The sequence below is a fragment of the Variovorax sp. GW821-FHT09A10 genome (assembly GCF_059418385.1).
The window spans coordinates 1,104,629-1,216,672 of sequence record NZ_JBWKPT010000001.1 but is presented as its reverse complement, the minus strand read 5'-3'; the positions used below and the strand labels follow the sequence as shown (position 1 = coordinate 1,216,672).

General features: G+C 66.4%; 104 protein-coding genes and 1 tRNA gene (2 of these 105 only partly in view). 55 read left to right on the top strand and 50 right to left on the bottom strand.

The annotated features are described in order from the left end of the window. From rffA to AC07Q9_RS05760, 13 genes are all read left to right on the top strand, one after another. Positions 1 to 904, top strand: partial view of a dTDP-4-amino-4,6-dideoxygalactose transaminase gene (gene rffA, locus AC07Q9_RS05820; protein ID WP_495307958.1) — the 3' portion only. It extends 233 nt beyond the left edge of the window; 904 of the gene's 1,137 nt are visible here — the last part of the coding sequence; its start codon lies beyond the left edge, outside the window; it ends in the stop codon at positions 902 to 904. After that, complete coding sequence (locus AC07Q9_RS05815) at positions 904 to 2,313, top strand: lipopolysaccharide biosynthesis protein (protein WP_495307955.1); 1,410 nt, start codon at positions 904 to 906, stop codon at positions 2,311 to 2,313. The genes rffA and AC07Q9_RS05815 overlap by 1 nt, the downstream gene beginning before the upstream one ends. A 61-nt stretch (positions 2,314 to 2,374) precedes the next feature. Beyond that, a complete protein-coding gene (locus AC07Q9_RS05810; protein WP_495307953.1) occupies positions 2,375 to 3,325 on the top strand; it encodes a hypothetical protein in 951 nt (316 codons plus the stop codon). Between the two features lie 95 nt (positions 3,326 to 3,420). Continuing rightward, positions 3,421 to 4,569: a glycosyltransferase family 4 protein gene (locus AC07Q9_RS05805; RefSeq protein ID WP_495307951.1), complete on the top strand. Its 1,149-nt coding sequence runs from the start codon at positions 3,421 to 3,423 to the stop codon at positions 4,567 to 4,569. An 8-nt stretch (positions 4,570 to 4,577) separates the two neighbouring features. Continuing rightward, complete coding sequence (locus AC07Q9_RS05800) at positions 4,578 to 5,630, top strand: polysaccharide biosynthesis protein (RefSeq protein ID WP_495307949.1); 1,053 nt, start codon at positions 4,578 to 4,580, stop codon at positions 5,628 to 5,630. 4 nt (positions 5,631 to 5,634) lie between these two features. Beyond that, a complete protein-coding gene (gene wbjC / locus AC07Q9_RS05795) occupies positions 5,635 to 6,762 on the top strand; it encodes a UDP-2-acetamido-2,6-beta-L-arabino-hexul-4-ose reductase (RefSeq protein WP_495307947.1) in 1,128 nt (375 codons plus the stop codon). Between the two features lie 25 nt (positions 6,763 to 6,787). Then, complete coding sequence (locus AC07Q9_RS05790; protein ID WP_495307946.1) at positions 6,788 to 7,924, top strand: UDP-N-acetyl glucosamine 2-epimerase; 1,137 nt, start codon at positions 6,788 to 6,790, stop codon at positions 7,922 to 7,924. A gap of 3 nt (positions 7,925 to 7,927) precedes the next feature. Next, complete coding sequence (locus tag AC07Q9_RS05785) at positions 7,928 to 9,163, top strand: glycosyltransferase family 4 protein (protein WP_495307945.1); 1,236 nt, start codon at positions 7,928 to 7,930, stop codon at positions 9,161 to 9,163. Beyond that, a complete protein-coding gene (locus tag AC07Q9_RS05780; protein WP_495307944.1) occupies positions 9,160 to 9,765 on the top strand; it encodes a sugar transferase in 606 nt (201 codons plus the stop codon). Before AC07Q9_RS05785 ends, AC07Q9_RS05780 begins: the two co-directional genes overlap by 4 nt. Next, complete coding sequence (locus AC07Q9_RS05775) at positions 9,762 to 10,421, top strand: acetyltransferase (RefSeq protein WP_495307942.1); 660 nt, start codon at positions 9,762 to 9,764, stop codon at positions 10,419 to 10,421. Before AC07Q9_RS05780 ends, AC07Q9_RS05775 begins: the two co-directional genes overlap by 4 nt. Positions 10,422 to 10,427: 6 nt before the next feature. After that, positions 10,428 to 11,615 carry a DegT/DnrJ/EryC1/StrS family aminotransferase gene (locus AC07Q9_RS05770; protein ID WP_495307941.1) on the top strand — a complete coding sequence of 396 codons (1,188 nt, stop codon included), beginning with the start codon at positions 10,428 to 10,430 and terminating at the stop codon, positions 11,613 to 11,615. Positions 11,616 to 11,674: 59 nt separating this feature from the next. Beyond that, entirely contained in the window at positions 11,675 to 11,983 is a 309-nt protein-coding gene (locus tag AC07Q9_RS05765; RefSeq protein WP_495307939.1) for a VanZ family protein, read from the top strand. Positions 11,984 to 12,611: 628 nt separating this feature from the next. Further along, positions 12,612 to 14,525 (top strand): putative phage tail protein, encoded by a 1,914-nt coding sequence (locus AC07Q9_RS05760; protein ID WP_495307938.1) that lies wholly within the window; start codon positions 12,612 to 12,614, stop codon positions 14,523 to 14,525. 325 nt (positions 14,526 to 14,850) lie between these two features. Here the strand turns inward: AC07Q9_RS05760 and AC07Q9_RS05755 are convergent, their stop codons facing one another. Further along, the gene (locus AC07Q9_RS05755; protein WP_495307935.1) at positions 14,851 to 17,106 is read right to left on the bottom strand and encodes a polysaccharide biosynthesis tyrosine autokinase; all 2,256 of its coding nucleotides are present in this window, start codon (positions 17,104 to 17,106) and stop codon (positions 14,851 to 14,853) included. Further along, positions 17,103 to 17,537, bottom strand: a complete 435-nt coding sequence (locus tag AC07Q9_RS05750; RefSeq protein WP_489058912.1) for a low molecular weight protein-tyrosine-phosphatase — start codon at positions 17,535 to 17,537, stop codon at positions 17,103 to 17,105. Before AC07Q9_RS05750 ends, AC07Q9_RS05755 begins: the two co-directional genes overlap by 4 nt. A gap of 453 nt (positions 17,538 to 17,990) precedes the next feature. Between AC07Q9_RS05750 and AC07Q9_RS05745 the strand changes: the two genes are divergently transcribed. Next, positions 17,991 to 19,994, top strand: a complete 2,004-nt coding sequence (locus AC07Q9_RS05745; RefSeq protein ID WP_495307933.1) for a polysaccharide biosynthesis protein — start codon at positions 17,991 to 17,993, stop codon at positions 19,992 to 19,994. A 102-nt stretch (positions 19,995 to 20,096) separates the two neighbouring features. On the opposite strand, the gene AC07Q9_RS05740 is transcribed toward AC07Q9_RS05745, so the two are convergent. The 3 genes from AC07Q9_RS05740 to AC07Q9_RS05730 form a co-directional block, all read right to left on the bottom strand. Further along, complete coding sequence (locus AC07Q9_RS05740; protein WP_495307930.1) at positions 20,097 to 23,153, bottom strand: YjbH domain-containing protein; 3,057 nt, start codon at positions 23,151 to 23,153, stop codon at positions 20,097 to 20,099. Further along, positions 23,150 to 23,767 (bottom strand): YjbF family lipoprotein, encoded by a 618-nt coding sequence (locus AC07Q9_RS05735; protein WP_495307928.1) that lies wholly within the window; start codon positions 23,765 to 23,767, stop codon positions 23,150 to 23,152. Before AC07Q9_RS05735 ends, AC07Q9_RS05740 begins: the two co-directional genes overlap by 4 nt. 134 nt (positions 23,768 to 23,901) lie before the next feature. Beyond that, positions 23,902 to 24,207 (bottom strand): hypothetical protein, encoded by a 306-nt coding sequence (locus AC07Q9_RS05730; RefSeq protein WP_495307925.1) that lies wholly within the window; start codon positions 24,205 to 24,207, stop codon positions 23,902 to 23,904. Positions 24,208 to 24,655: 448 nt separating this feature from the next. Here AC07Q9_RS05730 and AC07Q9_RS05725 point away from each other — a divergent pair, with 448 nt between their 5' ends. The 7 genes from AC07Q9_RS05725 to AC07Q9_RS05695 all read left to right on the top strand — a co-directional run bounded on the left by AC07Q9_RS05725 (position 24,656) and on the right by AC07Q9_RS05695 (position 29,909). Continuing rightward, a complete protein-coding gene (locus tag AC07Q9_RS05725) occupies positions 24,656 to 25,405 on the top strand; it encodes a LuxR C-terminal-related transcriptional regulator (RefSeq protein WP_495307924.1) in 750 nt (249 codons plus the stop codon). A 160-nt stretch (positions 25,406 to 25,565) separates the two neighbouring features. Next, positions 25,566 to 26,183, top strand: a complete 618-nt coding sequence (gene petA / locus AC07Q9_RS05720; protein ID WP_489058900.1) for a ubiquinol-cytochrome c reductase iron-sulfur subunit — start codon at positions 25,566 to 25,568, stop codon at positions 26,181 to 26,183. Between the two features lie 14 nt (positions 26,184 to 26,197). Further along, entirely contained in the window at positions 26,198 to 27,634 is a 1,437-nt protein-coding gene (locus tag AC07Q9_RS05715) for a cytochrome b (protein WP_495301772.1), read from the top strand. 36 nt (positions 27,635 to 27,670) lie between these two features. After that, positions 27,671 to 28,447, top strand: a complete 777-nt coding sequence (locus tag AC07Q9_RS05710; RefSeq protein ID WP_099795340.1) for a cytochrome c1 — start codon at positions 27,671 to 27,673, stop codon at positions 28,445 to 28,447. Between the two features lie 95 nt (positions 28,448 to 28,542). Continuing rightward, positions 28,543 to 29,154, top strand: a complete 612-nt coding sequence (locus AC07Q9_RS05705; protein ID WP_062473683.1) for a glutathione S-transferase N-terminal domain-containing protein — start codon at positions 28,543 to 28,545, stop codon at positions 29,152 to 29,154. A gap of 41 nt (positions 29,155 to 29,195) precedes the next feature. Next, a complete protein-coding gene (locus AC07Q9_RS05700) occupies positions 29,196 to 29,774 on the top strand; it encodes a ClpXP protease specificity-enhancing factor (RefSeq protein WP_495307923.1) in 579 nt (192 codons plus the stop codon). 59 nt (positions 29,775 to 29,833) lie between these two features. Next, positions 29,834 to 29,909, top strand: a tRNA-Thr gene (locus tag AC07Q9_RS05695). Positions 29,910 to 29,972: 63 nt separating this feature from the next. Here the strand turns inward: AC07Q9_RS05695 and recJ are convergent. Next, complete coding sequence (recJ, locus tag AC07Q9_RS05690; protein WP_495307921.1) at positions 29,973 to 31,694, bottom strand: single-stranded-DNA-specific exonuclease RecJ; 1,722 nt, start codon at positions 31,692 to 31,694, stop codon at positions 29,973 to 29,975. Further along, positions 31,691 to 32,668 carry a hypothetical protein gene (locus AC07Q9_RS05685; protein WP_495307919.1) on the bottom strand — a complete coding sequence of 326 codons (978 nt, stop codon included), beginning with the start codon at positions 32,666 to 32,668 and terminating at the stop codon, positions 31,691 to 31,693. Before AC07Q9_RS05685 ends, recJ begins: the two co-directional genes overlap by 4 nt. 123 nt (positions 32,669 to 32,791) lie before the next feature. Between AC07Q9_RS05685 and AC07Q9_RS05680 the strand changes: the two genes are divergently transcribed. Both AC07Q9_RS05680 and lolD read left to right on the top strand, forming a co-directional pair. Continuing rightward, positions 32,792 to 34,048, top strand: a complete 1,257-nt coding sequence (locus tag AC07Q9_RS05680; RefSeq protein ID WP_062473701.1) for a lipoprotein-releasing ABC transporter permease subunit — start codon at positions 32,792 to 32,794, stop codon at positions 34,046 to 34,048. Continuing rightward, on the top strand, positions 34,041 to 34,718 hold the full coding sequence (lolD, locus tag AC07Q9_RS05675; RefSeq protein ID WP_101490942.1) for a lipoprotein-releasing ABC transporter ATP-binding protein LolD: 678 nt from the start codon (positions 34,041 to 34,043) through the stop codon (positions 34,716 to 34,718). Before AC07Q9_RS05680 ends, lolD begins: the two co-directional genes overlap by 8 nt. 126 nt (positions 34,719 to 34,844) lie before the next feature. Here the strand turns inward: lolD and AC07Q9_RS05670 are convergent, their stop codons facing one another. Further along, positions 34,845 to 35,636 carry a sigma-70 family RNA polymerase sigma factor gene (locus AC07Q9_RS05670; protein ID WP_495307916.1) on the bottom strand — a complete coding sequence of 264 codons (792 nt, stop codon included), beginning with the start codon at positions 35,634 to 35,636 and terminating at the stop codon, positions 34,845 to 34,847. Between the two features lie 50 nt (positions 35,637 to 35,686). On the opposite strand from AC07Q9_RS05670, the gene AC07Q9_RS05665 reads away from it, so the two are divergent. Next, the gene (locus AC07Q9_RS05665; protein WP_369644561.1) at positions 35,687 to 36,307 is read left to right on the top strand and encodes an ATP-dependent Clp protease proteolytic subunit; all 621 of its coding nucleotides are present in this window, start codon (positions 35,687 to 35,689) and stop codon (positions 36,305 to 36,307) included. Here AC07Q9_RS05665 and AC07Q9_RS05660 read toward each other — a convergent pair whose 3' ends face one another. Continuing rightward, complete coding sequence (locus AC07Q9_RS05660; protein ID WP_062473709.1) at positions 36,308 to 36,697, bottom strand: RidA family protein; 390 nt, start codon at positions 36,695 to 36,697, stop codon at positions 36,308 to 36,310. Positions 36,698 to 36,889: 192 nt separating this feature from the next. Here AC07Q9_RS05660 and AC07Q9_RS05655 point away from each other — a divergent pair, with 192 nt between their 5' ends. The 9 genes from AC07Q9_RS05655 to AC07Q9_RS05615 all read left to right on the top strand — a co-directional run bounded on the left by AC07Q9_RS05655 (position 36,890) and on the right by AC07Q9_RS05615 (position 47,427). Next, positions 36,890 to 38,464: an ABC transporter substrate-binding protein gene (locus AC07Q9_RS05655; RefSeq protein ID WP_495307914.1), complete on the top strand. Its 1,575-nt coding sequence runs from the start codon at positions 36,890 to 36,892 to the stop codon at positions 38,462 to 38,464. Between the two features lie 91 nt (positions 38,465 to 38,555). Then, entirely contained in the window at positions 38,556 to 39,752 is a 1,197-nt protein-coding gene (locus AC07Q9_RS05650; protein WP_495307912.1) for a lactonase family protein, read from the top strand. Next, positions 39,749 to 40,705 carry an ABC transporter permease gene (locus AC07Q9_RS05645; protein ID WP_095743846.1) on the top strand — a complete coding sequence of 319 codons (957 nt, stop codon included), beginning with the start codon at positions 39,749 to 39,751 and terminating at the stop codon, positions 40,703 to 40,705. Before AC07Q9_RS05650 ends, AC07Q9_RS05645 begins: the two co-directional genes overlap by 4 nt. Positions 40,706 to 40,708: 3 nt before the next feature. Next, positions 40,709 to 41,548, top strand: a complete 840-nt coding sequence (locus AC07Q9_RS05640) for an ABC transporter permease (RefSeq protein ID WP_095746729.1) — start codon at positions 40,709 to 40,711, stop codon at positions 41,546 to 41,548. After that, a complete protein-coding gene (locus AC07Q9_RS05635) occupies positions 41,548 to 42,585 on the top strand; it encodes an ABC transporter ATP-binding protein (protein WP_495307909.1) in 1,038 nt (345 codons plus the stop codon). Before AC07Q9_RS05640 ends, AC07Q9_RS05635 begins: the two co-directional genes overlap by 1 nt. A 157-nt stretch (positions 42,586 to 42,742) precedes the next feature. Next, positions 42,743 to 43,729: an ABC transporter ATP-binding protein gene (locus AC07Q9_RS05630; RefSeq protein WP_495307907.1), complete on the top strand. Its 987-nt coding sequence runs from the start codon at positions 42,743 to 42,745 to the stop codon at positions 43,727 to 43,729. Further along, positions 43,726 to 45,033 carry an amino acid deaminase gene (locus AC07Q9_RS05625; protein WP_495307905.1) on the top strand — a complete coding sequence of 436 codons (1,308 nt, stop codon included), beginning with the start codon at positions 43,726 to 43,728 and terminating at the stop codon, positions 45,031 to 45,033. The genes AC07Q9_RS05630 and AC07Q9_RS05625 overlap by 4 nt, the downstream gene beginning before the upstream one ends. A gap of 10 nt (positions 45,034 to 45,043) precedes the next feature. Further along, complete coding sequence (locus AC07Q9_RS05620; protein ID WP_070064119.1) at positions 45,044 to 45,961, top strand: MurR/RpiR family transcriptional regulator; 918 nt, start codon at positions 45,044 to 45,046, stop codon at positions 45,959 to 45,961. Next, entirely contained in the window at positions 45,958 to 47,427 is a 1,470-nt protein-coding gene (locus AC07Q9_RS05615) for an N-acyl-D-amino-acid deacylase family protein (RefSeq protein ID WP_495307903.1), read from the top strand. The genes AC07Q9_RS05620 and AC07Q9_RS05615 overlap by 4 nt, the downstream gene beginning before the upstream one ends. Positions 47,428 to 47,430: 3 nt before the next feature. Here AC07Q9_RS05615 and AC07Q9_RS05610 read toward each other — a convergent pair whose 3' ends face one another. The 3 genes from AC07Q9_RS05610 to AC07Q9_RS05600 all read right to left on the bottom strand — a co-directional run bounded on the left by AC07Q9_RS05610 (position 47,431) and on the right by AC07Q9_RS05600 (position 51,449). Beyond that, entirely contained in the window at positions 47,431 to 48,687 is a 1,257-nt protein-coding gene (locus AC07Q9_RS05610; protein WP_495307901.1) for a lactonase family protein, read from the bottom strand. Positions 48,688 to 48,712: 25 nt separating this feature from the next. Then, the gene (locus AC07Q9_RS05605; RefSeq protein WP_495307899.1) at positions 48,713 to 50,245 is read right to left on the bottom strand and encodes an FAD-binding oxidoreductase; all 1,533 of its coding nucleotides are present in this window, start codon (positions 50,243 to 50,245) and stop codon (positions 48,713 to 48,715) included. Positions 50,246 to 50,519: 274 nt separating this feature from the next. Further along, entirely contained in the window at positions 50,520 to 51,449 is a 930-nt protein-coding gene (locus tag AC07Q9_RS05600) for a LysR family transcriptional regulator (protein ID WP_493194664.1), read from the bottom strand. A gap of 133 nt (positions 51,450 to 51,582) precedes the next feature. Between AC07Q9_RS05600 and AC07Q9_RS05595 the strand changes: the two genes are divergently transcribed. Both AC07Q9_RS05595 and AC07Q9_RS05590 read left to right on the top strand, forming a co-directional pair. Beyond that, on the top strand, positions 51,583 to 52,476 hold the full coding sequence (locus AC07Q9_RS05595; RefSeq protein WP_307584189.1) for an amino acid ABC transporter substrate-binding protein: 894 nt from the start codon (positions 51,583 to 51,585) through the stop codon (positions 52,474 to 52,476). Positions 52,477 to 52,480: 4 nt separating this feature from the next. Further along, on the top strand, positions 52,481 to 53,794 hold the full coding sequence (locus AC07Q9_RS05590; RefSeq protein WP_495307896.1) for an aminotransferase class V-fold PLP-dependent enzyme: 1,314 nt from the start codon (positions 52,481 to 52,483) through the stop codon (positions 53,792 to 53,794). Here the strand turns inward: AC07Q9_RS05590 and AC07Q9_RS05585 are convergent. The 4 genes from AC07Q9_RS05585 to AC07Q9_RS05570 are packed head-to-tail and all read right to left on the bottom strand — an operon-like array spanning position 53,781 to position 56,148. Next, positions 53,781 to 54,188 (bottom strand): c-type cytochrome, encoded by a 408-nt coding sequence (locus tag AC07Q9_RS05585; protein WP_495307894.1) that lies wholly within the window; start codon positions 54,186 to 54,188, stop codon positions 53,781 to 53,783. The two genes, AC07Q9_RS05590 and AC07Q9_RS05585, sit on opposite strands and share 14 nt — an antisense overlap. Beyond that, positions 54,185 to 54,754, bottom strand: coding sequence for a ferritin-like domain-containing protein (locus AC07Q9_RS05580; protein WP_495307891.1), 570 nt, complete (start codon positions 54,752 to 54,754; stop codon positions 54,185 to 54,187). The genes AC07Q9_RS05585 and AC07Q9_RS05580 overlap by 4 nt, the downstream gene beginning before the upstream one ends. Before the next feature lie 38 nt (positions 54,755 to 54,792). Continuing rightward, positions 54,793 to 55,488, bottom strand: a complete 696-nt coding sequence (locus AC07Q9_RS05575; protein ID WP_495307890.1) for an RNA polymerase sigma factor — start codon at positions 55,486 to 55,488, stop codon at positions 54,793 to 54,795. Positions 55,489 to 55,545: 57 nt separating this feature from the next. Then, complete coding sequence (locus AC07Q9_RS05570) at positions 55,546 to 56,148, bottom strand: DUF6306 domain-containing protein (RefSeq protein WP_495307888.1); 603 nt, start codon at positions 56,146 to 56,148, stop codon at positions 55,546 to 55,548. 103 nt (positions 56,149 to 56,251) lie between these two features. On the opposite strand from AC07Q9_RS05570, the gene AC07Q9_RS05565 reads away from it, so the two are divergent. The 4 genes from AC07Q9_RS05565 (at position 56,252) to AC07Q9_RS05550 (ending at position 63,825) form a co-directional block, all read left to right on the top strand. Continuing rightward, the gene (locus AC07Q9_RS05565) at positions 56,252 to 57,130 is read left to right on the top strand and encodes a LysR family transcriptional regulator (protein ID WP_495307886.1); all 879 of its coding nucleotides are present in this window, start codon (positions 56,252 to 56,254) and stop codon (positions 57,128 to 57,130) included. A gap of 123 nt (positions 57,131 to 57,253) precedes the next feature. After that, complete coding sequence (locus AC07Q9_RS05560; RefSeq protein ID WP_495307884.1) at positions 57,254 to 60,418, top strand: type VI secretion system Vgr family protein; 3,165 nt, start codon at positions 57,254 to 57,256, stop codon at positions 60,416 to 60,418. Next, positions 60,415 to 62,568, top strand: coding sequence for a T6SS effector phospholipase Tle3 domain-containing protein (locus AC07Q9_RS05555; RefSeq protein WP_495307882.1), 2,154 nt, complete (start codon positions 60,415 to 60,417; stop codon positions 62,566 to 62,568). Before AC07Q9_RS05560 ends, AC07Q9_RS05555 begins: the two co-directional genes overlap by 4 nt. A gap of 9 nt (positions 62,569 to 62,577) precedes the next feature. Then, positions 62,578 to 63,825 carry a hypothetical protein gene (locus AC07Q9_RS05550; RefSeq protein ID WP_495307879.1) on the top strand — a complete coding sequence of 416 codons (1,248 nt, stop codon included), beginning with the start codon at positions 62,578 to 62,580 and terminating at the stop codon, positions 63,823 to 63,825. A gap of 49 nt (positions 63,826 to 63,874) precedes the next feature. Here the strand turns inward: AC07Q9_RS05550 and AC07Q9_RS05545 are convergent, their stop codons facing one another. The 6 genes from AC07Q9_RS05545 to AC07Q9_RS05520 are packed head-to-tail and all read right to left on the bottom strand — an operon-like array spanning position 63,875 to position 69,824. Then, positions 63,875 to 65,326 (bottom strand): aldehyde dehydrogenase, encoded by a 1,452-nt coding sequence (locus AC07Q9_RS05545; protein ID WP_495307878.1) that lies wholly within the window; start codon positions 65,324 to 65,326, stop codon positions 63,875 to 63,877. A 42-nt stretch (positions 65,327 to 65,368) separates the two neighbouring features. Next, positions 65,369 to 66,079 carry an ABC transporter ATP-binding protein gene (locus AC07Q9_RS05540; RefSeq protein ID WP_495307877.1) on the bottom strand — a complete coding sequence of 237 codons (711 nt, stop codon included), beginning with the start codon at positions 66,077 to 66,079 and terminating at the stop codon, positions 65,369 to 65,371. After that, positions 66,076 to 66,825, bottom strand: coding sequence for an ABC transporter ATP-binding protein (locus AC07Q9_RS05535; RefSeq protein WP_062478687.1), 750 nt, complete (start codon positions 66,823 to 66,825; stop codon positions 66,076 to 66,078). The genes AC07Q9_RS05540 and AC07Q9_RS05535 overlap by 4 nt, the downstream gene beginning before the upstream one ends. Beyond that, positions 66,822 to 67,754 (bottom strand): branched-chain amino acid ABC transporter permease, encoded by a 933-nt coding sequence (locus AC07Q9_RS05530; protein WP_495307875.1) that lies wholly within the window; start codon positions 67,752 to 67,754, stop codon positions 66,822 to 66,824. Before AC07Q9_RS05530 ends, AC07Q9_RS05535 begins: the two co-directional genes overlap by 4 nt. Beyond that, entirely contained in the window at positions 67,751 to 68,629 is an 879-nt protein-coding gene (locus tag AC07Q9_RS05525; protein ID WP_495307873.1) for a branched-chain amino acid ABC transporter permease, read from the bottom strand. Before AC07Q9_RS05525 ends, AC07Q9_RS05530 begins: the two co-directional genes overlap by 4 nt. Before the next feature lie 4 nt (positions 68,630 to 68,633). Next, a complete protein-coding gene (locus AC07Q9_RS05520; RefSeq protein ID WP_095949421.1) occupies positions 68,634 to 69,824 on the bottom strand; it encodes an amino acid ABC transporter substrate-binding protein in 1,191 nt (396 codons plus the stop codon). Positions 69,825 to 70,036: 212 nt separating this feature from the next. Between AC07Q9_RS05520 and AC07Q9_RS05515 the strand changes: the two genes are divergently transcribed. Further along, on the top strand, positions 70,037 to 70,996 hold the full coding sequence (locus AC07Q9_RS05515; protein WP_495307871.1) for an AraC-like ligand-binding domain-containing protein: 960 nt from the start codon (positions 70,037 to 70,039) through the stop codon (positions 70,994 to 70,996). Here the strand turns inward: AC07Q9_RS05515 and AC07Q9_RS05510 are convergent. From AC07Q9_RS05510 to AC07Q9_RS05500, 3 genes are all read right to left on the bottom strand, one after another. Then, the gene (locus AC07Q9_RS05510) at positions 70,968 to 72,638 is read right to left on the bottom strand and encodes a SulP family inorganic anion transporter (protein WP_495307869.1); all 1,671 of its coding nucleotides are present in this window, start codon (positions 72,636 to 72,638) and stop codon (positions 70,968 to 70,970) included. The two genes, AC07Q9_RS05515 and AC07Q9_RS05510, sit on opposite strands and share 29 nt — an antisense overlap. Continuing rightward, entirely contained in the window at positions 72,635 to 73,276 is a 642-nt protein-coding gene (locus AC07Q9_RS05505; RefSeq protein WP_489059901.1) for a ParB-like protein, read from the bottom strand. The genes AC07Q9_RS05510 and AC07Q9_RS05505 overlap by 4 nt, the downstream gene beginning before the upstream one ends. 101 nt (positions 73,277 to 73,377) lie before the next feature. Further along, positions 73,378 to 74,292 (bottom strand): class I SAM-dependent methyltransferase, encoded by a 915-nt coding sequence (locus AC07Q9_RS05500; protein WP_495307868.1) that lies wholly within the window; start codon positions 74,290 to 74,292, stop codon positions 73,378 to 73,380. Positions 74,293 to 74,382: 90 nt separating this feature from the next. Between AC07Q9_RS05500 and AC07Q9_RS05495 the strand changes: the two genes are divergently transcribed. From AC07Q9_RS05495 to AC07Q9_RS05470, 6 genes are all read left to right on the top strand, one after another. Further along, positions 74,383 to 75,369, top strand: a complete 987-nt coding sequence (locus AC07Q9_RS05495) for a LysR family transcriptional regulator (RefSeq protein WP_495307866.1) — start codon at positions 74,383 to 74,385, stop codon at positions 75,367 to 75,369. A 207-nt stretch (positions 75,370 to 75,576) separates the two neighbouring features. Next, on the top strand, positions 75,577 to 76,302 hold the full coding sequence (locus AC07Q9_RS05490) for a hypothetical protein (RefSeq protein ID WP_495307862.1): 726 nt from the start codon (positions 75,577 to 75,579) through the stop codon (positions 76,300 to 76,302). A gap of 47 nt (positions 76,303 to 76,349) precedes the next feature. Next, entirely contained in the window at positions 76,350 to 76,823 is a 474-nt protein-coding gene (locus tag AC07Q9_RS05485; protein WP_492677208.1) for a hypothetical protein, read from the top strand. Positions 76,824 to 77,058: 235 nt separating this feature from the next. Next, positions 77,059 to 78,618: a TerC family protein gene (locus AC07Q9_RS05480; protein WP_495308227.1), complete on the top strand. Its 1,560-nt coding sequence runs from the start codon at positions 77,059 to 77,061 to the stop codon at positions 78,616 to 78,618. Between the two features lie 73 nt (positions 78,619 to 78,691). Next, positions 78,692 to 79,300, top strand: coding sequence for a flavin reductase family protein (locus AC07Q9_RS05475; RefSeq protein WP_489059893.1), 609 nt, complete (start codon positions 78,692 to 78,694; stop codon positions 79,298 to 79,300). A 5-nt stretch (positions 79,301 to 79,305) separates the two neighbouring features. Further along, on the top strand, positions 79,306 to 79,710 hold the full coding sequence (locus AC07Q9_RS05470; RefSeq protein WP_495307859.1) for a hypothetical protein: 405 nt from the start codon (positions 79,306 to 79,308) through the stop codon (positions 79,708 to 79,710). Between the two features lie 4 nt (positions 79,711 to 79,714). On the opposite strand, the gene AC07Q9_RS05465 is transcribed toward AC07Q9_RS05470, so the two are convergent. The 20 genes from AC07Q9_RS05465 to AC07Q9_RS05370 all read right to left on the bottom strand — a co-directional run bounded on the left by AC07Q9_RS05465 (position 79,715) and on the right by AC07Q9_RS05370 (position 99,401). After that, the gene (locus tag AC07Q9_RS05465; protein WP_495307857.1) at positions 79,715 to 80,587 is read right to left on the bottom strand and encodes a ChbG/HpnK family deacetylase; all 873 of its coding nucleotides are present in this window, start codon (positions 80,585 to 80,587) and stop codon (positions 79,715 to 79,717) included. Between the two features lies 1 nt (position 80,588). Next, positions 80,589 to 82,178 carry an ArnT family glycosyltransferase gene (locus tag AC07Q9_RS05460; protein WP_492677211.1) on the bottom strand — a complete coding sequence of 530 codons (1,590 nt, stop codon included), beginning with the start codon at positions 82,176 to 82,178 and terminating at the stop codon, positions 80,589 to 80,591. After that, positions 82,175 to 83,215 carry a glycosyltransferase family 2 protein gene (locus AC07Q9_RS05455; RefSeq protein ID WP_495307854.1) on the bottom strand — a complete coding sequence of 347 codons (1,041 nt, stop codon included), beginning with the start codon at positions 83,213 to 83,215 and terminating at the stop codon, positions 82,175 to 82,177. Before AC07Q9_RS05455 ends, AC07Q9_RS05460 begins: the two co-directional genes overlap by 4 nt. Beyond that, positions 83,212 to 83,781 carry a phosphatase PAP2 family protein gene (locus AC07Q9_RS05450; RefSeq protein WP_495307851.1) on the bottom strand — a complete coding sequence of 190 codons (570 nt, stop codon included), beginning with the start codon at positions 83,779 to 83,781 and terminating at the stop codon, positions 83,212 to 83,214. Before AC07Q9_RS05450 ends, AC07Q9_RS05455 begins: the two co-directional genes overlap by 4 nt. Before the next feature lie 154 nt (positions 83,782 to 83,935). Next, positions 83,936 to 84,385 (bottom strand): hypothetical protein, encoded by a 450-nt coding sequence (locus tag AC07Q9_RS05445; RefSeq protein ID WP_495307850.1) that lies wholly within the window; start codon positions 84,383 to 84,385, stop codon positions 83,936 to 83,938. 119 nt (positions 84,386 to 84,504) lie between these two features. Continuing rightward, the gene (locus tag AC07Q9_RS05440) at positions 84,505 to 85,065 is read right to left on the bottom strand and encodes a methyltransferase family protein (protein WP_495307848.1); all 561 of its coding nucleotides are present in this window, start codon (positions 85,063 to 85,065) and stop codon (positions 84,505 to 84,507) included. Positions 85,066 to 85,104: 39 nt separating this feature from the next. Beyond that, on the bottom strand, positions 85,105 to 85,863 hold the full coding sequence (locus tag AC07Q9_RS05435; RefSeq protein ID WP_495307845.1) for an SDR family NAD(P)-dependent oxidoreductase: 759 nt from the start codon (positions 85,861 to 85,863) through the stop codon (positions 85,105 to 85,107). Then, positions 85,863 to 87,914: a phenylacetic acid degradation bifunctional protein PaaZ gene (gene paaZ, locus AC07Q9_RS05430; protein ID WP_495307842.1), complete on the bottom strand. Its 2,052-nt coding sequence runs from the start codon at positions 87,912 to 87,914 to the stop codon at positions 85,863 to 85,865. The genes AC07Q9_RS05435 and paaZ overlap by 1 nt, the downstream gene beginning before the upstream one ends. 147 nt (positions 87,915 to 88,061) lie before the next feature. Further along, positions 88,062 to 88,793, bottom strand: a complete 732-nt coding sequence (locus AC07Q9_RS05425; protein ID WP_095743875.1) for an ABC transporter ATP-binding protein — start codon at positions 88,791 to 88,793, stop codon at positions 88,062 to 88,064. Next, positions 88,790 to 90,688 carry a branched-chain amino acid ABC transporter ATP-binding protein/permease gene (locus AC07Q9_RS05420; RefSeq protein WP_495307839.1) on the bottom strand — a complete coding sequence of 633 codons (1,899 nt, stop codon included), beginning with the start codon at positions 90,686 to 90,688 and terminating at the stop codon, positions 88,790 to 88,792. Before AC07Q9_RS05420 ends, AC07Q9_RS05425 begins: the two co-directional genes overlap by 4 nt. After that, positions 90,685 to 91,713: a branched-chain amino acid ABC transporter permease gene (locus AC07Q9_RS05415; RefSeq protein WP_495307837.1), complete on the bottom strand. Its 1,029-nt coding sequence runs from the start codon at positions 91,711 to 91,713 to the stop codon at positions 90,685 to 90,687. Before AC07Q9_RS05415 ends, AC07Q9_RS05420 begins: the two co-directional genes overlap by 4 nt. Positions 91,714 to 91,852: 139 nt before the next feature. Continuing rightward, positions 91,853 to 92,998, bottom strand: coding sequence for an ABC transporter substrate-binding protein (locus tag AC07Q9_RS05410; RefSeq protein ID WP_070063655.1), 1,146 nt, complete (start codon positions 92,996 to 92,998; stop codon positions 91,853 to 91,855). A gap of 53 nt (positions 92,999 to 93,051) precedes the next feature. Next, positions 93,052 to 94,146, bottom strand: a complete 1,095-nt coding sequence (gene paaE, locus AC07Q9_RS05405; protein ID WP_495307835.1) for a 1,2-phenylacetyl-CoA epoxidase subunit PaaE — start codon at positions 94,144 to 94,146, stop codon at positions 93,052 to 93,054. A 12-nt stretch (positions 94,147 to 94,158) separates the two neighbouring features. Beyond that, entirely contained in the window at positions 94,159 to 94,683 is a 525-nt protein-coding gene (gene paaD, locus AC07Q9_RS05400) for a 1,2-phenylacetyl-CoA epoxidase subunit PaaD (protein WP_495307833.1), read from the bottom strand. Next, the gene (gene paaC, locus AC07Q9_RS05395) at positions 94,683 to 95,462 is read right to left on the bottom strand and encodes a 1,2-phenylacetyl-CoA epoxidase subunit PaaC (RefSeq protein ID WP_495307831.1); all 780 of its coding nucleotides are present in this window, start codon (positions 95,460 to 95,462) and stop codon (positions 94,683 to 94,685) included. Before paaC ends, paaD begins: the two co-directional genes overlap by 1 nt. 17 nt (positions 95,463 to 95,479) lie before the next feature. Next, positions 95,480 to 95,776 (bottom strand): 1,2-phenylacetyl-CoA epoxidase subunit PaaB, encoded by a 297-nt coding sequence (gene paaB, locus AC07Q9_RS05390; protein WP_056578133.1) that lies wholly within the window; start codon positions 95,774 to 95,776, stop codon positions 95,480 to 95,482. Further along, positions 95,773 to 96,783 (bottom strand): 1,2-phenylacetyl-CoA epoxidase subunit PaaA, encoded by a 1,011-nt coding sequence (paaA, locus tag AC07Q9_RS05385; RefSeq protein WP_495307828.1) that lies wholly within the window; start codon positions 96,781 to 96,783, stop codon positions 95,773 to 95,775. The genes paaB and paaA overlap by 4 nt, the downstream gene beginning before the upstream one ends. A 41-nt stretch (positions 96,784 to 96,824) precedes the next feature. Further along, positions 96,825 to 98,135, bottom strand: a complete 1,311-nt coding sequence (gene paaK / locus AC07Q9_RS05380) for a phenylacetate--CoA ligase PaaK (RefSeq protein WP_495307826.1) — start codon at positions 98,133 to 98,135, stop codon at positions 96,825 to 96,827. 14 nt (positions 98,136 to 98,149) lie between these two features. Beyond that, positions 98,150 to 98,596 carry a hydroxyphenylacetyl-CoA thioesterase PaaI gene (gene paaI, locus AC07Q9_RS05375; protein ID WP_056578139.1) on the bottom strand — a complete coding sequence of 149 codons (447 nt, stop codon included), beginning with the start codon at positions 98,594 to 98,596 and terminating at the stop codon, positions 98,150 to 98,152. Position 98,597: 1 nt separating this feature from the next. After that, on the bottom strand, positions 98,598 to 99,401 hold the full coding sequence (locus AC07Q9_RS05370) for an enoyl-CoA hydratase-related protein (protein ID WP_099795402.1): 804 nt from the start codon (positions 99,399 to 99,401) through the stop codon (positions 98,598 to 98,600). Between the two features lie 182 nt (positions 99,402 to 99,583). Here AC07Q9_RS05370 and AC07Q9_RS05365 point away from each other — a divergent pair, with 182 nt between their 5' ends. Together AC07Q9_RS05365 and AC07Q9_RS05360 are read left to right on the top strand one after the other, a co-directional pair. Further along, on the top strand, positions 99,584 to 100,186 hold the full coding sequence (locus tag AC07Q9_RS05365) for a phenylacetic acid degradation protein PaaY (RefSeq protein ID WP_495307824.1): 603 nt from the start codon (positions 99,584 to 99,586) through the stop codon (positions 100,184 to 100,186). Positions 100,187 to 100,257: 71 nt separating this feature from the next. Continuing rightward, positions 100,258 to 100,902: a TetR/AcrR family transcriptional regulator gene (locus AC07Q9_RS05360; protein WP_495301009.1), complete on the top strand. Its 645-nt coding sequence runs from the start codon at positions 100,258 to 100,260 to the stop codon at positions 100,900 to 100,902. On the opposite strand, the gene AC07Q9_RS05355 is transcribed toward AC07Q9_RS05360, so the two are convergent. After that, positions 100,884 to 101,687 carry an SDR family NAD(P)-dependent oxidoreductase gene (locus AC07Q9_RS05355; protein ID WP_495307821.1) on the bottom strand — a complete coding sequence of 268 codons (804 nt, stop codon included), beginning with the start codon at positions 101,685 to 101,687 and terminating at the stop codon, positions 100,884 to 100,886. The two genes, AC07Q9_RS05360 and AC07Q9_RS05355, sit on opposite strands and share 19 nt — an antisense overlap. Positions 101,688 to 101,838: 151 nt before the next feature. On the opposite strand from AC07Q9_RS05355, the gene AC07Q9_RS05350 reads away from it, so the two are divergent. Beyond that, complete coding sequence (locus AC07Q9_RS05350) at positions 101,839 to 102,432, top strand: TetR/AcrR family transcriptional regulator (RefSeq protein WP_495307820.1); 594 nt, start codon at positions 101,839 to 101,841, stop codon at positions 102,430 to 102,432. Here AC07Q9_RS05350 and AC07Q9_RS05345 read toward each other — a convergent pair. The 4 genes from AC07Q9_RS05345 to AC07Q9_RS05330 are packed head-to-tail and all read right to left on the bottom strand — an operon-like array spanning position 102,416 to position 106,474. Then, the gene (locus AC07Q9_RS05345) at positions 102,416 to 103,453 is read right to left on the bottom strand and encodes a VWA domain-containing protein (protein WP_492677228.1); all 1,038 of its coding nucleotides are present in this window, start codon (positions 103,451 to 103,453) and stop codon (positions 102,416 to 102,418) included. The two genes, AC07Q9_RS05350 and AC07Q9_RS05345, sit on opposite strands and share 17 nt — an antisense overlap. Beyond that, positions 103,450 to 104,445 carry a DUF58 domain-containing protein gene (locus tag AC07Q9_RS05340; protein WP_062478616.1) on the bottom strand — a complete coding sequence of 332 codons (996 nt, stop codon included), beginning with the start codon at positions 104,443 to 104,445 and terminating at the stop codon, positions 103,450 to 103,452. The genes AC07Q9_RS05345 and AC07Q9_RS05340 overlap by 4 nt, the downstream gene beginning before the upstream one ends. After that, positions 104,426 to 105,451, bottom strand: a complete 1,026-nt coding sequence (locus AC07Q9_RS05335) for an AAA family ATPase (RefSeq protein WP_070063644.1) — start codon at positions 105,449 to 105,451, stop codon at positions 104,426 to 104,428. The genes AC07Q9_RS05340 and AC07Q9_RS05335 overlap by 20 nt, the downstream gene beginning before the upstream one ends. A 24-nt stretch (positions 105,452 to 105,475) precedes the next feature. Further along, entirely contained in the window at positions 105,476 to 106,474 is a 999-nt protein-coding gene (locus tag AC07Q9_RS05330) for a S1C family serine protease (RefSeq protein WP_495307818.1), read from the bottom strand. Positions 106,475 to 106,562: 88 nt separating this feature from the next. On the opposite strand from AC07Q9_RS05330, the gene AC07Q9_RS05325 reads away from it, so the two are divergent. From AC07Q9_RS05325 to tfpB, 6 genes are all read left to right on the top strand, one after another. After that, entirely contained in the window at positions 106,563 to 107,423 is an 861-nt protein-coding gene (locus tag AC07Q9_RS05325) for a TatD family hydrolase (RefSeq protein WP_495307816.1), read from the top strand. 130 nt (positions 107,424 to 107,553) lie between these two features. Continuing rightward, complete coding sequence (locus tag AC07Q9_RS05320; protein WP_495307814.1) at positions 107,554 to 108,036, top strand: hypothetical protein; 483 nt, start codon at positions 107,554 to 107,556, stop codon at positions 108,034 to 108,036. 161 nt (positions 108,037 to 108,197) lie between these two features. After that, on the top strand, positions 108,198 to 109,019 hold the full coding sequence (locus AC07Q9_RS05315; RefSeq protein WP_495307812.1) for a methyltransferase, TIGR04325 family: 822 nt from the start codon (positions 108,198 to 108,200) through the stop codon (positions 109,017 to 109,019). Positions 109,020 to 109,059: 40 nt separating this feature from the next. Continuing rightward, positions 109,060 to 109,593, top strand: a complete 534-nt coding sequence (locus AC07Q9_RS05310) for a DNA-deoxyinosine glycosylase (RefSeq protein WP_495307811.1) — start codon at positions 109,060 to 109,062, stop codon at positions 109,591 to 109,593. After that, positions 109,593 to 110,372: a class I SAM-dependent methyltransferase gene (locus AC07Q9_RS05305; protein WP_489059852.1), complete on the top strand. Its 780-nt coding sequence runs from the start codon at positions 109,593 to 109,595 to the stop codon at positions 110,370 to 110,372. Before AC07Q9_RS05310 ends, AC07Q9_RS05305 begins: the two co-directional genes overlap by 1 nt. Positions 110,373 to 110,382: 10 nt before the next feature. Further along, positions 110,383 to 112,044, top strand: partial view of a type IV pilus assembly ATPase TfpB gene (gene tfpB, locus AC07Q9_RS05300; protein WP_489059850.1) — the 5' portion only. Its footprint extends 126 nt past the window's final position; the window shows 1,662 of its 1,788 coding nt (coding positions 1-1,662); the start codon lies at positions 110,383 to 110,385; its stop codon lies beyond the right edge, outside the window.

Sequence of the window (112,044 nt, the reverse complement as noted above, 5' to 3'; positions counted from 1 at the left end):
CTATACATTTGTCAGTACCGCAAATGCTTTTGTGTTGCGGGGCGCAAAGATTGTGTTTGTAGATATTCAGCCGGACACTATGAATATAGATGCCTCGCTGATTGAAGCTGCAATTACAAATAAGACTAAAGCTATTGTCCCAGTGCACTATGCTGGCGTGGGGTGCGATATGCGGACAATAAATTCGATTGCCCAACGCTACGGGCTTTACGTGATCGAAGATGCTGCGCAAGGCATGATGGCCCGTTGCGAAGGAAAACTCTTAGGCACCTTGGGCCACATGGCCGCATTTAGCTTTCACGAAACCAAAAATTTTACTAGCGGTGGTGAGGGCGGTCTACTCATCATTAACGATCCACGGTTTGTATCTCGAGCTGAAATTATTCGTGAGAAAGGAACTAATCGTAGCCTCTTCTTTCGTGGAATGGTCGATAAATACACTTGGGTAGAGCCCGGCAGCAGCTACCTGCCCTCCGAATTGCAGGCCGCTTATCTATGGGGACAACTGGAGGAAGCCGAGGCTATAACAAGTGATCGCTTAAATTCTTGGAACACCTATTGCAACGGTTTGGCAGAGCTTGCTGGGTTGGGTCATATCAAATTGCCAACTATCCCCGCCAACTGTCAGCACAATGGGCACATGTTTTACATCAAATGTAAAAATTTGGAAGAACGAACAGCGTTGCTGGCGCATTTTAAAAATAATGAAATTTTAGCGGTATTTCATTACGTCCCTCTGCACTCCGCACCTGCTGGGCATCAATTTAGTCGGTTTCATGGAGTGGATCGCTACACTACTCAAGAGAGCGAGCGATTGGTCCGACTGCCGTTGTGGTATGGAATTGAGAAAGCTACTTTGCAAGAAATAATAGAGCAGGTTAGAGTTTTTTACATTAATAGGTGATGAATCTCCGCAATATTCTTGGCTTTGCACTCGGGCCAATTGCGTCTGCTGTTGCGGGTTTAGTGATTGTTCCAATCATGGCATGGAATTTTTCTCCTGCCGACATAGGCCGGTTGAATATCTTTCAAATAGCGCTGTCGTTAGTGTTGCTTTTGTCAGTTCTTGGGCTAGACCAAGCCTATGTACGGGAATATAGCGGAACAAAAAAACAGGGGCAGCTATTGCGGGCTTGCTTTCTGCCTGGATTTTTATTGCTATTGGTATTTGGCGTTGTAGCATCCTTTTTTGCGCCAGAGTTGGCGAATTGGTTATACGCAGAAGCGGACTTTCGCTTGTTTGTCATTACTCTGCTTGCTTTTTTTGCGAACTATATTAGTCGATTTCTTTCGCTGATATTGCGAATGCAGGAGAGAGCTTGGGCATATTCGATGAGTCAAGTGCTTCCCAAAATCGTGCAGTTGGCCCTCATTGCATATATAGCGCCTTTTGCTGTGCGAAAAGATTTTTTCCAGTTGCAGATAATCGTTTTCGCTTCGTTAGTCTTAGTTTTGGTTATCTATCTTTGGAATACACGAGAGCAATGTGTGGAGGCAGTGCGCAGTCGCATAGATCATCAACAGCTCAAAGGATTGTTTGCGTTTGGTGCGCCGCTGATCTTCGCTGGTGCTGCATATTGGGCGCTCACGGCGACGAGCGTAATTATGTTGCGATCTTTGTCTTCTTTGGAAGAGTTAGCCGAATTTTCCATGGCCAACAACTTTGCGGGCGCCGCAATTGTCTTTCAATCCATTTTTTCCGTAATTTGGGCGCCGACCATTTACAAATGGGTGTCTCAAGGTAGCGATATGAAGATCGTTGACAAAATTGCGCAGCAAGCTCTCGCGATTGTATGCGTAATTGTCGCAATATGTGGCAGTCTATCTTGGGTATGCGACTTGCTTCTTCCTCAGCGCTATGCAGAGGTTAAATATATTCTGTTGTGCATGCTGATGCAACCGCTACTTTATACGTTGTCCGAAATAACATGTGTAGGCATCGGTATTTCACGTAGAACCATTTTTTCTATATGGATTACGCTTTGCGCTTTAGTCGTGAGTGTATTTCTCAATTATCTTTTCGTACCCCGCATGGGGGCCGCCGGGGCCGCTATTGCTAATGCTGCTGCGTTTGCTGTATTTTTTTTCGGAAGAACGGAAGTGTCGGCGCGAATTTGGCGCAACTTCCCCAGAAAAAAACTTTACCTGTGTGTCGCTGGGCTGTTGGCATTGGCGATAGCAATGACGGGTGGGGCGGTGTTCAAACCAGCATTCATTCATGGCACATGCATAGTGCTGCTGATATTGGTCATCTATGGCTTTAAGACTCAGTTTGCTGAGATGATTGAGCTTCTTAGAGCGAGGGGAAGTTAATGGCCTGCCTGGCCCATCAGATATGCGCGGGTTGCGGATTTAGGGTTCAGCAATTCGTAATATGAAGATATCAAAAAAATCTACGGGCTTCATTTTCGCAATTTTGATTGCGACAGCCTATTTTTTTCTATCGTTGATTTTTTATGACTACTACACCTCTGGAGACCTTTTAATTTACCGGAGGTTTTATGAGGAGTTGAGCAGCGCTGCCATTTGGGATATCCCTGTTCTGCAATTTAACTACACCAACTCGTCTGAGCCATTGTATGGATTGCTAATGTGGCTAGGAGCTAGTTTGGGCATTGAGCATGATCTGTATCTCTCGGTCTTTAACGCCATTCTGATTTTCCTCCTTGTGCTTTGGATGATGAAGGAGCGGGTGAGTTTTTTGGCGCAAGTTTTGATCTTGGGAAATTACTATTTATTTGTTTTGCTGACTGGGGCGGAGCGCTTGAAGTTTTCCTATCTCTTTATTTTTCTCGGCTTGGCTTGTGTCGGTGTTTTTTATCGCAGACTTTTTGCCGTTAGTGCGCTGTTTTCGCATTTTCAAACCTTATTGCTTTACATTGGGTATTTCGCGCCGAATGTCGTTTGGTTTTGGTGGCGCCAATCTATTGCCAAAAGGGTCTTCGGATTTTTGTTGCTTTCCATTTTTCTAGTTGGCTTTTGGGTTCTGTTTTCGGATGCGTTGCTGGGTAAATATATTGCGTACGAACAGGATGAGTTCAGATTTTTCGATATTTTAAATTTGCTCATGCTGGTTGGATTGGTTCTGTATATAACAAAAAACAAATTAGAAAACTTCGTATCGATCCTTATTTTTGTCATATTTGGCGCTGCTTTAGGTTCTGAGCGCGTGAACATGATCGCGGTTTCGTTATGCGTTTTTATGATTATTAAAGACCGCAGGACGAAAAATCCAGCCTTTCTTGGCTTGTTGGCATACTTTTCATTTAAAAGTATCGGATTTTTCCAGAACGTACTTGCTTATGGAAATGGGTTTGCCAGCTAGAGTTTTATGACTTGTATTGCTATGGCGCGACCACTTTGACTTGCTGCTACAGTTTCCGAGCTTGTTGCGCGCAATCAATTTATCTGAGGTGACGATTGAAGAAAAACGAAAATGTGTTGGTGATCTCCGGTTTCTATCTGCCTGGATTTAAAGGGGGAGGGCCTATACGGACGATCGCAAATATCATCGACCAATTGGGTAAAGAGATCAAGTTTTTCGTCGTTACAGGAGACCGCGATTTGGGTGAATCAGCGCCTTATCCTGGCATCCAATTTGGCGACTGGAATGAGGTTGGGAATGCTCGTGTGTTTTATTTGCCCCCGGGAATGGCTGGTGCTTGGTTACTTCTCCGACTGTTGGTGAAGTTTCAGGGTGAATACATGTATATAAATAGTTTTTTTTCATTTCGATTCAGCATTTTCCCTGTTTTTTTATGGCGACTGGTTGGGCGTGGGCGTCCGATTTTGCTTGCCCCACGGGGGGAATTTTCTGAGGGAGCATTGACAATAAGAGGGAAGAAGAAGAGATTCTTTGTTGCGCTTGGAAAAGCCTTGGGCTTTTACCGTAACGTCATTTGGCACGCATCCACCGAGTACGAGGCCGACGACATTCGGCGAGTCATGGGGGGTCACTGTGAAGTGCGAACGGCTACCAATATTTCTCGCCCGCCTCTTGAATTGAATCTAACGAAAATTAAGAAATCCTCCCCGTTGCGTGTGGTATTTGTTTCCCGTATTTCAGAGAAAAAGAATTTGCTCGGGGCCATTGAAATGTTGTGCCAGGTTTCTGGGTTGGTAGTATTTGATGTTTATGGTCCCGCAGAAGATCCTGATTATTGGCGCGAATGCGAAGCTGCGGTCATAAAACTGCCTGAGCATGTAGTGTTTAACTATCGTGGCGCATTGCATCCGATGCAGATGCCGGATGTTTTGGTCAATTATGATTTGTTTTATCTGCCCACGATGGGTGAGAACTTTGGTCATGTAATCGCAGAGGCTCTGGGTTGCGGACTGCCGGTATTGATAAGTGATGCGACACCGTGGCGTGATTTGGTAGAAAAAAAAGTCGGTTGGGATATTTCCTTGGACCAACCTTTGCGATTTTCTTCCTGCATTGATGCTTGCTGCGAAAAGCCAGCGGATGAATACGCCGTTTGGCGCAAAGATATTCGTGCGTGGGCACTGGGAAATATCGGAAATACAGATTCGTTTGAGAAAAATCGGCGTCTTTTTTTGGAATTGTGAGCCTTTAAATGAATGGTGTTTTTGCAGGGAAAAATCTTCTTATCACCGGAGGCACCGGCTCATTTGGCGGTGCCGTGCTAAATAGGTTCCTCGATTCGGAGTTGAAAGAAATTAGAATCTTCAGTCGCGATGAAAAAAAACAGGATGACATGCGCAAGCGCTACAACCATCCCAAGCTCAAGTTCTATATCGGCGATGTGCGAGATTCGCGAAGCGTGAGCGCGGCAATGCGCGGTGTGGATTACGTCTTCCACGCGGCCGCCCTCAAGCAAGTGCCGTCCTGCGAATTCCACCCCATGCAGGCAGTCCGCACCAACGTCCTCGGCACCGAAAACGTCTTGGAAGCAGCAATCGCCGCAGGCGTGAAGCGCGTCGTCTGCCTCAGCACCGATAAAGCGGTCTATCCCATCAATGCCATGGGCATCAGCAAGGCCATGATGGAAAAGGTGATGGTCGCCGCCAGCCGGAACCTTGAGAGCACCAACACCGTCATCTGTGGCACCCGCTATGGCAATGTCATGGCTTCCCGCGGCTCGGTCATTCCGTTGTTCGTAGAGCAGGTGCTGGCGGGCAAGCCCATTACCGTGACCGACCCGTCCATGACCCGCTTCATGATGACCCTGGAAGACGCTGTGGAACTGGTGCTGCATGCTTTCGAGCACGGCAGCAACGGCGACATCTTTGTGCAAAAGGCGCCTGCCGCCACGGTGCAGGTCCTGGCCCAAGCCATCCTGGAACTGATGGGCAAGCCGGATCACGAAGTGCGCGAAATCGGCACTCGCCACGGCGAGAAGCTCTATGAAGCGCTGCTGAGCCGGGAAGAAATGGCCTGCGCCGAAGACCAGGGCGACTACTACCGCGTGCCGCCCGATGGCCGCGACCTGAACTACGCCAAGTTCGTGGAGCAGGGCGAACAGCGCATCACGCGCAGCTCGCACGGTGAAGACTACAACTCGCACAACACCACCCGCCTCGATGTCGACGGCATGAAGAAGCTGCTGCTCAAGCTCGACTTCATGCAGCGCATCGCGCGCGGTGAGCCTGCCGAAGCACAGGGGTGATCCGATGAAGGTGTTGATTACCGGCGCCGGCGGCTTCGTGGGCAAGAACCTGCAGTTGCACCTGGCCGAGCGCAAGGACGTGCAGGTGGTCTGCTTCACGCGCGACCACAGCGTGGAGCAATTGCCAGCCCTGCTGGAAGGCGTGGACTTCGTGTTCCATCTCGCTGGCGTCAACCGCCCGCAAGATCCGCAGGAATTCGCCACCGGCAACGCGGAGCTCACGCAGAGCCTCTGCCGCGCCGTCGGCGACGTGGCGAAGGCGACTGGCAAGAAGGTGCCGATCGTCTACACGTCGTCCACGCAGGCGGGGCGCGACAATCCGTACGGCAACAGCAAGCGCGGTGCGGAAGAAGCGCTACGGGCTGCAGCGGCGGGCCTTGGCATTCCGGTGCACGTCTTCCGTTTGCCCAATGTGTTCGGCAAATGGTGCCGGCCCAACTACAACTCTGCCGTGGCCACCTTCTGCCATAACATCGCGCGCGACCTGCCGATCCAGGTCAACGACCCGGCCGCGCCGGTCACGCTGGTGTATGTCGACGATGTCATCGAGCGTTTCGTCCAGCTCATGGACGGCGCCGGCGCCACCGTGGATGCCGACGGTTTCGCGACGGTCTCGCCGCAATACACCACCACGGTGGGCGAACTGGCCTTGCAGATCCAGTCGTTCAAGGACAGCCGAAACACGCTCATGACCGACCGCGTGGGAACGGGCCTCGTGCGCGCGCTCTATTCGACTTACGTGAGCTACCTGCCGCCCGAGTCGTTCGCCTACACCGTGCCGCAGCACGGGGATGCGCGCGGTGTGTTCGTCGAAATGCTCAAGACGCCGGACTCCGGCCAGTTCTCGTTTTTTACTGCGCACGCGGGCATCACGCGAGGCGGCCACTACCACCATAGCAAGACCGAGAAATTCCTCGTCATCAAGGGGCAGGCACGCTTCAAGTTCCGGCACATGCACACCGGCGAAACCCACGAGCTGGTGACTACGGGCGACAAGTCTGAAATCGTCGAGACCGTGCCCGGCTGGACGCACGACATCACCAACATCGGCGCCGAAGAAATGGTCGTGATGCTCTGGGCCAACGAGGTGTTCGATCGCGCGCGGCCGGACACCTTCGCTTGCCCGCTGTAGTCCCAAGGCTTTGGATCCATCTCCCATGAAAAAACTCAAAGTCATGACCGTGGTCGGCACCCGGCCCGAAATCATTCGCCTGTCGCGCGTGCTGGCTCGCCTGGACGAGCATTGCGAACACGTGCTCGTGCATACCGGCCAGAACTACGACTACGAACTCAACCAGGTCTTCTTCGACGACCTGGGCGTGCGTAAGCCCGACCACTTCTTGAACAGCGCGGCCAACGCCACCAGCGCGGCGCACACCATCGGCAACCTCATCATCGCGGTGGACCAGGTGCTGGGCGAGGTGCAGCCCGAAGCCATGCTGGTGCTGGGCGACACCAACAGCTGCCTCTCGGTGATTCCGGCCAAGCGCCGCAAGATTCCGATCTTTCACATGGAAGCGGGCAACCGTTGCTTCGACCAGCGCGTGCCCGAAGAAACCAACCGCCGCATCGTGGACCACACGGCGGACGTCAACCTCACTTACAGCACGATCGCGCGTGATTACCTGTTGCGCGAAGGGCTGCCGCCCGATCTGGTCATCAAGACCGGCAGCCCGATGTTCGAGGTGCTGACGCACTATCGCCCGCGCATCGAGGCGTCCGGCGTGCTGGAGTGGCTGGGTTTGCAGGCGGAGCAGTACTTCGTGGTCAGTGCCCATCGCGAAGAGAACATCGAGTCGCCGCAGTCCTTTGGCAAGCTGGTGGCGGTGCTGAATGCCGTGGCCGAAGACCACGGCCTGCCGGTCATCGTCTCGACGCACCCGCGCACGCAGAAGCGCATCGACGCGACCGGCGCGCGCTTTCATCCACAAGTGCGCCTGTTGAAGCCGCTGGGCTTTCACGACTACGTGAAGTTGCAGCTCTCGGCGTGCGCCACGCTGTCCGACAGCGGCACGATCAACGAGGAGTCGTCGATCCTGAATTTTCCGGCGCTCAACTTGCGCGAAGCGCACGAGCGGCCCGAAGGCATGGAAGAGGCGGCCGTGATGATGGTGGGCCTCGAGGTGGACCGTGTGCGCCAGGGCCTGGCCATTCTGGAGAGCCAGCTGCGAGGCGATGCGCGCGGCCTGCGCCAGGTGGCCGACTACAGCATGCCGAATGTGTCGGACAAGGTGCTGCGCATCGTGCACAGCTATACCGACTATGTGAACCGCGTGGTCTGGAAGAAGTACTGACGCATGGCAATTCGCGTGTTGTTGCTGATGCAATGGTTCGACCCCGAGCCGACGTTCAAGGGCATCGTGTTCGCCCGCGAACTGGTGCGCCAGGGCTTCGAGGTCGAAGTGTTGACGGGTTTCCCCAACTACCCGGGCGGCAAGGTGTATCCGGGCTACCGCATCAAGCTGCTGCAGCGCGAAGCGATCGACGGCGTGCAGGTGACGCGCGTGCCGCTCTATCCCAACCATGACCAGTCGGCGATCAAGCGGGTGTTGAACTACGCGAGCTTCGCCGCGTCGTCGCTGGTCTACGGCCTGTTCATGGCGCGCCGGCCCGATGTGGTCTATGCCTACCATCCGCCGCTCACGGTGGGCATCACCGCGGGCCTGCTGCGCCTGTTGCGCCGCGTTCCTGTGGTCTACGACATCCAGGACATGTGGCCCGACACTTTGCGTGCCACGGGCATGGTCAACAACGCCCGGGCCTTGAGTGCGGTGGCTGCGGTGTGCCAATGGGTGTATCGCCGCGCGGACCACATCGCGGTCCTGTCGCCGGGTTTCAAGCGCCTACTGTTGGAGCGTGGCGTGCCTGAGGCCAAGGTTGAGGTGATCTACAACTGGGCCGACGAAGTGGCGCTGGCTTCACCGCAAGGCCAGCCGCCGACCAGCCTTCCGGGGCCGGATCAGTTCCGCGTTCTCTTTGCGGGAAACATGGGCAAGGCCCAGGCGCTGGACGCTGTGCTCGAAGCGGCGGTTCTGCTGCAGGCGCGCAGCTCGCGGGTGTGTTTCGTGCTGCTGGGTGGCGGCGTGGAAGTGGGCCGGCTCAAGCAGCGCGCCGCAGACCTGCAGTTGCGTAACGTGGTCTTTCTGCCGCCGGTGCCGATGTCGGAAGTGGGTGCGTTGCTGAACGCAGCCGACGCGCTGCTAGTGCACCTTCGCAAGGACCCGCTCTTCGAGATCACTATCCCTTCCAAGACACAGGCCTACATGGCCGTCGGCAAACCGCTGTTGATGGCGGTCGATGGCGATGCGGCCGAGTTGGTTGCGCAGTCGGGTGGTGGCGTGGTCGTTGAATCCGAAAACCCCAACGCACTGGCCGACGCCGCCAATGCGCTCGCAGCCATGCCGCCTGACGCCTTGGCGGCCATGGGGCAGCAGGCGCAGCGCTACTACCGTGAACAACTGGCCCTGAAGGTTGGCGTCGCAAAATTCGGCGCCATCTTCACGCGGCTGGCGAACAGGTCGAAATCCAGATGAAGCGCCTTTTTGACATCGTGTTCGCTTGCGTGGCGTTGCTGCTTCTAGGTCTTCCGCTGCTGTTCCTGACATGGCAGGTGCGCCGCAAGCTGGGCAGCCCCGCGTTCTTTCGCCAAACGAGGCCTGGCATGCATGGGCGGCCGTTCAACATGATCAAGTTCCGCACGATGACGGATGCACGTGGTGCCGATGGAGAGCTGTTGCCCGACGCGGACCGGTTGACGCCCTTCGGCCGATTCCTGCGTGCCAGCAGCCTCGACGAGTTGCCCGAACTCTGGAACGTGCTCAAGGGCGACATGAGCCTGGTTGGCCCGCGTCCGTTGCTGATGGACTACCTGCCGCTTTACTCCGCCGAGCAATCCCGCCGCCATGAGGTGCGTCCCGGGATCACCGGCTGGGCGCAGATCAACGGGCGCAATGCGTTGAGCTGGGACGAGAAATTCAAGCTCGACGTTTGGTACGTGGACAACCGTTCGCTTTGGCTCGACATCAAGATCTTGTGGCTGACAGTGCGCAAGGTGCTGGTGCGTGATGGCATCAGCGCGGCGGGCGAGGCCACGATGTCTCGATTCGTAGGCTCGCAAACTGGAGACAAACAATGACTCTTCCTCTCTTTGCCGTTTATGGTGCCAGCGGATATGGGCGCGAAGTGATGCCGCTGGCGCGCGAGCAATTGCGGCGCCAGGGCATTCCGGCCGAGCAATTGGTGTTCGTTGACGATCATCCCGAGGCGCAGATGGTCAATGGTCAGCGCGTGCTCCGCTATGCGGAATTCATGCAGGCCGAAGCCAGCACGCGGTATGCGGTGCTGGCCATCGCCAACAGCGGGGTACGAGAAGAACTGGCCGCACGTTGCGCTGCGGATCAGGTGTTGCCGTGGACTGTGACAGCCGCGAACGTGGTGATGCTCGACGATGCCGTGCTGGGAGAAGGGGCCATATTGAGTCCCTTCTCCATGCTCACCTCCAATCTCCGGATAGGGCGGCACTTTCACGCCAACATCTATAGCTATGTAGCCCACGATTGCGTGGTGGGCGACTTCGTGACCTTTGCGCCCGGCGTCAAGTGCAATGGCAATGTCGTCATTGAAGACCACGCCTACATCGGAACAGGCGCAGTCATCAAGCAAGGCAAGCCCGGGCAGCCCCTGGTTATCGGCCGTGGTGCGGTGGTCGGCATGGGCGCTGTCGTCACCCGCGATGTACCGCCGGGCGCCACCGTGATCGGAAATCCCGCCAAACCATTTCTCAAAGGTTGAACTGTTGTGTTGAACACCCCTTTCTCCCCGTGGCCGAGCTTCACTGCCGAAGAGGCCGATGCCGTGCAGCGCGTGCTCCTGTCCAACAAGGTCAATTACTGGACAGGGCAGGAATGCCGTCTGTTCGAAAAGGAGTTCGCCACATGGGCAGGCACCGCGTATGCACTCGCGCTGGCTAACGGCACACTGGCCCTGGACGTGATCCTCAAAGGCATGGGCATCGGGCCCGGTGACGAGGTCATCGTCACGCCGCGCACCTTCATCGCGAGCGTGTCGTGTGTGGTGAATACGGGCGCAACGCCGGTGTTCGCGGACGTCGATGCAGAAAGCGGCAACCTGTCGGCCGAGACCATTGCGCAGGTCGTCACGCCGCGCACCAAGGCTGTCATCTGCGTGCACCTGGGCGGTTGGCCGTGCGACATGGATCCGATCATGGCGCTTGCGGCCAAGCACGATTTCAAGGTGGTCGAAGACTGCGCGCAGGCGCATGGTGCCCGCTACAAGGGGCGATCCGTCGGCTCCATCGGTCATGCTGGCGCCTGGTCGTTCTGCCAAGACAAGATCATGACTACGGGCGGGGAGGGTGGAATGGTGACGACCAACGACGAAGCGTTGTGGCGCACCATGTGGCAGTACAAGGACCACGGAAAGAGCTATGAGGCCGTCTATGAGCGCGAGCACCCACCGGGCTTTCGTTGGGTGCACGAAAGTTTCGGCACCAACTGGCGGATGCTGGAGTTACAGGCAGTCATCGGGCGCATTCAATTGCGGCGCATGACCGACTGGACCGCTGCGCGCATGCGTCATGCGCACGCCGTGTGGGAGGCTGCACGGCCTCATGCTGCGGTTCGCGTCCCTGTCTTCGCGAATCGCGAAGCAGCTGGCAGTGTTCACGCGCACTACAAGTGCTATGTCTATGTGCAGCCCGAGAAGTTGGCCGCTGGCTGGAGCCGAGATCGAATCGTCGACGCTATTCAAGCGCAGGGCGTGCCCTGTTATCAGGGCTCGTGTTCCGAGGTGTATCTGGAGCGCGCGTTCGATGGCACCAGTTGGCGGCCCGCTGACCGATTGCCTGTCGCACGCGAGTTGGGAGAGGCGAGCTTGATGTTCTTGGTTCACCCGACTTTGACGTCGGTCGAGATGGGCAAGAGCTGCCAAGTCATCGCAAGAGTGCTGGCAGAGGCATCGGCGTGACGGTGCGGGGCCGACTCGCGGCCCAGGTGACCTTGTGGCGTTGGTTGTTGGCTATCGCTATGCTGGCGCTGCTGGTATTCAGCTTGATGCCTGCATCTATTTCAGCACCGAGCACGGGCTGGGATAAGGGAAATCATGCGTTAGCTTTTGCGATACTGGCGTTTCTTGCGCATTGGGCGTGGCCTGCTCAAAGGTCAAAGACGCTGTTGGCGTTGCTCGGCTATGGAGCACTAATCGAGATATTGCAGTCGCTCACGCCAGATCGATTGGCCGAATGGTTTGATCTATGGGCAGATAGCGTAGGAATGTTGATTGGTGCCACCGTCGCCTCGACGGTGCAGCGGCTGGTCGGTGCCCGTTCGCGTTAGGTGTGATATCTAGAGTGGCAAGGCTTGGGTTGCCAGGAGATCGAGGCTAGGACCGGTGCTTGACCGCAATGAATCGGTTCTTTTCCCATTGCGGCTTCGTGTTTTGATGACCGCGCTGCGAGACGGTTGGATGTTTCGGACTCCCTGTTCCGAGTGACGACGCACGCGATCGACTTGCCGTGGCGCCACACGACTATCACCAACGTGTCGGTCACGAGCTGCGAAGTTGCGCTGTCTCGAGCGATCAACCACCGGTGATACGCGGGTGCAGGTCAGAGGACCACAGTCGGGGCACCATCAATCGCCGGCTGCCAGATGTTGGTGAAGTCAGCCAGCCACTTTGGGTTAGGCGCAGTATTCGTATGGAGCTGACGGTCTGATACTACTGACGAATGACACTTCGCGCCCCACGATCTCGCGGTAGCCCTCGCATAGTGATCTCGCACCAAGGCCCGCTCGTGGATCAGTCACACCCACAACGCAAGCCGCATCGCCGGCCCACACGTGCTGAGCGACATAGGCGCGGGCATCACCCAGGCAACTCCGACATACTCGGCTTCCAAGCTCTTCGCCGCCCAAACTGCTTTGGCGCCAGTTCGCCAATACTGAATAGAAGCCTGGACTGGCGGTGATCAAAATTCACTGCTGGCAATGGGATGAACGCTTCGCAACAACCCTGACGGAAACTGCGAACTTGGTAAGGCGACACTTAGGGTATGGGTGTTTAGGAAAGGTGCCGGGCATGTTACGTAGAGCAATGCTGTTCTTCGGAGGAGGAGTGCTTGCCTCGAAGGCAGTGGCGCAAGTTGGCAGCGACGCCGGTACGGCCCAAGAGGTCTTGGACAACGCCAAGCCGATGGCAGATTACACGGTGCTGCGAGCCTATACGGGGCGCGCAGCGAGTGCCAGGATTACCGGCGCCGGGCTTGCTGGGATGTTCCAACGCGAGGACACAGACGCGACCTCGATAGACAACGGTGTAACGGTTGTTGTCGATGCTGCCGGGCGACGCTGGAAGCGTCGCTTTGATGGGCCTGTTGATGTCCGCTGGGCCGGCGGCGTCGTTGACGATGGTGTATCTGATGCATCGGCCGCTACACAGAAGCTTGCGAATCTGTGTGACAACGGACAAGCGCGTCACATCAAAATATCGAACTGGAATGGTACTTTTCTCTGGCCCTCGACGGTAACTGTCACGAATCCTGGCGTGAGGATCTTCGGGGATCAGTCCGCTACCTACAACCGAGGGCCTGGAAAGCAGGGATGGTTGACTGGCAAAGCGGGTCTCACACGGTTCTTCGATCTTGGCGCCAGCCGTTCGACAGGAAACCCTGCAGACCAATGGCAAGTCGATGGTCTCAGCTTTCGGCAAGCGAGTGATGCGCCCGCACGGACGATTGATGGCCTCTGCTTTACAAGTCGTACTAATGGCCCGGATCGGGGGGCGATCATCCGAGATACATCGTTCATCGGCCTTCGCGATGCCGTGACCACCGAAAATCCGGATGTTGCGACGGTGCTTGCCAGTGTGAGTATCGAAGGTTGCGTTTTTCAGGGATGTCGATCTGCGCTCAATGCGAAAGGGCACATCTTCGGACTGCGGTTTGTTGGCAACCAATGCGAGCAGAACATCGGAAACGGTGGGACCGGCGTCATCGGAGGATCAATCAACGGACCGGTGACGATTACCGACAATATGTTGGAGGGACAGCCGAATGTCATCTCATTCGATGTTCCTCCTGTAACGGGAAACAGGCCCTCCGCGCAAATCGCCCGCAATTATTTTGAGCGCAACGGTGGAGAGTACGTGATTCGATTTCGATGCAATGCCTCAGGAGCTAGTCTCGAAGTGGGACCAAATTTTCTGCAGACCGTTGGCGCCAAAGATTACCTACTGTTCGAGGGGAGCAACGGCGGTGTGACGTTGGAAAATCGCGATCCTTTTCCTCTGACTATTAAGGATTCCAGCCTACGCGTTCAGTATGGCTCTCGGCCGTTTAACTCGCGTGTGCGCGGTTATGAGGTGCGAAGGCTCTCTGCGGCTTCTCACATACCCGAGATAGTTCTCGCCGATTTTGCGAACCTTGTCGACGATGCAGGAGCATGGGTCCATGCGCTTCCAGGCAATGACAGCACAGCAATGACGCCATTTGGTACTCGAAACATTACGGCATCCGGTGCTGACATGGGCTTTCGCATGTCTGTCGCCGCGGGCGATCTGATGTGCCTCAATATTCTGATGCGGGTGCGGGAGGCGGCTGCTGGCGCGTTTGCCGTCCATGTCCGGAATGAGTCACTGGCCCACATTCGTGGAGGAGGCGCTGCAAGTAGCCTTCCGTCCGATCTGCGAGGACGATGGGCGCTGGTGAGCATGCCTTTTATTGCTCAGGTGGCAGCGAGCGCATTGCGAATCAGGCTAGCGACGATTGGTGGCTCCTACCCGAATGCAATCGCAGGGATCACCGCTCGAAACTTTGGCGCGTTCAAGAACGATGGTTCGGCCAAAGTTTTGATCGAGCCTGTCGTGCCTAACGTGGCGTGACTATTTGCAGTCGACCACTACACATTGAGTTTTCCCGACTTTCTAGAGCGCGGCTGATCAAGTGATCAACTGGCTTAATGACGAGTCTGCGCGTTTGGCGGTGCGCTCACAATCTCGCCGACGCGGAGCCTCATGTGCTTGAGGGCCGGCCTTCTCTCCCATCTACGGACGCACTACCCAGGCGGACACGCCCGCTGACGTCCAAGCAATCAAGATGGCTCCATCGCGTGCTCACCAGTCTACTGCGCTCGGCCTTCGACATTTAGGCGTTGGTGAAGGTAGGCTGGAGATTACGGTGTTGTCTTCTGAGTTTGATTTCTGGACGCTATTGGGCCGCTTCTTCCTTGTACTTGTATTCAGTGTATCGATAGCCGCCGTATTTGTAGCCATAGCTACCGTAGTGTCGGCGCGAGAGGTCCATGCCGTTAAAGACTACACCATTAACGGTTTGACCAGCATGAGCGAGCCGCTTGACACTCTCGTTTAGCTCGCCCACTTGGGTTAAGCTGTCGCGAGCGACCAGCAGCACGGCGCCCGCATGTGCGGCGACCGCGGCAGCATCGGCGGCCACCAACACCGGCGGGCTGTCGATCACCACCAGGTCGTAGCGTTCCGAGAAATCGTTCAGCAGCTCACCCAGCGCGGACGATAGCATCATGTTCGCAGGATTGAACGGGTAGGTGCCAGTCGTCAGGACGTCGAGGTTCGGGATCACTTGAACATGGATTGCCTGCTCGGGTGTCAAATCGCCTGCTAGCACCTCCGCCAATCCACCCTTGCGCGGTAGGCCGAAGGCTTTTTGAAGGTGACCCTTGCGCAAGTCGGCGTCAATCAGGAGTACGCGTTTGCCGGCTTGCGCCATGATGACGGCGAAATTTCCGGAGACAAAACTCTTGCCCACGCCAGGTGTAGCGCCGGTGATCAGAACGCGGTTGTTGCCGCTTTCCATTAAGGTCAATTGAAGGGAAACGCGCAGATTGCGTAAGCTCTCAATGGCAAGGCTTTCAGGGGAGGTTACGGCCAGCAATTGGACCCCCTTAGCGCCGCCCGCAATGTGCTCCAGAATCGTTTCTTGCTCGAGTGCCAGAGGTACGACGGAGTAGACATTCAGACCAAGACGATCCTCAATTTCTTGGGGATTGCGAATGCCACTTGAGAGCTTGCTCCGGAGGATGGCAAGTGCAATACCGGTCAACAGCCCCAGCACTAGAGACAGGGCGACGACCAGCGGCTTCTGGGGTTTGACCGCCCTTCTGGGTTCGACGGCAGTGTCCAGCAGTCGCACATTGCCGATCTTGCCTTCCTTCACAAGACGCAATTGCAGCGAGCTGTTTAGCATCGACTTGTAGAGTTCGCCATTAACACGAACATCGCGCTCGAGTCGCAGGGCGTCGCGCTGGATGGCAGGCATCGCGCTAACGCGGGTTTCGAGACCTTCGATTTCATGGCGAACGGCCGCGATCTGGCCATCGATCATGCGGACCTTCGGATTGCTTTCGGTGAACCGCGACAGCAACTCGCGGCGAAGTTGCTGCGACTCCAGCAGCTTGGTCTGCAATTGCACCGACATGGTTAGTGCTGCTTTCGCCTCTTCATCAAAGGCGACGGTACCATTCTGATTGCGAAAGCGTGCGTAAGCATCCTCTGAGTCTTCAAGTTGCTGCTTGAATTCGGGAAGCTGTCGATCGAGAAATTCAATGGTTTTTTCGGCCTCGGCGGCCTTGCGCTCGACGTTCTGGCGCACGTATTGAGCCCCGATCTCATTGAGTGTGCGCTGGAGGCGATCACGGTCGCTGTCTTCGAGCGAGGCACTGATCACATTCGATTGCTTGCCTTGCTCGGCGAGCTGAAGGCGTTTTTGAAGATCTTCGGTCGTGGCGAGCAGTGATGTGCGCGAAACTAAAAATTCGGCGCCAGGCTTGCCGTCAAGTCGCGAAACCACCAATGTGATGGTGCCTTCGGGCAACTGCTGATTAAGTACCTTGCCAACAGTGCCGGTTAGCGGCTCCGCAAGATCGGGGTGGGCCAGTATGTATTGACCACCGGCCAGCGCTGTGATCGTGAAAGGCTTCTGCTCTTCGAGTGCGGAGGGCACGTTGAATTTGGCAATATCGAGGGCTTCGGTGCCGGAAACATATCCACCCATGCCCAGAAAGCCGGGGTTTGATAGTTCTTTCGCGCGTCTCGAAAGCCATTCGCCGATGATCGGCAGATAGCGTGGTTGCGCATCGATGTACAGCTGTTTTGCCTCGACGGCTCCTCCGATGACCATCCGCGAACGGATGATCTGTATTTCGCCCGTGGCTGGCGTCTTCACATCGAAGAGATTCGCGGTGTCGCCAAGAAAGTTCTTGGCGTCCGGAGCAGAGTCTTCAACCTGAATCAGCAGGTTGGATTGGTAGATTGGGGTGGCCAGGAGCGCGTAAGCTGTGCCAATCGCGAGGGCGACGGCGGTGACACCTGCAACCAGCCATTTGCGATCGAGCAGGATGTCGAAGTACTCGGACAGGTTAATCGCATCGTCGTCATCGTCGCGGGCGAGTGCTGCGGGGAGAGGCGATGTGGAGGCAGAAGGAGTCATGAGAGTTTGCGAATGCGTTCGGCCCAGGCTTGGGCGCCGTCAGCGATGAGTTGCAAGGCGTGCTCGAAGGCCGGACGGCCCATGCGATACGGATCGGGAATGTCAACGCGTGAGACTTCACCCAGGCGGAACAGCTTGCCACGGGTCAGCGGATGCCGCTGCCCGATGTGAATCCGCTGAGCCTCGTCCATCGCAAGAATGAGGTCGGCCTGCTGACACATCTGCGCTGTAAGTTGGCGCGCACGGTGGGCCTCGATGTCGATGCCGCGTTCGGCCATGAGTTTGCGTGCAATCGGATCTGCTTGATGCCCGACCAAGGCTCCAGTCCCCGCAGACGTGACTTGAACCTGCGGCAACGCTGCAGCAATCAGGGCTTCCCCCATCGGGCTACGGCAGATGTTGCCAATGCATACCACCAGAACAGATTTCATGAGACTTGGCTCCCTGCGAAGGCTTGTGCCTCTATTGTCAGACTCAATGTATTGCGTGCCGTGTGCTTCATGTCCGGCATGAATCACATGTCATACGGAAATGTCCTCACCATTTGTTCTTCATTGAGCGATTGGATCGCGCTATCTAAACAAGAGAGCCGAAGGATGGCTAGGCACGCCCTTGGCATTGTAGTCAGGGCGTTGACGCCCACAGCCCCGTGGATGTGGTCAAGCAGACAGCTTTCTGGGCTCGAATCGGTCATGGATGCCAAGGGGGCCGCTGATCGAGGGGGCTGATCAGCGGCTCTATGACCAAAGTCATGTCGATGCAAAAGATACAAAAAATGACATTGTGAGTGTCGCGAATCCCCTGAATTGGGGGGGTGGGATGGGTACCCTTCACAGACAATTGTTGCAGTGCGGCGCGCCCCAAGCGTCGCAGGAGTTTTCAGTGTGATCAATCGTCTGGCTGCGCCCTTGCTTGCCTTGCCGCGCCCCTTGAAGCGCATGCTGGCTCTAGGGGTCGATGCAATGCTCTGCGTCCTGTGTGTCTGGTTGGCATTCAGCTTTCGTTTCGAGCAGTGGATGGCACCGCGTGGTGTTCAGTGGTCGGCTGTCGCGGTGGCCGTTGCCCTTGCGCTTCCCCTCTTTGTGGTTTTCGGGCTCTACCGGGCCATCTTTCGCTATGCAGGCACAGCTGCAGTCATGGCTATCGTGCGCGCGTGCGTGCTCTTTGGCCTCGGCTATGCGTTGATTTTTGCGGTGGTCAGTGTGCGAGGGGTGCCGCGCACGGTCGGTTTGCTGGTGCCGTTGCTCTTGTTCTTGGCTATCGCCGGCTCGCGCATGTTTGCGCGCTATTGGTTGGGTGGTCTCTATATGAGCGCGTTGCAGCGCAAGCAACTGCCTCAGGTGGTGATCTACGGTGCCGGTAGCGCAGGTTTGCAGCTGGCTGCGGCATTGGCTCAAAGTCGGGACATGGTTGTCCGCGCTTTCGTTGACGATGACTCGCATCTCCAAGGCAACACGATCAACGGCCTGCGCATTCAGTCCTCGGACTGGCTCAGCAACAATGCCGCCAGTTGGGGTATCACGGACGTGCTCTTGGCGATGCCTTCGGCCAGCCGTGGGCGTCGCGTTGAAATTTTGAACCAGTTGTTGCCATTGCATCTGCATGTACGGATGCTTCCGGGATTGCTCGATCTGGCCAACGGCAAGGTGCAGGTCAATGATCTGGTCGAAGTCGACATCGAGGACTTGCTGGGGCGAGATCCGGTCGAGCCGGTAGTAGACCTGTTGCATAAGCACATCCAGGGCCAAGTGGTGCTGGTGACTGGGGCTGGCGGCTCCATCGGCAGTGAGCTGTGCCGGCAGATCGTTCAACTGTCACCTTCCACGCTGCTGCTTGTGGAGTTGAGCGAGTACGCGCTCTATGGCATTCACCAAGAGCTGGAGCAGTTGGCGCCGAACGTCCGTGTTGTCCCATTGCTCGCCTCGGTATGCGATGCGGCGCGGCTGCGTGAGGTGATGCGCGCCTGGCGCCCTGATACGGTCTATCACGCGGCCGCATATAAGCATGTGCCCCTGGTCGAGCACAACCCGGCGGAGGGTGTGCGAAACAACGCGATGGGCACGCTCACCACAGCGCGAATCGCCATGGAGTGCAAGGTTCCCAATTTTGTCCTGATCAGCACGGACAAGGCTGTGCGACCGACGAACATCATGGGGGCTAGCAAGCGGGTCGCCGAAATGGCGCTGCAGGGACTGGCCCAGCAGAGTTCGGACACCTGCTTCTCGATGGTCCGCTTCGGCAACGTGCTTGGTTCCAGTGGCTCGGTAGTGCCGTTGTTTCGCAGGCAGATCGAGGCGGGTGGACCAATCACGCTGACGCATGCAGACATCACGCGCTATTTCATGACCATTCCCGAGGCCGCCCAGTTGGTGATTCAGGCGGGCGCGATGGCACATGGCGGCGATGTCTTTGTGCTCGACATGGGTGAGCCGGTCCGGATCATTGATCTCGCCCGCCGGCTGGTCGAGCTTTCGGGGCGCACCGTCCGTGACGAGCATTCGCCGGACGGTGATATCGAGCTCCAAGTGACTGGGTTGCGGCCCGGAGAGAAGCTTTATGAAGAGCTCCTGATTGGTGACAGCGCGATGCCTACGATGCATCCTCGTGTCATGAAGGCGCACGATCCCTGTCTGCCTTGGAATGAGCTCTGGCGCCAGTTCGAGATGCTGAATGTGGCTCTCGAAAGCAGCGATGTGCCGATGCTGAAGCGGACGCTGACGCAGATGCTGCCCGGCTATCGGCCTCACGCAGAGGTGGTGGATTGGGTGCATATGGAGCGTCACCGTGTGCGTGATGGGGGTCAGCCGCTCGCGGCGGCAGTCGGCGCTGCGCAGGTGGGCGAGGCTGAACAGCCATCCGCACCGAATCAGATTGCCGTGGCAATCTGATTCGATAGAACTGCTTCATTCTTTTTCCCGCCTCGACTCACCGGGGCGATGCTGAGATCAAGAGCCCCGGATCGGGGCTCTTTTGTTATCAGCCGGAGTCGCCTATTGCGCCCGCTTGAAGTCTAGGATGTTGTCCCCCGCCTTCGGCGCCTTGTCGTCGGGCGGCGAGAAGCTGAAGGCCTTCGCATCCCGTATCGACGTCATCTCGTACAGCGGGTTGATCCGCCCCAGCTTTGCGCCACCGTCCCGCACCAGCGGAGCCCAGGCAAAGTTCGCAGTGAACTTGCTTGAGCGCGGCAGCAGCGCGTCGAAAGGGATGGAAACGTAGATGCCCTTATCGAAGCTGCCTTCACCGAACTGTGCAGCGGAGACATTGGTCTTGGTGGCCCACGCGCCGATCGTTACACCGTTGTCGAAGCGGCGGCTGATGTCGAGAGTGACGCCACGATCGCCCGCAAGGTACTGACCCGCGCTGATCTTGGCTTGCACCCCGTTCCAGCCCGTGTCCCAGTAGAGCGTGGCATGGCCAGTGTTGACCTTGTAGTCGCGCAGGCCGAGGTCCTGGGCAAAGTCGCGCTGACGCACGTGGTTGATGTCGATGCCGAAAGCGAACTTGCTGCGCCACGGGCGGTAGAGCCATTCGGCGCCCACGCCGGCGAACATCGACTCGAGGGCGCCGCCGTAGACGCTGTAGTACTGGTCTTCGTTCAGGCGACCCACGTGGGTCAGCTGAAACACCGGCATCGTCAACCGCTTGGTTGTTGCGTACTCGCGCTGGTAGGTTCGCACGCGGGGAAGGTTGCTGGGCGCCGTATAGGTGAACTTGTCGAAGTTGTCGATCAGGCGCCAGTTCAGTGCGGCGTTCACCCAGGTGCTCGGTGTGAAGCGGTACTCCGCGGTGGCCGAGACGCCGAGTTGGTAGAGCATGAAGGCATCGGGGCCGCCGAGGATCTGCGAGAAGCTCGGGGTCAGGCCGAAGGTGAGTTTTTCCGTGCGCCGTTCCCATTGCGTCATGGCCGGCGTGTCGGCGAGCGATGCTGTGGCGGTGCCTTTTGCGTCGGCGGGTGTGTGCTGCGGCGATGCCGGCGCGTAGAGCCCGTCTTCGGTTCGGCCGCGTGGCGGGGCGTAGTCACGCTGGTCCGTGGCGCGCCGTTCAGCTGGCGTCTGTGCCTGGTAGTGCGCCGTCACCCACTCGCTGCGATCAACGACCTGCGTATGCAGCGCCAGTCCGCGCTCGTTGTAGTGAAGGATGAAGTGCTTGATCGACGCCGGGGCATCGCGATGCATGACAGCAATGACCTGCTGCACGCGAGCCTCGCGGTACACCGTGTGGCTTTCGGTGATCCAGACGTGCGCGCTGTCGCCCTGCGGTGCGATGCGCTGCACAGTCCATTCGGTGCGTGCCTGAATCTCCGCGGCAGTGGCGGCCCAGCCGGGTGGATTGGCCGGCGCCTCCGGCGTGAAGCGGGGCGGCGGCGGATCTGCGGGTTTGCTGGACCGCATGTTCGCCATGTTGGTGGACAGGGTCAGCCCCAGCATCACTTTGTTGCCGCGCTCCAGGCCTGCGGTGAAGGCGACGCCGGGTGAGTAGCGATATTCCAGGCCAACGTTGAAAGGTGAGCGCTGAACCTGGTTGTTCTGCTGGGGCTCGTTCTTGTAGTTGTTGCCCTCGTACTCGAGCTTGACCGTCAGGGGATCCCAGGGTGTGCGCCATTCGACACCGCCGAACAGCGCGGCGGGGCCCCGGAAGAAGGCGTTGAAATTCGCTTCACCGCCCGTTGCGGAGCTCACCGTGCGTGTTCTGAAGCGATTGCTCAGGGCCAGCAAGGGGTTGCGGATGTTGCCGCTGTTGCCCAGGTACCCCCAGCCGATACCGAGGCTGAAGTCGAGATCGCCGTAGCGCTTGTTGGCGACTAAATATTCGGCCGAAAAGAGGCCGGTACCGCCAAGGTCGCGGAAGCCCAATGCAACCTGAGGCACATACGCGGATTCGCGCAGCAGCCGCAGCTTCACGTCGATGCTCTTGTCCTTGTTGCTCTGGCCAGTGGTGCTGGCGGCGTACGCGCGGTTGCTGATGGAGGTGTAGCGAAAGCCGGCCTCCATCCAGTCCAGCGGCTGGAACATCACGTTCAGTCGCGTATAGGGCGACACGTGGCTGATCGACGTGCGGAAATCACCGGCCTCGCCCATGCGTGCCGTCGGCGTTTGGAGCAGACCGGTTTCGCCCCAGTCGTTGCTGCTCGTGCGAGGTGCCTTGTATTGCGGGACCGAGGCGTCGGGGCGCACGGAGATGACGCTTTCCGGCGGAACTGATGGCGGGATGGATGTGTTGGTTGCGACGGCCGGCTTGGCAGTTGCAAGCGCGGCAGTGGTGGTGCGCAGCGTCGCTGTCTGTGGCGAGGGGCCTTGGGTCGCCAGGAACTTGATGATGCCTTCCGATGCGTCGACCAGTTCGGTCGCGCCGCGCGGTGCTGCCCAGATCCATGCGCCGGGCGCCGGCTCATCGGAGGGGTGGCCGTTCCAGGGGGCGATGCCCACGCGCGATGTTCGGCCGTCGGGTTGTGCCACCCATGCCCAGTCGTGGGCGCTGTCGGGCGCGCAGGCGACGACGTAGTCCCAAGTGGTCCGGCCGGCTTCGTGCGCCACGTGGCACAGCTCGCCATTGGGTCGGACAACCGCGATGGTCTTCAACTGCGGGGAGGGTGCAACCAGTTGCTGGCCGGCTGACAGCACGGGGTCTTGATCCGGGTGGGCCTGCAGCCAGCGGGGGTCCACGATACCCAACGCCACACGGCCGGTGACCGGCAGGTTCTGCAGCCACGTGATGAGCTTCAGCCGATCGAGCTGCTCCGAGCGCGGTGCGCGTCTGCTGGCCGCCTCGAGGCGCACGAGCAGGGTGTTCTTCAGGAACTGCTGGGCCAGTCGCTCCTGCGGCACGCGCCATGCCAGTCCGGGCGCGGCCGTGCCCTCGGGTTGGCGCAGTAGCCAGGTGCTCAGTCGTTCGCCAGGTCGCACCTCGGCATCGCTTGCAGGTCCAACGGTCGCTGCGTTCTGCGACGGCTCCGCCGCGGCGCCAAGGCTCGCCATCAACGCGCAGGCAAGGGCCATTCGACGGGGCCAATGCGAGGGGCTGATGGTTCGCAGGAAGGGGGGGCTCATGTACCAGCGCGCGCCGCGGCGCCGGCTGCTGGTGCGGGGGGGGGCCACTGTTCGAAGCTCATGCAGAGGTCGCGGGAAATACATTGCTCCGAATACACGACCTGAGGGGCGCCAGAAGCAAATGAAACGCCGAAGCGCGCGGGTGGAATGGAGGCTGCCGCAGGGCGGGACACGCTGCGTTCTTCATACCAGCGCAAGGAGCTTGCGGGCACGCCGGCGAGAGTGCTGTCGGTGGGCGGCGCGATCGACGCGCGCGCGACGTCGTCGCGAATGCCGAAGCGATAGCCGGGCATCAGGTCGCGTTCGCGCGCGTAGGTCTGCGTGGTGTTGGCAGTGTGAGCTTGCCAGGCGGGTGGGTTGGCAAGTCGAACGTCGCGCCAGTCGGTGGACAGCCCGGTCGTGCCGACCAGTTGACCATTCAGAAGTCGAACGACCTCGCCCGTGCCGCTGTACCAAACCTCGACGGGCCCTTCGGCGCGCTGATCGATATAGCCGAGCACCATGTACAGGACGCGTCCATCGACGGTGGCCCGCAGGTACCGATAGCTGGGATTGAAATTGGGCTGGGTTGCTGCAGACTCGCCGCGATACAGCAGGCGAGCTGAATCCAGCATGGCTGAAGTTCCGGAGGAGCAACCGCCAACGCCCAAGAAAAACGTTGCCAAAAGGCAACGTTCTAAGAGTCGCGTGGCGGAAGCAACGCGCGGACTTTTCAGCGAATGCCCTCCTTTCAGGAGGGCAACCAGCATTAACGCGTGCCGGTGGTGCCCGTGCCGCTGGTGCCCGTGCCGGGGACGAAGAAGCCGCCGCCGCCGTTACCGTTGTTGCTGCTGCCGAGGGTCAGCATCAGTGCGCCGGTGCCTGCAACAGCGCCCCATTGAACGGGGGTCAGGCCGCCAAGGCCAGCAGCGGTTGCGCTCGGAGCGCCAGCGGGGCCCGGCACAAATGCGCGATTGTTGCTTACGGGCGCAGGGGTAACCTGCGTTTGGGCAAAAGCCGACGAGATTGCCAGGGTGGCAAGGGCGACGGTAGCAACCAGTTTGTTCGTCTTCACAGTGATCCTCTCAAAGGGTTTTTATGCTCTTGACTTGAGGTTAGCAGCATCAGAAGTGTGCCGCAACTAATTTGGCCTGGAGGATGGGGCGTTTGCCACGGCCTCCTTGTAACCGCGTATTGCCTCGATTGTTGCGGGTGAGTGTGTCGGGTGCATGTGTATCTCAATGCTACGTAACGTTCCGCCCAAGATGGCCGTAACGACGGCGACTGGCGCGCAGCTTCATCGGCAGGGTCCCGGGCGTTACCGCTGCATTTCTTCAATGAAATCAACGCACTGACCGCGCCATCGCTGCGATGGGCCGCATGGCCGCCTCGCAGGCATCGTTCCTGCAGTACCCCGAAACGAAAGTTGACATTCAAGGTATGCCGCGGGGCACAACAAGGGGATACGTGTGGTTCGATTGTCTGAAGGTGGGGTGGCGGAGGGTGTGCGAGTGTGCGGGCCCGTGGCCGCCAGCAGCGCACATTCGGCGCCGACACTCGCCGGGCGCTACGCCGCCCTGGGCTGCGCCTTCTTCGGCGCCCTGATCGTCGAGGGCGACCTGGCCCTGGCCGACCGCATGCGACGCCTTCTTGGCGATCTGGCCCCGGGTCGCCGCGTCGTGATCGCCTCCACGCAAGCGGAGGCGATCCATCTGCTGGCGGCGCTGCCCTACGACCTGGTGCTGGTCGACATGCACCTATCTGACGACGGCGGCGTCGCACTTCTGTCGCACCTGCGGCGCGCGTATCCGCAGATCGATGCCATCGCCATGTCGAAGGACGACGACCGCCTGCTGGTCGAGGCCGCGATCTCGTCAGGAGCCTCCGGTTATCTGCTGACGAGCGCCGACGATGTCGAGCTCTCTTTCTTGCTGCGCTCCATCGAGCGCGGTGGTTCGCCGATCGATGCGCGCGTCGCGCGTCGCGTCCTCGGCTTGATTGCGGCGTCTGCGAAACCGGAGGGTGTCGAGTCCGCATTGCGCGACGGCGGCACGGTCTCGCCCCCGATGCCTGCTCCCGGGCTGCTGTCACCTCGGGAGCTCAATGTGCTGCGCCTGATCGCGCAAGGCTGGAGCAATCGGCAGATTGCTGAAGCGATCTGCCTCTCGATCAACACGGTCGAGTTCCACGCCAAGCGGATCTACCGCAAGCTGGCCGTCAAGTCGCGAACCCAGGCTGTCCGACAGGCGACCCAGTACGGGCTCCTGAGCTGAGCGCCAAGGGCCGCCGCGTGCTGTCGCGCACGTGCTGCGGCGCCGTGCGCACGCGCGGCAATCATTGAAAAACCCTTTTGCGCCCCGCTACAATCTCGGGTTGACCTTGCTGTGGCAAAGGTCAGCCCCTGCTCCAGCGAAGAAGACTTAGAGGATCCCCATGAGTGACATGACCTCCGGCTCGCCCCGGATCGACACAAGCAAGCGGACGTGGTTGATCGCATCCAGCTGTGCCGGCGTAGCGGGCGGCGTGGCCACCGCAATCCCTTTTGTGAGCACATTCCAGCCGTCCGAAAAGGCGAAAGCCGCGGGCGCCGCGGTCGAAGTGGACATCTCGGCCCTGAAGGTCGGCGAAAAAATCACCGTCGAATGGCGCGGCAAGCCGGTCTGGATTCTCAAGCGCACTCCCGAACAGATCGCTGAGCTCGCCAAGCTCGATGGCCAGCTCGCCGACCCGCTCTCCAAGCGTCACCCCGACGAATTCACGCCCAAGTACGCACAGAACGGCCACCGCTCGATCAAGCCCGATGTGCTGGTCGTGGTCGGCATCTGCACCCACCTCGGCTGCTCGCCGGTCGACCGCCTGCAGGCCGGCCCGCAACCCTCGTTGCCGAACGACTGGGAAGGCGGCTTCCTCTGCCCTTGCCACGGTTCCACGTTCGACCTCGCCGGTCGCGTCTTCAAGAACAAGCCCGCTCCTGACAACCTCCCTGTGCCTCCGCACATGTACCTGTCCGACACGCGCCTGCTCATCGGCGACGACAGCAAGAAGGCCTGAGGGAGACCACGAACATGGCTGAATTTCACGAAGTTTCCCCTAACGCCCCCGCCGGCGAGAAGCTGCTCAACTGGGTCGACAACCGTTTCCCGCTGACCAAGCTCTGGAACGACCAGTGGGGCAAGTACTACGCACCGAAGAATTTCAACTTCTGGTACATCTTCGGCTCGCTCGCGATGCTGGTCCTCGTGATCCAGATCGTGACCGGCATCTTCCTCGTCATGCACTACAAGCCCGACGCGAACCAAGCGTTCGCATCGGTCGAGTACATCATGCGCGACGTGCCCTGGGGCTGGCTGATCCGCTACATCCACTCGACGGGCGCCTCGGCGTTCTTCATCGTGGTGTACCTGCACATGTTCCGCGGCCTCATGTACGGCAGCTACCGCAAGCCGCGCGAGCTGATCTGGGTGTTCGGCTGCGCGATCTTCCTGTGCCTGATGGCCGAAGCCTTCATGGGTTACCTGCTGCCCTGGGGCCAGATGTCCTACTGGGGCGCCCAGGTGATCGTGAACCTGTTCGCTGCCATCCCGTTCATCGGCCCTGACCTGGCCCTGCTGATCCGCGGCGATTACGTCGTGAGCGACGCCACGTTGAACCGCTTCTTCAGCTTCCACGTCATCGCCGTGCCGCTGGTGCTGCTCGGCCTCGTGGTGGCCCACCTGATCGCGCTGCACGAAGTGGGGTCCAACAACCCCGACGGCATCGAGATCAAGGCCAAGCGCGGTCCCGACGGCCATCCGCTCGACGGCATCCCGTCGCACCCGTACTACACGGTGCACGACATCTTCGGCGTGGTGGTGTTCCTCACGATCTTCTCGGCCGTGATCTTCTTCGCGCCTGAAGCCGGTGGGTATTTCCTGGAGTACAACAACTTCATCCCGGCCGATTCGCTGAAGACGCCGAACCACATCGCCCCGGTCTGGTACTTCACGCCGTTCTATTCGATGCTGCGCGCCACCACCGACGACATGGTCAACGTGTTCGCGCTGATCATCGCGGCCGCCGCCGTCTGGAACTTCATCAAGGGCAAGTCGGGCATGGGCCTGAAGGTTGCCGCCGTGGTCGTGGCCGCCGTCGCGATCTTCCTGCTCAAGACCTTCGACGCCAAGTTCTGGGGCGTGGTCATCATGGGCGGCTCGGTCATCATCCTGTTCTTCCTGCCGTGGCTCGACCACAGCGAAGTCAAGTCGATCCGCTACCGTCCGAGCTGGCACAAGTATGTCTACGGCGTGTTCGTGTTCCTGTTCCTGATCCTGGGCTACCTGGGCATCCAGGCGCCTGGCGTCTGGGGCAACCTGGTCATCGGCTCGTTCGCCCTGGACATCGCCCAGACCATCTCGCAGATCGGCACGCTCTTCTACTTCGGCTTCTTCCTGCTGATGCCGTGGTGGAGCAGCAAGGGTGAATTCAAGACCGTGCCCGAGCGCGTGGTCTTCACCGCCCATTGATGCGCGAGAAGTGCAAGAGAGCTTGAGAGAAACACGATGAAGAAAAGAATTTCCGGCTGGCTCGCTGTCATGGGTCTGGCACTGGGCCTGACCTTCTCCGCGGCCGCATCCGCCGAATCCGGCGGTCTGGCGTGGGACAAGTCGCCCAACAAGACCACCGACGTGGCGGCCCTGCAGAACGGCGCCAAGCTGTTCGTCAACTACTGCCTCAATTGCCACTCGGCCGCCTTCATGCGCTACAACCGCCTGCAGGACATCGGCATCAGCGAGCAGCAGATCAAGGACAACCTTCTGTTCACGACCGACAAGGTCGGCGAGACCATGAAGGCCAACATCGACGCGCGCCAGGCCAAGGAATGGTTCGGCACCACGCCGCCCGACCTGACGCTGGTCGCACGTTCGCGCGCCGGCCACGGTGGCACGGGCCCCGACTACCTGTACACCTTCCTGCGCAGCTTCTACCGCGACGACACCAAGGCCACCGGCTGGAACAACCTGCTGTTCCCGAGCGTTGCCATGCCGAACCCGCTGTGGGAACTGCAGGGCGAGCGCCTGCCGATCTACACCAAGGTCGAACAGCACGGCCATGCCACCGATGTGTTCTCGGGCAAGTGGGAACAAGTGACCCCCGGTACCCTGAACCCGGTGCAATTCGACAGCGCAGTGGGCGACCTCGTCGGCTACCTGCAGTGGATGGCCGAGCCTGCGCAGAACACCCGCGTGCGCATCGGCGTCTGGGTGCTGCTGTTCCTGGCCATGTCGGTGGTTTTCGTATGGCGACTGAACGCCTCGTACTGGAAAGACGTCAAGTAATTCCGTTCACGCCGACCGGGCGCCTCGTGCGTCCGGTCCCACAGAGTGGGTTGCCCAGGCGACCCACTCTTTTTGATTTTTAGGAGTCTCTCGCCATGATGGTCTTGTATTCAGGAACGACCTGCCCCTTCTCCCACCGCTGCCGCTTCGTGTTGTTCGAAAAGGGCATGGACTTCGAGATCCGCGACGTCGATCTCTACAACAAGCCCGAAGACATCAGCGTGATGAACCCGTACGGCCAGGTGCCGATCCTGGTCGAGCGCGACCTGATCCTGTACGAGTCGAACATCATCAACGAGTACATCGACGAGCGCTTCCCGCATCCGCAACTGATGCCCGGCGACCCGGTCGACCGCGCCCGCGTGCGCCTGTTCCTGCTCAATTTCGAGAAGGAACTGTTCGTGCACGTCGCCACGCTCGAGAACCGCACCGCCAAGGGCAACGAGAAGGCACTCGAAAAGGCACGCTCGCACATCCGCGACCGCCTCACGCAGCTCGCGCCCGTGTTCCTCAAGAACAAGTACATGCTGGGCGACAACTTCTCGATGCTCGACGTGGCCATCGCACCGCTGCTGTGGCGCCTCGACTACTACGGCATCGACCTGAGCAAGAACGCGGCACCGCTGCTGAAGTACGCCGAGCGCATCTTCTCGCGCCCGGCCTACATCGAAGCGCTGACCCCGTCTGAAAAGGTCATGCGCAAGTAAGTAAGCTGCGTGCCTGCTTCCCTCGTTTTCCGCCGCTTTTCATGATCAACGCGCTCGAGTCCTCTTCCACCCGCCCGTACCTCATCCGGGCGCTGTACGAGTGGTGCACCGACAACGGGTTCACGCCCTATGTCGCGGTGCTGGTCGACGACACCGTCCAGGTGCCGCGCGAGTACGTGAAGAACGGCGAGATCGTGCTGAACATCAGCTTCGACGCGACCAGCTCGCTGAAGCTGGGCAACGACTTCATCGAGTTCAAGGCCCGCTTCGCCGGCACGGCGCGCGAGATCAGCGTGCCGGTCGGTCGCGTGATCGCGATCTACGCCCGTGAGAACGGCCAGGGCATGGCGTTCCCGGCACCCGTGCCGACCGCCACCACGTCCGACGATGGCGATGACGCTGCCACGGCCACTGCTTCGCCGAACAACGCGCCGCGCATGCCGCTGCGCGATGCCTCGCGCGGCACCGAAGGCGACGCCAACAAGGTGTTCCACCTGGTGACGGGCGAAGAGGGCGACGAGACGGTCGATGCCGGCTCGGCGCCTTCCGACCCGACCGACGAGCCGCCGCGCCCGCCGGCTGGTGGCGGTACCCGGCCGTCGCTCAAGCGCGTCAAGTGACGACGCGGTCGGCCCCAAAGCCGGCCGCTTAGAATCACCGCCAGCACTGCTTTCTTTCAGCCGCTTTAGCTCAATTGGTAGAGCACCCGCCTTGTAAGCGGAAGGTCGTCAGTTCGATTCCGACAAGCGGCACCAAACAAAAAAGCCCGACAACGTCCTGCGTTGCCGGGCTTTTTCTTTGGCGGCGAAGGCGTCTTCTCAGACCTCCGCGCCTTCGACCAGAAAGCGCAACCGTCGCACCCCCTGCCACTCGTCCGCATCGAGCCGGAACGCCAGCTTCACGCGCGGCGGCAGCGGTTCGGTGTGGCTGAACCAGATCGCGTCGATGGGCTGGCCCTGGTGCTTGAGCTTCAGCGCCAGGTGCTTTTCGCCCACCAGCCGCTGCGACACCACCTCGACCTCCTCGCTGAAGGTGGGTGGCGCGAAGCCCTGGCCCCAGACCTCGCGGTGCAGCGTGTCGACCAGGTCGATGCGCATGTACTCGCGCGCGATCGGCCCGTCGGTTTCGATCTGGCGCGTGAGCGCGGCCTCGGCCAGCCATTCGCCGGCCACCTGGGCCAGCGCGCGCTCGAAGACGGGAAAGTGCTCGCGCGCCACGGTGCAGCCCGCGGCCATCGCGTGGCCGCCGAAGCGCAGCAGCACGCCGGGGTGGCGCTTGGCCACGAGGTCCAGCGCATCGCGCAGGTGAAAGCCCGGGATCGATCGGCCCGAGCCCTTCAGCTCCTGCTCCTTGCCCGGTGCCGCGCTGGCCGCGAACACGAAGGTCGGGCGATGGAAGCGGTCCTTGATGCGCGAGGCCACGATGCCCACCACGCCCTCGTGGAAGTCCGCGCCGAACACGCTGATGGCCGGCGGCGGTGCTTCCACGCCTTCGCCATCGGCCGCGAACAGCGACTCGGCCAGCAGCAGCGCTTGGTCGCGCATGCCGCCCTCGATGTCGCGTCGCTCGCGGTTGATGCCGTCGAGCATGCGCGCGAGTTCGTCGGCGCGGCCCGCGTCGTCGGTCAGCAGGCACTCGATGCCCAGCGTCATGTCGGCCAGCCGGCCGGCCGCGTTGATGCGCGGGCCGAGGGCAAAGCCGAAGTCGAAGGTGGTCGCGGCCGAGGCGGTGCGCCCTGCCGCCTTGAACAGCGCCGCCACGCCGGCCGGCATCGCGCCCGCGCGGATGCGGCGCAGGCCCTGCGCCACGAGGCGGCGGTTGTTGGCGTCGAGCTTCACCACGTCGGCCACGGTGCCCAGCGCCACCAGCGGCAGCAGCGCATCGAGCTTGGGCTGCGTGGCGGTGTCGAACACGCCGCGCGTGCGCAGTTCGGAGCGCAGCGCGAGCAGCACGTAGAACATCACGCCGACGCCGGCGATGCTCTTGCTTTCGAACTCGCAGCCGGGCTGGTTGGGGTTCACCATCACGTCGGCCAGGGGCAACTCGGGGCCGGGCAGGTGGTGGTCGGTCACCAGCACCTGCAGGCCGCGCGCCTTGGCGGCGGCCACGCCTTCGACGCTGGCGATGCCGTTGTCGACGGTGATCAGCATGTCGGCGCCAGCGTTGGCCACGCGCTCGGCGATCGGCGGCGTCAGGCCGTAGCCGTCCACCACGCGGTCGGGCACGAGGTAGCTCACGTTCTTGCCGCCCAGCAGGCGCAGGCCGCGCACGCCGACGGCACAGGCGGTGGCGCCGTCGCAGTCGTAGTCGGCCACGATGCACAGGCGCTTGTCCTGTGCGATGGCGTCGGCCAGCAGCACGGCGGCTTCGCGCGTGCCGCGCAGCGTGTCGGGCGGCAGCAGGCGCACGAGGCCGTCGTCGAGCTCGTCCTTGCCGCGCACGCCGCGCGCGGCAAAGAGGCGCGCCAGCAGCGGGTGCACGCCGGCCTGTTCCAGCGCCCAGACGGTGCGCGGCGGGATGTCCCGGGCAATGATCTTCATAGGGACTCCAGCACCTGCGTGGCGCGGTTGCGGTCGAACAGGCCCTTGGCCCAACGGGCGAGGCCGCGCGGTTGCACGGTGAAAAGCTGCGCGCCGCGGTCGCCGCACAGCGAGAGCGCCACGTCGGCGCCGCGCGTGAGGTCGGCGAGCAGGCCGGCGACGGCGCCCGCATCCAAGGCCTGCCAGGCGGCGGCCCAGGCCAGGCCGTCGTCGCGCAGCGCGGCGTCGCGCAGCGCGAGGTCGACGACCGGCGTGCGCGAAAGGGGTGGCGAGGGCAAGTCGCCGTCCTTCAGGACGCCGGTGCCGCTGAGCCAGAACGAATTGATCGGCGGCACGCCGCGCGCGGTGCGCTCGTCGTTCACGCGCTGCGTGTACAGCAGCATCTGCATCTCGTTCTGCAGCCGGCGCAGCGGCCGCGAGGCGTCGCCCAGCGGCGACCACTGCGAAATGGGGTACCCCACCGCGCGGTCGATGGAGGCCGTGGCCAGCCTGTCGAAGATGGGGGCGCGCGCGAGCCATCGGCCCGGCGTGTCGGAGGGGTGCAGCGCGATGCCGTCTTCCTCGAAGAACGGTTGCGCCACGGTCAGCAGGGCCATCGACTCGGCGGCGTCGATCTCGATGGCGCTCGGATCCCCCAGCGCCACGTCGTCGATGCCGACCTGCCAGTTGCACAGCGTCACCAGGCCCCAGGCCTCGGGGGCGCCGGGCGCGGCCAGGCCGGTCTTGCGGGCTTCGAGCGCGGCCCAGGGAATGCAGCCGTCGTCGGCGGGGGGCAGGCCCAGCGCGCGCGCCAGCGCGCGTTCGTGCGGCGGGGAGCGGGTGCTGTCGTCCTGCGTGTCGGTGTCGGCGAGCGTCAGGCGCAGCAGCAGGGTTTCGAGGTTCGGCAGCCGCAGGGTCGCGAGCGCCGCGCGGCAAGCCGGGGAACCGCGGCCGGCAAAGGGAATCAACAGATGACGTGGGAGAGGTTCGGCCATTTCCCTATTGTCCGGGATGCCACAATTCCACCGTATGACCTACCCCCTCGCTCCTCACCCCGAGTATTTGCCGCCCCCCGCGGGTGCGCCCATGCCCCTTGAGGCCACGGGGCGAGGCCGCTGATGCGATTCCCCTACGAACTGCAGCTCGGCTGGCGCTACACGCGCGCGGGCCGTGCCACGCGACGCAACGGCTTCATCTCCTTCATCTCCGGCGTGTCGATGCTCGGCATCGCGCTGGGCGTGGCGGCGCTGATCATCGTGCTCAGCGTGATGAACGGCTTCCAGAAGGAAGTGCGCGACCGCATGCTCAGCGTGGTCTCGCACATCGAGATCTTCTCGCGCGACGGCCAGGCCCTGCAGGACATCGACGCCATCATGGCCGACGCCCGCAAGAACCCCGAGGTGATCGGCGCGGCGCCTTTCATCAACACGCAGGCACTCATCGCGCGCGGCGAAGACATGAAGGGCGCCATCGTGCGCGGCATCGACCCCGCGCTGGAACCCGAGGTCACCGACACCGGCGGCATCGCCAAGGGCGGCACCTTCGACAAGCTGGTGCCGGGCGAGTTCGGCATCGTGCTGGGCATCGAGCTGGCGCGCTCCATGTTCGTGCAGCCCGGCGACCAGGTCACGCTGGTGGCGCCGGGCGGACAGGTCACGCCGGCCGGCGTGGTGCCACGCCTGAAGCAGTTCACCGTGGTCGGCGTGTTCGACTCGGGCCACTACGAGTACGACTCGGCGCTGGCGATGGTGCACGAGAAAGACGCCGCCAAGGTGTTCCGCCTCGAAGGCCCGACCGGCATCCGCCTCAAGCTGAAAGACCTGCATGAAGCGCGCGAGGTGGCCGACCAGCTCGCCGTCACGCTGCCGGGCCAGTTCCTCATCCGCGACTGGACGCGCCAGAACAAGACCTGGTTCGCGGCCGTGCAGGTCGAGAAACGCATGATGTTCATCATCCTCACGCTGATCGTCGCCGTGGCGGCCTTCAACCTCGTCTCGACGCTGGTGATGACCGTGACCGACAAGCGCGCCGACATCGCCATCCTGCGTACGCTGGGCAGCTCGCCGCGCAGCATCATGGCCATCTTCGTGGTGCAGGGCGCCATGGTGGGCGTGATCGGCACCGTGGGCGGCCTGCTGCTGGGCCTGGGCATTGCCTACAACATCGACGTGATCGTGCCCTTCCTGGAGCAGCTCTTCCACGCCAGCTTCCTGCCCAAGGACATCTACCTGATCAGCAAGATGCCGAGCGACCCGCAGCAAAGCGACATCATGCCGATCGCGATCATTTCCCTCATCCTGGCCTTCCTGGCCACGCTGTATCCGAGCTGGCGCGCCAGCCGTGTGAACCCCGCCGAGGCCCTGCGCTATGAGTGATGTTGTTCTCAAGGCCCGCGGCCTGACCAAGCGCTTCCACGAAGGCCGCATCGACCTCACCGTGCTGCACGGTGTCGACCTCGACGTACACGCCGGCGAAACGCTGGCCATCGTCGGCGCGTCCGGCTCCGGCAAGAGCACGCTGCTGCACCTCATGGGCGGGCTCGACGCACCCACCGCGGGCAAGGTCGAACTGCTGGGCAAGGACATCGCGCATGCCGATGCCGCCGAGCAGGGCCGCTTGCGCAACCACCACCTGGGCTTCGTCTACCAGTTCCATCACCTGCTGCCCGAGTTCAGCGCGCTCGACAACGTCGCGATGCCGCTGAAGATCCGTCGCGTCGAGGCCGGCGAAGCGTCGCAGGCCGCGGCCAAGATTCTTGCCAGCGTGGGCTTGGGCGAACGCCTGCACCACCGGCCGGCCGAGCTGTCGGGCGGCGAGCGCCAGCGCGTGGCGATTGCGCGCGCGCTGGTCACGAAGCCCGCCTGCGTGCTCGCTGACGAGCCCACCGGCAACCTCGATCGCAGCACGGCCGACGCCGTGTTCGCGCTGATGCTCGATCTTGCGCACCGGCATGGCACGGCTTTCGTGATGGTCACGCACGACCAGGACCTGGCCAAGCGCTGCGACCGCGTGCTGCAGCTGGTGGCGGGGCGGTTGGCGGGCTGAGTCTTTTGTCTTTCTCCCTCCCCTTCCGGGGGAGGGCAGGGGAGGGGGCTCGGCGGCCTTCAATGTCATGCAGCCTCGAAGGCCGCGCGGGCCCCCACCCCAACCTTCCCCCAGAGGGGGAAGGAGCTAAGGCAGAGACTCTTCGGTCTGCCGCGCACCCAGGGGCAACACGCACAGCACCTTCCCGCCCAGCGTCAGCACCAGGCCGAGCTGTCCGCCGATCTGCATCACCTGGCACACCGCGCGCGGCGCATCGGACTGGGGTGCCACCGCAGCCGACATGGCGAGCGCACGCAGCGGCGGCTGCCGCAGCATCGCGAACAGCGTGCGTGCATCGCAGTCGCGCAGGGCCTGCCTGTACAGATGGAAGAGCGCTTCCGGGCCGGCTTCTTCCCCGTCCTTGTCCTGGCGCAGCCGCAGCAACGCACGATGTGCCTGCTGCCGGCACGCCGCCTCGGTCTTGCCGCTGGCCTGTGCGATCTCCTTGAAGCTGGCCTCGAAGACCTCGCGCAACAGCAGCGCAGCACCGTCGGCGGGCGACAGCTTTGAAGCGAGCAGCCGCAGTGCACGTTCAACCGACTCGGCCTGCGCCGCATCGACTTCCGCCGACGATGCCTCAGGCGCATGCGCCTCGCCCGCATCGCGCAACCAGCGCCGCATCCAGTCCTCGCGCCGCAGCCGGTCGATGGCAAGGTTGCGCATCACCGTGGTCAGCCACGCCTGCGTCGATGCGGGCGCGGGCACATCACCGGCTTCGAGCGCGCGCAGGTAGGTGTCCTGCACCACGTCCTCGGCCTCGGCGTGCGTGCCCAGCAGCCGCGCCGCAGTGCGAACCAGCCGGCTTCGCAGCGCAGGCAATTGCGAGAGAGAGCGTTCGTCGAGCATCGGCGCAGCTTGCCACAGCAGGCGCAATGTCACGAAACTGTGGGCTTGTTCGTCAAGACAGTTCAACCACAGGAGCTTTCTTCATGCAGCCCATGTTTTCAACACTGGAAACCGACGACGACACACCGCCCGCGGCCACGGCCGAGCCGCGCAATTCCTACCTCGAGGAAAAGGCGTTCAAGTCGCGCACGCTGCTGATCTTCGGCAGCATCACCGACAGCGTGGCCGCCGATGTCACGCGCCGGCTCATCGCGCTCGATGCCGACAGCGGCGACAAACCCATCGACATCCTTGTGAGCTCGCCCGGCGGGCACCTGGAGTCGGGCGACGCCATCCATGACGTGGTGCGCTTCATCAGCGCACCGGTGCACATGATCGGCACCGGCTGGGTGGGCAGCGCGGCCACGCACCTGTTTCTCGCGGCCCCGCGCGAGCGCCGCGTGTGCCTGCCCAACACGCGCTTTTTGATCCACCAGCCCAGCGGCGGCGCGGGCGGACAGGCGACCGACATCGCGATCCAGGCGCAGGAAATCATCAAGGCCCGCCAGCGCATCGCGCACGAGATCGCGCGCGAAACCGGCAAGCCCATCGACGTGGTGCTGGCCGACATCGAGCGCGACCGCTGGCTGTCGGCCACGGAGGCCGTGGAGTACGGGCTGGTCTCACGCATCATTCAGCGCAAGACCGAGTTGCGGCCCGCCTGATCAGGCCTTGGGCTTGTAGGCGACGACGTCGATCTCGACCTTCGCATCGACCATGAGGCGCGCCTCGGTGGTCGAGCGTGCCGGCTTGTTTTCACCGAAGTAGCTCATGTAGACGCGGTTGAAGGCACCAAAGTCGCGCGCGTCGTGCAGCCAGACGGTGCTCTTGCACACGTCGTCGAGCGTGGCGCCGGCCAGCGCGAGCACGGTCTTCAGGTTCTCCATCACCTGGCGCGTCTGCACCTCGATGCCGCCGGCCACGATCTCGCCCTGCGCGTTGGCGGGCACCTGGCCCGACACGTAGACGAAATCGCCCGCGCGCACGGCGGGGGAGAAGGGGCGGGCCTGGCGGTCGGAAGCGATGGGCGGGGCGCCGAGGTATTCGAGGGGCATGGGAACTCCTGGGAGTGAGAGGGTTGAGTGGGGCGGGTGAGGGCCGCAGTATCCATCCGATTTGAAAGATTTTTTCAGAATAACCCCTCAACAAGGGTTAACACGGATGATTTGGCATGAAGTCTGCTTCAAAGTCCGGACCAGAAAGAAAATTTCTTTCATAAATCAGTCCGCCCCATGAAGGAGTTCTCCATGTCTCACGCCGGTCTTGTCCAGCGCCTGCCCCGCCTGTCGAAGCGCAGCCTGCTGGGAGCTTCCCTGCTCGCGATGCTGTGTGCCGCACTGCCTCACCCCAGCGCCCACGCGCAGGGCCCGCGCAACTTCGCCACGCTGGCGATGGTGGCCGAGCCGCAGACGCTCGACCCGATGGCCTCCACGGCCGACCTGGTCGGAACGATCATGCAGCACGTGTACGAGACGCTCTACACCTTCGACGCCAAGTGGAACGTGGTGCCGATGCTGGCCGAGGGCATGCCCAAGATCTCGGCCGACGGCAAGACCTACGCCATCACGCTGCGCAAGGGCGTGGCGCTGCACAACGGGCGCGAGCTCACGGCCGACGACGTGGTCGCCAGCCTGCAGCGCTGGATGGACCAGTCGCCGCGCGGCAAGGCCGTGGGCAAGGAAATCGAGAGCCTCAAGGCCAAGGGCCAGCTGGGCGTGGAAATCGTGCTGAAGGCGCCGTATGCGCCGCTGCTGTCGCAGCTCGCGCTGCCCAGCGGCATGGCGGCCATCATGGCCAAGGATTCCATCGCTTCGCCGCTGAAAGACTTCGTCGGCACCGGCCCCTACAAGTTCAAGGAGCGCCGCCCCGACCAGTTCGTGCTGCTCACGCGCTTCGACAAGTACGCGGCGCGCAAAGAGCCCGCGAGCGGCTACGGCGGCAAGCGCGAGGCGGCCATCGAAGAACTGCGCTTCGTGCCTGTGCCCAACGCCAGCACCCGCGTCGAAGGCGCGCTGGCCGGCCAGTACGACTTTGCCGATCTGCTGCCGGTGGAAGCCCTGCCGCGCCTGGAGAAGGCCGGCGGCAAGACGCTGCCGATCATGACGCCGTCGTTCGGCTTCCCCTACCTCGTGCTCAACACCAAGGAAGGCGTGGCCGCCAACCCGGCGGTGCGCCAGGCCGTGCAGACCGCGCTGGGCCAGGGCGAGATGCTCGCGGCCGGCTTCGGCGACACGCGCTTCTTCGTGGCCGAGGCCAACCACTTCCCCAAGGGCTCGCCGTTCTACTCGGCGGCCGGCGCCGACCAGTACAACCAGCGCAACGCCACCAAGGCGAAGGACGCTGCGGCCAAGGCCGGCTACAAGGGCGAGCCGATCCGCGTGCTCACCAGCCGCCAGTACGACTTCCACTACAACATGTCGCTCCTGATGGCCGAGCAGCTCAAGCGCGCCGGCTTCAAGGTCGACCTCAACGTGGTCGACTGGGCCACGCTGGTGCAGCGCCGCAACGACCCGAAGCTGTGGGACATCTACGTGACCCACTCGGGCCAGTTCCCCGAACCCATGCTCTCGCCGCCGCAACTGGGCGACGGCGCGCCCGGCTGGTGGGATTCGCCCGCCAAGAAGGCGGCGCTCAGCGCCTTCAACACCGAGAGCGATCCGGCCAAGCGCGGCGCGCTGTGGGGCAAGGTGCAGCAGGTGGTGTACGACGAGGTGCCCTACATCAACGTCGGCAAGTTCAACGGCCTCTCGGCCAAGAGCCCGGCGCTGGACAACTACCAGCCCGCGACCTGGCCGTTCTTCTGGAACGCGAAGATCAAGTAAGGCTGCAAGCACCGCCATGCCGTCGCGTCGTCAACTTCTGCAAGTCAGCGCACTGGCCTCCGGCCTCGGCGCCCTCGGACTCCAACCATCCATGGCCACTCCCGCTCAAGCCACCACTTCGAGCCCCGTGTACGCCTACGTCGGCACCTACAGCGACGGCGGCAAGCCGTGGCGCGGCGGGCGCGGCCTGGGCGTGCACCAGTTCGTGGTGGACGGCGCGACCGGCGCCCTCAAGCCCATCCCCGGTGCACCCCCGGCCGTGGCCAGCGCGGGCAGTGATGCCAAGCTGCGCAACCCGGCCTCGCTGGCACGCCACCCGACGCTGCCGATGCTCTACGCGGCCAACGAATTCGAGGCCGGCTCCGTCTCGGCCTTTCGCATCGGCGCGAACGGCGCGCTGTCGTTCGTGGCCGAGATGCCCTGCGGCGGCAAGGACCCGGCGCACCTGAGCGTGCACCCCGACGGCCGCTTCGTGTTCACCGCCAACTACGCCAGCGGCGACGTCAGCGTGATCGCGCTGCGCACCGATGGAAGCTTCGACACCGACCGCGCCGCCGTCGTCTACAAGGACGTCGCCGCCTGCGGCGCCGCCACGCCCTGCAAGCCCGGCGCCGACGTGGTGCCGCTGGCCGCACGTTCGCACGAAGGCTTTGCCACCAGCGACCACGACGGCCCGCACGCCCACATGGTGCAGGCCGACCCAGCCGGCAACTTCGTGCTCGTGGCCGACCTGGGGCTGGACCGCGTCATCTCGTACCGCTTCGACCGCGCCACCGGCGTGCTGAGCCAGCCGAGCACGGTGGCCGTGTCCGAGAGCTCGGGCGCGCGCCACTTCGCCTTCCACCCGAACGGCAAGTGGGTCTACCTCGTGAACGAAGAGGCCTCGACCATCGCCTTCCTGCGCTACGACGGCGCCACCGGCGTGCTCACGCTGGTGAGCGAAACCTCGGCGCTGCCCGCCGGCTTCAAGGGCACCAGCTACGCCTCGGGCATCCGCATGCTGCCGGGCGGCACGCACTTCGTGTCGCTCAACCGGCTGCACGATTCGATCTCGATCTTCAAGATCGATGCGCGCACCGGCGCACCCACGCTCGTGCGCGAGGAGTGGACGCGCGGCAACTACCCGCGCAGCTGCACGCTCGAGCCCAGCGGGCGCTTTCTCTACGTGTGCCACAACAAGCAGGGCGACAACGTGACCATCTTCCGCGTGAAGAAGAACGGCGACGTGCAGTTCACCGGCCAATACGTGGCCGTGGGCAGCGCCGCCGCCATCGAGTTCTCGTCATGATCAAGAGCGCATCGCTTCGCTACATCGCCTCGCGCGCGGGCGGCATGCTCATCGTGCTGGCCCTGGTGGCCGTGCTGGTCTTCGTGCTCACGCGCGCCGCCTCGGGCGACCCCATCTCCGTGCTGCTGGGCGACCAGGCCACCGCCGCCGACATCGCCCGCGTGCAGAAGGACTACGGCCTGGACAAACCCCTGCCCGTGCAGTTCGGCTACTGGCTGCGCGAAGTGCTGCAGGGCAACCTGGGCACCTCGATCTTCCTGCAGCGTCCGGTCACGCAGGCACTGTGGGAGCGCGCCGAGCCCACCACCTTGCTCGCGCTGCTGGCCGTGGCCATCGCCGCGCTCATCGGCGTGCCCTGCGGCATCGTCTCGGCCGTGTTCCGCGGGCGCGTGGTCGACCAGTTCTTCACCGGCATCGCCATGCTGGGCGCCAGCATCCCCAGCTTCTGGCTGGGCATCGTGCTGATCCAGATCTTCGCGGTGTCCTTCGGGTGGTTCCCGGTGTCGGGCTACGGCGCGCCCGATGCGCCGTTTGCCGAGCGGCTGCATGCGCTGGTGCTGCCGGCCACCGTGCTGGGCCTCTTGAACTCCGCGCTCATCATCCGCTTCACGCGCGCCTCGATGCTCGACGTGCTCGGCGAAGACTACGTGCGCACCGCACGCTCCAAGGGCCTGAGCGAGAAGGTCGTCGTCTTGAAGCACGCACTGCGCAACGCATTGGTGCCCATCGTCACGGTGATCGGCCTCACGGTCGCGCTGATGATCGGCGGCGCCGTCATCACCGAGACCGTGTTCGGCCTGCCCGGCGTCGGCAACCTCGTGGTCAACGCCGTGCTGCGGCGCGACTACCCCGTCATTCAAGGCGCGCTGCTCGTGATTGCCGCGATCTATGTGCTCATCAATTTCTCGATCGACCTGCTTTACGCCGTCGTCGATCCGCGCGTGAAGGTCTGAACGATGCGCATGCCTCGAATGCTCCGCCAGCTGATGCACCGCCGCATCGTGATGGTGTCCGCCCTGGTGCTGCTGGTGATCGCCATCATGGCCATCGGCGCGCCGCTGGTCGCCTCGGCCGACCCCAACGACACCGCCGTGCTGCAGCGCCTGAAGGCGCCCAGCGCCGAACACCTGCTCGGAACCGATGAACTCGGGCGCGACATGTATTCGCGCATCGTGCATGGCGCGCGCTACTCGCTGGCCATTGCGGCGCTCACGGCGCTGGGCGCGGTCATCGCCGGCACCGTGCTGGGCCTCATGGCTGGCTTCTTCCGCCGCCTCGATGCACCCTTGATGCGCGTGGTCGACGCCATGATGTCCTTCCCCGACATCCTGCTGGCCATCGCGCTGGTGGCCATCCTCGGGCCGTCGCTGATGAACACCGTGCTCGCGCTGGTGCTGGTCTACACACCGCGTGTCGCACGCGTGGTGCGGGCCTCGACGCTGGTGGTGCGCGAACTGCTCTTCGTGGAGGCCGTGCGGGCCCTGGGCGTGCGCACCTCGCGCATCCTGTGGCGCCACATCCTGCCCAACCTGATGTCGCCGATCCTCGTGCAGGTGTCGTTCATCTTTGCCTACGCGATCCTGGCCGAGGCGGGCCTGTCGTTCCTCGGCGTGGGCGTGCCGCCCGAGATCCCCACCTGGGGCACCATGGTCGCGGGCAGCCAGCAGTACGCGCACCAGGCCTTCTGGGTCGTGCTGTTCCCGGGGCTGGCGATCATCTTCACGGCGCTGTCGCTGCAGCTGCTGGGCGATGGCGTGCGCGACCTGCTCGATCCGAAGCTCAAGAAGACCTCGTGATGACGAACGCGAACAACACCCCACGGCTCACGGTCACCAACCTGAGCACGAGCTTCCCCACCGAAGATGGCCTGATCCGCTCGGTGGCCGACGTGAGCTTCTCGATTCAACCGGGCAAGACGACCGCGCTGGTCGGCGAGTCGGGCTCGGGCAAGTCGGTCACCAGCCTCACGCTGATGCGCCTGCTGCCCAAGACCGCCAACGCGCAGGTCAGCGGCAGCGCCTCGTTCGTCACGCGCGAGGGCAAGACGCTGGACCTGCTGCAGATCGGCGAGCGCGAGATGCGCTCGCTGCGCGGCAACCAGCTGTCGATGATCTTCCAGGAGCCCATGACCAGCCTGAACCCGGTGTTCACCATCGGTGAGCAGATTGCCGAGAGCGTGCGCCTGCACAAGGGGCTCGATCGCAAAGCGGCCTTGGCCCATGCGCTGCGCATGCTGGAACTGGTCGAGATTCCCGCCGCGGCGCAGCGCATCCACGAGTACCCGCACCAGCTGTCGGGCGGCATGCGCCAGCGCGTGATGATCGCGCTGGCCATGGCCTGCGACCCGACGCTCTTGATCGCCGACGAGCCCACCACCGCGCTGGACGTGACCATCCAGGCGCAGATCCTGGAGCTGATGCGCCGGCTGCAGGCCGAGACGGGCATGAGCATCCTGTTCATCACGCACAACCTGGGCGTGGTGGCGCACCATGCCGACGACGTGGTGGTCATGTACTCGGGCCGCGTGGTCGAGCGTGCGCCGGTGCGGCCGTTGTTCGCACAGCCCGAGCATCCGTACACGCAGGGCCTGCTGGCCTGCCTGCCGGGCAAGGCGCGGGTTCCCGGGCAACCGAAGCCCAAGCGCCTGTTCGCGATTCGCGGGCAGGTGTCGAGTCCGCTCGCGCCGCCGCCCGGCTGCGCCTTCGAGCCGCGCTGCGACCAGGCACTGGCGAGCTGCAAGGACGCGATGCCGCCGCTGATCGACATCCGCCAGGACCGCCAGGCCCGCTGCATTCGCGTGCAGCCCGATGCCCAACTCGCGAGGGTCGCATGACGAGCGCACTGCCTGGCGTGTTACTCCTTCCCCTTCCGGGGGAAGGCTGGGATGGGGGCAAGCGGCGTTCGTTCGGCGCAGTGCTTCATCCCGTGCCGTCGTGCCCCCACCCCAACCCTCCCCCGGAAGGGGAGGGAGCTAAAACCAAAAGCCCACGATGACCACCGTTTCTCCCCTCATCGAAGTCCGCGGCCTCAAGAAATACTTCGGCAGCAGCGAGCGTCCCGTGCGCGCAGTCGACGACGTTTCCTTCGCGATCCACCCCGGCGAGACCCTCGGCCTGGTCGGCGAATCGGGCTCGGGCAAGAGCACCATCGGGCGCACCGTGCTGCGCCTGGTCGAGCGCACCGAGGGCCAGGTGCTGTACCGCGGCGACGACATCGGCGGCCTCTCCGGCGAGCGCATGCGCAAGCTGCGCAGCAAGCTGCAGATCATCTTCCAGGACCCGTACGCCAGCCTGAACCCGAAGATGCGCATCAGCGCCATCCTGGGCGAGGCGCTGTCCACGCACGGCCTGCACAAGGGCGCGGCGGCACGTGACAAGCGCATCGCCGAGCTGCTCGAAACCGTGGGCCTGCGCCCCGAGCATGCGAGCCGCTTCCCGCACGAGTTCTCGGGCGGCCAGCGACAGCGCATCGGCGTGGCCCGCGCGCTGGCCGTGGAGCCCGAGTTCATCGTGGCCGACGAGCCGCTGTCGGCACTCGACGTGTCGATCCAGTCGCAGGTCATCAACCTGCTGGCCGACCTGCGCGAGCGGCTGGGCCTGACCATGCTCTTCATCTCGCACGACCTGGACGTGGTCGAGTACCTGTGCGACCGCGTGGTGGTGCTGTACCTGGGCAAGGTGATGGAAGTCGCCACCACCGAGGAGCTGTTCGCGAACCCCTCGCACCCCTACACCCAGGCGCTGCTGGCCGCGAGCCCGAAGCCCGACCCCGAGCTGGCCACCGAGCGCATCGCACTGAAGGGCGACATTCCCAGCCCGATCTCGCCGCCCTCGGGCTGCGTGTTCCGCACGCGCTGCCCGCATGCCATCGAGGCCTGCGCGCAGACGGTACCGCCGCTTGAGGAGATTTCCACAGGACACTACAGCGCCTGCATCCGCAAAGAACTGCTCTCCAACATCGCCGTTGCACGACCATGACCGACACCGTTTCTGCCACCCAAGACTTCATCGACCCGCTGCTCAGCGACCGTTTCAAGGGCTACCCGCGCACCCAGCCGCCGCGCCTGCGCAGCGAAGTCGGCGCCGCCGGCTGGAACGTGCTGGCCGGCGACCTGCCGCTGCCGCTGGCCGTGCTCAAGCGCGAGGCGCTCGAACACAACCTCCAATGGATGCAATCGCGCGTGCGCGAATGGGGCATCGACCTCGCACCGCACGGCAAGACCACCATGTCGCCGCAGTTGTTCCAGCGCCAGCTCGACGCCGGCGCCTGGGGCCTGACCTTTGCCACCGTCACGCAGCTGGCCGTGGGCGTGGCCGCCGGCGCGCGCCGCACGCTGATCGCCAACCAGGTCGTGAGCGACGAAGACCTCGCGGGCATCCAGCTGCTGCTGGCCGACCATGCGGACCTGCGCATCGTGTTCCTGGTCGACTCGCTCGCGCAGCTGGCGCTGATCGAAGACTGGTCGAAGCGCCATCCCGCCAGCGTGCCCTTCGAGGTCATGCTCGAGATCGGCGTGCAGGGTGCACGCACTGGCTGCCGCACGCACGACGAAGCCATTGCGCTCGCCACGCGGGTGCGCGCCAGCGACGCGGCCAAGCTCGTGGGCATCGAGACCTATGAAGGGCAGGGCGCCACCGGCGAAAGCGGGCCCGACACGGCCTACGCCACCACGCTGATGGACCGCGTCGAAGCTGTGGCGCGCCACTGCGACACGCACCAGCTCTTCGAGACCGACGAGGTGCTGGTCTCGGCCGGCGGCTCGGCCATCTTCGACCTCGTGGCCGGACGCCTGAAGCCCGCGCTGGGTGCGCCGGTGCGCGGCCTGCTGCGCTCGGGCTGCTACGTCACGCACGACCATGGCTTCTACAAGCGCATGGTGAGCGTGGTCGACGAGCGCCTGGGCTGTGAGTGCGGCGAGGGCCTGACACCCGCGATGGAAGTCTGGGCCAACGTGCAGTCGCGGCCCGAGCCGGGCCTGGCGATCCTGTCGGTGGGCAAGCGCGACATCTCCTTCGACCTGTCGATGCCCGTGCCGATCGCACGCGCAGCGCGCGGCGCGTTGCAGCCCCAGGGCGTGCCCGCCGGCTGGAAGATCACCGCGCTGAACGACCAGCACGCCTACCTGCGCTGGGACGAGAGCGAAGAGGCGCAAGCACCGGTCGTCGGCGACCGCGTGGGCCTGGGCATCTCGCACCCCTGCACCACCTTCGACAAGTGGCACTGGATGCCCGTGGTCGAGAACGACTACCGCGTGAGCGACGCCGTCGCCATGCACTTCTGAAAATGCACCGATGACGCCCTCCTTGCTCCAGAGAATCGCCGAGGCGCGTGGCGATGCGCCGGCCACGCGGCGCGCGATTCTCGACCTGATCCTCGAAGACCCCGACCGCGCGCTCGAAGAGAGCTTCGAGCAGCTGGCCGAGCGCTCGCGCAGCTCGGTGCCCACCATCATGCGCACCTGCCGCGACCTCGGCTTTGCCGGGCTGCGCGAGTTCAAGCTCGCGCTCGCGCAGGAGCTGGCGCTCGGCGGTTCGCCGCTGCACCGCCGCGTCAACATCGAAGACGCCGCCGACGAAGTGGTCAGCAAGATCGCGCGCAGCGCCGCGGCTTCGGTCTCGGGCGTGCGCGGCCAGCTCGACATGCAGGTGCTCGACGGCGCCGTGCGCGCCATCGCCGCCGCACCGCACGTCGACCTGTACGGCGCAGGCGCCACCTCGTGGTTCATGGCGAACGACCTGCAGGCGCGGCTGTTCCGCCTCGGCCTCTCGGCCAACGCCTGGGCCGACTACCACCTGCAGCAGGTGGCCGGCGCGGCGCAGCGTCCGGGTGGCGTGGTCATCGCCATCTCGCACGTGGGCGGCATGCCCTCGCTGCTCGACGCGGTCGACATCGCGCGCGGGCAGGGCGCGAAGGTGGTCGCGCTCACGCGGCCGGGCACGGCGCTCGCGGCCAAGGCCGACTTCCTCATCGGCCTGTCGGTGCCTGACGATGCCGTGATGCACGTGGGCATCGACGCCTACCTCACCCACCTCACCGTCATCGAGATCCTCACCGTGCTGGTGGCGCAGCACCGCGGCGAGCCCGCCGTGCAGCGCCTGCAGCGCGCACGCGAGGCTTTCCAGCGCCACGGCATCGACGCCACCACGCACCCGCTGCAGAGCTGGGACGGCGGCGGCATCAACGCAAAAAAGGGAGACGGCGAATCATGAGCAACGCACCCGCCGTGCTGCTCGAAGCCGGCCTCGTGGTCGACGGCTCGGGCGGCCCTTCGTGGCCCGGCGACGCGCTGTTGCAGGGCGACCGCATCCTCGCGCTGGGCGAAGGCCTGCGCACGCGGCTGCCTGCAGGGCTGGACATCGCCGACATCGACGTGGTCGACTGCCGCGGCAAGGTGATCGCGCCCGGCTTCATCGACGCCCACACGCACGACGACGCCATCGTGCTGCGCGACCCGCTGTGCCTGCCCAAGGTGTCTCAGGGCATCACGACGGTGGTCACGGGCAATTGCGGCATCTCGCTGGCGCCGTACCGTACGCCGCAGTCGAAGCCGCCGCTCACGCTGCTGGGCGCGGAGTCGTTCAAGCACGCGACCATGGCCGAGTACCGCGCGGCGGTCGATGCGGTGCAACCGGCACTCAACGTGGCAGCCCTCGTGGGCCACACCACGCTGCGCTTCGCGGCGATGCAGGCGCTCGACCGGCCCGCTGATGGCGACGAACTCGCGCGCATGGAGGCGCTGCTCGACGACTGCATGGCCGCGGGCGCGCACGGCATGTCGTCGGGCCTGTTCTACGAAGAAGCCTTTGCGGCGCCGGCCGAAGAGGTCACCGCGCTCGCGCGCGTCGTGGCGCGCCACGGCGGCGTGTATGCCACGCACCTGCGCAGCGAGATGCAGCAGATCATCGAGGCGCTGCACGAGGCCGGCGACTCGGCCTTCAACGCCGGCGTGCCGCTGGTCATCTCGCACCACAAGTGCGCCGGTCCTGCGAACTGGGGCCGCACGAAGGAGACGCTGCCGCTGATCGAGGCGCTGTCGCGGCGCCAGTCGATCGCGATGGACGTCTACCCGTACGTGGCCGGCTCCACCGTGCTGCGCGAAGACCTGGTGGACGGTGTCATCGACGTGCTGCTGACCTGGTCCGACCCGCACCCCGAAATGACCGGCCGCCTGCTCTCCGACATCGCGCGCGAGTGGGGCACCACCGAGCAGGAAGCCTGCCTGCGGCTGAAGCCCGGCGGCGCCTGCTACTTCCAGATGCAGGAAGAAGACGTGGAGCGCGTCATTGCGCACCCGCTCACCATGATCGGCAGCGACGGCCTGCCGCACGACCGCCATCCGCACCCGCGCCTGTGGGGCGCGTTCCCGCGCGTGTTCGCACGCTACTGGCGCCAGCGCAAGCTCTTCACGCTGGAGCAGGCGGTGCACAAGATGACGGGCATGACGGCGCGGAACCTGCGCATCGCCGATCGCGGCCTGCTGCGCGTCGGCACCATGGCCGACGTGGTGGTGTTCGACCCCGAGACCATCACCGACACCGCGACCTACGACAAGCCGCATGGCGTGAGCGTCGGCGTCGAGCGCGTGTTCGTGAACGGCGTGCTGGCCTACCGCGGTGGCGAGGGCGAAGCGAAGGTGCTGGCGCGCGCGGGGCGGATGCTCACGCGCGGACGCTAGGGATCAGGCAAACACCAGGCAGACGGGCGCGGGCACCTGCGCCACCTGCACCGGCTGGTCCAGCCTGCCGCTGGCCGGGTCGATGCGCAAGCGCAAGAGGGTGTCGCCCTTCTGGCTGAGCGCGTAGAGGTGGCTGCCGCCCGGCGCCATCGCCAGCGCACGCGGAAAGCGCAGGCCCTCGCTCCAGTGCTGCAACGGTGTCAGCGCGCCGTTGCTCGGGTCGATGCGGAACGCGGCGATGCTGTCGGCCATCGGGTGGTCCGACTTCAGCCGGCGGTTGCTTGCGTAGAGAAACTGCCCCGAGGGGTGCATCACCAGCGCCGCCGCGTTCTTCTGGCCGGCGTAGCCCTCGGGCACGGTCGAGACGCGCTGGCGCTGTTCCCCGACCTTGCCGCTCGCCGCGTCGTAGCCGAAGCCGGCAACCGTGGCGTCGAGTTCGTTCACCACGTACAGGAAGCGCTGCGATGGATGCAGCGCGAGGTGGCGCGGGCCGCTGCCGGGCGCGACGGCCGTGCGGCCGAGCAGGGACAGCTGGCCGTCGGCGAGCGTGAACGCGTTGATGCGGTCGGTGCCCAGGTCGGTGGCGAGCAGGCGCTGGCCCGTGCCGTCGAACAGAACCATGTGCGGATGCGGCGACTCCTGCCGCTCGGCGTCGAGGCCTGACCCGGTTTCCTTCTCGATGCCCGAGACCTTGCCCAGCCTGCCGTCCGCCTCGATGGGCAGCACGTTGTAGGCGCCGCCGCCGTACAGCGCCACGGCCAGCGCACGGCCGTCGGGCGACACGGCCAGGTGCGCGGGGACCACGCCCGAGAGCGAGAGCGGCTGGCGGTTGAGCAGCGTCAGGCGCCCGTCGTTCGCATCGATCGCATAGGCCTCGGCCGTGCCGGTGGGCAGGCCCAGGTAGGCGTCGATCTCGTTGATCGCGTAGAGGAAGCGACGGCTCGGGTGCACCGCGAGGAACGAGGGGTTCGCGCTCGCGACGGCCTGCACCGGCGTCCAGCTGCCGTCCCGGATCGCGAGCACGTAGATGCCCTTCGACGCCGGGCCGCCGGCGGTGCCGCCCGGCGCGTCGCTGGTGTAGGTGCCGACGTAGGCGAAACGGGGTGCGGGCAGGGTGCTGGCGACTGCGCTGCTTGCAGTCTCGGGCGTCTGCGCACTGGCGGGGGCCAGTGGTGTCAATGCGCCGAGCGCGGAGGCACCACCGATCCACTGCATGACGGCGCGGCGGTTCCGACCGGGCTGGCTGGGACTGTGTGTCATGGGTTCTTTCCTCTCGTGCAAGGGTTCAGGGCCGCACCGACATGGCATGGTGAAAGATGTTGTTCGGGTCGTAACGCCGCTTCACTTTCCGAAGGAAGGCGTAGAGCCCCTGGTCCCCGTAATAGAGCTGCGGCCAGAACGGGTGCGCCAGCATGTCGTTGTCCGGGTAGTTGATGTAGCAGCCCTCGTAGCGCTCGCCGGGGTAGGGCGTGCCGGCAAAGCGCTCGGGCACGTCGGGCGTGCCGTACACGTCGCGGTAGAAATCGCCGATCCAGCGCAGGTGGCCCGCATCGTCCGCCGCGCTGCGCCAGTAGGTCTGGTACTGCAGCTTCATGATCGATGCGCGCTGCGGCACGGCGGTGTCCTCGATGCGCTCGGGCTTGTTGATCGCGCCGCCATAGGAGTCGACCTGCACCAGCGACTGGCTCAGGTCGATGCCGGGCATCGTGCGCGTGAGGTGCGTGTAGATGCGCTGCGCCTCGCGCGCGGTGAAGTTGCGCTTCATGTAGGCCGACTTGTACTTGCCGCGCTGGTTCTCGCCCGAGCCGTTGAGGTACTGCGTGGCCGTGAGCCAGTCGTAGCGCGTCACGGTGTGCGGCTTGGAACACAGCAGCTGCCCCGTGTCTTGCCGCGGCGCCGGGCCCACGCCGGGCGTGCGGCCCTTCAGCGGCACGGGCGTGCAGGCGCGAAACCGGTCGAGAAAGTCGTGGAGCACCGTGAGGTCGTTGCAGGTGCCGTCGGGGTTGCAGAACTGCGTGAGCATCACGATCTGGCCCGACGAGCGGTGCGTGAGCTTGAGCAGCGAGAACATGCCCCAGGTGTCGGGCGAGGTGCCGCGCGTGGCCCAGTAGTCGCCGTAGATGGCGAGCAGCTGGGCGAAGCGCGCGGGCGTCATGCTGGCCCAGTCGAACGCGACCACCGCGAGCGCCACCTCGCGCGGCGCGGTCGGCAGGGTGTCGAACACATAGCTGGTGATCGCGCCGAAGTTGCCGCCGCCCGCGCCGCGACAGGCGCGGAACAGGTCGGGCTCGCGGGCGGCATCCACGGTGCGCGGCACGACCTTGCCGCGCGCATCGACCGTGAGGATGTCCACCGCCGAAAGCCAGTCGACCGTGAGGCCCTGCAGGCGCGACAGCAGCCCATAGCCGCCGCCGCAGATGTGCCCGCCCGCGCCCACCGAATAGCAGGAGCCGCCGGGCAGCGTGACGTTGTGCTGCTTGTACAGCTCGAGGTAGCCGTTCCAGTTCTGCGTGCCGGGCGCGACGCGGTAGCGGCCGTCGCCCTTGCGCTCGGCACTGGCCTGCGTGAGCAGGCTCAGGTCGAGGATCGCACCGCCGGGGTTGTTGGAGACGAAGTCTTCATAGCAATGCCCGCCGCTGCGCACCGTGGGCCGCCGGCCCGCATCGACGATGCGCTGCAGCGCGGCGGCGGCATCGTCTGCGTTCTCCACCAGCTCGATGCGCGATGCCGCATCCGAATCAACGGAAGGCCATCGCAGGTTGAAGCCTTTCTTCAGGGTGTTGTAGCGCGGATCCTGGCGTGTCACGGTGATGGTCATGGGCACTTTCTGAAGGACGCCGTGCGACGGCGGTAAGACGAAAGAAGGATGCGAAACCTGGGGCGTGTCTTACGCGCGGGTATTCATTTGCAAGGCCGGCCGGAAATGGAAGCGTTATGTCTTATCTCCAGCAGGCCGTGCGGAATGCCGCACGATGGCGCTCATCTTGCCGTCAATTTCGAGCGCGTCGCACCCCCTCGAAAGCATGTGGGTTTCGCGTCACGAACACCACATTCGGCGCGCAAGAAAGGGCGCGCAGAAGGCGCCTGCGATCTCAGCGTGCGCCTGCCGCGGCTTCGTCTTCCGGCTGTGCCTGGAACATCCGCGTGAAGTCGCAGCACGCCTGCGCCAGCATCACGATCGACGACGTGAGCGCGCTGCGGTGCTCGCCCTTGTGCATGGCGACGTAGCGCACCACGGGCAGCGCGGGCGTCACGTCGAGCACCTCGAGCATGCCGGCGTCGACCAGCGGCGCGAGGCATTCGCGCGGCAGGTAGCTCACGCCCAGGCCCGACACGGTGAGGCCCGTGAGCGCCACGAGGTTGCTCACCACGATCGCGTTGGCGGGCTGCACGCCCTGGTCCTTCATCCATGCGTCGTAGGCGCGGCCGGTGCCCGAGTTGTTGCCCTGCACCAGCATGCGGTGGCGCGCCAGGTCGTGCAGGCGCACGGTGCCACCGGCCTGCACCACGCCGGGCTTGCACATCCACGCGCTCTTCACCCGGCCGATGACCTTGCTCTGCATGCGCGAGTCGGCGAAGGTGTGGGGCACGATGACCACGTCGAGCTCGTCGGCCAGCAGCTTGTCGCGCAGCTGCAGGCTGTCGTCCACGTCGGGCTCGAGGATCACCTTGGGGTAGTGCTGCTGGATCAGGCCGACCAGGCGCGGCAGCCACGTCATCGCGGTGAGCTCGGTCACGCCCAGGCGGATGCGCCGCTCCACCACGCCGGGCTTGCCGAACTGCTCGACGGCGGCGTCGCGCTGGTCGAGCAGCTTCCTGGCGAGCACGAACATCTCCTCGCCCTTCTCGGTGAGGCGCGCCGTGCGCTGGCTGCGGTCGAACAGCTCGGTGTCGAACAGCTGCTCCAGCTCGTGCACGCGCTTGGAGATGGCCGACTGCGAGGTGTGCAGCTGGTTGGCCGCCTGCGCGAAGCCGCCCAGCCGGGCGATCCAGTACAGGGCTTCGAGTTGCTTGAAGGTCATCACGGCGGGCGGCTCCTGAAAGAAAGAACGCTTTTCTTCATGCGATTCGATCACAAAAAATCGCTTTTAGAAATTCATCGGGACGCAGAAGATGCGCGCCAGGCCACCGTCATTGCAACCCAAGGAACACACCATGGACTTCAAACTGCCTCTTGCTTCGGCACTCGCCCTTGTTTTTGCCTGCGGCGCCGCCAGCGCACAGGACGCCGGCACGCTGCGCAAGATCAAGGACAGCGGCACGATCCAGATCGGCGCGCGCGACAGCCAGATCCCGTTCTCGTACAAGCTCAGCGCCGACAGCGCGCCCATCGGCTTCACCAACGACATCTGCCTGAAGATCGTCGACGCCGTGAAGGCCAAGCTGGGCCTGCCGAAGATCGAGGTGCGCTACACCATGCTCAACTCGACCAACCGCATCCCGCTGCTGCAGAACGGCACCGTGGACCTGGACTGCGCGACCACCACCAACACCACGCAGCGCCAGGCGCAGGTCGACTTCGCGCCCAGCCACTTCGTCACCAACATCACGGCCGCCGTGAAGAAGAGCTCGGGCATCAACGCGCTGCCCGACCTCAACGGCAAGAACGTGGCCACCGTCTCGGGCAGCACCTCGATCCAGCTGCTGCGCGGCGCGCGCAAGAGCGGCACCATCGAGGTGAACGAGATCGCGGGCAAGGACACCTCCGACGGCTTCCTTCTGCTGTCCACCGGCCGCGCCGATGCCTACGTGCTCGACGACGTGCAGCTGGCCGGCATGATCGCCAGTTCCACCAACCCGGGCGACTACAAGATCCTCAAGGAGTCGCTGCGCCAGGAGCCCTACGGCATCATGCTGCGCAAGGACGACCCCGAGTTCAAGGCGCTGGTCGACGAGACCGTCAACGGCCTCATGAAGTCGGGCGCCATCGAGCAGCTGTACACCAAGTGGTTCCTCTCGCCGATCCCGCCGCGCAACGCGAACCTGAACTTCCCGATGACGGACGCGGTGCGCGAGATCTACAAGAACCCCAACAACAAGGGCGTCTGACACCATGGCAGCCACACGTGCGGACCTGCCCCGAGGCGAGCTCCTTTCCGATGCGCTGATGCGCCAGGTGCGCGAGCGCTTCCTGGGCATCGAACGCGACCACCACGGCCGCGAGCGCCTGTACTTCGACAACGCCGGCGGCTCGTTCCGGCTCAAGGCGGCGGTCGAGCGCTTCGCGCAGGTCGACGCCATTCCCGACAACGCCGAGCGCATCCACGCCACCGCCGTCGAGCTGCAGGCCATGCAGGCGCGTGGTGCCGACGACCTGCGCACCATCCTCAACGCCACCGGCGGCAGCGTGTACCCCTCGCTCACCGCCTCGGGCGCGATGTTCGACATGGTGCGCGCGGTGGCCGAGAACGTGCCGGGCACGAACATGGTCACGACCGCGCTCGAGCACCCCTCGGCCTTCGACGCCATGCGCCTGTATGCGGAGCGCCTCGGGCGCGAGCTGCGCGTGGCCAGGAGCAACCCCGTCACCGGCGGTGTCGACGTGGACGCCATCGTGGGGCTGGTCGACGAGAACACCTGTGTGCTCAACGTGATCCATGCGTCGAACATCTCGGGCGCCAAGCTCGACATGGCGGCCATCGTGCGGCGCGCGCGCGAGATCAAGCCCGACCTGTACATCCTCGTCGATGCCGTGCAGCACGCGCCGCACGGTGTCATCGACCTGCAGCAGACGCCGGTGGACGGCATCAACCTTGCGCCGTACAAGTTCTTCGGCTGCCGCGGCTCGGGCTTCTCGTGGATGTCGGAGCGCGCGGCTGCATTGCCGCACCACAAGCTGGCCGGCAAGAAGCCCGGCCACTGGGAGCTGGGCAGCTCGGCGCCGTGGCAGTTCGCGGTGCTCACCGAAATCGTCGACTACGTGGGCTGGCTCGGCGGCCACTTCACCGATGCGACCGACCGCCGGGCGCGCTTCGTGGCGGGCATCGAGCGCATCGAGCTGCACGAGCGCGCGCTGCTGGCGACGCTGCTCGACGGCACCGCGCAGACGCCGGGCCTGCGCGCGCTCGATGGCGTGCAGGTGTTCCTCGACCACGAAGACTTGACGCAGCGCGACCTGATCCTGGGCATCGGCTTCGACGGGCTCGACTGCACGCAGGCCGTGGTGGAGTACGGCCAGCGCGGCGTCACGGTGTACGAGCGCGTGGCCAGCAGCATCTACTCGAAGCGGATGCTCGAATCCTTCGGGCTCGAAGGCACCGTGCGCGTGTCGCCGCTGCACTGCCACACGGTGGGCGAGATGGAGGCCTTCCTGCGCGTGACGCGCGAGATTGCCGACGCTTTCACGCCTGCAATCAGCGCGGCGTAGGGCGCGCCAGCGCCGCGCAGGCCGGCGTGTCGTTCGCCTGCCGCAGGTAGGCGAGCAGGTCGGCGCGCTCCCGCGGGTCGGGCACGCCGTCGTAGGTCATGCTGCTGCCCGGCACCATCGCGAGCGGAGCGCTGAGGAAGCGGTCGAGCGTCTTGTCGTTCCACACGATGCGCGACTTCTTCATCGCCTCCGAGTACGCGAAGCCCGGCACGCTGCCGGCGAGCCGGCCGAACAGGCCGCAGTGGCGCGGCCCGACCCGGTCGGTGGCCAGCGCGTGGCAGGCCTGGCAGCGCGCGTAGACCTGTTCGCCGCGCACCGCGTCGGGCGTTGCGGCAGCCGCACAGGCCCATGCGGCCAGCAGGCTCGCAGCGAGCCCGCGCGCCGCACGGCTCACGACACGAACGCCGAAGGCACCGGCGCCTCGCCGAGTGCCTGGCGCAGCACGGCCCAGTGCATCGCCTCGTCGCCGAGGATGCTGGCCGCGGCCTTCGACAGCTCGCGGTGGCCGAACAACGGCACCGCGCCCAGGTAGGCGCTCACGGCGCCTTGCTCGAGCTTCGCCGCGAAGCGCAGCACATCGGCCTGCGACTTGAGCTGTTCCACCGGGAAGTCGTAGCGCGCCTTGGCCGCGACGGCCTTGCCGCCGAGCTTCGCGATGGTCTTGGCCAGCACGTCCGCATGTTCCTTGTGGTGGCCCTGGAAGGTCACGGCGAGGTCGAGCACGGGCTTCTCGAGCAGCGTGCTTTCCGCGCCGAGCTGGTAGGCCGCGATGGCCTCGAGCTCGGCGCCGAGCGCGGTGTTGAGGATCTGCACGTCGTTGCCGGTGGCGCCGCCGCTCTTCGCGGCGAGCGCGTCGCGCCCCGCCAGCAGTGCCACGGCGGCGCCCGACAGCATCAGGCCGGAGTGGCCGAGAAAGGCGCGCCGCGCGGCGGCCGGGGTGGGCATCAGGAAAAAGGACATGGTGGGGTCTCCTCGGGGGTGGTGGTTGTGGGAAGCCATCAGGGCAGTGCCGCCAGCACGCGCGCCACGATGCGGTCGCAGCGCGCGCCGTCGAACGCGAAGGCGTCGCCCGTCGCCAGGTCGAGGTCGCGCGACAGGCTTTCGCGCAGCAGGCTGCGGGCGCGGAAGAAGCGCAGCCGCACCGTGGCCTCGGGCAGCCGCAGCGCCTCGGCGGTTTCGCCGACGCTGAGTTCCTGCACCGCGCGCAGCACGAACACGGTGCGGTAGGCGTCGGGCAGCCGGTCGATGCGGCGCTCCATGAGTCGGCGAAGGTCTTCCCGCATGGCGAGGCGCTCCGGTTGGCGGTCGGGGTCGTCGGCGAGCTGCGTGTCGGGGGCATCGTCGTCGTCCCCTGCAGCCATGCCGCCGTCGAGCGGAATCACCTGCGCGCCGCGGCGGCGCAGGCGGCCCAGCGCCTCGTTGATGACGATGCGCACCAGCCAGGTCGAGAGCTTTGCTTCGTCGCGGAAGCCGCCGATGGCGCGCCAGGCGCGCAGGTAGGCGTCCTGCAGCGCGTCTTCGGTGTCGGCGTCGCTGTGCAGGATGCTGCGCGCGGTGCGAAACAGCAGCTGATTGTGGCGCCGCATGATGCGCGTGAAGGCCTGCGTGTCGCCCTGCGCGGCGCGTGCGGCCAGTTCGGCATCGGACGCGTTCGCGTCGGCATCGGCAACGAGGGGCAGGGCGGTGGGCGGCATGCGGTGAGTTCCTTCTGCCCATTGGATGGCGCATCCCCGCGCCGTGTTGCAACTTTCTCAGGCGCCTTCCTGCGGCCCGTGCGGCGCCTGTTGCGCGCTCACGCGTGCGATGTTCTGCTGGTGCGACACCAGCATGGCCGTCAGCTCGCCGTGGATGTGCGCGTCGCCGATGCGCGGCAGCAGCGCCTGCAGCTTGCGCACCACCCAGCCCTGGCCGCGGTTGAGCAGCGCCAGGCGCGCGTCCAGTTCCGGCACCGCCATCGCGCGCTCGTAGAAGGCGCCGGTGCGCGTGCTGGGCGTGGCGGCCAGCGACTGGATCGCGTCGATCAGCACGCCGCACCAGCGCACCTCGTCGCGGTGGATGTCGGTCACCAGGCGCTGCAGCGCGGGGTCGTCGGTCTCGGCGGCGCTGCGCAGCGTGATGCGCGCGCCGGCGCGCTCGGCTTCGAGCAGTTCGTTCAGCGCGGCCAGCAGTGCGTCGCGGTCGCCGGCTTCGCGGTAGGCCGCGTCCAGCGCGTCGGCGTAGCAGACCGGCGAGGACACCTCCACCCGCTCGGGAAAGCGCAACCCCTGCGCGCGCAGCGCGGCGGGCGTGTCAGCGAAGGGCTGGGCGGCATCGTCGGGCGGGGCGGCGTGGGGCATGGGCGGCAGGGGACGCATGGGGCGGGGCTCCTGAAGTCGTGCGCTCATGGTGAACCGATGCTTCTCCCCAAGCCAATGAATGTTCATTGCAAATGAGTGCAAAAAAACTAATATGAATCCGATGGACATCGGCCTCGCCCGCACCTTTCTCGAAGTCGCGGCCACCGGCAGCTTCGTGGCCGCGGCCGAGCGGCTGCACCTGACGCAGACCGCCGTCAGCGCACGCATCCGCCTGCTCGAAGACCAGCTCGGGCGGCGCCTGTTCGTGCGCAACAAGGCCGGCGCGCGGCTCACCGCGTCGGGCGAGCGCTTCGTGGCGCACGCGACCACGCTGGTGCAGGTGTGGGAGCGCGCGCGCCAGCATGTCGCGCTGCCGCCGGGGATCGAAGAAGGCGTGAGCGTGGGCAGCGAGCCCAGCCTGTGGCATCCGCTGCTGGCCGACTGGCTGATCTGGATGCACCGCGTCTGCCCCGAGATCGCGCTGCGCGCCGAGGTCGACAGCGCGCAGCGCCTGCTCGACGGCGTGCAGGGCGGTGCGCTCGACCTGGCCGTGCTCTACAACCCGCCGCAGCGCCCCGGCCTCGTCGCCGAGCTGCTGGCCGAGGAGCGGCTGGTGATGGTCACCACCGACCCCGAAGGCCGGCTCGACCGCACGCGCTACGTGTCGGTCGACTGGGGCCCGGCCTTCGCGGCCAACCACGAGGCCGCGTTTCCGGAGCTGGCCCATGCGCCGGTGTCGATCTCGCTCGGGCCGCTGGCGCTCACCTACCTGCTCGCCGTGGGCGGCGCGGGCTACTTCCGCATCGGCGTCGCGCGGCCCTTCCTGGCCGACGGCCGGCTGCGGCTGGTGCAGGGCGCGCCCGAGTTCTCGCATTCGGCGCACGCCGTGTATGCGCCGCAGCGCGAGAACGAGACGCTGGCGCGCGTGCGCGCCGGGTTGCGACTGGTGGCGGCAGAGGAAGAAGGGCGCCGGGACAGCGGCGTGCATTTGCCGGACTGAGGCGCCGTCCTGCATCGCCGGGTGCTACTTTCAGGTACTTACGCGCAGGCCACCGGGACTCCGACAATCGGACGCATGCCACCCCGCGCAACGCGGGGAAGAAAAATAAGTTCGGGGAGTTTCATGTCCAACCACGGCAGCGTGCCCTTGCGCATGCGTTCGTCGTCACCTTCCGCTGACCGCAGCGCCCTGTGGGCCGAGCTGAGCCAGACGGCTCGGCTGTATCGCCTCGAAGCGCCCGGTGCCGCTTCATCTTCTTCGTCGGCCGCGCGCGAGAGCATCGACGCCTTGCGCGTGGAGGGCTGGGTGCAGCGCGAGGCGGTGTCGCAGCTGTTCGAGCTGCGCGTCGTGTGCCTGAGCTTGCGCGCGGACCTGGCTCTGAGTTCGCTGATCGACCAGCCGCTGACGCTGGTTACGGTGCTGGCCAATGGCTCGCTCGCAAAGCGCACGGGATTGATTCGCGCAGTCGAGTCGTTGGGCTCCGATGGCGGTCTGGCTCGCTACCGCCTCACGCTCGTGCCCTGGCTCTGGCTGGCCACCCAGCAAGGGCGCAGCCAGGTCTTCCAGCAGCGCAGCGTGGCAGACATCATCGAACGCGTGCTGGCGCCGTATGCGGATGCGGGCAGCTGGGCCTTCTCTTCCGAAGTGAACAGCTTCCTGGCCGACGCACCTGTTCGCACCTACTGCACCCAGTACCGCGAGAGCGACTACGACTTCTTCTCGCGCCTGCTGGCCGAAGAAGGCCTGGCCTGGCGCATCGAGGAAGACGCCCAGGCCCCGACCGGCCACAAGCTCGTCATCTTCTCGTCGAACGACACCCAGCCCGCTGATGCAGGCTCGCCCGTGCGCTTTCACCGCAAGAGCTCCCAGGAGCGCAGCGACGCCGTGCAGGCGCTGGTGCGGCGCATGCGCCAGTCGGTGGCCCAGGTGCACCTGAGCGCATGGAACGTCGACGGCAAGCGCCAGCTCACAGGCAGCGCCCCGGCGCGCTTTCCGGTGGGCGGCAAGAACGCGCCGCGCCTGGAGTACGACGACGTGCTGGGCCTGAACGACCGCAGCCGCGGCTGGGACACCAACCGCACCGTCGAGCGCTACGCCGCATTGATGATGGAAGCGGCCGAATGCCGCGCCGACCTGATGCTGGGCCACAGCACCATGCGCACCTTGCGCGCGGGCACGCGCCTCGAGATCGACGACGCGCCTGCGCTCGGACTGCAAGCCAGGCCTGCGCTGCTGCTGGACACCGTCGAACACGTGGGCATCAACAACCTGCCCAAGGACACGGCCGCATCGATTGCGTCGCAGCTGGGTGAGCTGACGGAACACCTGGTGTTCGATCAGCCGTGCGCCCCCGTGACGGCCGAGGCCGATGTGTTCGGGCTGGTGTCTGCAGCAACAGGCACGAACAACGACAACAGCATCTATCCGCAGCCCCAGAGCCTGGCCAGCGCCCAGGCCCAGGGCTACGCCAACAGCTTCTCGGGCGTGCACGCCCCGCGCCCCTGGCGCCCGGCCCTGGCCGCGGCCGACGGTGCCCGCCTGCACGCCAGGCCCACGGCCAGCGGCGTGCACAGCGCCATCGTGGTCGGGCCCTCGGGCGAGACCTCGCCCAACGGCGCCGACGAGCTGTACTGCAACGACCGCGGCGACGTGCGCGTGCGCTTCCACTGGCAGAACGGATCGAGCGAGAACGGCAACAGCAGCAACGGCGACAACGCCCAGGACAACCGCAGCACCCGCTGGATCCGCGTGGCCCAGCGCCAGGCGGGCCCCGGCATGGGCTGGCAGTGGCTGCCGCGCATCGGGCAGGAAGTGCTGGTCAAGTTCGTCGACCTCGATGTGGACCAGCCCGTCATCGTCGGTGCGCTGTACAACGGCCGCGGCGACGGCGGCATCGCCCCCACGCCCGGCGGTGCATCGCGAGCCGGTGAAACCAATGAAGACGTCTTCGCCCAAGCCAGCAACGCCTCGCCCAGCGCCCAGGCCAACCTCGCGGCCGGCCACGCCCCGCCCTGGCACGGCGCCAGCGCCGACGACAAGGGCCACCGCAATGCAGCGGCCCTGAGCGGCTTCAAGACCAAGGAGTTCGGCGGCGAGGGCTCCAGCCAGCTGGTCTTCGACGATTCGAACCAGCAGCTGCGCGTGCAGCTGCATGCGAGCACCGCCCACAGCCAGCTGAACCTGGGCCACCTGATCCACCAGGCCGACAACTTCCGGGGCAGCTTCCGAGGCCAGGGCCTGGAGCTGCGCACCGACGGCTATGCGGCCCTGCGAGGGGGCAAGGGCGTGCTGCTGAGCACGTACCACGGCGCAGGCGGCCAGAAGCTGGAGCCCGTGGGCGACTTCGCCGCCGGCATGGCGCTGCTCAAGCAGGTGCAGCAGCTGGGCCAGGCCCTGAGCGATGCGGCCAGGACCCACGAGACCGTGCAACTGGCCGGGCACATCGGCGCGAACAAGGCCAACGAATCCCAGCTCGACAAGGAACGCGCCCCCTACGCCGCGATGGAGCGCACCGCCAGCGGCATGGTGACGGCCGATGCGCTCGACACTGCCTACGCAGATGCGGCAGACAAGGCCATCGCCACGGGCGAAGGCAAGGTGCCGCACACCAGCGACGCCGTGATCGCACTGGCCGCGCGCGGCGGGCTGGCGATGGTGGCGGGCCAGCAGCTGCAGGTCGTCAGCGGCGAGACCGCCACGCTGGCCAGCGGCGGCGACATCAACCTGGCGCTGGCCGACGTGCTGCGCGTGCACAGCGGACAGGCCATCGGGGTGCTGGCCGGTGCGCAGAAGGCCGATGCAGACACAGGCCTGTCGGTCATCGCAGGCAACGACGACCTGGACTTCCAGGCGCAGCACGACGAACTGCGCGTGCAGGCCAAGGACGCGCTGAAGATCGCCAGCACCGACCAGACGGTGGAGTTCGCGGCCAAGAAGAAGATCCGCATCGCGACCGCGCAGGGTGCGTCGATCACGCTGCAGGATGGGGACATCACGTTCGAGTGCCCGGGGAAGATCACTTATCACTCGGTGCAGCGGAAGTTGGCTGGGCCGACGAGCCTGGGGGCCGACCTGCCAGCTTTTCCGAAGTCGGGCGGCAGCCATCGCTCCTTTGTTCTCGTGCGCGAGATCGATGGTCATCCCATACCGAAGCAAAGGTACCGCATCACCCGTGCCAACGGCCAGGTCATTGAAGGGGTTTCCAACGACAAGGGCGAAACCGCGATCACCGATTTCGATGGCTTCGAGACGATGAAGATCGAATTCCTCCGGACACGACACGCATGACAGACGAATCGACAAATGCAGTGCCTGCGCAGGGCGCGCCGGTCAGTGCAGAGAACTACGTGCTCGCCAACGACGATCGCGTGTCGACCGGAAAGAGCTTCGATCCGCGACAGGAGTTGCTGGCCAAGTCACCGATTCCGGGTGTGATCATCCTCGTGCACGGCGTGAATTCCACGGGCGAGTGGTATGAGCAGACCGAGGCGGGGTTGTGCCAGGGCCTGATGGAGCGCCTGGGTTGGGTCGAGGGCGCGGCTGCCGGCTCGACGCTGGCGGCCGTGCGTTACAAGCCCGAGGTTCAACCCGATGGCAGGCTGGACCAGAGTCTCAGCACGAAGTCGTACATCGACGAAAGCAGCGAGTCACGTTCGCCGGTGATCCGTTTTCGCTGGGGCTTCAAGGCTGCGGCGAAAGACGGCACCAACGAACAGGACAACGCCGAGTATTGGCAGGAGCGCATCTTTCTCGACGAGTTCGACGCCTGGGGCGGTGGCCCGTTTCAGAACGGCACGGCCACCTTGGCCGACATGTGGGGGCTGGGGCTGAACGACCGCGCGTTCTGGTGGATCTACACCAACATGCTGCCTGTCGAAGGGCGCGAGATCTACGCGTCGCCGCCGCGTGCCTACTTCGCACATGCGGCGCACCGGTTGAAGGAACTCATCAAGGCCATTCGCAAGGCACAACCCGACTGCCCGATCACCGTGGTCTGCCACAGCCAGGGCAACATGGTGTCACTGGGCGCTGCATTCCTGGGGAGCAACGACAAGGAATCGGGTGGCAAGGCCATTGCCGACACCTATGTCATGTGCAACCCGCCCTATTCGACCGGGATCAACTTCATGGACAAGGTCGTCAACCGGAGCCAACGCAGCCACGCTGGGAAGAAGGGCGCCGTGACGCCCGAGGCGCGCGTCGCGACCCTGAAGAATTTCATCGCGTTGGTCGAGGCCCGGGCCGCGGCGGAACAGAAGCGCGAAGAGATCAATGCCTGGCTCGGCCTGAAGGACAAGGGAAGCGGAAAGCCGCTGTGGGAGTTGGGCGCCTTCTGGGTCGACCCACCGGAAGACCCATCCAAGGACCGGGACAACAGAGGAAAGATTTTTCTTTATTGCAACCCGCACGACCAGGTCATTTCGGCAAGTCCGGTTCAGGGCATCGGCTGGAAGGGCCTCGATCTTGCGACCCTCAAGAAGGTCGACGCGACAGTCATGCCCGAAGGTGCGAAGGAGCCGAGCCCGGCGGGCACCATGTTCCAGCGGGTGTGGGCCCAGGCCCGGCGCGATGGCAAGCCGCTGCAGGTCGGCGACAAGGCCTGGGGGCGCACCTACCGGTATCACGAGGACAACCACGACCCCAAGAAGTTCTGGGTGCCGGAGCCCGAGCATGTGAAGTACTCACTGGACTTCAATCCCTCGCAGACTTTGCCGAGCCGGGTGGTGTCGTGGCTGGCGTCACCGCTGTTCTATGTGATCACCCGCGCCATGGGCGGCATCAGTGCCAGCGCCATGCCGGACAAGGGCTATGCCGTGCCGGTCTCTGCGCCTTACTTGCGCAAGCCCGTCATGCCGCAAAGCGTTCGCTATGGAACCGTCGGAGACTTCGACCAAGGCAAGGACGGTTCGCGCGATGCCCTGAATGCTGCGAACCCCGAAACTGGAACGCTGTATGGCGGGCAGGGCAAGGGCGATGCACAAAGCCAGGGTGAGCTGATCTATGAACACAATGCACGCGTTCGCATGCACCGCGCGCAAGGCGATATCAAGACAGACGAAGACGAACACAAAGACCGTCAGAGGATGATCAACGAGAACCCCAACGCAACGGACCATTCGACCATCCTCACCAATGCCGAGCATGCGCGGTGTGTGCTTGCGTATGACGTGGCGGTGGGGAACTGTTGGTTGAGCCCGGAGGATTGGGTGAGGTTCCGGAAGACTGCGCATTGGCGGTTCATTCCGGACAAGGTGGAGCAGGAGCCCAACAATTTCTTTTCGTATTACGCAGAAGGAAAGTACGAAGTCCCGACTGAACCAGACAAGAAAAAATCCAAAAAAACACTTCATGAGTACTACGACATCGAGCACATGCGAACCTACGCCGATGGAATCAAGGATGAACGCGAAGGCCCTCCGTTGGGCTTCCTGTATTGAGGGCATTCCATGCAGCAACGTCGAACACTTCTGACCAAGGGAGCCGTGATGGGACTACTTTCCGCCCTGGGATGGCGCAAGAACGGGGGCGAGGCGGTCGCCGCTGCATCCGTGCTTCCTCCTGCCTCCGTTGCCGTTCAGCCCGTGGCGCAATTAATCGGTGCCAACCTGATCTCGCCGCTGACGCAACGCGGCTATCCACTGGCATTCAATCTGCCAGGCTTCCTTGATCCGGGACCGCGGGGCGTGCCCCCGAAGAAGGTATGGGCCCCGGTCGACGGAACCGGCGGCACGACAAAGCGCTCGCATTTCGTCTATATCCTGACCAGGGAAACCTGCGCTGCGTTCACTCTTCCCGTCAGCAGCTACAACCGAACGACCTACGACGGTTTTCACTTTTTCCTCTGGAACGGGATCAAGATGAACGGGCTGAAGATCGTCTCGAGCTTTGAGCCGCGCTACGCAACGCCGGCGCAAGTCAACGACTTCTGGACCTCAGGCTACGGATACTTTGGCGGAGAGTCTCAGCCCGACCTTGCCCTGGTCCCAAGTGTCGATGGCTGGCCGGGCCTCCTGGCTTCTCTTGACTACATCCGCCAAGTCCCTGGCAAGGGCATGTGGATGGCTTCGGCCGACGCGCCGAATGCGCCGAAGGACGAGCAACCCAACGAAGCCGCGGTCCTCCTGATGCTGGCCAATCCGGGTTTCGCTACGGGTCGCACGCCGTTGGTTAACTGGTATGCACCCGCTCAAGTGTCGATCGACGACATGAAGCCTGAAGCCAAGGGCGACACCAAGACATCCGTGGCCTATCGCGCGGCGATCGAGCAAGCCGCTGCCAATGCAGGCATCGCACCCAAGCAGATCGGGACCTGGGTGCGCGACGCGGGACGCGGCACCAAGGACGCGACGGCACGACTGGTTCTGCTCACCCGTGCCCTTCATGACCTGAAGATCGATATCGATGACTTCGACGATGTCGAACAGAACGTGGACATGGTGTCGCTGCTGGGAGACCTGGGCGCCAACACCGTCAGTTTCTCCTTGTTGATGGCCAGCTATGCGGCCCATCGGCGCAACCACCCCGTGATGTACGTGAGCACGCAAGACGCTGGATCGGCGCGCGCGATCGTGGTGCTTCCGCCGCCCAATCACACGCCACCGCCGGAGCGCCAGGAGTTCCGCTATGCGACCACCTTCAGCCAATTCAATCGACCGTGGTGGGGCAAGCGGTTGGATGGAAAGAAAGACATCTGAGTCTTCCGGCGGGGCACTCTCTCGGTTCTGAAAGACGCTGTTGCCCTTGTCAGAACGGATAGTGCCGAGGCGTCGTCTGCACCGTAATCCACCGCAGCTCCGTGAACGCTTCGACGCCGGCGCGCCCCCCAAACCGCCCATACCCTGACGACTTGACACCGCCGAACGGCATCTGCGCCTCGTCGTGCACCGTCGGCCCGTTGACATGGCAGATCCCCGCCTCGATGCGCTGCGCGACGTTCCACGCGCGTGCCACGTCGCGGCCGAACACGGCGGACGACAAACCGAACTCGTTGTCGTTGGCCACCGCCACCGCTTCTTCCACGCCGTTCACCCGCACGACCGCCTTCACCGGGCCAAACGATTCCTCGCGGTAGATGGCCATCGCGGGCGTGACGTGGTCGAGCACGGTGGCGGGCATCAGCGTGTTCTGCGCCTTGCCGCCGCACACGAGCACGGCGCCCTTGGCGAGCGCATCGTCGATCAGCGCGTTGCAGCGCGTCACGGTGCTCATGTCGACGACCGAGCCCAGCACGACGGGGCCTTCGCGCGGGTCGCCGAGCGGCAGCGCCTGTGCGCGGGCGGCGAACTTCGAGACGAACTCGTCGGCCACCGCGTTGTCGACCACGAGGCGTTCGGTCGACATGCAGATCTGGCCCGAGTTGGCGAAGGCGCCGAAGATCGCGCCGTTCACGGCCGCGTCGATGTCGGCGTCGTCGAGCACCACGAAGGGTGCCTTGCCGCCGAGTTCGAGCACGGCGGGTTTCAGGTACGTGGCGCAGGTCTGCGCGATGAGGCGGCCCACGCGCGTGGAACCCGTGAAGTTGACGCGCCGCACCGCCGGGTGCGCGACCATGGCCTCGACCACGGCGCCCGCGTCGGCCGGCGCGTTGGTGACGAAGTTGACGGTGCCCTTGGGCAGGCCGGCCTCGGCCAGTGCTTCGATGATGAGCGCATGCGTCTCGGGGCACAGCTCGGAGCCCTTGAGCACGACGGTGTTGCCGCAGGCCAGCGGCGTGGCGATGGCGCGCGTGGCCAGGATCACGGGGGCGTTCCAGGGCGCGATGCCCAGCACCACGCCGGCGGCCTGCCGCACGCCCATGGCAAGGCTGCCGGGCACGTCGGACGGAATGACCTCGCCCGCGATCTGCGTGGTGAGCGACGCGGCTTCGGTGAGGATGCCGGCCGCCAGGTGCACGTTGAAGCCGGCCCACAGCGCCGAGGCGCCGGTCTCGCGCGCCATGGCCTGCACGAAGGCGTCGGCGCGCGCTTCGAGCGCGTGCGCGGCCTTGAGCAGCAGGGCGCGGCGTTCGTTGGGGCCGGTCTGAGACCAGGTGACGAAGGCGCGCTGCGCGGCGTCGACAGCGGCGATCGCGTCGGCGGGCGTGGCTGCAGGGGCGCGCGTGGCGATGCCGCCGTCCAGCGGGTTGCGGCGCTCGAAGGTGGCGCCGCCGGTGGCCGCGCGGCGTTCGCCGTCGATGAGCATGGAGATGTCGGTCATGGGTGGGTGTCCTTTGCAAGAAAGAAAAAGGAAGAGGGGTGTTCAGGCCACGCCCAGGTAGGCCTGGCGCACGGCGTCGGAATGCAGCAGCGCCTGCGCTTCGCCCGAGGCGACGACGCGCCCGCGTTCGAGCACGTAGCCGCGGTCGGTGGCCTGCAAGGCCTTGCGCACGTTCTGCTCGACCATGAGCACGGTCACGCCCTGGTCGGCGATGCGGCGCACGATGGCGAGCAGCTCGTCGACCATGCGCGGCGCGAGGCCGAGCGAGGGCTCGTCGAGCATCAGCAGGCGCGGCCCACTCATGAGGGCGCGCGCCACCGCGACCATCTGCTGCTCGCCGCCGCTCATGGTGCCGGCGAGCTGCGTGGCGCGTTCCTTCAAACGCGGAAAGTCGTCGAAGGCGCGTGCGAGTCGCTCGGCGCGCAGCCGCGCGGGGATGAGCCAGCCGCCGAGTTCGAGGTTCTCGGTGACGGTCATCTGCGGGAACAGCTGGCGGCCCTCGGCCACCAGCGCCAGGCCGCGCCGCACGCAGGCGGTGGCATCGGCGGACGGCAGCGCCGCACCGTCGAGCACCGCATCGCCCGTGCGCGGCAGCAGCCCCGCGAGCGCCTTGAGCAGCGTGGTCTTGCCCGCGCCGTTGGGCCCGAGCACGACGGTGACGCCGGGCGTCACGTCGAGGTCCAGGCCCTGGATGACCTGGAAGCCGTGGTAGCCGGCCGCAAGACCGCGCACGGTCATCTGGGTGGTGCTCATGCCGTGGCCTCCATCTCGTCGCCCAGGTAGGCCTCGACCACCTCGGCATTGCGCACGACTTCGGCCGGCGTGCCGTCGGCGATCTTGCGGCCCTGGTGCAGCACCAGCACACGTTCGACGTACTTCAGCAGCGTGGTCACGGCATGTTCGATCCACACGACGGCGAGGCCGTGGTCGTCGCGCAGGCGGCGGATGCGCCGTGCCATGGCATCGACCTCCGCCTCGGTGAGGCCGGCCGCCACTTCGTCGAGCAGCAGCACGCGCGGTCGCGTGCCCAGCGCCATGCCGATCTCGAGCAGCCGCTGCTGCGAGGGCGTGACGTCGGCCGCGACCTGCGTCGCGAGGCCGCCCAGGCCCAGCATGTCGAGGATCTCGCCGGTGCTGCCCAGGCCCGCGATGGGCGCGCGGCGCCGCCCCGCGAACTGCATGCCGAAGCGCACGTTGTCCTCGAGCGTCATGTCGGCCATCACGCGCGGCGTCTGGAAGGTGCGCGCGATGCCGTGGGCGGCGTACAGGTGCGGGCCGCGCCGCGTGAGGTCGACATCGCCTTCCACCAGCAGCCGGCCCGACGTGGGCATGACCACGCCCGAGATCGCGTTGAAGAAGGTCGTCTTGCCCGCGCCATTGGGGCCGATGATGCCGACCAGCTCGCCCGCATGCAGCGTGGCGCTCACGGCATCGACGGCGGTGAGCCCGCCGAAGCGCACCGTGAGGTCGCGGGCTTCGAGAAGCGGCGTGGCCTTCATGGTGCATGCCTCCGCAATGCCGCCGCCTTGCGCTGCCACAGCGACGCGAGGCCGTTGGGCAGGTACATCACGCACAGGATGAGCAGCAGCCCCAGCACCATCATGTAGCCGTAGGGCAGCTGCAGCCGCAGCGTCTCCGACAGCAGGCTGAACACGATGGCCGCGGCCACCGGTCCGCCGATGCTGGCGGCCCCGCCGATCATCGCGATCAGCACGGTCTGGAAGCCGATGAAGGGGCTGAACACGGCGGCCGGCTCGATGTAGGTCCAGCGCACGGCCATCGCGGCGCCCACCGCGCCGGCGAAGGCGGCGGTGAGCGCAAAGCCGGCGATCTTCACGCGGCGCGTGTCCACGCCCAGCGTCTGCGCGCGCTGCTCGTCGGCGCCGATGCCGGCCAGCGCCAGGCCGAAGCGGCTGCGCTTCACGAGCAGCGCGGTGGCAATGGCCGCGCCCGCAATCGCCAGCACCGTGAGGTACACCGTCTCGTTCGACGGCACCACCGTGAGCACGCGCCCCACGGTGCCCGAGACCTGCTTCTCGACGAAGGTGACGGCATGGCGGATCAGCTCGGTCATGCCGAAGGTCAGCACCGCGAAGTAGGTGCCGCGCAGGTGCAGCACGGCCGCGCCCATCAGCACCGCCACCGCGCTCGCGATGGCCGCGCCGCTCAGGATCACCAATGGCCAGGGCAGCACCTCGAGCAGTGTGGCGCTCGCGTACGCACCCAGGCCGAAGAAGGCCGAAGTGGCGAGCGACAGGTAGCGCGTGGCACCGCAGAACAGCGACCAGCTGGTGGCCAGCGCGATGTACATCAGGCAGCCGAGCGCGACGGATGCGACGAACTCGCTCGCGACCCACGGCACGGCGGCCGCCAGCGCGAGGCCGATGCCAAGCACCCACCACGGTTTGTTTTGAAAGAGGGAATTCATCTTCTGGAGAACAGTCCGTTGGGCCGCCAGATCAGCACGCCGATGAACACGGCGTACGACAGCAGCATCTTGAGCGAGGGGCTCGTGTAGTACATGCCCAGCGCTTCGACCACGCCCAGCAGCAGGCCGCCGACGAGGCTGCCCGCGATGCTGCCGAAGCCGCCGAGGGTGATGACGACCAGCGCCGTCACGGTGTAGGGCTCGCCCATCGAGGGCGAGATCTCGTAGGTCATCGACAGCAGCGCGCCGGCCACGCCCGACAGGCCCAGGCCGATGCCGAACATCAGCGGATGCAGCCGCCTGGTGTTGATGCCCACGAGCTGCGCGCCGGTGGGCGACTGCATCAGCGCGCGCACCGCCTTGCCCAGCAGCGTGAGCTTGAGCAGCGCGATGAGCACGAGGCTCAGCGCCAGCGCCACGCCGAACAACACGAGCTTGTTGGCGGTGAAGCGCATTTCGCCCAGCTGCACCGGTTCGGCCAGGTAGTCGTAGCCGCGCAGGTCGCCACCCCACACGAGCAGGGCGGTGTTCTGCACGAAGAACATCAGGCCGAAGCCGACCATCAGGCTGCGCGCCTCGAACACGTCGACGTTCGGCGCGCGCGCCGCCACCTGGCGAAAGCACAGCCAGTGCACCGCCATGCCCAGCGCCATCAGCAGCACGAAGGCCACCGGCATGAACACCAGCGGCGAGATGCCCAGCGCCGTGTGCGCCCACCACGTGAGAAAGGCGCCGAGCATCAGGAACTCTCCGTGCGAGATGTTCATGATGCGCATCAGCCCGTACTGCAGGTTCAGTCCGATGGCCACCAGCGCGTAGATGCCGCCCGTGATCAATCCGCCGGCCAGGAGCTCGGCCCATCCAGAGAACGACACGCTGTTATTTCCAGGCCGGCTTCGGCATCAGTTGCGCGGTGGCGCGGTCTTTCGGCCACACCACTTCGAAGTCGCCACCCTGCCACTGCGAGACGGTGCCGGGAATCGACGCGTTCTCGCTGCCCTCGAAGCGGATTGGCCCGAGGATGGTCTTGAACTCGTTCTTCGCGATCTGCTCGCGCAGCGCCTTGCGATCGAGGCCCACCTTCTCCACCGCCTGCTGCAGGATCTGCAGGCCGGCCCACGCATGGCCGCTGGCCCAGCGGTCGGGTTCCTTGCCGAACTTCTTGGTGTGCGCGTCGAAGTAGGCCTTGGCCTCGGGGCTGGTCTTGCCGTTCCACGAGCCCATGCCGATCACGCCCTCGGTGTTGGCGGCCATCACGTTCTTGTAGAGCTGGAAGGCCGTGCCCACCGAGGCGTAGAAGTACTTCGGGTTGAAGCCCACCTCGCGCGCCTGCCGGCTCGCGAGGATGGTGTCCGGCGGGTAGGTGATGCCGATGAAGGCGTCGGGGTTCAGGTCCTTCATGGTGCGCAGCACGGGCGCGAGGTCTTTCACGCCCAGCGGGTAGCTCTTGCGGTCCAGCACCTGGATCTGCGTCTTCTTCAGCGCGTTGTTCAGCGCCGCGAAGTTCTCCAGCCCGAACAGGTCGTCCATGTAGACGATGGTGATGGTCTTCACGTTCTGCGCCACCAGCATGTCGACCAGCGCGCCCATCATCTTGTCGGGCTGCTGCAGCAGCGAGAAGAAGAAGGGCAGGCGCATGTCGATGAGCTTGCGCGACAGGGCGGTGGGCGCGAGCAGCGGATAGCCGAATCGGTTGGCCAGCGGCGCGACCGCGAAGTTGGCGCCTGAGCCCCAGGGCGGCAGCACGAGGTCGACCTTGTCGCTGCCCATGAGCTTTTCAAACGTGCGCACGCAGGTCTCGGTCTCGCTGCGGTCGTCGTAGCCGATGAGCTCGATGGGCCGCTTGGCGCCTTTCACCGACAGGCCGCCCGCGGCGTTGACCTGCTCGGCCCACAGCAGGTAGTTGGGTTCCTGGCTCACCTGCGCGCCCGCGGCCCAGGGGCCGGTGCGGGCGATGGCGTAGCCGATGCGAACGGGGGCGCTTTGCGCGAACAGCTGCGGCGCGACGGCGGCCGCGCCCAGCGCGGTGGCCGTGCCCTGGATCCAGTGGCGGCGGGTGGGGTGAAGCATGGAGGTCTCCTTCCGGGCGTCGGTATGCGCCCGCTGACCGGGATCGTAGAAACGCACGCCCTTTGCCGCTGTGCCCGCCGCGCACAAAGCACTTGACGCAGCGTGCAGGCGCCTAGTGGTTAACCCGCAAAGGCGAGGGCTTTGCGGGCACTCCACAATGCGCGGCATCCTGCTGCCGTGTTGCAATCTTTCGTCTTCACTGCTTTCGCCCCATGACCGCGTCCCTGCTCCTGTCCACCGACGCCATCCCGCCGAAGGAACGCGGGCCGCTGTGGTGCGAGTGGGTGTGGCGCCACTTCGGCGGCCTCGGCTCCGACCTGTACGGCGACAGCGATTTCGACGGCCACCTCGCGTCCTCGCACGCGGGCGACGTGATCCTCACGCGGCTGGAGGCGAACCGCCACCGCGTGTTGCGCACGCCGCAGATGGCGCGCCTGAGCGATGCGCCCTACCTGAAGATCGTCGCGCCCTGGCAGGGCTCGGCCGAGGTCACGCAGCGCGGGCGCGCGGCGGCGGTGCGCGCGGGCGGCTGGACGCTGTACGACACCACGCTCGACTACACCGTGGCCAACCCCGAGCGCAGCGACCACCTCATCGTGATGCTGCCGAAGGACCAGATCGCCTCGCCCGCGTTGCCACTGGGCGACCTCGTGGCGCGGCGCATTGGCGGCGACAGCGGCATTTCGCGCGTGGCGCTGGAGACCATGCGCAACACCTACCTGGAGCTGCCCCACATGAGCGAGGCTGCCGCGCGCGGCGCGGGCGAGCTGCTGATCCAGCTGGTGCGCCTGTCGCTCATGGAGCTGGCGGGCCGCAGCACCGCCCAGACCCAGCGCGAGGCGCTCAAAGACCGCATCCACCGCCACGTGGCGCAGAACCTGCGCGACCCGGCGCTGTCGATCGACGGCATGGCGCTGGCCCTGCGTTGCAGCAAGCGCCTGCTGCACCAGGCCTTCGCGGGCGACGACGACACGCTCACCGGCTACATCCAGCACCAGCGGCTGGCGGCCAGCATCCGCGACCTGATCGACCCCGCGAACGCCGCGCGCTCCATCACCGACATCGCGCTGGGCGCGGGCTTCGGCAACCTCTCGCACTTCAGCCGCGTGTTCCGCGCGCACACGGGCGGCAGCCCGAGCGAGTTCAGGCGCCAGGCGACGCTGTCGCGCTAGCCGGCTCGCGCGGCTGTCGCAACGCGCCGGCCTGCACCGCATCGTCCACGCTCCACGGCGCATACACCTCGGCGTGCAGGTCGGGCGAATCGACCTTGGCCAGCAGGTCGCGCACGCCGTCCTTCACGCGCGCCAGCGACAGGCGCGCGCCGCGCACGCGCACATAGGCCGCGAAGTCGCACAGCGCCTCCATGCTGGTGGCGTCGAGGTCGGGCGATTCCTCCAGGCTCAGCACCATGCGCTGCAGACCCGGCGTGGCGTCGATGCGCGCGCGGATCGATGCGAACACCGCATCCGCGTTGCCGAAGAACAGCGGCACCTCGGGTCGCGCGATCAGCACGCCCGGCGGCACCACGGCCTCGGGGTGGCGGCCGGTGTCGACGTAGTCGTGGCTCTGGCCCAGCCGGCCGAGCCAGCTCACGGTGGTGCGCGAGAAGCCGCGCAGCAACAGCAGCAGGCTCACGCCGATGGCGGCCAGCAGCCCGTCGAGCACGCCCAGCAGCAGCACGGCCGCGACCGCCACCAGCGCCACCAGCCGGTCGCGCCGCCAGTGGAAGTACGGCCGCAGCGACGAGGGGTTCAGCGAATGGCTCACGGCATTGATCACGATGGCCGCCAGCAACGGCTCGGGCGTGTGCGCGATCCACGGCAGCAGCGTGAGCACCGCCACGAGCACCACCAGCCCCGCCACCAGGCCCGCCGCGCGGCTGCGCGCGCCGGCCGATTCGTTGGCCGAGGTCGCCGAGTACCCCGCGCCCACGGGCATGCCCTGGAACAGCGCCGACAGCAGGTTGGCGCCGCCCAGCGCCAGCAGGTCGCGGTTGGCCGACACGTTGTCGCCGTGGCGCATCGCGAAGGTGCGGATCGAGCCGTAGGACTCGGCATAGAGGATCAGCGCCATCGCGAAGGCCAGCTCGCCCATCCCCAGCCATTGCGTGCGCCCCAGCGAGGGCACGCCCGGGTGCGAGAAGTCCAGCGAGATCGGCCCCACCGCCGCCACGCCCCAGGCCTGGCACAGCCCGCTCACGTCCAGCGCGATGCCGCCCACGATCACCAGCAGGGCCGCCGGCACCGCGCGCCAGCGCGCCAGGCCGCGCAGCAGCACCAGCGCCGCCAGCGCCATCGCCGCACCGGCCAGGTTCCAGTGCCGCCACTCGGCCGCCAGGCCCGCGACGAGGCGGAAGAAATCGCTGTGCGCCGGCTGCACCGCCAGCACCTTCGGCAACTGCTTGACCACGATGGTCAGCGCCAGCCCGAGCGCGAAGCCGCGCAGCACCGGCTTGGCGATCAGGCTCGACACCGCGCCGAGCCTGGCGATGCCCGCGATCACGAAGAAGACCCCGGCCAGCAGCACGATGCCCGCGCCCAGCGCCAGCCGCGTGGCCGGGTCGATGCCCGGCATCGACGTGGTGGCCGCGAAGAGCACCGCCGCCGACGACGAGGTGGCCGAGACGATCGCGAAGCGGCTGCTGCCGAAGAGGCCGTAGACCAGAAGGCCGGCGAACAGCGCGATCACGCCGGCCTGCGGCGGCAGGCCCGCGATGCCCGCATAGGCCACGGCCTCGGGCAGCAACAGGCCCGCGATGGACACGCCCGCCACAACGTCGGCGAGGCCGGGGCGGCGGGCGGCGCTGTCGTTCACTTCGCGGGTGTGGCGTTGGTCACGCCGGTCCAGCCCGGCAGGTAGCGCGCGTCGGCGGTGCGCGCCAGCGCCACGGCCTTGTCGATGGTGGCCTGCGGCAGCGGCTCGGTGGCCGAGGGCTGCAGCTTCTTTGCCGGCACCAGCGGGCGGAAATGGTCGGCCCACAGGAACTCCGCATAGGGCGCCGCGTCCTTCGCGTAGCCGCCGGCCTTGCGCACGAAGCCGGCCAGGGCGCGGTACGGGTCGTCGCGCAGCTTCGCCACGCTGGAGGGGATGGCGCTGAACGCGCGCCGCTTGCCCTTCTCGTCGAAGGGGTGCGCCCAGCGGTGGAATTCCATGAGGCGCCAGAACTGCTCGCCCCGGACTTCGCTGAGGTCGTCCAGCTGCATCACCCAGACCGTGCCCACCGACTCCTCGTGCAGCGCGCGGCCCAGGTGATGGTGATCGACGATGTAGTAGTGCCCGCCCGGCCCGCGCACGGCGGGAAACCAGTGCGCGGCCAGCGTGTGCTCGCGCTCCTTGCGCTTGAGCTGCTTCCACTGCGCGCGCTTGGTGGCCACTTCGGCGCCGCCGACCGTGATCTGGGTCGGGCGCAGTGCATCGAGGGACACGGGGATGAGGTTCGGCTTGGCGGTCATGCGGGGACGCTCCGTGGTGACGAGGGAGGCTTGCGGCGGCGGGCGCGGGCGATCATCGCTACCCGCGCGCCGTACCGCAAGTCGGCCGCACGCTACCAGCGTCAGGCGGACCGGAACCTGACGGCGCGCGCGACGTGCGCGGCGCCGGCGGGGTGCAGGCCGTTGCGGCCCGCGGGGTCGTAGCGCGCCAGCGCCTGGTGGCCGTCGAGGTCCTCCTGCAGCGCAAAGCCCGTGTCCCGCAGCAGCGCGCCCAGCGTCGCCGGATCGAAGCCCGACAGGAAGTCTTCGCCGACCGACGACACCTCGCTGCGCAGCCGCTGGAACGCGGCGTTGCCCGCCGCATCGGGACGCAGCGCCGCCTCGTCGATGTAGGTGAAGACCAGCTCGCTGCCTTCCGGTGCGCAGCCGGCGATGGCGCGCAGCGCCGCCAGGTTGGCCTCCCGCGTGAGGTACACGGTGACGCCCAACCATGCGAAGAAGGCGGGCCGCGTCGCATCGAACGGCGTGCACGCCAGGGCCGCGGCGAGGTCTTCGACCGACAGGTCCGCCGCGACGAAATGCACCGAGGGGGACGGCGGCACGCCGCAGGCTTGCAGGCGCTGGCGTTTCAGCTGCTGCGTGGCCGGGTGGTCGACCTCGTAGATGGCCAGGCCCTGCGCCCACTCGGGGATGCGGCACACGAAGCTGTCGAAGCCGGCGCCGATCAGCACGTACTGATCGACGCCGCGCGCGACCGCGTCCTTCAGTGCGTCTTCCGTGTAGCGCGAACGCAGGATCACGTCGGGGTAGGCGGCGTTGGCGCGCATCGCGTCGTCGAGCGCTGTGTCGGGCGAGCCCGTCGAGGTGGCGTCGCGCCGTGCCAGCGCGCGTTCGAGGAAGGCGGCGCGCACGCTGTCGGGCACCAGGCGCTCGCCCCACGGGTCGTCCAGCAGCGGCGCGGGCGCGCTGCGCGCATGGATGGCGCGCATGAGCGCGGTGGCGAGGGCGGTGCGGCTGGCTTGCGAGGAAGGATTCAAGGCGGGGGCTCCGGTGGTGCAAGGGCGCGAAGTTTCAACCCGCGCGAGGCGTCTGTACAGTGCATTGTTCAAAGCAATGACCTGCACGAAATGAATTCCATGGACCTGAACCTGCTGGCCGCACTCGACGCCCTGTTGAGCACCGGCAGCGTGAGCGCGGCCGCCGAGCGCATGCACCTGAGCGCGCCGGCCATGAGCCACACGCTCGCGCGCATCCGCGAGGCGCTGGGCGATCCGATCCTCGTGCGGGCCGGCCGCAAGCTGGTGCCGACGCCGCGTGCGGTGGCGTTGCGCGATCCGGTGCGCCGCCTGATCGCCGACGCGCGCCTGCTGATGCAGCCCGACGGCGGTGTGCCGCTGGCGCGTGTGACGCGCGAGTTCACGGTGCGCGCGCCCGAAGGCATGGGCATCGTCTACGGCGCCACCTTGCTGGCCGCGCTGCGGCGCGACATGCCGTTGGCGCGCCTGCGCTTCGTGCCGGAAAGCGACAGCGATGCGATGGCCTTGCGTGAAGGGCGCATCGACCTCGATGTGGGCACGCTGCCTGACAAGGGGCCGGAGGTGCGCAGCGAGTTGCTGTACGCGCAACGCATCGTCGGCGTGGTCGGGGCGGGGCATGAACTGCTCAAGGCGCGCGTCACGCCCAAGCGCCTGGCGGCCCAGCAGCATGTGGCGGTCACGCGGCGCGCCAGGTCCGTCGAGCCCCTCGACAGCCTGCTCGCGGCACAAGGTTGTGCGCGGCAGATCGCATTGACCGTGCCCAGCGCCTATGGTGCGCTGATGGCCGCCGCGCGTTCGTCGCTGGTGGCCTGCGTGCCCGAGCCGCTGGCGCGCACCGTGGCCGCGAGCCTCGGCCTGGCGATGTTCAAGCTGCCGGTGGCCGTGCCGCCCGAGCAGGTGCTGCAGGCCTGGCATCCGCGCGACGAGGTGGACCCGGCGCACCGCTGCCTGCGCGATGCGGTGGCGGCCGTGTCGAAAGACACGCGCTTCGGTCCGCTCACGGGCCGCGATGCGCAGGCCCCGATGCGCGGGCGCGCACTGGCGGCGCACCGTGCGCTGCTTGCAAAGTTGCCATGAATGCTTAAGCAGCGGTTGTGTCGAAGCGGGCATCAAACTTAAATCTTCTCGGTTAACGGGCTTCGCGGCAGGCGTTGCTTGTTCAAAAAAAAGATGCCATAAGGCCCGCGCAGCCTCGAGAGCGACGCTTCCCGCTGGTATGGTCGTGCGCGCAATTCAGCTCCACGCCACCCCGCCCGTTGTCGACGCATTGGGTATTCGATTCACATGCCCCTTCGTCACGACCGCATCTTTCCGCGCTACGCGTTCTACTGTGTGCTGGCCGGCCTGGCCGCGATCTATGTCTTCTGCGCCATGGTGCTGGTGCCGGCCAGGATCTACATCCTTCCGTACCTCATCACGCCGGACTTCGTGCGCTACAAGGGCGCCTTCTTCGTGCTGGTGCTGGCGATCCCGGCCGCGATCTACCTGATCGGCTGGAAGGGCAGCGACTTCTTCGCGTGGCTGCGCACCCCACCGGTGCTGACGCTGACCGCGCACGGCCTGCAGCTGGGCACGCAGACCATCGCTTTTGCCGACGTGACGCGGCTGCGCCATCGCCACAACCGCAACCACCTGCTGCTCACCACGCGCGACGGCCGCACGCTGCGCCTGCGGCTCGACTTGTGGGACGACCCGTACGCACTCGTCGCAGAAGTCGAAGAGGCCGTGGGCGAGGTGCTGCGGCACGACGTGGAGCGGCGCCTGCATGCGGGCGACACCGTGCCCTTCGGTGCGCTGGCGCTCAATGCCGAAGGGCTGGTGCACAAGGGCCAGCTCATCGCGTGGTCGAGCATCGACACGATCCGCACGCAGTCGGACGCCGAAGCGATGGATGTCGACGAGCACCTGCTCATCGTCGCCAACGGCAAGACCCGCAAGATCGATCGCTCGAAGATCGACAACGAACCGGTGCTGATGGTGTGCCTCATGCAACGCCTGCCGTCGGCCTGACCCTTCTTCTTTTTCTCTTCAATCTCCAAAGTACAGCGACTCAAAAAATGGAAATCTACAGCTCCGCCCGCCAACAGGAAAAAACCCGCCAGGACCGCCCCGTCTTCTACTCCCGCACGCGGCTGATCGCCGGTGCCACGCTCTGGGTGGTGGTCGCGGTCGTGCTCGCCGTGCTGTGCATTCGCGCGCAGGACAAGAACATCGGCATCCTCATCGCGGCGGGCTTCGGCCTGCTGGCCGCGTGGCTGGCGGTCAAGTGCATCCGCACGCTGGCCAACATCGGCACGCCGGCCTTCGTCATCGGCCACCAGGGCCTGACCTTCGAGAACGGCCTGCTGCTGCCGTGGCCCAACATCGTCGAGAACATCTGGGTCAACCAGGACTACATGGGCATTCCCATCGGCAAGCAGATCCAGATCAGGACCGACCTGCCCAAGCCGAAGGCGCGCGTGCTGCGCCGCGCGACCGCGCTGGAGATTTCGGGCGACGAGTACCTCGCGCTGTGCGACGCCTACCGCTGAGCCGCAGGGGCTGAAAGCCCCTTGGCAGCGGGGCGTCAAGAAAGGGTTCGATAGACTGCAGGGGTGACATCCTCTTCAGAGCCTCCCAGTAGGTCGCTGGCCTGCGCCAGCTTTCGCCTGCACCGCTGCGTTGCGATCAACATACTCGCAGCGCACGTCCTCCCCGTCTTTTCACCGTCGCCCGACATGGCCCGCGCCATGCCGGGCCGCACCCGTTGCCCGCGCGCTTTCCATGATTGAACTCCTCACCGACCCGACCGCCTGGATCGGCCTTCTGACGCTGGTCGTCCTGGAGATCGTGCTGGGCATCGACAACCTGATCTTCATCGCGATCCTCGCGGAGAAGCTGCCGCCGCACCAGCGCGACCGCGCGCGGCGGATCGGCCTGGGCCTGGCGCTCTTCATGCGGCTGGCGCTGCTGTCGATCGTCTCGTGGCTGGTCACGCTGACCACGCCGCTGTTCAGCGTGTTCGGCCAGGGCTTCTCGGGCCGCGACCTGATCCTGCTGCTGGGCGGCCTGTTCCTGCTGTTCAAGGCCACTTCCGAACTGCACGAGCGGCTGGAAGGCGTGACGCACACGGCCGGCGGCTCGACCGTGTATGCGGGCTTCGCGCTGGTGGTCACGCAGATCGTGGTGCTCGACGCCGTGTTCTCGCTCGACGCGGTGATCACCGCCGTGGGCATGGTGGAGCACCTGCCGGTGATGATGGCGGCCGTCGTCATTTCCATCGGCATCATGCTGTGGGCGTCGAAGCCGCTCACGCGTTTCGTCAACGCGCACCCGACGGTGGTGGTGCTGTGCCTGAGCTTCCTGCTGATGATCGGCCTGAGCCTGGTGGCCGAGGGCCTGGGCTTCCATATTCCGAAGGGCTACCTGTACGGCGCCATCGGCTTCTCCGTGATGATCGAGGCGCTGAACCAGTGGGCCAAGCGCAACGCGCTGCGGCACGAGGCGCGCCGGCCGCTGCGCGACCGCACGGCCGAATCCATCCTCCGGCTGCTCGGCGGCCGGGCGCCCGGTGAACCGGTGCCGGCGGGCGGCGCGCCCGACGCGGCGCTGGCGGTGCAGCCGGCCTTCGCCGTGGCGGAGCGCAACATGGTCAGCGGCGTGCTGTCGCTGGCTGAGCGCAACGTGCGCTCGGTGATGACGCCGCGCACCGACATCTCGTGGGTCGACCTGAACGACGAACCCGACGCGGTGCGCGAGCAGCTGCTCGACACGCCGCACGGCATCTTTCCCGTGTGCCGCGGCTCGCTGGACGACGTGGTGGGCGTGGCCCGCGCGAAGGACCTGCTGGGCCACCTGCTGCGCGACGGAAAGATCGACGAGCGCGGCGGCCTGCGCACGCCGATCTACGTGCCCGAATCGACCACCGTGATCAAGCTCATCGACACGCTGCGCGGCGCGCGCGGGCAGCTCGCGCTGGTCAACGACGAGCATGGCACGCTGACCGGCGTGGTCACGCCCATCGACGTGCTGGAGGCGATCGCCGGCGAGTTCCCCGACGAGGACGAGACCCTGGAGATCCTGCAGACCGCATCCGATGCGTGGACCGTGTCGGGCAGCGCGGACCTGCACCTGCTCGAACAGGCGCTGCAGACCCATGGCCTCGTGAGCGACGACGACAGCTACACCTCGGTGGCGGGCTTCCTGCTGGTGCGCTTCGGTGGTCTGCCGCCCGCGAAGGCGACGTGGGTGCACGACGGGTACGAGTTCGTGGTGACCGAGGTCGATGCACAGCGCATCCGGACCGTGGCGGTGCGCCGGCTGCCGCCGCCGGAAGCCGAGGCCTGAACACGACGACGCGACGCGGGCCGGCCGATTTGTTAGGCTGGCGCCCCGTCGTCGTCACCTTCATTCCACGCGCATGAACGCCTCTCACCGCCGGCCGGTTCCGCTGGCCAAGGCCTACCGCCTGCTGAACCACGGCCCGACCGTCCTCGTGAGCGCCGCGCACGACGGCCGGCGCAACATCATGGCCGCGGCCTGGGCCATGCCGCTGGACTTCGATCCGCCCAAGGTGGCGGTCGTGCTCGACAAGAGCACCTGGACGCGCGTGCTGCTCGAAGGCGCGGGCACCTTCGCACTGCAGGTGCCCACGCGTGCGCAACTCGACCTGACCGAGGCGCTGGGCAACAGCTCGGGCCGCGAGATCGCCGAGCGCGACGGCAGCGACAAGTTCGCCGCCTATGGCCTCTCGACCTTCGCGGGCGAGGCCACCGGCGTGCCGCTGCTCGAGGGCTGCGCGGCCTGGCTCGAATGCCGGCTGCTGCCCGAGCCGCCGATCCAGCAGCGCTACGACCTGTTCCTGGGCGAGGTGATCGCGGCGCAGGCCGACGCGCGCGTGTTCTCCGAAGGCCGCTGGCATTTCGAAGGCCACGACGAACTGCGCACGCTGCACCACGTGGCGGGCGGGCACTTCATCGTCGATGGTGAGGCGGTCGATGCGAAGGCGCTGCCGCGCGTGACACCGTAGCCTGCATGCCGGACCTGAACCCAGTCATCACCGTCGTCGGCTACAGCCTCATGGGCCTGCTGGCGGCCATGATGGGCTCGCTGGGCCTGGCGGCGCTGTGGACCTGGCGCGACTGGCCCGGGGCCGACCGCCTGACCGGCCTGGCCGCGCGGCTCGCGATCCTCACGTGGATGGTGGGTGGCGTGATGCTGATCCTCGGCGGGCTGGCGATGGCCGGCCTGGCGACCTGGGTCATCTTCTGGGCGGCCAAGCCGCTGCCGGGCACGCTGCTAGGCATCGCGGGCTACGTGGCCTCGCGGGCCGTGCTCGTGGTCATGGCGGTGCTGCTGGTGCGCAAGGGCGGGCTGGTCCTTGCCGCCTGGTGGGGCGCGCGAGGCGAAGGCACCGGGACGACACCCGACAAGCCGTAGCTGTTCAAGCCGCGGCCGGGTGCGGCACCTCGACCGGGAGCGCGCCGAGCCAGTGCGACAGCGGCGCCAGCACCACCTCGCCGGCACCGTCGGCATCCCGCACCGGAAACACCAGGTCGCGCAGCACCGCGTACTCGCGCAGCCGCGCGGGGCCGATCGGGTCGCCCGGCGTCAGGCCGGCGGAGGGGTGGCACATGAGCACGTCGCCCGTCTCGCTCGCCGCGATCCATGCGGTGAGGCGCTGCCGGTGGTCTTCCATGTCGCCCTCGAAGTCGTACACGCCGAGCAGGCGGCGGCTCGTGGGAATGCCGTGGCGGCGGGCCAGCGCCGACAGGCCCGCGGCGCCCAGCGCATGGATGAGGCCGGCCTTCAGCCGCTCGGTGCCCCGGCCCGGGCCCGGCGCCGTGTGGCGCAGCCACGGCGGCGACGCGCCGTAGCGCCGCACGATCTCTTCCACCAGCAGCTCGCGCACCATCGGCAGCTGGTGCACGTGGCGGTGCCCGTCGACGAAGGCGGGCGCGCGGTGCATGGCGTCCTCGAAGCGGGTGAACTGGTCGCGGATGTCGGCGCGCAGCCCCGGGGCGAAGGCCGTGCGCGTCCAGGTGCGTGCCACCAGCCCGGTCAGGGCCGGCTCGGGGCCGCCGGAGACCTCGGGCCGCGTGAGGTCCAGGTGCAGGCCGGCGTCGAAGGCGCCGGCGTCGATGCGCAGCAGTGCCCGTGCGCCGGCCAGCCAGGCGCGGCGGCGCACCATGCAGCTGGTGGCCGAGACGATGCCTCGCTCCGCCAGGTCGATGACGGCCGCGTTCACGCCGGCGCTCAGGCCGAAGTCGTCGGCGCAGATGCACAGGCTGCGGGACGGGGCGGTGGGGGTGCGCATGTCAGTCATTGGCGCTGGCCGGGGCCGCCGGCGGGAGGCCCAGGCACTGCGCGTCGCCCGTGGCGCTGCCCGGGAAGCGCCAGGCCGCGACGGCCGGGGTGAAGGCGACCAGCCGGGCCCGCGCGAGCCACGGGTGGGCAAGCTGCGCGTTGCTCGGGCCCACCAGCCAGGTGGTGCGCGGCGTGCACAGCGCGGCGGCCAGCTGCGTGCGGTCGACCAGCAGGTCGGCGGCACGCGCGGGGTCGAAGCGGGCCGCGTCCGCGATCTCCTTGCGCCAGTTGTCGCGCGTGTCGGTGGCGGCGGCTTTCCAGTCGTCCGCGATCCGCACCGGCGTGCGCAGCTTCCAGTAGAACGGGATCTCGTAGAGGTAGCTGTCGAGCATCAGCACCTGGTCGCCGGCCGCCACGGCCTGGCCCTCGGGCAGCCGCAGCATCGTGCCCGGCGGCCGTGCGTAGAGCGCCAGGCCGGCCACGCAGGCGATGCACACGAGGGCCGACGCCAGGGCCGTCGCGCGGACCTTGGGCAGCAGCGTGTCGGGCACGCGGCCCGCGAGCACGCGCTGTGCGATCAGGCAGGCCAGCGGCGGCAGCGCCGGCAGCACGTAGCCGACCAGCTTGGAGCGCGGCAGCGAGAAGAAGCCGACGATGACCACGAGCCAGATCCACATGAGCCAGTCGATGTCGGAGAAACGCGTGCGCGGCGCCGCCGCGTCGCGCCCGCGCGGCACCAGGGCCCAGGCGAACCACGGCAGCGTGAGGGCCGCCAGCACCGGCAGGTAGAACCACATGCCGTGCTCGTTGTTGAAGCCCGAGGAGGCGAAGCGCCGGAAGTGCTGGGTGATCACGAAGTAGTCGAAGAACTCGGGGTACTTCATCTGCATCGCGACGAACCACGGGCCGGCCACCGCGAGCAGGATCGCCCAGCCCGGCAGCCACACGGCCAGGCGCAGCACCACCGCCTTGCGCGTCACCGCGCACCAGGCCAGCAGCACCAGCGCGGGCAGCAGCAGGCCGATGAGCCCCTTGGCCAGCAGCCCCGCCGCCGCCAGCAGGTAGGCGCCCGCCAGCAGGCCGCGCCACGGTTCCTCGCGCTCGCGCGCCAGCACGGCGCCGGCGCCGAACAGCACGGTGCCCGAGATGCAGCCGGCCACCAGCATGTCCAGGTTGGCGAACTGCGCGCCCAGGAAGAAGAAGGGCGTGGTGACCAGCACCACGGTGGACAGCAGCGCCAACCGCACCGTCGACCAGCGGCGCAGGAACAGGAACAGCGCCGACGCCGCGATGCCCGCGCCCAGCACGGACGGCAACCGCGCGGCCCATTCCACCGGCCCGGCCACCGCCATCGCGGCGGCGCCGATCCAGTAGAACAGCGGCGGTTTGTGGAAGAAGGGCAGGCCGTCCAGCCGCGGCACGAGCCAGTCGCCGGAGTGCAGCATGCCCAGCGCGATGCCGACGTAGCGGCCTTCGTCGGGCGCCATCAGCGGCCGGGCCCAGGCCGTGATGAGCAGCCAGGCGAAGATGCCCGCGATGAGCCACAGCGGCTGCGGCGCGGTCCACCAGGCGGGCGTGGTCGTGGTCGTGCGCGGTGTCATGGCTGCCCGGCCCCGAGGCCGGTTCCGCGCTCCTGGCGCACCACGTACAGCGGCCGGCCCTTGGCCTCCTCGTAGATGCGCGCGATGTACTCGCCGACGATGCCGGTCGAGATCATCTGGATGCCGATGAAGAACATCAGGCTCACGACGATGGTGGTCCAGCCGGAGACGTCGTTTCCGAACAAGAGGTGGTCGATGGCCACGAAGATGCCGTACGACAGCGCCGGCACCGCGAACAGCAGGCCGACCACGCTCACCATGCGCAGCGGCCAGGTGGTGAAGGCGGTGAGCCCGTCGATCGCCAGGCTCACGAGCCGACGCGCATTGAAGCTGCTGGCGCCCTGCGCGCGCGGGGCCGGCGTGTAGGGCAGCGCCACGGCGCGGAACCCGACCCACGCGTACAGGCCCTTCATGAAGCGGCTGCGCTCGGGCAGGCTCTTCAGCGCGTCGACCACCTTGCGGTCCATCAGGCGGAAGTCGCCCGCGTCCTTGGGCACCGAGAAGCGGTCCGAGTCGTTCATGAGCCGGTAGAACAGCCGGCTGCCGAGCTGCTTGAAGCGGCTCTCGTCATGGCGCGCCTCGCGCACCGCGTAGACCACCTCGGCGCCGGCGCGCCACTGCGCGAGCATGTCGTGGATGAGTTCGGGCGCGTGCTGCAGGTCGCCGTCGAGCAGCACCACCGCATCGCCGCCGGCCGCCATCAGGCCCGCGGTGAGCGCGGCCTCCTTGCCGAAGTTGCGCGACAGCGAAATGCAGCGAAAGCCCGACAGGTCGCACCAGGCCTCGGCCACGGCGGCGGTGTCGTCGGTGCTGCCGTCGTCGACCACGATGATCTCCCAGTGCATCCGCGTGGCCCACAGCACGTCTTCGAGCAGCGGCAGCAGGTGGCGCAGGTTGGCGCCCTCGTTGAAGCAGGGGATCACGCACGAGAGGCTGCGCGCGCCGGGCGGCGGCGTGTCGGGGTCGACGCTCCGCGGCGAGGGGGCGGCCGTGGCCGTGGCATCGGTGTCCGGGTGCAGGGTCGAGCTGGCGGTCATGAGGGTCTCCAGGCGGAAGCTGTCGCACGGGTGGCGGCGCGCACGGCCGCGCGGTGGGCCAGCCACTGCGCGGTGCCCAGCGCAGCGACGAGGGTGGCGGCCAGCAGCAGGCCGGCCGCGATGTCGAACGGGAAATGAACCCCGGTGTAGACGCGGCCCCAGCCGGTCGCGGCGGCCAGCAGGAACAGCGGCACGCCGATCGCGCGCAGGCCGGTGCGCGCCAGGAAGGCCAGCGCGACCGTGAACATCACGCTGGCATGCGTGCTCGGCAGCGAGCCGTTGACCGCGTGCGTGATGTAGGCCGGCACCAGCCCCTGCGCGAAGGGACGCGGCACGTTCAGCCGCAGCGCGATGGCGTGCGACAGCATCGAGGCCAGCCCGGCCAGCAGCGCGACCGCGACCAGGTAGGCGCGGTCGTCGGGCCGGCGCCACAGCGCGGCAAGCGCCACGGCGGCGCACAGCCAGCTGCCGCCCAGCGCCAGTGTGCGGGCGCACATCAGCACCCACGGCGTGGGTTGCGCGCCGGCGGCGAGCCATTGCAGCAGGGCGAGGTTCAGCGCGTGCAAGGCGGCACCTCGCTCGGCATACGGCCAACGGTGGACGCAGGGCGATGCGCGCACGAAGAGAAAGCGGACATGGTCGGACCTTTCGACAAAGACGAGGGGGCGCTGGCCGCGCGCAGGGCGCAGCACAGCCGCTCGGCGCGCGAGGCGCCGTTTCTCAGGTCGCGAAGGGCGGGGCGGCGGGGGGAGGCAGGCGCCGCCAGGGGGCGGACGGTGGTGGCGCCCCGGCATGCCACGGCACGGGCTCGGGTGTTCTGCGGCCGGCCGGCTCCGCCCGTCGCATCAGCACCACGGCCAGCGGCAGCAGCGCCAGCAGCAGGGCCAGCAGCGTGTCCAGCCCCAGGTTCAATGTGTCAGGAAGATGAATGCCCGCAGGACCCTGGGCGAACACCGTGGTCTCGCGGTCGAACGGGTGGTCCGCGCGGTCGTCGGCTTCGAACTGCGTCGTCTCGCCGACGCCGCGCAGCCGCAGCATCGGTTCGTCCTCGATCCCGTCGCAGTTGAAATGCACGGCGATGAAGGGCTGCAGCACGCTCAGCAACAGGGCCGCGAACCACCACGCCCGGCGATGGGCATGAGCGAGACGGCGGATGCGTGCGAGCAGCATGCGCGAATGCTAGGAGCCTCGCATGAACAGAACCTGATCGTGCAGGTCAGCGTCCCGCAAGGTAGCGGGGGTGCGCGGAAGGCACGGGGCAGGCCGGCGCTACCGGGCCGGCGCCGCGCTCACAGCAGGAACGGGATGAAGCGCCGCGTGCCGCGCATGTAGTCGCGGTAGGCGTCGCCGAAGTGCGCGAGGCATTCCTTTTCGTCGCGCAGCGCCGTGAGGAACAGGAACAGCGTGGCCGCGAGCACCAGCGCCAGCGTGAGCCAGGTGAACTGCTTGAGGAACGCGCCCCAGGCCAGCAGCATCAGCGCCGTGTACATCGGGTGGCGGATGTAGCGGAAGGCGCCGGTGGTCACCAGCGCCGAGGTCTTTTCAAAGCCGTACAGGGCCGGGTCGTCGCTGCGCGCTTCGCTCGGCTTGCCGTGTGCCTTGAGCAATCGCACCGCGTGGATCGGCAGCCAGATCGACAGCGCCAGCAGCACGCACGAGAGCAGCTGCGTGAACGAGAGCGGATCGACATGCCACACCGGCAGGTTCAGCACGATCAGCACCAGCATGCATTCCCACGCGAAGAAGCGGAAGAAGCCGTGCGAGCCGGGCTGGCTGAGCGGGCCGCGCGACACGTACAGCAGCGCGACCGTGCCGGCGACGAAAAGAAAGAGCTGGAACCAGAGGAGCATGGCGGCCGAATTTACACGGCCCCGCGCGGTTCGTGTGGCTCAGCCGGAGATCGAAAACCCGCCGTCGACCGGGATGGCGGTGCCGGTCACGTAGTCGGAGGCGGCGCTCGCCAGGAACACGGCGGTGCCTGCGATGTCCGAGGGCTGGCCCCAGCGGCCGGCCGCGGCGCGCGCCTTCACGCGCTCGTACAGGCCCGGGATCTGGTTGCGTGCACCGTCGGTCAGCTCGGTCTCGAACCAGCCCGGAAGGATCGCGTTGACCTGGATCTGGTCGGCCGCCCACGAGAGCGCGGTCGACTTGGTGAGCTGCACGATGCCGGCCTTGCTCGCGGCGTAGGCCGGGGCGTAGGGCGCGCCGAAGATCGACATCATCGAGCCGATGTTGATGATCTTGCCGCCGCCCGCGGCCTTGAGGTGCGGGTGTGCGGCGCGGCTGCACAGGAAGGCGCTGGTGAGGTTGGTGTCCATCACCTGGTGCCACTCGGCCAGCGCGAGCTGGTCGACTGGCTTGCGCACCGTGGTGCCGGCGTTGTTGATGAGGATGTCGAGCCGGCCGCAGCGCGCGGCGACCTCGTCGAAGGCCTGCTGCACCGAGGCTTCGTCGGTCACGTCGAGTGCGAGCGCGAAGCTGTCGCTGCCCAATGCCTTCAGCGATTCGACCGCGGCGGCCGACTTCTGTGCATTGCGCGCCGCGACGATGACGCGGGCGCCGGCCTTGGCGAGGCCCTGCGCCATGCCGAGGCCGATGCCGCCGTTGCCGCCGGTGACGAGTGCGACTTTTCCTGTGAGATCGAACATCAAGGGGTTGCTGGTTTCTTGGAGACGAGCGTCAGGATATCGTAGCTCGCGACCAGTTCGCCGAGCTGGTTGGTCACCTCCACGTCCCAGGCCACCACGCCCTGGCCCTGGCCGCTCGCGTCCTTCTTGTTGCGGTCGATCTTGCGCTTGCAGGTCAGGCGCGCCTGGATGGTGTCGCCGATGCCCACGGGCTTGACGAAGCGCAGCGTGTCCAGGCCGTAGTTGGCCAGCACCGGGCCGGGCGAGGGCGACACGAACAGGCCCGCGGCCGCCGACAGCACGAAATAGCCGTGCGCGATGCGCTTGCCGAAGGGCGAGGCCTTGGCCGCCTCTTCGTCGAAGTGCATGTAGAAGTAGTCGCCCGAGATGCCGCCGAAGGCGACGATGTCGGCTTCGCCCACGGTGCGGCGGTGCGTGAGCAGCGAGTCGCCGATGCGCAGTTCCTCGAAGTAGCGGCGGAAGGGGTGCACCTCGCTCTCGCGCAGCGCGGCGCCGCGCACGTGCTCGCCGGTCACGGCCGCGAGCATGGTGGGCGAGCCCTGCAGCGCGGCACGCTGCAGGTAGTGCTTCACGGCACGCAGGCCGCCGAGCTCTTCGCCGCCGCCCGCGCGGCCCGGGCCGCCGTGCTTCAGCACCGGCAGCGGCGAGCCGTGGCCGGTCGATTCGGCGGCGGCCTCGCGGTCGAGCACCAGCAGGCGGCCGTGCCACGCGGCAGCCACCGGAATGGCCTTGGCCGCAATGGCCGGGTCGCGCGTGACCAGCGTGCCCACGAGGCTGCCCTTGCCGCGCGCGGCCAGTGCCAGCGCTTCGTCGATGCCGTCGTAGGGCATGAGCGTGCTGACGGGGCCGAAGGCCTCGACGTCGTGCGCCGCGTCGTGTTCGAGCGGCTTGCGGCTCAGGAGCAGCGTGGGCGCGAAGAACGCGCCTTCGCTCACGCCGTCGCCCACCGGCGAGAAGCCGTCGCGCGCGCCGTACACCAGCTCCGCGCCCTGCAGCAGCGTGGCGACGCGCTCGGCCACGTCGGCCTGCTGGTCGCGCGAGGCGAGGGCGCCCATGCGCACGTCTTCGCGCGACGGATCGCCGATGACGGTCTTGGCCAGGCGGGCGCGCAGCTTCTCGGCCACCGCATCGAGGTGCTGGCGCGGCACGATCGCGCGGCGGATGGCGGTGCACTTCTGGCCGGCCTTGATGGTCATCTCGCGCGCCACTTCCTTCACGAAGAGATCGAACTCCTCGTCGTCGGGCGTCACGTCGGGCGCGAGGATCGCGCAGTTCAGCGAGTCGGCCTCGGCATTGAACGGGATCGACTGGCGCACCAGGTTCGCGTTCACGCGCAGCTTGGCGGCGGTGTCGGCCGAGCCGGTGAAGGTGACGACGTCGGGGCCTTCGAGGCGGTCGAGCAGGTCGCCCGTGCTGCCGATCACCAACTGCAGGCTGCCTTCGGGCAGGATGCCCGACTGCACGATGAGCTTCATCAGCGCCTCGGTGAGGTAGCTGGTGGCCGTGGCCGGCTTGCCGATGCAGGGCATGCCCGCCAGGAAGCTGGGCGCGAACTTCTCGAGCAGGCCCCACACCGGGAAGTTGAAGGCGTTGATGTGCACCGCCACGCCGCCGCGCGGCACCAGGATGTGCGTGCCCGCGAAGCCGCCCTTCTTGCCGAGCGGGAAGGCCGGGCCTTCGTGCACGAGGTTGCCCGAGGGCAGCTCGTTGGTGCCGATGCTGGCGTAGGCGCTCAGCGTGCCGGCGCCGCCTTCGATGTCGATCCAGCCGTCGGCGCGCGTGGCGCCCGTGTGGGCCGACACGGCATACAGCGCTTCCTTGTTCGCGGCCAGGTACTTGGCCAGCGCCTTCAGGCGTTCGGCGCGCTGCTGGAAGTCGAGCTTCATGAGCGCGGGGATGCCGACGCGGCGCGCGTGCGCCAGTGCTTCGGCGAAGTCGATGGCCTCGGCGTGCGTGCTCGCCACGGCCTGGCCGTTGACGGCGCTGCGCAGCGATTGCGCGGCTTGCTGGCCGATCCAGCGGCCGGCGATGTAGCTTTGAAGGGTGGTCATGCGGATGTCCTTTCGAGGTGTTGCTCCTTCCCCCGCTGGGGGAAGGTTGGGATGGGGGCCAGCGGCTTTCGTTCGGCGCAGTGCGCCATCAAACGCCGCGTGCCCCCACCCCGACCCTCCCCCGGAAGGGGAGGGAGAAAAACAGGGTCATTTCTTGTTCCCGATGCCCAGGTAGGTATCGATGATTCTTTGGTCGTGCAGCAGATCGCCGGCATTGCCTTCGAGCGCCACCGCGCCCATCTCGAGCACATAGGCGCGGTCGGCCACCTGCAGCGCGGCGCGGGCGTTCTGTTCCACCAGCAGCACCGAGACGCCGTGCTTGCGCAGCTGCGACACCACGCGCAGCACCTCGCGCACCACCAGCGGGGCCAGGCCGAGCGAAGGCTCGTCGAGCATCAGCAGGCGCGGGCGCGCCATGAGCGCGCGGCCGATGGCCAGCATCTGGCGCTCGCCGCCCGAGAGCGTGGAGGCCATCTGCGGACGGCGTTCCTTCAGGCGCGGAAAGATCTCGAAGATCTCGTCCATGCGCGCACGCTGGTCGCGCTGGCCCTTGCGCCACTGGTAGAAGCCGCCGAGCAGCAGGTTGTCTTCGACCGACATTTCGCCGAAGAGCTCGCGCCGCTCGGGCACCAGCGCCACGCCGCGCGCCACCATGGTCTCGACGCCGGGGCGCGCGATGCGCTCGCCGTCGAGCGACAGCTTGCCGCTCGACTGGAGCAGGCCCATGGCCGCGCACAGCAGCGTGGTCTTGCCGGCGCCGTTGGGACCGATCACGGTGACGATCTCGCCTTCGTTCACGTGCAGGCGCACGCTGTGCACCGCCTCGACGGTGCGGTAGGCGACGCAGAAGTCTTCCAGTTGAAGAATGGGGTGGCTCATCGGGCGTCTTCCAGCAGTTCGTCGTCGGCGCCGCCCAGGTAGGCCTCGAGCACGCGCGGGTTGGCCTGCACTTCGGCCGGCGTGCCGGTGGCGATCACGGTGCCGAACTCGAGCACGGTGATGCGATCGGCGAGGTTCATCACGAACTCCATGTCGTGTTCCACCACGAGGATGCCCAGGCCTTCGGCGCGCAGCTGGCCCAGCAGCTCCGAGAGCGCGCGCTTTTCCAGGTGGCGCAGGCCGGCGGCGGGTTCGTCCAGCAGCAGCACCGAGGGCTGGCCGGCGAGCGCGCGCGCGATCTCGACCACGCGCTGCTGCCCCAGCGACAGCGACGCGGCCGGCGTGTCGGCGTGCGCGCCCAGGCCGCAGCGCTCGATCTGCTTGCGGGCCTCGGCCATCAGCGCGGCTTCTTCGGCGCGGTCCAGCCGCAGCATCGCCGCGAGCCAGCCGCGTTTCGCACGCAGGTGCGCACCGAGCGCCACGTTCTCGACCACGCTGCGCTGGCCCAGCAGGCGCACGTGCTGGAAGGTGCGACCCAGGCCGCGCGCCGCGAAGGCGCGCGAGGGGCGACCCGACATGGCATCGCCTTCGAGCCGCACTTGGCCCGAGCTGGGGTCGTCCACGCCCGAGATCATGTTGAAGAAGGTGCTCTTGCCCGCGCCGTTCGGTCCGATCAGCGCGTGGATCTCGCCGGCCTTCAGCGTCATCGAGATGTCGTTGTTGGCGATGAGGCCGCCGAAGCGCTTGCTGACCGCGTCGGCCTGCAACAGCATCGTGCCCGCCGCCGGCAGCACGCGCTGCGCGAGCTGCGCCGCGGGTGCGGCTGCGTTGGCTGCAGGTGCCTTGGCCACCGGCCGCACCCAGCGGCTCACGAGCCGCGCCAGCGTGGGCCACAGGCCATCGGCAAAGCGCTGCAGCACGAACAGCATCAGCAGGCCGAACACCACCACCTCGAAGTTGCCGCTGGTGCCCAGCAGCGCGGGAAGGATGTCCTGCAGCTTCTCCTTCAGCAGCGTGATCAGCGTGGCACCGAGCACCGCGCCCCACAGGTGGCCCGCGCCACCGACCACCGCCATGAACAGCATCTCGATGCCGATGTTCAGGTTGAAGGGCGTGGGGTTCACGAAGCGCTGCATGTGCGCGTAGAGCCAGCCCGACACGGCCGCCAGCAGCGCGGCCAGCACGAACAGCTTGATGCGGTGGCGCGCCGTGTCCACGCCCATCGACTCGGCCATGAGCCGGCCGCCCTTGAGCGCGCGGATGGCGCGGCCTTCGCGCGAGTCGAGCAGGTTGTGCAGCGCCCACAGCGCCAGCAGCAGCACGGCCCAGATCACCACGCCGAGCGCACGCGGCGAGGCCAGCGAGATGCCCGCGATCACCAGCGGCGGCACGCCCGTGATGCCGGTCTGGCCGCCCAGGAACTCCATGTTGCCGAGCAGGAAGTACAGGCTCAGGCCCCAGGCGATGGTGCACAGCGGCAGGTAGTGGCCCGACAGCTTGAGCGTGACCGCGCCGAGCGCCCAGGCCAGCGCGAAGGTCAGCACCAGCCCGAGCAGCAGGCCGAGCCACGGCACCAGCGCCGAACCGGCGAGGCCGCCCAGCCAGCCCGCGGCCGTGGGCGAGGTGCAGATCCACGCGGTGGCATAGGCGCCCATGCCGACGAACGCGGCCTGGCCGAAGGAGGTCATGCCGCCCACGCCGGTCAGCATGACCAGCCCAGCGGCGACCAATGCGTACAGGCCGATGTTGCTGAGCACCGCGACCGTGAAGTCGGGCAGCCAGCCCCAGGCCAGCGCGAGCGCCACGATGCACACCAGCGTGAGGGTGCGCGGCGTGACCAGCGGACGGCCCGCGTGTGCCGTCGTGGCAGAAGAAGTGGTGGGCGACGCGCTCATTCCTCGTCCTCCACATGGTGGCTGCGCAGCGAACGCCACCACAGCACCGGAATGATCAACGTGAACACCAGCACTTCCTTGTAGGCGCTGGCCCAGAACGAAGAAAAGGCCTCCAGCAGGCCGACCAGCAGCGCGCCCGCGAGCGCCAGCGGATAGCTCGCGAGCCCGCCCACGATGGCGGCCACGAAGCCCTTCAGGCCGATGAGAAAACCGGTGTCGTAGTAGACCGTGGTGATCGGTGCGATCAGCAGGCCCGACACCGCGCCGATGAGCGCGGCGAGCGCAAAGCTCAGGTCGCCCGACAGCTCGGTGGGAATGCCCGAGAGCCGCGCGCCCACGCGGTTGATGGCGGTGGCGCGCAGCGCCTTGCCGACCATGGAGCGGCCGAAGAACCAGAACATGGCGATCACCAAGAGCAGCGTGACGCCCACCACCACGAGCGACTGGCCGCTCACGGGGATGCCGCCGATGTCGAAGCGCACGTCCGAGAACGGCGTGGTGCGCGAACCTTCGGCACCGAAGAAGAACAGGCCCAGGCCGACCAGCACGCCGTGCAGCGCGACCGAGACGATCAGCAGCATCAACACCGTGGCGTCGGCCAGCGGGCGGTACGCCAGGCGGTACAGCAGCGGGCCCAGCGGCGCGATCAGCACCAGCGTGGTCACCGCCTGCATCGTCATCGACGTGGGCTTGAGGCCCAGCACCAGCACCGCGGCGATCGCCGGGAAGGCGACGCACCAGGTGAAGGCCGAGCGCCAGTCGATGGTCGCGCCGCGCTTCCAGCGCCACACCTCCACGACGAGCGCCATGACGCCCAGCGCCACCAGCAGCCACAGCGTGGCCGGCGTACGCCCGCCCTGCAGCGCCGCCATCGAGAGCGCACCGAAGGCGACGAACTCGCCCTGCGGAATGAAGATCACGCGCGTGACCGAAAACACCAGCACCAGCGCGAGCGCCATCAGTCCGTAGACCGCGCCGTTCACGATGCCGTCCTGCCCCAGCAACAGGGCAATCTGCAAGTCCATAAAACAACCTTCGGGCGTCGCCCGTGATTCAGATCAGGAACACCGAGGAACCGGCTTTGCCGGGCCTCAGGTGTTGCCCCCGGTAGGGGGTTGGAGAAGCGACACGAAGTGCGCGAAGCCTGGGGGCGAGTTCAGTGCTTCAGGGCTGGAATTTCCAGGCGCCGTTTTCGATCTTGACCATCACGCGGGCACGCTGGTCCAGACCCAGGTGATCGGCCGCCGTCATGTTGAACACGCCGTGCGCGCCCGACACGTCCTTGGTCTGCTCGAGCGCGTCGCGCAGGGCGGCGCGGAACTCGGGCGTGCCCGGCTGGGCCTTCTTCAGCGCGACCGGCACGGCCGAGCTCATCAACAGGCCCGCGTCCCAGGCGTGCGCGCCGAAGGTCGAGACCGTGCCCTTGCCGTAGGCGGCTTCATAGGCGGCGACGTAGGCGAGCGCAGACTTCTTCACCGGGTTGCTGGCGGGCAGCTGGTCGGCCACGAGCACCGGGCCGGCCGGCAGGAAGGTGCCGTCCACGTCCTTGCCGCCCACGCGCAGGAAGTCGGCGTTGGCCACGCCGTGCGTCTGGTACATCTTGCCGGTGTAGCCGCGCTCCTTGAGCGTCTTCTGCGGCAGCGCGGCCGGCGTGCCGGAGCCGGCGACCAGCACCGCGTCGGGCTTGGCCGACATGAGCTTCAGCGCCTGGCCGGTGACCGAGGTGTCGGAGCGCGCATAGCGTTCGTTGGCCACGATCTTGATCTTCTTCAGGTCGGCGGCTTTGGCGAACTCCTGCGACCAGCCTTCGCCGTACGCGTCGGAGAAGCCGATGAATCCGACCGTCTTCACGCCGTTGGCGGCCATGTGCTCGGCGATGGCCAGCGACATCATGATGTCGTTTTGCGGCGTCTTGAACACCCACTTCTTCTTGGCGTCCATCGGCTCGATGATGCGGGCCGAGGCGGCCACCGAGATCATCGGCGTCTGCGCCTCGCTGGCCACGTCGATCATCGCGAGCGAGGCCGGCGTGGTGGTCGAGCCCAGGATCACGTCGACCTTGTTCTCGGCGATCAGCTTGCGCGTGTTGTTCACGGCGGCCGTGGTGTCGGAGGCATCGTCCAGCACGATGTAGTTGATCTTCTGCCCGCCGATCGTCTTGGGCATCAGCGCGATGGTGTTCTTCTCGGGAATGCCGAGCGACGCCGCCGGCCCGGTGGCCGAGATGGTCACGCCGACGTTGACGTCGGCCCAGGCCGAGAGGGCCGTGGCGCACAGGGCGGCGATCAGCAGGGGCTTGAAGAATTTCATGGTTGGTTTGTCTCCGGGTTGAAAGGGGAAAGGCCGAGGGAAAAGCCGTGCGTTCAACGCTCGTCGAAGGACAGCGTGACGCGTTCGGTCAGGGGGTGGGCCTGGCAGGTCAGCACGAATCCCGCGGCCACCTCATTCTTGTCGAGGGCGAAGTTTCTTTCCATGCGGACTTCCCCGTCCACGCACTTCGCGCGGCAGGTGCCGCACACGCCCGAGGTGCACGAGAACGGCACCTCGAGCCCGGCCGCCGACGCCGCATCGAGGATGCTGGGCTGGCCCTCGGTGTAGGTGATCTCGCGCTGCAGGCCGTCGCGCACGATGGTCACGCGCGCCTGCTTGGCGTCGCCCGGCTGCGCCTCGTGCACCACCGCGCCGACCTGGTTGGCCGAAGTGGCCGAGGGCAGCGCGACGCCGAAGCGCTCGATGTGGATGCGGTCTTCGGGCACGCCCGCGGCGAGCAGCGCGGCCTCGGCCTCGTCGTTCATCTGGAACGGGCCGCACACGTACACGTGGTCGATCTGCGCGGCGGGCACCACCGAGGCCAGGAACTCGCCGATCTTCTCGCGGTTCATCACGCCGAAGCCCAGCGGCGAATCGGTGTGCTCGTCGGAGAACACGTGCTGCAGCACGAGCCGCGTCATGTAGCGGTTCTTCAGGTCCTCGATCTCTTCCTTGAACATCGTGGACTGCAGCTGGCGGTTGCCGTAGATCAGCGTGAAGCGGCTCTTCGGCTCGCGCGCCAGCACGGTCTTCATGATCGACAGGATCGGCGTGATGCCGCTGCCGCCGGCGATGCCGACGTGGTGGCGCGCGGTTTCGGGCTCGATGGGCACGAAGAAGCGGCCTTGCGGCGCCATCACCTGCAGGCTGTCGCCGGGTTGCAGGTGGGCGTTGATCCAGTTGGAGAACACGCCGCCGCGCACCTTGCGCACGCCGACGCGCAGCTCGCCGTCGTCGATGCCGGCGCAGATCGAATAGGAACGGCGCAGGTCCTGGCCGTCGATGTCATGGCGCAGCGTGAGGTACTGGCCCTGCGTGAAGCCGAAGACTTGCTGCAGGTCGGCCGGCACCTCGAACGAGACGATGACGGCCTCGTGCGTGTCGGGCTCGATGGCCTTCACGCGCAGGGGGTGGAAGAGGGTGCTCATCGTGGGCGTGCCTCAGATAGGCTTGAAATGTTCGAAGGGTTCGCGGCAGGCCATGCAGCGGTACAGGGCCTTGCACGCCGTGGAGCCGAAAGCCGACAGGCGCTCGGTGCGCTCGCTGGCGCAGCGGGGGCAGGCGATGCGCTCGCCGGCCATGCGGCCGAACAGCTTGATCGGTACGGCGGTGTTGGAGGCCTGCTCGGGCGTGAGGTGCGCGGGCGGCGCGATGCCGTAGGCCTTGAGCTTGTCGCGGCCTTCGTCGCTGATCCAGTCGCTGGTCCAAGCGGGCGCGCGGCGCAGCGTGGCGCGCGCACGGCCCAGGCCGGCGTTCTCGATGGCGGCCAGCACGTCGTGCTCGATGGCTTCGGTCGCGGGGCAGCCGGAGTAGGTCGGCGTGAGCACGATCTCCAGGCCGTCGTCGTGCTCGATCACCTCGCGCACGATGCCCAGGTCGCAGACCGACACGGCCGGCACCTCGGGGTCGGGCACGGTGTGCAGCACGGCCCACGCCGCATCGACGCGCGACGCCACGGCGTTCATCACCACACGCCTCCGGGGAAGCTGCGCTGCAGGTGCTGCATCTCGGCCAGGATGTAGCCCATGTGCTCGCTGTGCACGCCGTGCTTGCCGGTGCTGCGGAACGCGGCCTCCTTCGGCATGGCGAGGCCGGCGGCGTCGAGCACCTGCTGCATCTCGGCCAGCCACGGTTCGCGCAGTTCGCTCCAGGCCGGGCCGAGGCCGCTGGCGCTGGCCTGTGCATCGACGTCGTCGCTGTCGAACAGCTCGGGCACGTAGAGCCACAGCTGCTTGAGCGCCTTCTCGGTGCGGCGGCGCGATTCGTCGGTGCCGTCGCCCAGGCGCACGACCCAGTCGGCCGAGTGCTGCTGGTGGTAGCGCGCTTCCTTCAGCGCCTTGCCGGCGATGGCGGCCACCTCGGCGTCGCTCGATGCGGCCAGGCGTTGCCACAGCAGCTTGAGCAGCGTGGCGACCATGGTGTTGCGCAGCACGGCAAAGGCGAAGTCGCCGCGTGGCAGCTCGACCAGCGTGAGGTTGAAGTAGTCGCGCTCGTCGCGCAGGTAGGTGAGCTGGTCTTCGTCGTGCGCGCGGCCGGCGCCTTCGAGCTGGCCGGCGTGCGTGAGCACCGCGCGGGCCTGGCCGACGAGGTCGAGCGCGATGTTGGCCATCGCGATGTCTTCTTCGAGCACCGGTGCGTGGCCGCACCATTCGCCCAGGCGCTGCGCGAGCACCAGGCAGGTGTCACCGATGCGCAGCAGGTAGTGCACGGCGGGCGTGCGATTCAGTTCGATCGAGGCTTGCATGGCGTGCCGTTCCTGGCTCACATGTGGTCCACGGACTTGGGCAGCGCGTAGAAGGTGGGGTGGCGGTACACCTTGTCTTCGGCGGGGTCGAAGAACATGTCCTTGTCGCCGGGGTCGCTGGCCACGATCTGGTCGGAGCGCACCACCCAGATGCTGCTGCCTTCCTGGCGGCGCGTGTAGACGTCGCGCGCCATCTGGATCGCCATCTTCGGATCGACCGCGTGCAGGCTGCCGCAGTGCTTGTGGTCCAGGCCGGCCTTGCTGCGCACGAACACTTCCCACAGGGGCCACTCTTGCTTCACTTCGGTGCTCATGCTGCTTCCTTCATCGGTTGTTTGTTGGCGTGGGCGAGGGCGGCTTCGCGCACCCAGGCGCCGTCGTCCCAGGCGTCGACGCGGGCCTGCAGGCGTTCGCGATTGCAGGGGCCGTCGCCGGCGATCACGCGCCAGAATTCGCTCCAGTCGATGACGCCGAAGTCGTGCGCCTGGCGTTCTTCGTTCCACTTGAGGTCGGGGTCGGGCAGGGTCACGCCGAGGATCGCGGCCTGTTCGACGGTGGCGTCGATGAACTTCTGGCGCAGCTCGTCGTTGCTGAAGCGCTTGATGCCCCAGCGCATCGACTGCGCCGAGTTGGGCGACTGGTCGTCCGGCGGGCCGAACATCATGATCGAGGGCCACCACCAGCGGTTGACCGCGTCCTGCACCATGGCCTTTTGCGCGTCGGTGCCGTGGGTCATCATGGTCAGCAGCGACTCGTAACCCTGGCGCTGGTGAAAGCTCTCTTCGCGGCAGATGCGGATCATGGCGCGCGCGTACGGCGCGTACGAGCAGCGGCAGATCGGCACCTGGTTCATGATGGCCGCGCCGTCGACCAGCCAGCCGATGGTGCCCATGTCGGCCCAGCTGAGCGTGGGGTAGTTGAAGATCGAGCTGTACTTGGCCTTGCCCGTGTGCAGCGCGTCGAACATCTGGTCGCGCGACGTGCCCAGCGTTTCGGCGGCGGCGTACAGGTACAAGCCGTGACCGCCTTCGTCCTGCACCTTGGCCAGCAGGATGGCCTTGCGCTTGAGCGTGGGCGCGCGGCTGATCCAGTTGCCCTCGGGCAGCATGCCGACGATTTCGGAGTGCGCGTGCTGGCTGATCTGGCGCACCAGCGTCTTGCGGTAGTGCTCGGGCATCCAGTCTTTCGCCTCGATGAAGTCGCCGGCGTCGATGCGCGCGTCGAAGCGTTCCTCGAGACGCATCTCGTCGGCGGAGCGCACGGCCTTCTGCTTGCCGTCGCCTGCGTCCTTGCCCATCGTGTCCATGGCCTGGGTGTACATGTGCGTGTCCTTTCGGTGCGGTGTGTGGGGGCGCGGGCGGTTCAGCGCGGGCGCGTGTCGACGACGCGCCGGGCCTTGCCGGTCTGCGTGCGTTCCATTTCGTCGGGGCCGTGCACGACCACGCGGGTGGAGATGCCGATGAGCGTCTTCACGCGGTGCTGCACCCACTCGGAGATGGCGTTGCGGTCGGCCGCGGCGGCTTCGTGCGGCGTGAGTTCGCAGTGCACCTCGACCTGGTCGAGCAGGCCTTCGCGGCTCACACGCACCTGGTACAGGCCGGTGAGGGCGCTGTGCGCGAGCACGATCTCTTCCACCTGCGTGGGGAAGACGTTCACGCCGCGGATGATCATCATGTCGTCGCTGCGCCCGACGATCTTGCCCATGCGGCGGAACGATCGCGAGGTGGGCGGCAACAGGCGCGTGAGGTCGCGCGTGCGGTAGCGCACGATGGGCATGGCCTCCTTGCTCAGCGAGGTGAAGACCAGTTCGCCTTCTTCGCCGTCGGCCTTCAGCTCACCGGTTTCGGGGTCGATGATCTCGGGGTAGAAGTGGTCTTCCCAGATCACCGGGCCGTCCTTGCTCTCGACGCATTCGCTGGCCACGCCCGGGCCCATCACTTCGGAGAGGCCGTAGATGTCGACGGCATCGATGCCGGCGCGGGTCTCGATGTCGCGGCGCATGGCTTCGGTCCACGGCTCGGCGCCGAAGATGCCGACCTTGAGAGAGCTGTCTTTCGCGTCGAGGCCCTGGCGCTCGAACTGCTCGATGATCACCTGCATGTAGCTGGGCGTGACCATGATGATGTCGGGCTTGAAGTCCTGGATCAGCTGCACCTGCTTCTCGGTCTGGCCGCCCGACATCGGGATGACGGTGCAGCCCGCGCGCTCGGCGCCGTAGTGCGCGCCCAGGCCGCCGGTGAAGAGGCCGTAGCCGTAGGCCACGTGGATCATGTCGCCGGGCCGTCCGCCCGCCGCGCGGATCGAGCGTGCGACCAGGTCGGCCCAGGTGTCGATGTCGTTCTTGGTGTAGCCCACCACGGTCGGCTTGCCGGTGGTGCCCGACGACGCGTGGATGCGTGCCACCTGCGTGCGCGGCACGGCGAACATGCCGAAGGGGTAGTTGTCGCGCAGGTCGGTCTTCACCGTGAACGGGAATTTCGACAGGTCGGACAGCGACTTCAGGTCGTCGGGGTGCACGCCCTTGGCATCGAAGGCCTGGCGGTAGTGCGGCACGTTGTCATAAGCGTTGCGCAGCGTGGCGCGCAGGCGCGTGAGTTGCAGGGCGGCGATCTCGTCGCGGCTGGCGGTTTCGATCGGGTCGAGGTCGCCGGGGGCGGGGCGTTTCACGGTCATGGTGGGGTGTCTCCTCAAGCGGCCGGGACGGCCGGCCGGCCCTTGGCGGTGTAGGAGCGACCGCGGAACATCGCGATGCGCTCGCCGCGCTGGTTGGTGATTTCGGTGTCGTACACGCCGGTGCGGCCGGCCTTGGAGACTTCGAAGCAGCGCGCGGTGAGCACGTCGCCCTCGCGCGCCGGCGCGAGGAAGTCGATGGCGAAGCCCGAGGCCACGGTCAGCTCGTTGTACGAGTTGCAGGCGAAGGCGAAGGTGGAGTCGGCCAGCGTGGCCATGAAGCCGCCGTGGCAGATGGCGTGGCCGTTGAGCATGTCGGGGCGCACGCGCATCTCGAGCGTGGCCTGGCCGGGGCCGACCTCCACGATGCGCATGCCCAGGCCCTTGCTGGCGTTGTCGTTCGCGAACATGCCGTCGCGCACGAACTCGGCGGTCTGTTGCGGGGTGCGGGAAGCGTCGGTCATCTCAGCGGTCCTTGAACACCGGGGCGCGCTTGGCGCGGAAAGCCTCGACACCTTCGCGGTAGTCGTCGGCATTGCCCATCTCGCGTTGGATGCGCGCTTCTTCGGCAAGTGCCGCGCCCAGGTCGAGGTTCTGCGCGGCGGCCATCGCCTCGCGGGTGGCGACCAGCGCGCGCGTGGGCATGCCGGCCAGGCGCGCCGCCAGCGCGGCGGCGGTGTCGGCCAGGGCCGCGTCGTCCACGCACTGCCAGATCAGGCCGATGCGGGCGGCTTCCTCGGCGGGCAACTTGTCGCCCAGCATCGCGATGCCCAGCGCGCGCGCCGGGCCCACGAGACGCGGCAGCAGCCAGGTGCCGCCGGTGTCGGGCACGAGGCCGATCTTGGTGAAGGCCTGGATGAAGCTGGCCGAGCGGCCGGCCACGACGAGGTCGCAGCACAGCGCGAGGTTGGCGCCCGCGCCGGCCGCCACGCCGTTGACGGCGGCAACCACCGGCACCGGCATCGAGCGCAGGCGTGCGACCAGCGGGCCGTAATAAGCAGAGATGACGTGGCCCAGGTCCTTGGGCGCGGCGCCCGGCGTGGGGTCGGGCGCGACCGACGGGTCGGCCAGGTCCTGCCCCGCGCAGAAGGCGCGACCGGCACCGGTGAGCACCACGCAGCGCACGCTGCTGTCGGCGGCCGCGGCTTCGAGCGCGGCCAGCAGTTCGGCGTGCAGCCCGGTCGTGAAGCTGTTGAGCGCCGCGGGGCGGTTCAGGCTCAGCGTGCGGACGGCGCCGCTGTCGCTGATGAGTACCAAAGGCTCAGTCATGCGTGTCTCTTTCATCCTGTGTGGGGCCGGATCGGGAGGTCAAACACTATTGACCGACCGTTCGGTTGATTTTAGGATCGACCTCGATTCCGGCACAAGCGGGGTGCATTCAGGGCAAACCCTAGGAAGGTGTGAATGAATCCGGCGTGGCCGAGCAGCCCACGAAAAAACAAGGAGACCGAATGCCCAGCTATTCCATCGACGGCGTGATTCCTGTCGTCGACCCGAGCGCCTACGTGCATCCCACGGCCGTGCTGATCGGCGACGTGATCGTCGGCCCCCACTGTTATGTCGGCCCCTGCGCCAGCCTGCGCGGCGACTTCGGCCGCATCGTCTTGCAGGAAGGCTCCAACGTTCAGGACCACTGCTGCATCCACGGCTTTCCCGACAACGACACGGTGGTGGAGGTCAACGGCCACATCGGCCACGGCGCGATCCTGCACAGCTGCATCGTGCGGCGCGATGCGCTGGTGGGCATGAACGCGGTGGTGATGGACGAGGCCGAGGTGGGCGAGAAAGCCATCGTCGCGGCCTGCGCCTTCGTGCCCGCCGGCATGAAGGTGCCCGCGCGTTCGCTCGCGGCGGGCATCCCGGCCAAGGTGCGGCGCGAACTCAGCGACGAAGAGATCGCCTGGAAGCTCGAAGGCACGCAGACCTACCAGGCGCTGACGGTGCGCAGCCTGGCCAGCCTGCACGAGGTGGTGCCGCTCGCCGAGGTGGAAAAGGACCGGCCCCGCCTGCCCGCCACCGACGTGAAATCCCTGATCGCCACCCGCCGCGGATAGCCCTGCGGCTTCATGCAAGATCGCGACTGCTGCAACCCAGCAACCGACAGACAACCCAGGAAGAAGACCCGATGCCGCGTGGAAGATCCGCCACCTACGACGACCAGCGTGAACTGATCCTCGCGCAGGCCGCCCAGCTGTTCGCCCGCCGCGGCTATCCCGCGACCTCGATGAACCAAGTCGCCGAGGCCTGCAACCTGTCGAAGGCCACGCTCTATCACTACTACAAGGACAAGAGCAGCCTGCTCATCAGCATCGCCGAGACGCACGTCTCGAAGCTGGCGGCGCTGGTGGCCGAGGAAGAGGCCCAGCCGTCCACCGACGAAGAGCGCCTGCGCCGCTTCATCTACCGCATCGTCGAGGAGTACGCCGGCGCGCAGGACGCGCACCGCGTGCTGACCGACGACGTGCGCTTTCTCGAGGACGAAGACCGCGAGCGCGTGCTCGACCAGGAGCGCGCCGTGGTCGCCGGCTTTGCGCGCGCCGTGTCGGCGCTGCACCCCGGCGCGCCGAGCGACGAGCTCGCCAAGCCGCTGACCATGCTGCTGTTCGGCATGATCAACTGGATGTTCACCTGGATGAAGCCCGGCGGCCGGCTCGACCACGCGGCCATCGCGCCGATCGTGGCCGACCTGTTCCTGGGCGGCGTGGGGGCGGTGAAGCTGCCGGACCCCGCCGCGACCCCCGCCGGGGCCGATCAGGCTGCTGCCAGGTAGCGCGTGGCCGGCTTGCCGGTCTGCGACGCGCTGAACAGGGTGGCGCCCGCCTCGGTGAACGCCGCGAGCAGCTTGGCCTCGTTCACCGAGGGCAGGGTGATCGGCTCTCCCAGGTCGAGCCCGGCCAGTGCGGCATCCACGCAGTCTTCGGCGGCCATGATCGTGCCTTCGGCCAGCGTCGACATCGGCACGCCCGACAGCTCCCAGATGTCGGTGGCCGTGGCCGCCGGCAGCACCAGCTGCACCTTCACGCCGGTGCCCGCCACTTCGTCCTGCAGTCCGCGCGTGAACGCGACCACGAAGGCCTTGGTGCCGCTGTAGATGCTGCTGATCGGCAGCGTGTGAAAGCCCAGCACCGAGCCCACGTTCACCAGCGTGCCGCGGTTGCGCGATTTGAAGGCGGTCAACGCGGCGCGGCTCAGGTGCGCGAGCGCGTTGATGTTCACGTCCAGCATGCTCTGTAGCTGCGCGGGCGTGGTCTGCACGACGGGCGCGAGCGTGGAAATCCCGGCGTTGTTGACCAGCAGCGTGACCGACGGGTCGGCGGCCACGGCCTGGGCCACGCGTTCGAGGTCGCCGACGCTGGCCAGGTCGGCGGCCAGCGTCTGCACCTTCACGCCGTACCGGGCGCGCAGGTCGGCCGCGACTGCTTCCAGCAGCTCGGCGCGCCGAGCCACCAGCAGCAGGTCGTGGCCGCGGCGGGCCAGGCGGTCCGCATAGATCTTGCCGAGGCCGGCCGAGGCGCCGGTGACAACGGCGGTGCCGGGGGTTGCTTGATCGCTCATTTCGAATCCGTTCAAAGGGTAGAGGGTGGGTCGGAAAAGCCGTTTGCACTTCAAGCATGATGACCATCATGTTTGAGGTGTCGAAGCATGACGACTATCATGAATAGCGTCAAACGGGGGATCGAAGTACCCCGCAGCAGAAAGAGGTCACATGCGATACCCCGCAGCAGAAACCGCCGAAAAGCACCAGAAGATCCTCGAGGAAGCGTCGCGCCTGTTCAAGGAGCGCGGCTTCGGCGTGAGCGTGAGCGAGGTCATGAAAGCCACCGGCCTCACGCACGGGCCCTTCTACAACCACTTCGATTCGAAGGAGGCGCTGATGGCCGAGTGCATCACGCACTCCGCGGTGTCCGCGCTCGCCGACCTCGACGCGGCCGGAGAAACGCCCGAAGGCATGCGCGCCTACGTGCAGGCCTACCTGAGCCACGAGCACCGCGACGCGCGTGCCGAGGGCTGCCTGATGGCGGCGTTCGCCGGCCAGGCGGGCAACGGCGAAGGCGTGAATGCGTCGTTGACGGCGTACCTGAAACTCGTCATCGACCGCTTCACCCGCCGCTTTCCATGGCGCTCGAAAAAGAACGCACGGGGCGATGCGATCCGCACGCTGGCATCGATGTACGGCGGCGTGGTGATGGCCCGCGCGGTGGACGACGAGGCGCTGTCGGAAGAAATCCTGCGCGAGGTGCTCGCCGGCCTCGAGGCCGCGCCCAAGCCTCGCGCTTCGCGCGCTAAAGAATCCGGTTGAACCAGAGCAGCGACAGCCCCGCCGACAGCAGCGTGAGCACCGCCGCGCCCAGCGCGAACAGCGCGGAGATCTCGGTTTCCTTCTTCTCGACCGTGAGCCTGGAGCTCAGCGTTTCGTAGACCTTCTTCAGGTCGCTCGCGGTGCCGGCATAGAAGTACTCGGCGCTGGTCTTGTTGGCGATGGCCTTGAGGGTTTCTTCGTCGAGCCTCACGCGCATCGACCAGCCTTCGAAGCCGATGGTCTCGCCGTCGACCGTGCCCACGCCCACCGTGTAGATGCGCACGCCGCGGTCGGCCGCGGCCTTGGCGGCGTCCAGCGGGTCGACGCCGGTGGTGCGCTGGCCGTCGGTCAGCATGATGATCGCGGCCGAGGTGAACGAGCCGGGCGCCACGGGCGTGAACTCCTTGAGCTGCTTCTCGTTCTGGTCGATCGGGATGCCGCGCTGGCGGCTGGGTGCGCTGAACTGCGAGATGTCGATGCCCGCGTCGGGGAACAGCGTGGCCAGCGACACCACGATGGCGTTGCCCGTGGCCGTGGCGCGCTGCAGCTGGAAGCTGTCGATGGCCGTGACAAGGTCGTCGTGGCTGGTGGTGGGCAACTGCGCCACCTGCGCGCTGCCCGCGAAGGCGACGATGCCGACCTTCACGTGGCGCGGCAGGTCCTTGATGAAACTCTTGGCCGCTTCCTGCGCCGCCACCAGCCGGTTGGGCAGCACGTCGGCCGCGCGCATGCTGCCCGACACGTCCATCGCCAGGATGATGGTCTGCTGGTTCGAGGGCAGCACCACCACCGCCATCGGCCGCGCCGCCGCCACGAGCATGGCGGCCATGGCCACCAGGAACAGCAGCGGCGGAATGTGGCGCCGCAGGCTCTGGCCCGGGCCCATGGCCTCGCGCACGATCGACAGGCTGGCGTAGCGCACCGCCATCTTCTTCTTGCGGCGGATCAGCCAGACATACAGGAGCACCAGCAGCGGCAAGGCCGCCAGCAGCCAGAGGAATTGAGGCCAGAGGAATGTCATGCCGCCACCACCGCCTTCCCGCCACCCGCTGCAACACCGCGGACCCGGCGCTTGCGCAGGTCCGCGAATCGCACGATGGCTTCGACCAGATCGTCGTTGGTCGAGAGTTCGAGGGCGTCGACGCCGGCCCGGGCCAGCGACTCGCGCAGGGTGGTCTCGCGCTCGGCGGCCAGCCGCGCGAAGCGTTTGCGGAACCCCGCGTCATGGGTGTCGACCCACAGCTGCTCGCCGGTCTCGGCGTCGCGCAGCGGCACCAGGCCGAGGTCGGGCAGCTCGAGCTCGAGCGGATCGAACAGGCGCACGGCAATCACTTCGTGCCGCTGCACCAGCTGGCCCAGTGGGCGCTCCCAGCCGGGCTCGCTGAGAAAGTCGGACACCACGAACACCGTGGAGCGGCGCGGCATGAGCGCGGCGGCCGAGGTCAGCAGGTCGGCCAGGCGCGTCATGCCTTTCTGCGCGGGCGCGGCCTCGGCCTGGTGGGCGCGCTTTTCCATCGCGTGCAGCAGGTGCAGCACATGGCGGCGGCCGGTGCGCGGCGGAATCACGGCCTCGAGGTCGCGGCCGTAGACCAGCGCGCCGACCCGGTTGCCGTGCCGCGTGAGCAGCCGCGCGAGCACGCCGACGAAGCCGGCCGAGATCTCGCGCTTGGCCTTCAGGCCCGAGCCGAAATCGACCGAGCGGCTCAGGTCGAGCACGAACCACGCGGCCATCTCGCGGTCTTCGGTGAACACGCGCACGTGCGGCGTCTGCAGCCGCGCGGTGACGTTCCAGTCGATGTGGCGCACGTCGTCGTGGTGCTGGTACTCGCGCAGGTCGGCCAGGTCCAGGCCGGTGCCGCGCATCAGCGTGCGGTAGTCGCCCTGCAGCAGGCCGTCGAGGCGGCGGATCACGGTCCACTCGAGCCGGCGCAGCGCGCGTTCGGCCCCGCCGGCTTCGATCGCGAGCCGGTCGTCGTTCGCGGCCTCGGGGGCCTTACGCCACCAGCTTTTCATGTTCCAGGGGCTTGGGAGGTGCGGGAACGGCCTTCATGATCTTCTCGATCAGCCCGTCGGGCGTGAGCCCTTCGGACAGGCCTTCGTAGGACAGCGTCACGCGGTGGCGCAGCACGTCGGGCACCAGCGCGCTCATGTCTTCAGGCAGCGCGTAGCTGCGACCGCGCAGCAGCGCCAGGGCGCGCGCGCCTTCGGTGAGGCTGATGCTCGCGCGCGGGCTGGCGCCGAAGGTGATGAAGCGGCGCAGGTCCTTCAGGCCGTGCTTCTCGGGCGTGCGCGTGGCCGACACCAGCTTCACGGCGTACTGGATCAGCGAAGGGTCGACGTACACGCGCCGCGCCTCGGCCTGCAGCTCGGCCAGCTGTTCGGTGGTGGCGACCGGCGTGGCCGAGACGGGCGGGCCGATCACGCGCTGCACGATCACGAACTCTTCCTCGTCGCTCGGGTAGTCGACCATCACCTTCATCATGAAACGGTCGACCTGGGCCTCGGGCAACGGGTAGGTGCCTTCGGTCTCGATCGGGTTCTGCGTGGCCATCACGAGAAAGGGGCGCGGCACCTTGTGCGTCTCGCCGGCGATGGTGACCTGGCGCTCCTGCATCACCTCGAGCAGCGCGCTTTGCACCTTGGCCGGCGCGCGGTTGATTTCGTCGGCCAGCAGCAGGTTGGCGAACACCGGGCCCAGCGAGGTGCTGAATTCGCCCGTCTTCTGGTTGTAGATGCGCGTGCCCACGAGGTCGGCCGGCACCAGGTCGGGCGTGAACTGGATGCGCTTGAACTGGCCGCGCACCGTGTCGGCCAGCGTCTTGATGGTGAGCGTCTTGGCCAGCCCCGGCACGCCTTCGACCAGCAGGTGCCCGCCCGCGAGCATCGCGACCATCACGCGCTCGAGAAAGCGGTCCTGCCCCACGACCACGCGCTTCACCTCGTAGAGGATCTGCTCCATCAGCTCGGCGGTGGCGGGGGCGGTTGCAAAGGTCGACGAGGTCGGGTTTTCTGTGCTCATGCGAAGGGCTTTCTTTCGAAGAAATCAGAAAGGCGGCGAGCCTGCTGCCGAGGCGGCGTTCTCGATCGGCACCGCGAAGGCGATGCCGATGAAGGTGCGCTGTTGCGTCGGGTTGAGGATGGCGGTGACGATGCCGAGCACCTCGCCGTCCATGTTGATGAGCGGCCCGCCCGAATTGCCGGGGTTGGCGGCGGCGTCGAACTGGATCAGGTTACCCAGCTCCTGCTTGCCCTCGGGCGAGCGAAAGGAGCGCTTCAGGCCCGACACCACGCCGGCCGACACCGAGGGTCCGATGCCGAACGGAAAGCCCACCGCGGCCACCTGGTCGCCGGGGCGCAGGTCGGCGGTGGAGCGCATCACGGCGGGGATCAGGTCGTCGGGGATCTTCTGCGCCTGCAGCACCGCGAGGTCGTTCTCGGGCTGCACGCCGGTGATGACGGCGATGGCCTCCAGGCCGTCGGCGAAGGTGACCTTGATCTTCTCGGCGCCGGCGACCACGTGCAGGTTGGTGAGGATCACGCCCTTGTCGACGATCACCACGCCCGTGCCCACGCCGCGTTCGACCTCGCCCGGCGTGCCGTCGTCGGCGGGCGCTTCGGGCGGCTTGCCCTTGGCCATGTTGCGACCGCGCTTCTGGGTCCTGGCTTCGGGCGTGGCCTTCTCGGGGCCGTAGCCGACCACGCGCACCACCGAGGGCCGCACGATGTCGGCGGCCTTGGCAGCCGGTGAGGGCAGGGTGTTGGTCTGCAGCGTGCGCAGCACGGCGGCGTCGATGTCTTTCTGCGTGAGTGCCTTGGCGCCGTGGCGCGGTGCCCAGAAGGCGCCGCCGGCGGCGATGGCAATGCAGGTGACGGTGAGCAGTGCGAAGGCGCGGCGTCCGGGCTGCCAGCGTGCGCGCGGTGGTGGGGCTGGCACGGCGTCGGCCCCGGCCACAGCCGCGGCATCCGCCGGCGACCCGGCCGCCGGTTCTGCGGCCGGCGGCAGCGTGCGGGGCGAGCGGCTGTAGAAAGCGGGCCTGCGCATCGGAGAACCTCCGGCTAATAAGACGCGAGAAGGAGTTCACAGTAGCACGCTTTCCGCGCCTGTGCATCCCTTCGGGCATCATCGCGCGATGGCTGCGTTTGTCGATACCCACTGTCACCTCGATGCGCCCGAATTCGGGGCGGAGATGCCCGTCATCCGCGCCCGCGCGGCGGCGCAGGGCGTGGTGCTGTGCGTCATTCCGGCGGTGGCGGCCTTCAACTTCGCGACCGTGCGCGAACTGGCGCACGCGCGGGGCGACGCCTACGCGCTGGGCATCCACCCGCTGTGCACGGGGCAGGCGAGCGATGCCGACCTGCAGACGCTCGACGCCGAGCTGCATGCGCGGCGCGACGACCCGCGCCTGGTGGCGGTCGGCGAGATCGGGCTCGACTACTTCGTCGAAGGCCTGGACGCCGACAAACAGGAACGCTTCTTTCACACTCAGTTGCAACTGGCGCGCAAGCACGGACTGCCCGTGCTCATCCATGTGCGGCGCTCGGTCGACAAGGTGCTCAAGCACCTGCGCCAGACCGCGGGCGGGCGGCCGTGGCACGGCATCGCGCATGCGTTCAACGGCAGCGAACAGCAGGCGCAGGCCTGCATCGAGATCGGCCTGAAGCTGGGCTTCGGCGGCGCCGTGACCTTCGAGCGCGCGCTGCAGCTGCGCCGCCTCGCGGCCACCTTGCCGATGGACGCGCTGGTGATGGAAACCGACGCACCCGACATCCAGCCGCACTGGCTCTATCGCACGCAGGCGCAGCGCGATGCTGGCGAAGCGCAGGGCCGCAACGAGCCGGGCGAGCTGCCGCGCATCGCCGAAGTGGTGGCGCAGCTGCGGGGCATCGACATCGCGTCGCTGGCTGAAAACACCACGCGCAATGCGGTGGCGGCCCTGCCGAAGCTCCAAAGTCTGCTGAACGTGTCGGAGGGGCGTCCGCCTGCCGCGTAGGTCAAGTTCCCGACTTGCGCCAGCGCAGGTCATCGGGCCGGTTTTGCTGTCATCCTTGAAGTTCGAAGTGGCGTTGGTTGTCCAGTGGCACTGTCGTCACTCCGCACTTCACTCAAAAAAGGAGTCTTTCATGACCACATCTTTTGTTCGCACCCTGCCCGTCGCGCTCGCTTTGGCGCTGGCTTCCATCGGCGTGTCGGCCATCGCGCAGACCACCGCGGCCGAGCCCACGACCACCGAGAAGGTGAAGGAAGCCGGCAAGGACGCCGTCGATGCCACCGCACGCGGCACCGAAAAGGCCTGGGACGCCACCAAGAGCACGACCAAGAAGGCCGTGAACGCGACCGAAAACGGCGCCGAGAAGGCCTGGGATGCCACCAAGAGCGGCACCAAGAAGGCAGTCAACGCCACCGAGCGCGGCACCAAGAAGGCCTGGAAGGCCACCAAGCACACGACCAAGAAGGCCACCGCCGCCACCAAGAACGTGGCCGTGAAAACCGGTGACGCGGTCGAGAACGCCGGCCACAAGACGGCCGACGGCATGCGCAGCGCCGGCAAGGCGATCGGCGAGAAGGTGCCGGGCACGGCCGAGAACGAAGCCGCCAAGAAGTAAGTCACCCATCCCGATGCCGGACCTGTTCCGGCCCTCTCGAAAGAACCCGCTTCGGCGGGTTCTTTCATGGCTGCCCGCAGCAAGGGGATGGTGTGCTCGTAGTCAGGTGACGACACTACGCTGGACAGGCTCTGCTTTCCGGCGGAATGATGGAAAAGGACGTGACTCACGCCAGCGCCTCGCAAGTCGTACGGCAAATCCTCGAAGGGCCGGTCACCCGCCCGGCGCTGCTGCGCTGGCGACGCCAGCAGTTTCTTTCCGAAGCCGGGTTCGGCAGCTACTTCGGCGTGTTCGATTCCTTCGCTCAGGCGCGCGACTGGCTGCCGGCCAGCCCGGCGTTCGACCACGCGGCGCTCGCGGCCGAGTACGTGGACGTGCGCACGAAGAAGGTGTTCCCCTACGACTACCCCGTGATGTGGTGGCTCGACCGCGCGTTCAGAGAAGGAGCTACCCGCGTGCTCGACATCGGCGGCTCGGTGGGCGTGCACTTCTACGCCTACCGCCGCTATGTCGAGATGCCGCGCGGCTTGTCCTGGCGCGTCGTCGAAGTGCCGGCCATCGCATCGATCGGTCGGGACATGGCCGAGCGTCCCGGGGCCGAGGCCGATGGCCTGAGCTTCACAGGCGACCTGGAACATGCCATGGGCGGTGGCGACGACATCTGGATCGCCGCCGGTTCCCTGCAGTATTTCGAGAACGCGCGTCCCGGCGAATTGCTTCGGCACTGCGCGGTGCGGCCGCGCCATCTCCTGCTGAACAAGCTCCCGCTGCATGACGGCCAGGACTACGTCACGGCGCAGAACATCGGAGCCGGCTGCTTCTCGCCGGTGCACGTCTACAACCGCAGGCAGTACGTCGAAGAGATCGAGGCGCGCGGCTACGTCCTGCGCGACCAATGGCCGGTGCTCGAGCGCTCGCTGTACCTGCCGGGCTTTCCCGAGCGCTGTGTGCCGCAGTTCAGCGGCCTGTACTTCGTGCGCTGAGCGGCGCCGGGCAGGCGGCGGCGGTGGCACGATACCGCCCATGAAGCCTTCCGCCGCACCCGATGCCGCCACCGCCGCCGCCCTGCTCACCGGCCTGCCGCCCATCGTCTCGCCACAGACCGCCGTGCTCGTCCTCGGCAGCTTCCCCGGGGTCAGGTCGCTCGAGCGGCAGCAGTACTATGCACACCCCCAAAACCAGTTCTGGAAGATCTTGCAAGCCGTCTGGCCCGAAGTCCCCTTGCCGTCGGGCATAGACAGCTACGCGCAGCGCTGCCGCTGGCTGCTCGACCGCGGCCTGGGCGTGTGGGACGTGTACGCATCCTGCGAGCGCGAGGGCAGCCTCGATTCGGCCATCCGCGCGCCGGTGGCGAACGACATCGCCGGCTTGCGCCTGCCGAAGCTCGCGGCCATCGCGCACAACGGCGGCGAGAGCTTCAAGCATGCACGCCACACGCGCACCCTCGGGGTGCCGGTGTATTCGCTGCCATCCACCAGCCCCGCCAACGCGTCGTGGTCCTTCGAGCGCAAGCTCGCGGCCTGGCGCGAGGTCTTCGTTGCCCACCACCTTCTCTGATGGCTTCCTCCGCAAACAAGAAAACCCTCGTCCTCCCCGAAGTCAATTTTTCCGACTGGGGCGACATCCGCTACCTGCACCTGGGCACCGAATGGGTCCAGGGCTCGATGAAGCTCGACGCCCCCTTCGAGATCGAACTCGAGTACGTGCAGCGCATGATGGCCTGGCTGCTGTTCGTCGACAGCAAGGGCGTGGGCAACCGCCACGCCATGCAGCTGGGCCTGGGCGCGGCCACGCTCACCAAGTTCAGCCGCAAGACGCTGCGCATGCGCACCACCGCGGTCGAGCTGAACCCGCAGGTGGTGTCGGCCTGCCGCGGCTGGTTCAAGCTGCCGGCCGACGACCTGAAGCTGCGCGTGGTGATCGCCGACGCGGCCGAGGAAATCCGCAAGCCCGAATGGCAGGGCACGGTCGACGCGCTGCAGGTCGACCTGTACGACCACGAGGCCGCCGCGCCGGTGCTCGACAGCGAAGACTTCTACGCCGACTGCCGCGCGCTGCTCACCGAAGACGGCTGCATGACGGTCAACCTCTTCGGCCGCTCGTCGAGCTACGAACGCAGCCTCGAGAAAATCGCCGCCGCCTTCGGTGCCGACGCGGTCTGGGCCTTCAAGCCGACGCGCGAAGGCAACACGGTGGTGCTGGCCCAGCGCACAGCGTCGCGCCCGAAGCGCGAGGTGCTTGCCGAGCGCGCCCAAACCATCCAGACTCGCTGGGGCCTGCCCGCGCCGAAATGGCTGCGGGTCTTCAAGCCGATGACGCTTTCCCTCACCACCTGATTCCCGGTTCATGAGCGCTGTACCTGCCGCCGCCGCTGCTGCTGTCCGCCACGAAGGTCCGCTCGACCTGCGTCGCCTGATCGAATGGCTCGCCACCGACGGCGTGATCTCGCCGATGGAGGCCAAGCGCACCATCGCGCGCTGCGCCCAGGCCGAGAGCCGGCAGGCGCCGCTGGTGCGCCTGGCCAACGTGGCCATGACGCGCGAGGCCGACGGCAAGCCGCTCGACCTCGAGGCGCTCACGCAGTGGCTGGCCGGCCGCGCCGGCCTGGCTTATCTGCGCATCGATCCGCTCAAGGTCGATGTGGGCAAGGTGGCCGACACCATGAGCGCCGGCTACGCCGAGCGCCACAAGGTGCTGCCGGTGCAGGTGCTGCCGAACGAGGTGGTGGTGGCCACGGCCGAGCCCTTCCTCACCGACTGGATCGCCGAGGTCGAGCGCCAGTCGAAGCGCACCGTGCGCCGCGTGGTGGCCAACCCGGCCGACATCCAGCGCTACACGGCCGAGTTCTTTGCGCTCGCCAAGTCGGTGCGCGCCGCGCAGAAGGCCGGCGGCAACACCGGCGGTGCGAGCTTCGAGCAGCTGGTCGAACTGGGCAAGAGCACCAAGCAGCTCGACGCGAACGACCAGAGCGTGGTGCAGGTGGTCGACTGGCTGTGGCAGTACGCCTTCGACCAGCGCGCCAGCGACATCCACCTGGAGCCGCGCCGCGAGCAGGGCGTGATCCGTTTCCGCATCGACGGCATCCTGCACCCGGCCTACCAGATGCCCATGGGCGTGATGAACGCGATGGTCGCGCGCATCAAGTTGCTGGGCCGCATGGACGTGGTCGAAAAACGCCGCCCGCTCGACGGCCGCATCAAGACCCGCAACATGCGCGGCGACGAAGTCGAAATGCGCCTGTCCACCTTGCCGACCGCCTTCGGCGAGAAGATGGTGATGCGGATCTTCGACCCCGACACCGCAGTGAAAGACCTCGACGCGCTGGGCTTCGCGCAGCACGACGCGCAGCGCTGGGAGCAGCTCGTCACGCGGCCCAACGGCATCATCCTGGTGACCGGGCCCACGGGCTCGGGCAAGACCACCACGCTGTACTCCACGCTCAAGCGCGTGGCGACCGAAGAGGTCAACGTGAGCACGGTCGAAGACCCGATCGAAATGATCGAGCCCTCGTTCAACCAGACGCAGGTGCAGCCGCAGCTGGACTTCGGTTTCACCGAGGGCCTGCGCGCGCTGATGCGGCAGGACCCGGACATCATCATGGTCGGCGAAATCCGCGACCTCGCCACCGCCGAGATGGCGGTGCAGGCCGCGCTCACCGGCCACCTCGTGTTCAGCACGCTGCACACCAACGATGCGCCGAGCGCCATCACGCGGATGATGGAACTGGGCGTGCCCTCGTACCTCATCACCGCCGTGATGCTGGGCGTGCTCGCGCAGCGTTTGGTGCGCACGCTGTGCCCGCATTGCAAGCAGCCCGACGACGCGGTCACGCGCGAGAGCCTCGAGGCCATCGTCAAGCCGTGGCAGATCACCGGCCCGGTGCGTGCCTACAAGCCGGTGGGGTGCGTCGACTGCCGCATGACCGGCTACATGGGTCGCATGGGTTTGTACGAACTGCTGAGCGTGACCGAGCCGTTCAAGGACCAGGTCACCAAGGAACCCAACCTC

Excerpts from the sequence above, each read along its gene's own strand:
- AC07Q9_RS05815 (WP_495307955.1), top strand. The coding sequence starts at position 904 with ATGAATCTCCGCAATATTCTTGGCTTTGCACTCGGGCCAATTGCGTCT.
- AC07Q9_RS05810 (WP_495307953.1), top strand. The coding sequence starts at position 2,375 with ATGAAGATATCAAAAAAATCTACGGGCTTCATTTTCGCAATTTTGATT.
- AC07Q9_RS05800 (WP_495307949.1), top strand. The coding sequence starts at position 4,578 with ATGAATGGTGTTTTTGCAGGGAAAAATCTTCTTATCACCGGAGGCACC.
- wbjC (WP_495307947.1), top strand. The coding sequence starts at position 5,635 with ATGAAGGTGTTGATTACCGGCGCCGGCGGCTTCGTGGGCAAGAACCTG.
- AC07Q9_RS05790 (WP_495307946.1), top strand. The coding sequence starts at position 6,788 with ATGAAAAAACTCAAAGTCATGACCGTGGTCGGCACCCGGCCCGAAATC.
- AC07Q9_RS05785 (WP_495307945.1), top strand. The coding sequence starts at position 7,928 with ATGGCAATTCGCGTGTTGTTGCTGATGCAATGGTTCGACCCCGAGCCG.
- AC07Q9_RS05780 (WP_495307944.1), top strand. The coding sequence starts at position 9,160 with ATGAAGCGCCTTTTTGACATCGTGTTCGCTTGCGTGGCGTTGCTGCTT.
- AC07Q9_RS05775 (WP_495307942.1), top strand. The coding sequence starts at position 9,762 with ATGACTCTTCCTCTCTTTGCCGTTTATGGTGCCAGCGGATATGGGCGC.
- AC07Q9_RS05765 (WP_495307939.1), top strand. The coding sequence starts at position 11,675 with ATGCTGGCGCTGCTGGTATTCAGCTTGATGCCTGCATCTATTTCAGCA.
- AC07Q9_RS05755 (WP_495307935.1), bottom strand. The coding sequence starts at position 17,106 with ATGACTCCTTCTGCCTCCACATCGCCTCTCCCCGCAGCACTCGCCCGC.
- AC07Q9_RS05750 (WP_489058912.1), bottom strand. The coding sequence starts at position 17,537 with ATGAAATCTGTTCTGGTGGTATGCATTGGCAACATCTGCCGTAGCCCG.
- AC07Q9_RS05740 (WP_495307930.1), bottom strand. The coding sequence starts at position 23,153 with ATGAGCCCCCCCTTCCTGCGAACCATCAGCCCCTCGCATTGGCCCCGT.
- AC07Q9_RS05735 (WP_495307928.1), bottom strand. The coding sequence starts at position 23,767 with ATGCTGGATTCAGCTCGCCTGCTGTATCGCGGCGAGTCTGCAGCAACC.
- petA (WP_489058900.1), top strand. The coding sequence starts at position 25,566 with ATGAGTGACATGACCTCCGGCTCGCCCCGGATCGACACAAGCAAGCGG.
- AC07Q9_RS05715 (WP_495301772.1), top strand. The coding sequence starts at position 26,198 with ATGGCTGAATTTCACGAAGTTTCCCCTAACGCCCCCGCCGGCGAGAAG.
- AC07Q9_RS05710 (WP_099795340.1), top strand. The coding sequence starts at position 27,671 with ATGAAGAAAAGAATTTCCGGCTGGCTCGCTGTCATGGGTCTGGCACTG.
- AC07Q9_RS05705 (WP_062473683.1), top strand. The coding sequence starts at position 28,543 with ATGATGGTCTTGTATTCAGGAACGACCTGCCCCTTCTCCCACCGCTGC.
- AC07Q9_RS05700 (WP_495307923.1), top strand. The coding sequence starts at position 29,196 with ATGATCAACGCGCTCGAGTCCTCTTCCACCCGCCCGTACCTCATCCGG.
- recJ (WP_495307921.1), bottom strand. The coding sequence starts at position 31,694 with ATGAAGATCATTGCCCGGGACATCCCGCCGCGCACCGTCTGGGCGCTG.
- AC07Q9_RS05685 (WP_495307919.1), bottom strand. The coding sequence starts at position 32,668 with ATGGCCGAACCTCTCCCACGTCATCTGTTGATTCCCTTTGCCGGCCGC.
- AC07Q9_RS05680 (WP_062473701.1), top strand. The coding sequence starts at position 32,792 with ATGCGATTCCCCTACGAACTGCAGCTCGGCTGGCGCTACACGCGCGCG.
- lolD (WP_101490942.1), top strand. The coding sequence starts at position 34,041 with ATGAGTGATGTTGTTCTCAAGGCCCGCGGCCTGACCAAGCGCTTCCAC.
- AC07Q9_RS05665 (WP_369644561.1), top strand. The coding sequence starts at position 35,687 with ATGCAGCCCATGTTTTCAACACTGGAAACCGACGACGACACACCGCCC.
- AC07Q9_RS05660 (WP_062473709.1), bottom strand. The coding sequence starts at position 36,697 with ATGCCCCTCGAATACCTCGGCGCCCCGCCCATCGCTTCCGACCGCCAG.
- AC07Q9_RS05655 (WP_495307914.1), top strand. The coding sequence starts at position 36,890 with ATGTCTCACGCCGGTCTTGTCCAGCGCCTGCCCCGCCTGTCGAAGCGC.
- AC07Q9_RS05650 (WP_495307912.1), top strand. The coding sequence starts at position 38,556 with ATGGCCACTCCCGCTCAAGCCACCACTTCGAGCCCCGTGTACGCCTAC.
- AC07Q9_RS05645 (WP_095743846.1), top strand. The coding sequence starts at position 39,749 with ATGATCAAGAGCGCATCGCTTCGCTACATCGCCTCGCGCGCGGGCGGC.
- AC07Q9_RS05640 (WP_095746729.1), top strand. The coding sequence starts at position 40,709 with ATGCGCATGCCTCGAATGCTCCGCCAGCTGATGCACCGCCGCATCGTG.
- AC07Q9_RS05635 (WP_495307909.1), top strand. The coding sequence starts at position 41,548 with ATGACGAACGCGAACAACACCCCACGGCTCACGGTCACCAACCTGAGC.
- AC07Q9_RS05630 (WP_495307907.1), top strand. The coding sequence starts at position 42,743 with ATGACCACCGTTTCTCCCCTCATCGAAGTCCGCGGCCTCAAGAAATAC.
- AC07Q9_RS05625 (WP_495307905.1), top strand. The coding sequence starts at position 43,726 with ATGACCGACACCGTTTCTGCCACCCAAGACTTCATCGACCCGCTGCTC.
- AC07Q9_RS05620 (WP_070064119.1), top strand. The coding sequence starts at position 45,044 with ATGACGCCCTCCTTGCTCCAGAGAATCGCCGAGGCGCGTGGCGATGCG.
- AC07Q9_RS05615 (WP_495307903.1), top strand. The coding sequence starts at position 45,958 with ATGAGCAACGCACCCGCCGTGCTGCTCGAAGCCGGCCTCGTGGTCGAC.
- AC07Q9_RS05610 (WP_495307901.1), bottom strand. The coding sequence starts at position 48,687 with ATGACACACAGTCCCAGCCAGCCCGGTCGGAACCGCCGCGCCGTCATG.
- AC07Q9_RS05605 (WP_495307899.1), bottom strand. The coding sequence starts at position 50,245 with ATGACCATCACCGTGACACGCCAGGATCCGCGCTACAACACCCTGAAG.
- AC07Q9_RS05600 (WP_493194664.1), bottom strand. The coding sequence starts at position 51,449 with ATGACCTTCAAGCAACTCGAAGCCCTGTACTGGATCGCCCGGCTGGGC.
- AC07Q9_RS05595 (WP_307584189.1), top strand. The coding sequence starts at position 51,583 with ATGGACTTCAAACTGCCTCTTGCTTCGGCACTCGCCCTTGTTTTTGCC.
- AC07Q9_RS05590 (WP_495307896.1), top strand. The coding sequence starts at position 52,481 with ATGGCAGCCACACGTGCGGACCTGCCCCGAGGCGAGCTCCTTTCCGAT.
- AC07Q9_RS05580 (WP_495307891.1), bottom strand. The coding sequence starts at position 54,754 with ATGTCCTTTTTCCTGATGCCCACCCCGGCCGCCGCGCGGCGCGCCTTT.
- AC07Q9_RS05575 (WP_495307890.1), bottom strand. The coding sequence starts at position 55,488 with ATGCCGCCCACCGCCCTGCCCCTCGTTGCCGATGCCGACGCGAACGCG.
- AC07Q9_RS05570 (WP_495307888.1), bottom strand. The coding sequence starts at position 56,148 with ATGCGTCCCCTGCCGCCCATGCCCCACGCCGCCCCGCCCGACGATGCC.
- AC07Q9_RS05565 (WP_495307886.1), top strand. The coding sequence starts at position 56,252 with ATGGACATCGGCCTCGCCCGCACCTTTCTCGAAGTCGCGGCCACCGGC.
- AC07Q9_RS05560 (WP_495307884.1), top strand. The coding sequence starts at position 57,254 with ATGTCCAACCACGGCAGCGTGCCCTTGCGCATGCGTTCGTCGTCACCT.
- AC07Q9_RS05555 (WP_495307882.1), top strand. The coding sequence starts at position 60,415 with ATGACAGACGAATCGACAAATGCAGTGCCTGCGCAGGGCGCGCCGGTC.
- AC07Q9_RS05550 (WP_495307879.1), top strand. The coding sequence starts at position 62,578 with ATGCAGCAACGTCGAACACTTCTGACCAAGGGAGCCGTGATGGGACTA.
- AC07Q9_RS05545 (WP_495307878.1), bottom strand. The coding sequence starts at position 65,326 with ATGACCGACATCTCCATGCTCATCGACGGCGAACGCCGCGCGGCCACC.
- AC07Q9_RS05540 (WP_495307877.1), bottom strand. The coding sequence starts at position 66,079 with ATGAGCACCACCCAGATGACCGTGCGCGGTCTTGCGGCCGGCTACCAC.
- AC07Q9_RS05535 (WP_062478687.1), bottom strand. The coding sequence starts at position 66,825 with ATGAAGGCCACGCCGCTTCTCGAAGCCCGCGACCTCACGGTGCGCTTC.
- AC07Q9_RS05530 (WP_495307875.1), bottom strand. The coding sequence starts at position 67,754 with ATGAATTCCCTCTTTCAAAACAAACCGTGGTGGGTGCTTGGCATCGGC.
- AC07Q9_RS05520 (WP_095949421.1), bottom strand. The coding sequence starts at position 69,824 with ATGCTTCACCCCACCCGCCGCCACTGGATCCAGGGCACGGCCACCGCG.
- AC07Q9_RS05515 (WP_495307871.1), top strand. The coding sequence starts at position 70,037 with ATGACCGCGTCCCTGCTCCTGTCCACCGACGCCATCCCGCCGAAGGAA.
- AC07Q9_RS05505 (WP_489059901.1), bottom strand. The coding sequence starts at position 73,276 with ATGACCGCCAAGCCGAACCTCATCCCCGTGTCCCTCGATGCACTGCGC.
- AC07Q9_RS05495 (WP_495307866.1), top strand. The coding sequence starts at position 74,383 with ATGAATTCCATGGACCTGAACCTGCTGGCCGCACTCGACGCCCTGTTG.
- AC07Q9_RS05490 (WP_495307862.1), top strand. The coding sequence starts at position 75,577 with ATGCCCCTTCGTCACGACCGCATCTTTCCGCGCTACGCGTTCTACTGT.
- AC07Q9_RS05485 (WP_492677208.1), top strand. The coding sequence starts at position 76,350 with ATGGAAATCTACAGCTCCGCCCGCCAACAGGAAAAAACCCGCCAGGAC.
- AC07Q9_RS05475 (WP_489059893.1), top strand. The coding sequence starts at position 78,692 with ATGAACGCCTCTCACCGCCGGCCGGTTCCGCTGGCCAAGGCCTACCGC.
- AC07Q9_RS05470 (WP_495307859.1), top strand. The coding sequence starts at position 79,306 with ATGCCGGACCTGAACCCAGTCATCACCGTCGTCGGCTACAGCCTCATG.
- AC07Q9_RS05465 (WP_495307857.1), bottom strand. The coding sequence starts at position 80,587 with ATGCGCACCCCCACCGCCCCGTCCCGCAGCCTGTGCATCTGCGCCGAC.
- AC07Q9_RS05460 (WP_492677211.1), bottom strand. The coding sequence starts at position 82,178 with ATGACACCGCGCACGACCACGACCACGCCCGCCTGGTGGACCGCGCCG.
- AC07Q9_RS05455 (WP_495307854.1), bottom strand. The coding sequence starts at position 83,215 with ATGACCGCCAGCTCGACCCTGCACCCGGACACCGATGCCACGGCCACG.
- AC07Q9_RS05445 (WP_495307850.1), bottom strand. The coding sequence starts at position 84,385 with ATGCTGCTCGCACGCATCCGCCGTCTCGCTCATGCCCATCGCCGGGCG.
- AC07Q9_RS05440 (WP_495307848.1), bottom strand. The coding sequence starts at position 85,065 with ATGCTCCTCTGGTTCCAGCTCTTTCTTTTCGTCGCCGGCACGGTCGCG.
- AC07Q9_RS05435 (WP_495307845.1), bottom strand. The coding sequence starts at position 85,863 with ATGTTCGATCTCACAGGAAAAGTCGCACTCGTCACCGGCGGCAACGGC.
- paaZ (WP_495307842.1), bottom strand. The coding sequence starts at position 87,914 with ATGACCACCCTTCAAAGCTACATCGCCGGCCGCTGGATCGGCCAGCAA.
- AC07Q9_RS05425 (WP_095743875.1), bottom strand. The coding sequence starts at position 88,793 with ATGAGCCACCCCATTCTTCAACTGGAAGACTTCTGCGTCGCCTACCGC.
- AC07Q9_RS05420 (WP_495307839.1), bottom strand. The coding sequence starts at position 90,688 with ATGAGCGCGTCGCCCACCACTTCTTCTGCCACGACGGCACACGCGGGC.
- AC07Q9_RS05415 (WP_495307837.1), bottom strand. The coding sequence starts at position 91,713 with ATGGACTTGCAGATTGCCCTGTTGCTGGGGCAGGACGGCATCGTGAAC.
- AC07Q9_RS05410 (WP_070063655.1), bottom strand. The coding sequence starts at position 92,998 with ATGAAATTCTTCAAGCCCCTGCTGATCGCCGCCCTGTGCGCCACGGCC.
- paaE (WP_495307835.1), bottom strand. The coding sequence starts at position 94,146 with ATGAGCACCCTCTTCCACCCCCTGCGCGTGAAGGCCATCGAGCCCGAC.
- paaD (WP_495307833.1), bottom strand. The coding sequence starts at position 94,683 with ATGAACGCCGTGGCGTCGCGCGTCGATGCGGCGTGGGCCGTGCTGCAC.
- paaC (WP_495307831.1), bottom strand. The coding sequence starts at position 95,462 with ATGCAAGCCTCGATCGAACTGAATCGCACGCCCGCCGTGCACTACCTG.
- paaB (WP_056578133.1), bottom strand. The coding sequence starts at position 95,776 with ATGAGCACCGAAGTGAAGCAAGAGTGGCCCCTGTGGGAAGTGTTCGTG.
- paaA (WP_495307828.1), bottom strand. The coding sequence starts at position 96,783 with ATGTACACCCAGGCCATGGACACGATGGGCAAGGACGCAGGCGACGGC.
- paaK (WP_495307826.1), bottom strand. The coding sequence starts at position 98,135 with ATGACCGTGAAACGCCCCGCCCCCGGCGACCTCGACCCGATCGAAACC.
- paaI (WP_056578139.1), bottom strand. The coding sequence starts at position 98,596 with ATGACCGACGCTTCCCGCACCCCGCAACAGACCGCCGAGTTCGTGCGC.
- AC07Q9_RS05370 (WP_099795402.1), bottom strand. The coding sequence starts at position 99,401 with ATGACTGAGCCTTTGGTACTCATCAGCGACAGCGGCGCCGTCCGCACG.
- AC07Q9_RS05365 (WP_495307824.1), top strand. The coding sequence starts at position 99,584 with ATGCCCAGCTATTCCATCGACGGCGTGATTCCTGTCGTCGACCCGAGC.
- AC07Q9_RS05360 (WP_495301009.1), top strand. The coding sequence starts at position 100,258 with ATGCCGCGTGGAAGATCCGCCACCTACGACGACCAGCGTGAACTGATC.
- AC07Q9_RS05355 (WP_495307821.1), bottom strand. The coding sequence starts at position 101,687 with ATGAGCGATCAAGCAACCCCCGGCACCGCCGTTGTCACCGGCGCCTCG.
- AC07Q9_RS05350 (WP_495307820.1), top strand. The coding sequence starts at position 101,839 with ATGCGATACCCCGCAGCAGAAACCGCCGAAAAGCACCAGAAGATCCTC.
- AC07Q9_RS05345 (WP_492677228.1), bottom strand. The coding sequence starts at position 103,453 with ATGACATTCCTCTGGCCTCAATTCCTCTGGCTGCTGGCGGCCTTGCCG.
- AC07Q9_RS05340 (WP_062478616.1), bottom strand. The coding sequence starts at position 104,445 with ATGAAAAGCTGGTGGCGTAAGGCCCCCGAGGCCGCGAACGACGACCGG.
- AC07Q9_RS05335 (WP_070063644.1), bottom strand. The coding sequence starts at position 105,451 with ATGAGCACAGAAAACCCGACCTCGTCGACCTTTGCAACCGCCCCCGCC.
- AC07Q9_RS05330 (WP_495307818.1), bottom strand. The coding sequence starts at position 106,474 with ATGCGCAGGCCCGCTTTCTACAGCCGCTCGCCCCGCACGCTGCCGCCG.
- AC07Q9_RS05325 (WP_495307816.1), top strand. The coding sequence starts at position 106,563 with ATGGCTGCGTTTGTCGATACCCACTGTCACCTCGATGCGCCCGAATTC.
- AC07Q9_RS05320 (WP_495307814.1), top strand. The coding sequence starts at position 107,554 with ATGACCACATCTTTTGTTCGCACCCTGCCCGTCGCGCTCGCTTTGGCG.
- AC07Q9_RS05310 (WP_495307811.1), top strand. The coding sequence starts at position 109,060 with ATGAAGCCTTCCGCCGCACCCGATGCCGCCACCGCCGCCGCCCTGCTC.
- AC07Q9_RS05305 (WP_489059852.1), top strand. The coding sequence starts at position 109,593 with ATGGCTTCCTCCGCAAACAAGAAAACCCTCGTCCTCCCCGAAGTCAAT.